Here is a 115,343-nt window from a genome sequence, read left to right on the forward strand (position 1 = left end):
ACTCGAGGAGCACCAGCCCCAGGGAGTAGATGTCGGTCCGCGGATCGACGGCCCCGCCGAGCGCCTGTTCCGGACTGAGGTAGTTGGCGGTGCCTATGGTTGCGCCATGGGCGGTGGCGATGGTTGCCTCGGTCATCCGTGCGATGCCGAAGTCGGTGAGCTTGGGGTAGAGGCGGGTATCGTTCTCCGCCAGCGGATACAGGAGGATGTTGGCGGGCTTAACGTCCCGGTGGATGACGCCGTTGGAGTGCACGTAGTTCAGCGCGTCGGCGAGGTCCGCCCCCAGCGATGCTGTGGCGGCCGGACTCAGCGGCCCTGACTTCAGGGTCCGCCGCAGGTCCGGTCCGTCGACAAGCTCCATGACCAGGAAAGTGGAGGAGCGGCCGTCCTCATCCTGCATCATCCCGGCGTCCAGCAGGGTCACCAGTCCGGGATGGTTCAGCGTTGCGAGCAGAAGGGTTTCGGTCTGCTGGCGGCGGCTCTCATCGTCGTCGCTGACGTTGGGACGGAAGAGCTTGACCGCGACCTCGCGCCCAAGGTTCTGATCCACCGCACGGTAAACGGAGGCGGCGCCACCCGTGCCAATGAGCTCGGTGGTCCGGTATCGATTCCCCAGGAGTACATCCACGGGTGTCCTCCTAGAGGGTGTGTCGAGAAACTAAAAGCGGCAGGGCATCCGGGTCTGTTGCTTACCACCGGACGCGGGGTTCAGAACATTTCATCAGCAGCCTGATTAATTTGATCCTAGCCTGCCCACCGCTCCACCATATCCCGCCACACCGGTGGATCCGGGCAGGGGAAGTCGGCTTTATCAAGACGTAATATGTGCCTTCTCACCCGGATATGTGCCTTCTCACCCGGGAAGTGCCCCGGGCACTGCCGCCGAGGCGCTTTTCCTGACCGGGCCTACCCGAGGAAGCTGATGGCCGCCTGCTTGAAGGCCCGGGACGTGACCGCGTTCGCGTGGGTGCGTGCCGGGAGCGGAAGCAGTTCCGCCTGTCCCGACAACCCGGCCAGCTCCGCGTTGCCGGCCGCGAAGGTATCAAGGTCTCCGGCCACCAGCAGCAGCGGCATGGCCGGAACCGCCTCGGCGGGGACAAACAGCTCATCCTGGATGGCCTCCACCATGGACAGCAGCACGGGCAGGTCGTTGCCGGGCACCAGTGCAGCCATGCGCAGCAGTTCGGCAGTGGTTTCGTCGGCCACGTCCCCGGTTTCCCCGACGGCTGCGCGTGCCGCGGCCAGATCGAACGAGGCCAGGGGATCACCGGTGCCTGGTCCGCCGCCCAGGACCATGCGGTGGACCAGCTCGGGCTGGGTTGCGCCGAATTCCCAGGCCAGCCGGGCGCCCAGCGAATAGCCAATAACGTCCACTCCGGTTTCCGGACGATCAGCGGCCAGGGGCTGCACACCCGCGTCCATCAGCAGCTGCAGCAGGTCAGCGCGGAGCCGGCTGGGGCGGTATGCATCCAGCTCCACCGGCGCAGCGCTCCGTCCGTGGCCTGGCAGGTCCACGGTGATCACCCTTCTGCCGGCAGCGGTCAGGGCGCTGACCCAGCCGGTATCGTGCCAGTTCAGCTGCGACGAGGACGCGAACCCATGCAGCAGAAGCACGGGGCGCGGGACCCGGGCTCCGCCGTCGGGCTCGATAAGTTCGGCGAAAAGCTGCGGGTCGGTGCCCTCGACGGCGTGGGTCCTCAGTTCCATGGCCTAGTCCTCGTCCAGTGCGGCGGTCAGCCGGACGCGGCGGCGCGCCGGGGCCTCCTGCGGCACGGTTCCGACAATGCCGGCCGTGTTGTCCGGAACCTCAAAGATGATCAGCGGTTCGCCGACGTTGATTTTCTCGCCCGGCGAGCCGTAGATGCGCGCCACCCGGCCGGCCTGCGGTGACGGGAGCTCGAGAGCCGATTTGGACGTCTCCACCTCCACCAGCGGCTGGTTCCGCTCCACCTGGTCACCCTCGGCCACCAGCCACTCCAGGACGGTGGCTTCGATCAGCCCCTCGCCGAGGTCGGGCAGGGGAAAGGAAATTTCAGCCACGTCGATACTCCAATACTCGCTGGATCCCGAACAGGATGCGGTCGATGTTCGGGATGTACTCGTCCTCCAGGTCACCTGAGGGATACGGTACGTCGAATCCCGTGACCCGCTCAACCGGAGCCCTGAGGGTGTCAAAGCAGCGTTCGGTCACCAGGGCGGCCACCTCGGCCCCCAGCCCGGAGGTCAGCGGAGCTTCATGCACGACGACGGCGCGCCGGGTGCGCGACACCGATGCAGCAAGGCCGGCGGCGTCGATGGGCTTGAGCCAGCGCAGGTCCAGGACCTCCACCTCGATGCCGTCCTCGGCCGCGAGCTCGGCCACCTGCAGGCAGCGCGCGACCATGGCACCCCAGGCGATCAGCGTGACGTGCTTGCCGGGACGGACCACCTTCGACCCCAGGGGAGTGCCGCCGTCGGACGCGATGACTTCCCCCTTTTGCCAGTAGCGGGACTTCGGCTCCATGAAGATCACCGGGTCCGGACGGGCGGCGGCATGCTTGAGCAGGTGATAGGCCTCGTGCGGGCTCGACGGCGATACCACCAGCAAGCCGGGGACATGGGCAAAGAGCGCCTCAAGGGATTCACCGTGGTGCTCCGGGGCACGGATGCCGCCGAAGCTGGGCACCCGCAGCGTGACGGGCATGGGCAGCGTTCCCCGGCTGCGGTAGTTCATCCGTGCCAGCTGCGTGATGATCTGGTTCACCGCGGGGTAGGCGAAGCCGTCAAACTGCACTTCGGGAATGGGATGGAACCCGGCCATGGCCAGGCCCACGGACATGCCAAGAATGCCCGATTCGGCCAGCGGGGTATCCAGGACGCGGTCCGCGCCGAAGCGCCGCTGCAGCCCGTCGGTGATGCGGAAGACGCCGCCGAGCAGGCCCACGTCCTCGCCCAGGACCAATGCCTTCGGGTCCTGTTCCAGGATTTCCGCGAGCGCGCGGTTCAGCGCGGCCTGCATGGACAGGGTCTCGGCGGCCCCGGAACCGGCGGGGGCGGGAGCGGCGGCGGACTGCTGCTGGGCGGCCGTGTCCCCGGTGTTGTCCTGCGCGGCGGCCAGATCCGATCTGCCCGTCAACTGGTCAGTCATGTTCGGATTCCTTCCGCCAGGCGCTGGCCTGGTCCTTGAGCTGTTGCGTGGTTTCGGCGAACACAAACTCGAACATCTCCGCCCCGGGACGGGGCTTCAGTTCCTGCACCCCTTGGCGGATGGCCTCGGCGGCTGCCACGGCATCAGCGTGGGCGGTGTCCAGGAAGTCCTGGCCGGCGTGCCCGGCTGAAAGCAGCTGATCGGCCAGGAGCGCCACGGGGTCGGTCCCGGCGTCGCGCCGTTCGTCCTCGAGCATCCGGTAGCGGCCGGGGTCGTCACTGGTGGAATGGGGGCCGCGGCGGTATGTCATGGCTTCGATCAGCACCGGCCCGAGGCCGGCCCGGGCGTGGGCCAGCGCCTCGCGGGTCGCCTGGACTACGGCGGTGACGTCGTTGCCGTCAACGGTCAGGGCTTTCATGCCGTATCCGGCAGCCCGCGCCGCCACGGTCCCGCCGGCCACTTGGGCCTCGGTGGGCAGCGAGATCGCCCACCCGTTGTTCTGCACGAAGAAGACCACGGGAGCCTTGAGCACGGCGGCGAAGTTCATCGCTTCGTGGATGTCGCCCTGGGAACTGGCGCCGTCGCCGAAGTAAGTCAGGGCAGCGGCCAATCCTTCTGCCGGAGCGCCGCCGCCGGTTGCCCCGCTGCCGGCCGATGCCCCGCCGTCGGTTGCGCCGCCGTCGGCCTGCGCCGTGAGCCGCTGGCCGTGCGCCCAGCCCACCGCGTGCAGCACTGAACCGCCCACCACCGCCTGGATAGGCGCCAGCCGGGTGGTTACGGGGTTGTACAGGCCGCCGTGCCAGGACGCCTTGTGGGTGGCCATGTACTCAACCATGTCCACACCCAGGGTCAGCGCGGTGCCCATTTCCCGGTAGGTGGGGAAGATGAAGTCGCGGCCGGCGTCCATCGCGAAGGCGCTGCCCACCTGCGCGGCTTCCTGTCCGAGTTCCGGGGCGTAGCCGGGGATGATGCCCTGGCGCTGCCAGGCGACAGCGGCCAGGTCGAGCTGGCGCACAGAGGTAAGCAGCCGGTACAGCCGGCGCAGTTCGTCGCCGGAAAGATCCGGGATCGTGGATGTGACTAAGACCATAGGTCGAAACCTAGCTCCCGGGCTTCGGCGCTGCAATCAGCGCGCCGGAGAGTGCACAGGATGTCATTATTTGTTCCGGGTAAGCCGCGAAGGCTATACAAACTGTGCCCTCGGGTTCGGCGGCGCCCCGGCTGCAGGGCCGTCGGAGAAAAGTTCGCTGAGCGTCCGGGTGCCGCAATTCATGTCCCCAATCCACTGTTGAACGGGCGGTGTACCGGTATTATGCTTCACATGCCCGAAAACGGGTTGGATGTCAAGGGTGTTTGGCGCAAACGCGGGCATCGGGAACGCGAGGGGTTGTCATGTCTGGCCGGATTTTTCACTTGACCCGACGGGGTGGCGCCGTCATGGGACAAATCCTGGTCTATTTGCTGATCTGGGCCGGACTTGCGCTGCTGATCGCCGCCTTTGGCATCCGTTTCTTTTGGGGCGAAATTTCCGTCAACCAAATGCTCCTGAATCTTGTCTCCGTGGAAACCGACGGTGGGGGCGGGTCCATCGTGTGGCTCGGCATCCTGGGGATTGGCGTTGTGCCCCTGCTCATCACCGTTTCCATCGCGCTGCTGCACCGCCGCCGCAAGCGCCGCCTCCGCAGGGGTGCGCCCGCCCGCCCGCGCCATTACCGCTGGATCATGCGCAGCATCTCCACCGTTCTCGTGGGCGCCGTCGTTATCGGAGGCACCACGGCCTTCGCCAGGACAGTGGGAGTTGCCGACTACATCAAGGCCGCGAACTCTCCGTACAACATTGGCGACTATTTCGTGGAGCCAACCGTCACCGGTGATGAGCAGAAGCGCAACCTGGTCCTGATCTATCTCGAATCCGGCGAGCAGACCCTCGCGGATGACCAGCTCTTCGAAAAGGATGCCTTCGCGCCCCTCAAGGAAGTCACCAGCACCACGGATGGCTGGGCCAGCGTGGAGAATTTCAAGCAGTACCAGGGTGGGGGCTGGACCATGGCCGGTCTCGTCTCGACCCAGTGCGGCATCCCGTTGAAGGGTGTGGGTTCCGGGGGCAGCAGCGAGGCTGGGGAGCTCGAGGAGGACGGTGACACTTACCTGGGCGGGTCCACCTGCCTCGGCGACGTCCTGTCGCAGCACGGCTACACCAATGTGTTCCTGGGCGGTGCCAACTCATCTTTCGCCGCCAAGGACACGTTCCTGGGCAGCCACGGCTATTCGGAGCAGATGGGCCTCAACGACTGGCGGGCCGCCGGTGAGCTGGAGGAGGACTTCCGCAGCGACTGGGGCCTCAGCGACGAGCGGCTCATGGCCAACGCCGCGGAAAAGATCGATGAACTGCATGCGGAGTCGGAAAGAACCGGTCAGCCGTTCAACCTCTCTCTGCTGACCTTGGACACCCATGAGCCGGTGCACGTTTATGACTACTGCGATGTGGACACCCAGAACGAGGTCACCTCGGTGTTCTCCTGTTCCATGACCCAGGTGGCCGCATTCGTGGAGTACATGAAGGACAAGGGGTATCTCGAGGACACCGCCGTGGTGATCATGGGCGACCACCTCAAGCACATGAGTGCCGGTGATGCCTTCCACGAGCAGCTGGATTATCACGGCAACCGTACGGTGTTCAACCGGATCTGGATCCCGGGCGGTGCCGCGGACCGCACGCTGCGTCCCGGCATCGACCAGCTGAGCATGTTCCCCACCATCTTGGAGGCCGCAGGGCTGACCGTGAAGGACCATGAAGCCGGTCTGGGTGTCTCAGCCTTTACCTCGGATGTCCCTGCGGACTCGGCTCAGGCCATGGAGCCTGAGGCCTACGGCGAACTGCTGGACTCGCTTTCCCCGCGGTTCTACGCGGATGCCTGGTTCGCCAAGGAACTGATGCGCTAGCGCGGTGCGGCCTTCCGCCGCAACGCGGCTAGGCGTAGTTAGGCGTCTGAAACCGCGCTAAACCTCGTTAAACCCGGCTGAACCTCGCCAAATCTCGTTCAACCTCCTCAAACCCGGCTGAACACGGGTGACGGAAGGAACCTGCAGGGAGCGTGCGGGCGAAAAGGCCGCGATTCGACACCTCCCGCCGTGACCACTTTTGCGCCCGGACTGGCTTTTATTTTTTTACCGGGTATGGTCGTGAGGTGTCGATGCTGTTTCTTTCAGAGGAGCCTAAATTGTCAGGTAAATCCCCCCAGGGTTCAAACGAAAAGAAGCCGGGCAAGTCCATCAAGGACAAGCGGGCCGAAAAAAGAGCCAAGAATTCCAGTGAGAACGAACTGATTCCGAAGAAGCGCAAGGGTCAGTAACAGGCGCGCTGCTCCGCCGTCAGGTGGGCCCCCTGTGATCCACGAGCCGCCCTAAGCAGCGGCAGGAGGGTCCGGAACAGCTGTGCAGGCCGTACTCGGCCGCCGGTTGGTCCGGGCCCTTTAACATTCCCCGGGCAAACCGTTGCGCTCGGAAGAATCCAGGGGCGGAAATTCCCTCCCGATTCATGCGGTGGAATTTTGGAACGTTTATACCTTCGCTGGGGAATTTGCTGCGTGACTCCGCTGCGGCATTGTGTCGAAGTTTATTTTTTTTGGCGCTGAGGGTAAATAGCGAATTTCTTCATGCGGAAAAACCAGCGGATCTTTAGTGACGGTTTTTCCCAATAATCTGAAGCAAACCGCAAATATCAAAATGGCGGGCAGATCCGTCGTGCCCAGGAGCTCACCGGACCCCCACTGGACCTCAACACCCGGACCTCAACACCTACCCGCTGATGGTTCAGGGCGGGGTATCAGCGCCGCAAGGACGATCCTTTGTGCAGCTATCGGGGCATCAGAGGATCCTTCGTGCAGATAACGGGATCAAGAGCCCCGAAATCGGACTTTTGAGCCCCTGATGTGCACGAAGGATTCCGGGAAGGCCCCTGATGTGCACGATAGATCGCCGTCTCCCTTCTGGCCTCGGAAGTGCCATCTATCGTGCAGCTAGCGGGGCGCCGGCGCCGCTGGAACGGTCCATTGTGCAGGTACTGGGACATCGACGGCGTCAGGACGATCCTTTGTGCAGCTAGCGGGGCGTCAGAGGATCCTTCGTGCAGATAACGGGATCAAGAGCCCCAAAATCGGACTTTTGAGCCCCTGATGTGCACGAAGGATTCCGGGAAGGCCCTTGATCTGCACGATAGCTTGCCGTCTGCCACTTTCTGGCCTCGGAAGTGCCATCTATCGTGCAGCTAGCGGGGTGCCGGGGCCGCTGGAACGGTCCATTGTGCAGATAGCGGGACATCAGAGGATCCTTCGTGCAGATAGCGGGAACAAGAGCCCCGAAATCACACTCTTGAGCCCCTGATGTGCACGAAGGATTCCGGGAAGGCCCCTGATCTGCACAATGGATGCCGGGAAGGCCCCTGATCTGCACGATAGATTCCGGGAAGGCCTCTTCAAACCATCCTGGGGATGCCCCGCAGCTTCCCGACAGGAAAGGAAAAGCGGGGGCAGCCGCCGCAGACCGGCGGCCCGTCCTGTCAGTCCGTCAACTGGTGGGGTTGGCCCTGGCGCTGTGTCCGGCGGTCCAGCAGCCACGCGGCAGTGCCGAGCAGGCAGGTCAGCGCCATCGTGGCCACCAGCTGGATGCGTACGGCCGGATCCAGGAACCCGAGCACCACAATGCCCGCCAGCAGCGCCAGGGCAAAGTAGGAGAGCCAGGGGAAGGCCCACATCTTGAACGTGAGGACCGTTCCGGCGGCCTCGGCGCGGCGGCGCAGAATGATCTGCGAAACGATGGAGACACCCCAGACCACCAGGCAGGTGGACCCCACCAGGTTCAGCAGGATCATCAGGACCGTCTCCGGGTACAGGTAATTCAGCACCACCGCCAGGAATCCGAACGTGACCGAGGCGGCGACCGCAGCCCGGGGCACCCCGTTGGCGCTCCTGCGGGCCAGGGGCTTGGGCATCCGGCCCCGCTCGGCCAGGGAGAACACCATCCGGGAGGCCCCGTAGAGGTTGGCGTTCAGTGCTGACAGCAGTGCCACCACTATGACAACCGCCATCACGACGTCGGCGCCCGGCACCCTCGCCGCGGCCAGGGCTGCAACGAAGGGCCCGGTGCTGAGGGCTTCGCTGTCCCACGGCAGGATGGTGACGATGACCAGCACCGAGCCGATGAAGAACACCAGGATCCGCCACACGACGGAGCTGATGGCCTTGGCGATGCTCGTCTCCGGGTTCTCGGTGTCCGCGGCGGCGACGGCGACAATCTCGGTGCCGCCAAAAGCGAAGACCACCAGCAGCAGTCCGGCGCCCACTCCACTCCAGCCGTGGGGCATAAAGCCGCCGTTGCCGGTGAGGTTGCTCATGCCGGGAGCCGGAACGTTGGGGAGCCAACCGGCGATAAACGCCACCCCAATGGCCAGGAAGGCCACAATGGCGAGCACCTTCAGCAGGGCGAACCAGTACTCAAACTCGCCCAGGTTTGCGGCTCCGCCCAAGTTGATGGCGGTGAAGAGGCTGATGAAGACCAGGGCCAGCACCCACTGCTGGGAGCCCGGCCACATTGAGGCGACAATGGCGGCCGCAGCAGTGGCCTCGGCAGCGATGACGATGACCAGCTGCAGCCACCAGAGCCACCCGACGGTGGTGCCGGCCGGGCGGCCGAGCGCCTTTTCCGCATACACGGAGAAGGCACCACTGCTGGGATCGGCCGCGGCCATTTCCCCCATCATCCGCATGACGAGGACAACCATGGTGCCTGCGATCAGGAAGGACAGCAGCACCGCAGGTCCGGCGGCCTGGATGCCGGCTCCGGAACCTACAAAAAGTCCGGTGCCGATCGCGCTTCCCAAGCTCATAAACACCAGGTGGCGGGGGAGCATCTTCCGCACCTTGGCGGGCTGCGCCGGCGGCGGGGTAGCTGATCCGGAGGAACCGGCTGCGGACGTTCGGGGGGTCATGGAAGAAGCGCCTTTGGGAATGGGGATTGCCGTGAAGCGGCCTATCCATCTTATGCCGTGGTCCATGACTGGAAGGAATGTAAGGTTTTCGTGGCAGAATACTCACAGTTTGCACAGCTGTAAGCCGTGCCGGAGGAGGAAAAATGCCCACAGACGCCCTGGACGCCCGCATCATTACACTTTTCACCGATGAACCCCGGATGTCCGTGCTGGAGGCGTCGCGCACACTGCAGGTGGCACGCGCCACGGTCCAGGCGCGTTTGGACCGGATGCAGCGGCTCGGGGTCATTTCCGGCTGGGGGCCCCGGGTGGACCCGGCCGCCCTGGGCTACGGAGTGGTTGCCTACTGCTCACTGACGATCAGCCAGGACGCAGGCCACGCCGCGGTTGTCCAGGCTTTGGAGCAGATCCCCGAAATCCAGGAAGTCCATACAGTGTCCGGCGAAAGCGACCTGCTGGCGCGGGTGGCCGCCCGTTCCAACTCCGATCTGCAGCGCGTCATTGACTCGATGGTTGCCACCCGCACCATCGTGCGCTCTTCGTCGGTGATCGTGCTGAACACCCACTTCGAAGGCCGTACCCTTCCACTGCTGCGGGCCGCATCCGAATAGGGCTTCCGCCCCCTTTAATCGCCATCCCTTTCAAGGACTTCCGCCCATTTGCCGGGTAGTACCGGGGCAAAGCACCGGTCCCGGGCGGCGGGGCGGGGTCCCCGCTACACTCGGGGCATGAAACACACCAGGGGTGTTAAATCTGCGGCCGGTGTCCCGGAGACCAGAGACTCCGCCGCGCTGGAAGCCGGCCTGGCCGCCGCATCCAAGCTGTCCCGCCTGATCACCTGCCGGACCGTATCCTCCCGGGATCCGCAGGACTTGGACATCGGTGAGTTCGACGCCTTCATCCAGGCCCTTCCGGAGCTCTATCCCCTGGTGCACCGGCACCTGGCCCTGGAACGGGTAAACGGCTACGGGCTGCTCTATCACTGGCAGGGAAGTTCCCCGGCCGCCGGGACTCCAAAGCCGGAAGCGGAGGACGCCCCCGGTGCGCTGGTCCTGATGGCCCATTACGACGTCGTTCCCGCCTCCCATCCGGAGGCCTGGGAACACCCGCCCTTCTCCGGGAATATCGCCGGCGGCAAGATCTGGGGCCGCGGAACGCTGGATGACAAGGGCTCCCTGGCCGCAGTCCTGCAGGCCGTGGAACTCCTGCTGGTTGAAGGTTTTGTTCCGGCACGGGATGTCTACCTGTCCTTCGGAAACAATGAGGAGACGGCGGGGACCAGCGCCGGTGTGGCCGCAGCGTTGCTGGCCGGCCGGGGGATCAGGCCGTGGATGGTGCTGGATGAGGGCGGGGCTGTGGCCACCCAGGCCTTCCCGCTCGTGGACCGCCCGGTGGCCGTTGTGGGCGTCACGGAAAAGGGCATCCTGGACGTGGAGCTGTCCACCGGGGATGCCGGCGGGCACGCCTCCACCCCGCACCGCCGGGGTGCTACGGCCAGGTTGGCCCGGGCCGTCGTCCGGCTGGACGAGAACCCCCTGCCGGCGGTCCTGCCCGCGCCGACCATCGAAATGTTTGCCCGGCTTGCTCCAACCGCCCGGTTTCCGGCACGGCTGATCTTTAGGCACATGGGAGGTATCTTCCGGACACCGCTGACCCAAATCCTTGCCCGCATGGGCGGCGAGTCCGGAGCGCTGACCCGCACCACGGTGGCAGTGACTCAGCTGCACGGCAGCAGTGCCGCAAACGTGCTGGCGTCCAGGGCCACGGCCAACGCCAACATTCGCGTGACCCTGGGGGACACCGTGGACGGAACCTTGAAGCGGCTGCGGCGGATCATCCGGGATCCGTCGATATCGCTGCGCGTGGTGGAAGGCAATGAGCCATCACCGGTTTCAGCAACGGATAATGATCAGTTCGCGCTGCTGGCACGGACCATCACCGGGACCTTTCCGGACGCCGTCCCGGCTCCGTACGTCATGCTCGGCGGAACCGACTCGCGGCGTTTCACCGGAATCTGCGATGCCGTGTACCGGTTCGCCCCGTTCCGGATGGACCGGGAGGCCCGGGCCAGCATCCACGGGAACAACGAGTGCCTGAGCGTGCAGGCCTTTGGGGAAGGCATCCTGTTCTACTCCCGGCTGCTACGCAACCTGGAGCCGGGGCTGTGACTTCCGCCGCCGGCGTCGGGCACGGCAGCCTGCGCCCACTGGCTTCCCTGGTGTTTTTCCTGGCACTGGTGGAAGTCACCAGCGGCATCCTGCAGGGGTACTACACGCCCATCCTCACGGACATCGCCCGGAATTTGGACATCAGCGACGGCGACGTCAACTGGTTTGAAGCCGCCCAGCTGATGCTCAGCGCGCTCGCTGTTCCGGTTCTGGCAAAACTCGGCGACATTTACGGGCACAAGAGGATCCTGCTGGTCTCAACCGTGCTGACCGCTGCCGCTTCCTGGGGTGTGGCCTTCGCGCCGGACTTCTGGACGTTCCTGGCCGCCTGGTCGCTGCAGGGCTTTTACGTCGTCTGGCTGCCGCTGGAAATTGCGTTGATCTTCAGCCGTTCCGCCGTCCTCCCGGGTCGCGCGGCGCTGACCCGCAAAGCGGCGGGCCTGCTGGTGGGCGCCCTGCAGTTCGGGGTCATCGCGGGCGCCCTCGCCGCCGGCGGACTCGTGGAAGTTTTCGCCGGCCGGCTGGAGATCACCCTGATGATTCCCGCGGTGGCCGTAACGCTGTGCATCGCGGCGGTTCACTTCGGCGTGCCCGAAACACGGGCAGAGGACCGGGCCGGCGGCATCCTGGACACCCGCGGGTTCCTGCTGCTCGCCGTCGGACTGCTGCTGATCACTTCGGGGCTAAGCTTCCTCCGGATCAACGGTCCGGGCACCTGGTGGGTTTGGGCCGTCCTGCTCGCGGGGGCCGCGGCGTTTGTTCCGTTTGTCCGCTGGGAACTGGGCCGGACGGATCCGCTGGTGGACTTTCGGATGCTGCGGCAGAAGTCCATGTGGCCCGTCCAGCTCACCGCGGGCCTGTTTGGCATCTCCGTCCTGGGCGCGCAGGCCCCCATGTCCACCTTTGCCCGCACCGACCGCGGGCTGCACGGTTACGGGTTGGGGCTCGACGCGTCAAACGTGTCGGTGATCATCGGGTCCTATGTCCTGTCAGTGCTCATCGGGGCGCTGCTTTTCCCCGTGGTTTCGCGCTACACGACGCCGCGGCTCACCCTCAGCGGAGCGGCGGCGCTGGTGGGGACCGGGTACCTGCTGTTCCTGCCCTTCCACGACACGCTGGCGCAGACTCTCACCAACATGGTCATTGCCGGCCTGGGCTCGGGGGCCCTCGTCGCGGCGCTGCCGTCCGCGGCCGCCGCTGCGGCACCGCGCAACCGCACCGGCATGGCCACCGGGCTCACCAACACCACCAAAACCATTGGCGGGTCATTCGCCTCGGCAGTATTCGGGATAGCCCTGCTCAGTGCGGCAACCGATGCCCTGGCCGGCGGCGCCGGAGCGCCCACGGCGGCACCGCTCTCGGGTTACCTCACGGTGTGGACCGTGTGTTCGGCGACGGGGTTCCTGGCCGCTGGGCTGCTGCTGCTGGTGCCGCGGCTGGCCTTTGCGGATGTTCCCCTCGCGGCCGGTGACGCTCCGCCACCCGGAACCGGTTAGTCCAGCCCCTCGAAGGCAACACCGGTGAGCTTGGTGCTGACCTCCCACAGCCTGCCGGCCGCAACGGCGTCGCGGGCCTGGGGTGCGGGGGCCACCGGAGCGGGTTTGCCGCGCAGCTGCCCGGGACCGTCCGGGCCGTAGAAATCTCCGCCCCGCACGCCGGGGGCGGTTGCCGCGTACAGGGTGGGAAGTGCTCCGAGCGCCCCGCTTTGGCCCAGCAGGCGGAAGAAGGCGCCGAGGAGGTCCAGGGTGGCGGGGTGGTGCATGCCGGCGGTGAGATTGGTGCTGGCGAACCCCGGATGGGCTGCGGCGGCCACCAGCTTTTCGCCGCGCGCTTCGAGCCGCCGGTTCAACTCAAAGGTGAACAGCAGGTTGGCCAGCTTGCTCTGGTTGTACCGGGCCCACGGCCGGTAGCTCCGCTCGGCCGCCAGATCCTCGAAGTCGATGCGTCCGCCGCGGTGGGCGAGGCTGGAGACGGTGACGACGCGCGGAGCGGGGGCGGCGCGCAGCGGGGGCAGCAGCAGCCCGGTGAGGGCGAAATGCCCCAGATGGTTCACCCCGAACTGGAGCTCAAAGCCGTCAGCCGTGGTGCCGCGCGGGGTGGCCATGACCCCGGCGTTGTTGATCAGGAGGTCCACCGCGGTGTCCTGCTCTGCGGCGAAGGCACGGACGGATTCCAGCGAGCCAAGGTCCAGCTGCCGCACCCGCACGTCGTCGTTCCCGGTTTCGGAGCGGATCCGCCGCTGCGCCGCAGCCCCGCGCTGCGCGTCCCGGCAGGCCAGCTCCACGCTGGCCCCCTTCGCCGCGAGAGCCAGGGCGGTCTGCAGCCCCAGCCCGCTGTTGGCTCCGGTGACGACGGCGGTTTTGCCGCTTTGGTCGGGAATGTCGTCCGTGCCGTAGGCCTTCACCACTGCACTACTCCGCGCTGGCCGCCAAGCTCGCCAGCACCTTGTCCGTGAGGGACTTCAACTGGTCCAGTTCCTCGCTGCTGAGCGCCGGAGCGAGCAGCTCGTGGATGCCGTGGACATGTGCCCGGCCCAGCCGGCGCTGCACGTCCCGGCCGGCATCGGTCAGCGCCAGCTCAACACCCCGCTGGTCATTTTCCGCCGGCCGGCGCTGGAGGAGTCCCTTGGCTTCCATCCGCTCCACCATGCGGCTGAGGCTGGGCTGACTGATCAGCAGATGCTCATTCAGCTCATTCAGGCGGGTCCAGCCGGTGGGGCAGCGGGTGAGGTTAAAGAGCACGTCGTACTCGCGCATGGTCAGCTCTTTGAAGGCCGGGTCCTTCTGGAGGCGCCGCATCACGCCCACCTGGGTCCGGAAGAGGGACTCCCAGGCCTCGGCTGCCTGTCGAACGGGAACGCTGCTGGTATCCAGGGACATGTCTCTAGCCTACTGAAGAGAAGGGGCCGCTGATGCATGCGGTGCCGCATTACGGGCCGCTTCCACCCGTGCGGCGTGCGTCGGACCTTCTGGAACATCGGCCGGGCGGCGGGAATCGAGCTCGCGCCGCAGCTCAGGCAGCACGTATTCGCCGAAGAGATCCAGCTGCTCCAGGACGGTCTTCAGGGGCAGGCCGGCATGGTCGATCAGGAAGAGCTGGCGCTGGTAGTCGCCGAAGTACTCCTGGAAGGAGAGCGTTTTTTCCAGGACTTCCTGCGGGCTGCCGACGGTCAGCGGCGTCTGCGCGGTGAAGTCCTCCATGGTGGGGCCGTGGCCGTACACCGGGGCGTTGTCGAAGTACGGACGGAATTCATTCACCGCGTCCTGAGAGTTACGCCGCATGAAGAACTGACCGCCCAAGCCAACAATCGCCTGGTCCGCGCGGCCGTGGCCGTAGTGCTCGTAGCGTTCGCGGTAGAGGCTGATGAGCTGCATGTAGTGCTCCTTCGGCCAGAAGATGTTGTTGGCAAAAAAGCCGTCGCCGAAGTAAGCGGCAATCTCAGCGACCTGGGGCGTGCGGATGGATCCGTGCCACACAAAGGGGGCGACGCCGTCGAGCGGGCGCGGCGTGGACGTGAAGTTGTGCAGCGGGGTGCGGAACTTCCCCTCCCAGTTCACGGTGTCCTTGTCCCACAGCTGGCGGAGCAGGTTGTAGTTTTCCACGGTCAGCTCCACCGAGTCCTGCATGTTCTTCCCGAACCAGGGGTAAACGGGCGCAGTGTTTCCGCGGCCCAGGACCAGGTCAACGCGGCCGTCGGCGAGGTGCTGCAGCATGGCAAAGTCCTCGGCAATTTTCACCGGATCATTGGTGGTGATCAGCGTGGTGGCTGTGGAGAGGATAATCCGCTCGGTCTGCGCGGCAATGTAGCCCAGCAGGGTGGTGGGGGAGCTGGCATAGAACGGCGGATTGTGGTGCTCGCCGGTCGCGTAAACGTCCATGCCAATCTCTTCGACCTTCTTGGCAATGGCCACAGCCGACTTGATCCGCTCACCTTCAGTGGGGATCCGCCCGGTGACGGGATCGCGGGTGATGTCGCTGACGCTGAATACGCCGATCTGCATGGTGTCCTCCAATGATTTGCCGGCCGCGGCCGAACTGCCTGCACTAAGTATATGCATTTGCATGTACTACCGGTAACTCCGGTCCGCAGGTAATCATTCCCGGCACACATTCAGCGGCCGGTGCACAGGCCCGCGCCCGGACCCGTGCGCGGCACGCAGGCCCGCGCCCGGTCAGACTCGTGCCGGGCCAGCCTCCGCCCCGGCCTCCCCGGCCGGCGGCCGGTCCGCAGCGTGCCGGCGGCGGCCTGCCCGCTTTTCCCGCGAGCCCTCCACCAGCCGGTACAGCACCGGAACCAGGATCAGGGTCAGCACCGTGGAGGACACCAGCCCGCCGATCACCACAATGGCCAGCGGCCGGGAGATGAAGCCGCCTTCACCGGTGACACCGAGGGCCATCGGAGTGAGGGCAAACACTGTGGCGAGTGCGGTCATCAGGATGGGCCGCAGCCGCTGCCGGGCGCCGCGCATGATGGCGTCGGCCACGTTCATGGCGGGCCGGCCATCGTGCGGGCGCCGGTACTGGTTGATCAGGTCCACCAGCACAATGGCGTTGGTGACCACAATCCCGACCAGCATCAGCATCCCCACCAGGGACGGAAGGCCCAGCGGCACCCCGGTGACCAGCAGGAGCAGGATGGCCCCGGTGGCGGCAAAGGGAACGGATACGAGCAGGATCAGCGGCTGGATCAGCGACTTGAAGGTGGCCACCATGATCACGTACACAATGGCGATCGCCGCCAGCAGGGCCAGGCCCAGCTGGGTGAAGGACTCGTTCTGCTGGGTGGCGGCACCGGACAGGGTTGCGGTGACGCTGGCCGGCAGATCCAACTGATCGAGTTCCGCCTGCACCTCGGTGATGGCCGCCCCCAGGTTGTCGCCCGCGGGGGCCACGGAGACGACGGCGGTGCGCTCGCCGCCGGAGGATGAGATCGACGTCGGGACATCCACTTCCTGGACCGTGGCCAGGGAACTCAGCGGCACCGTGCCTGAACCGGCCGGCACCGGGACCGCGCTCAGCTGCTCGACGCTGGTGATCGGTGTTCCCTCGCCGATCAGCACCGGGAAGTCATCGGTGCCAATCCGGATGGTTCCGCCCGGCAGCGGGCTGAGGGTGGAGGCCACCAGTCCTGCGATCTGCTGCTCGTTCAAGCCGGCGGCCACGGCCTTGGCGCGGTCAATGGAAATCTGGACCACGGGGGAGGAGGAGGAAAGGTTGCTGGTGACCTCGCCGGCGGAAGGCAGCTCGGACATGGCCTCCACCAGCTGATCGGCGGCCGGCTGCAGGTCGTTCGGGTCCCCGGCGGAGAGGCTGATGTCCACGGTGTTGGAGGTGCCGAAGCCGCCGCCGGTGGTTCCCAGCGTGACGTTCCCGGCGTCGTCGTCCAGGTTGTCCAGTTCCCGGCTCACGGTTTCCCGCAGTGCCACCTGGTCCACGCCGGGTTCGGTGATCACGGTGAAGGAAGCCACCGCGGACCCGCCGGCGGTAAACGCGGCAAAGCCGGAGCTCGAGGTGCCCATGGTGACCTGAACGTCCTTCACGCCCTCGGTGCCGCCGAGCACCTCCTCCACTTGTTCGGCGGCGGCGGACGTGGTTTCCAGCGATGTGCCCGGCGGCATTTCCTGCCGCACGCTGAACGTGTTCTGCCCGGTGTCCCCGAGGAGATTGGTCTGCAGCAGCGGGGTCATGGCCGCGGTGCCGACCAGCACGATAAGTCCGGCGGCCAGGGTGTAGACGGGATGACGCTGGGTGCCGCGCAGGATCGGCAGGTACCCGCGCTGCAGCAGCGTCCGGGACTCTTTGGCTTCCACCTCGGCCCGGTATGCGGCGGGATCTGCCACCGGCTGGGAGGACTTCAGGAACCAGTACGCCAGCACCGGCACAATCGTCAGCGACACCAGCAGCGATGCGAGCAGGGCCAGCGACGTGGTGATCGCGAACGGCCGGAACAGCTCACCGGACAAACCGCCCACAAAGGCGATCGGCGCAAACACGGCAACGGTGGTGAGCGTGGAAGCGGTGATGGCGCCGGCCACTTCGCGGACGGCGGTCAGGATGGCGGTGCGCTTGTCCGTGCCGTAGCCCAGGTGCCGCTTGATGTTTTCGATAACCACGATCGAGTCGTCCACCACGCGGCCGATCGCGATGGTCAGGGCGCCCAGGGTCAGGATGTTCAAGGAGTATCCAAACGCCAGCAGCCCGATGAACGTCACCAGCAGGGACAGCGGGATGGACACGGCGGTGACCAGCGTGGACCGCACCGAGAGCAGGAACACCAGGATGACCAGGACGGCGAAGCCCAGGCCCAGGATGCCTTCGGTGGTGAGGTTGGAGATGGATTCCTCAATGAAGGGAGCCTGATCGAAGACCACGGTGAACATTGCCCCGTTGCCCAGCTCGTCCTGCAGCGACGGCAGCAGATCCAGGACCTCGTGCGAGATGCCCACGGTGTCACCGGCGGGTGTCTTGGTGATGGAGACAGCGAGCGTGGGCTCCCCGTTGGTGCGGGTGATCGACGTGTTTTCGTCCTCAGTGATGTCCACGGAGGCGACGTCGCCAATGGTCACGGGGGCGCCGTCGTTCCCGCGTCCGCCGGAATCCCGGGAGGACTCCACCGGCAGTGCCGAGATTTTGTCCAAGCTGTCCAGCGGGCTGCCGACCTGGATGGGCAGGGACCGGGTGTCTTCGGAAACGGTGCCGGCCGGCACAAGGGCGCCACTGTTTTCCAGGGCCTCGGAAATGGCCGACGGCGAGACGCCCAGCGAAGCCAGAGCGGCCTGATCGGGCAGAATCGTGATGCTGCGGGTGGAGCCGCCGGTGACTTCGGCGGTCCGGACCCCTTCGATCTTCTGCAGCCGCGGAACGGTGAGCCGCTGCAGGTCGGCGTTGAGCTCGGCCAGCGGCTGGTCCGAGGACACGGCCAGGTACACAATCGGGAAGTCGCTGATGCTGCCGGCCAGGGACTGCGGATTGGTGTCCTCGGGCAGTAGCTGCCGGGCATTGGAGATGGCCCGATCCACCTGCCCGCGGGCACGGTCCAAATCGGTGCCGTAGGCAAAGGTCAGGTTGATGGTGGAGATGGAGTTCCGGGACGTGGCAGAGGAGGACTCCAGGCCCTCGACGGCGGTCAGGGCACCTTCCAGCGGTTCGCTGACCTGCTTGTCCACCACCTCCGGCGACGCGCCGGGCAGCGCCGTGATCACGGTGATCTGCGGAAACTCCAGCGACGGAATGAGCTCCTGCTTCAGGGATCCCATGGAGATCACCCCGAAGACGGCAATGAACACAGTGATCAGGGCAATGAGCGCCCGGTTGGAGAGGGAAAACTTGGCCAAACGGTCCATGAGCCTGCCTTCGGAAGGGCTGAACTATCGCATTTCGGCAAAACATCCCGGAAAACCCGGTTCCGGTACTTAACGTTCGTTGGACCGGGCCGACCGGATGGGTCAGCCCGGTCCAACGGGTGAAACTTTTTTCGGAGTGTGCCTGCGGTCAGCTCAGGCCGAGGACACGGTCGGTGTCCTTGGTGATTTCTTCCAGCAGCGACTCATTCTCGTTGAGCTTGACGCCGTAGCCCGGGATCATGTCCTTGAGCTTGGGCTCCCAGCCGGCAAATTCGGCGGGGAAGCAGCGCTTGAGCAGGTTCACCATGATGGGCGGGGCGGTGGAGGCACCCGGGGATGCGCCCAGCAGGGCGCCGATGGAGCCGTCGGCTCCGGTGATGAGCTCGGTGCCGAACTGCAGCACGCCGCCCTTCTTCGGGTCCTTCTTGATGACCTGCACGCGCTGGCCTGCGGTGATCAGTTCCCAGCCGTCGGTCACAGCACCCGGCATGAATTCCCGCAGTGCCGCCGTCTTGCCCTCGCGGGTCTTCAGAACTTCGGTAACCAAATATTTCACCAGTGACATGTTGTCCTTGGCCACGGCCAGCATCGGCACCAGGTTGTCCGGGCGGACGGAGCCGGGCAGGTCCAGGAAGGAACCACCCTTGAGGAACTTCGGGGAGAAGCCGCCGTACGGGCCGAACAGCAGCGAACGCTTGCCGTTGACGAATCGGGTGTCCAGGTGCGGAACGGACATGGGCGGGGCACCCACCGAGGCCTGGCCGTACACCTTGGCGTTGTGGCGGGCGATGATCGACTCATCGGTGGAGCGCAGGAACTGGCCGGAGACGGGGAAGCCACCAAAACCCTTGCCTTCGGGGATGCCGGAAGCCTGGAGCAGGTGCAGGGCGCCGCCGCCGCCGCCAACGAAGACGAAGCGGGCGGAAACCGTCCGGGTCTGTCCGGTGGCGCGGTTCTTGACCTTGACGTCCCAGCCTCCGTTGGAGGAACGGGAAACGTTGTTGACCTCGTGGCCAAAGTTCATTTCCACGCCGTTGTTACCCAGGTACCCGGTGAGCTCACGGGTCAGGGCGCCGAAGTCGACGTCGGTGCCGCCGACCACGCGGGACGCGGCAACGCGCTGCGAGGGATCGCGGCCTTCCATGATCAGCGGAGCCCATTCGGCCAGCTGGGCGTGGTCCTCGGAGAACTCCATGGTCTTGAACAGCGGCTGCGCGCTCAGCGACTCGTACCGGCGGCGCAGGTACTCGGAGTGCGCGTCACCCCAAACGAAGCTCATGTGCGGCAGCGGGTTGACGAAGTTGTTCGAGATGTGCCCGGAGGAGATCATGTGGGCCCAGAACTGCCGGGTGACCTGGAACTGTTCGTTGATGCCCACGGCCTTGGCCGGGTCAACGGAGCCGTCGGGTCCGGCTGGGCTGTAGTTCAGCTCGCAGAGCGCGGCGTGGCCGGTCCCGGCATTGTTCCAGGGGTCCGAGCTTTCCAAGCCTGCGCGGTCGAGGCGCTCAAACAGGGAAATGTCCCAGTCCGGCGCGAGCTGCTTCAGGAACGCCCCGAGGGTCGCGCTCATGATGCCGCCGCCGATCAGCAGTACATCGGTCTTTGTTGCGGACGTGTCCGCGGGGCTATTAGCAGTCAACTTCATATCTCCAGTCGCGAGGGCGCTAGCTCTAGAAGCGTATCGCTCCGGGGGCCCTTACTAAAATCACCTCTTGCCCGCCGGAGCACCGGACTGCGGGTAGTTACTGTTCCCGGAGCTCGATCCGGTTGAAGACCTCGTTGAGCAGGGGGGAGGTGGGGTAGGCCGCAACCCGGGGGGACAGCGCCAGCGCCGAGATGGGGAACGCCAGCGGAACAGCCGGCACGCGGGTGGAGATGCGGTCGCTGATGGCTGTATATGCTTCAGTCTGCTCGGGTCCGGATTCCAGCGTGCGGGCACGGTCGATCTTGCTCAGCAGCTGGGCGTCGTCGTACGCGAATTCCTCGGTGTAGCTGCCAAAGAGGCTTCCCACGAAGTTGTCAGGGTCGTCGTAGGTGCCGCTGATACCGAACAGGTGCAGGGCGCGGTCGCCGCTGCGCTGCACGCTCTGCACGTAGTCGTCGGACCATTCCACCGGCACCGGCTTGATGTTCAGGCCCGCGGCCGTGAGCTGCCGGCTGAGCTCGGCGTAGACGCGCTCCGGCGTCGGCAGGTAGGCGCGGGTGACATGGCGGGGATAATGGAAGGGCAGCTCGGCGCCGTCGTAGCCGGCTTCCTTGAGCAGTTCCGCGGCCCGTTCCGGATCGTAGCCGTAGCTGGTCACGGAGCCTGAGCTGACGCCGAGTTTTTCGGGCACAAACTGGTTGGCCTGCTTGGTGCCGTTCAGGAACAGGCCGTCCAGCAGGGCATCCTTGTCAATGGCGTGCGCAATGGCCTGGCGCATTTTGATGTTGTCCAGGCCGGGGAAGGCCTGGTTGATGCCCAAGTACATGATCGAGTAGGGGTCGCGCTGCAGGATCTGCATGCCGTTGCGGGCCAGATCATCCACATCGGACACGGTGACCAGGTCATAGCCGTCCACCTCGCCGGATTTCAGCGCGCGCAGCCGGCTGGCCGGGCTGGTCATCACCTTGAAGACAATGGCGGCAGTCTGGCCGCGTTCGCCCCAGTAATCCGGGTACGAGGCCAGGCGCACCTCGTCGCCTTCCCAGGACTCCAGGACGAAGGGGCCGGTACCCACCGGATGCGATGCATACTCGGACATCTTCTGCCCGTCCCTGTCCCCGTTCAGGGCATCGGCGCTGAACCGCTGCAGGGCTGCGGGGGAGGACATCGCAAACTCCGGCGAGGCCAGCGCGGGAATGAACGCGGCAAGGCGGGTTGCCAGTTCGATGCTGACCGTGTGCTCGTCCACGGCGGTGCTGGATTTGTAGACCGCGAGGGCGGGACTGTCCGAATATGCGTTGAAGACAGCCTCGTAGGCCAGATGTCCGGACCCGCGGGCCGACGCCGGCAGGTTGAACCAGCGGTCAAAATTGGCACAGACAGCGGCGGCGTTGAAGGGCTCGCCGTCGTGGAACGTCACGCCCCGGCGCAGCTTGAAGGTGTAGGTCCGGCCGTCTTCGGACTGGGTCCAGCTTTCGGCCAGCAGGGGAGTGGGAGCGGAGGTCAGGGGGTCGACGCCGACCAGCCCCTCCAGGATCTGCCGGGTGATGCGGTGGCTTTCCGTATCCGTGACCAGCGCGGGATCCAGGCCCGCCGGGCGGGCAGCAGTGGCGAAGGTGAAGGTGGCGTTGGGGGTGCTGGGGGTTCCGGACGCGGAACCGGACGGGGTGAGTTCGCCGTCGGGTTCAGTGGCGGTGCATCCGGCGATGGCCAGTGCGCCGAGCAGTGCACCGGCCCGTAGGAAGGAGCGGCGGCCGATGCCGGAATCTGTCACAGCTGTTGTTCTCCTCCGGGACGCTCCATCCCTTTTTTGTCTTGCGGTGTTTGTCCTACGGTGTTTGCCGGTGGCATCGCTGCCGGGGCATTTTCCGGACTTTTCGCACGGATAACCAGTCTAAATGATTAAAAACTGGTAAAGGCCGGTGAGACACGGCTCACACCAGTGCTCCGAGTAAGGCAGGATAGGGAAATGACTGAAATGAGCCCTGACACCCCCCTGCTTGAGGTGACCGATCTCGCGGTTAACTTCCGCACGACCGACGGCGAAGTCCAAGCGGTCAAGAACGCGTCCTTCACGATCGGCAGGGGCCGGACCCTGGCCATCGTGGGGGAGTCCGGATCGGGTAAGTCCACCACCGCCATGGCCGTTATCGGCCTGCTGCCCGGCAACGGCAAGGTTGCCTCGGGCAGTATCCGTTTTGACGGAACCGAGCTCGTGGGAATGCCGGAATCCAAGATGCGCGCCATCCGGGGCCGGTCCATCGGCCTCGTGCCGCAGGACCCCATGTCCAACCTGAACCCGGTCACGAAGATTGGCACCCAGGTGGCCGAAACCCTGCTGGTGCACGGAATGGCCACCTCCAAGGACGTGGACCGCAAAGTCATCGAAGTTCTCACTGCGGCCGGCCTGCCGGACGCCGCGGAGCGCGCCAAACAGTATCCCCATGAGTTCTCCGGCGGCATGCGCCAGCGCGCCCTGATCGCCATTGGCCTCGCATGCCGTCCGCGGCTGCTGATCGCCGACGAACCGACATCGGCTCTGGACGTCACCGTCCAGCGGACCATCCTGGACCAGATCGGCAGAATGACCGAGGAGCTGGGGACGTCGGTGCTGCTGATTACCCATGATCTGGGTCTGGCCGCCGAGCGCGCCTCCGAGCTGGTGGTGATGCACCGCGGCCTGGTGGTGGAAACCGGCCCGGCGCGCCAGCTGCTGGAAGACCCGCAGCATCCCTACACCCAGGCCCTGGTGGCGGCCGCCCCCAGCGTGGCGGCGGTGCGGCTGAGCCCCGGCGCCTACCAGGTCCCCGCGGCGCAGCGGTTGAAACTGGCCGAGGAAGTCTATGCCGAGCACTCCGGCACGGAGGGGCTGGCCGGTGAAGACGCCGCCGTTCCTGCAGCGGCTGAGGCTGCCGCGGCCGGTACTGAGCCTGGAGCTCCCGGCGTCCCGGATAACATCGTGGAAATCCGCGACCTGACCAAGGTGTTCAAGATCCGCGGACGCTCCGATGACTTTTACGCGGCACGCAACGTGACCCTGGATATTCCCCGCGGGCGGACCGTGGCGATCGTGGGTGAATCCGGCTCCGGCAAGACGACCACCGCCCGGATGCTGCTCAAGTTGATTGAACCAACCAGCGGCACCATGACCTTCGACGGAATCGACGTTGGGAGTCTGGAAAAGGGCAAGCTGCGCGAGTTCCGGCAGCGGGTGCAGCCGATTTTCCAGGATCCATACTCATCGCTGGACCCCATGTTCACCATTGAACGGATCCTCGATGAGCCGCTGAAAACCTATAAGCGCGGCTCCAAGAGCGAGCGGGCCGCGAGGGTGCGCGAACTGATGGACCAGGTGGCACTGCCGCATTCGATGCTGCGCCGCTATCCCGCTGAGCTGTCCGGCGGACAGCGCCAGCGGGTTGCCATCGCCAGGGCGCTGGCGCTGAAGCCGGAGCTGATTGTCTGTGACGAGCCGGTGTCGGCGCTGGATGTGCTGGTCCAGGCCCAGATCCTGAAACTGCTGGGAGACCTGCAGGCAGAGCTGGGGCTGAGCTACCTTTTCATCTCCCATGACCTGGCCGTGGTCCGGCTGATTTCGGACTATGTGTGCGTCATGAAGGACGGCGAGCTGGTGGAGGCGGCGTCCTCCGAAGAGGTCTTCTCCAATCCCCGGCACCCATATACGCGCAAGCTGCTGGCCTCCATTCCGGGCAACGAACTGAACATCGGCGAGGACGAGCTGGCCTCCTGACGCCCGGATCCGCAAACAGAAGAGGTGCCGCCCGTTGGGGCGGCACCACTTCTGCGTTGTGGCCGGTTGGTCCGGCTACTTCTTGCGGGTTTTCGGATCCAGGGCCTCGCGCAGGGACTCGCCCAGCAGTGTGAAGCCCAGCGCCGTGATGGCGATGCAGATACCCGGCAGGAACGCCAGCTGCGGCGCCACCGCCAGTTCATTCTGCGCGTAGGTGAGCATGCGTCCCCACTCGGCGGTCTGCGGCTTGCCGCCGCCCAGTCCGAGGAAGGACAGCGCGGCTGCGTCGATGACGGCGGTGGCCAGGGTCAGGGTGCCCTGGACAATAACCGGACCCATGCTGTTGGGCAGCAAATGGCTCATGGTGATGGTCCGCCGGCTCAGCCCCAGGGACTGCGCGGAGAGGATGTAGTCGGCGCTGCGCTGGGAAATCATGGAGGAGCGCAGGAGGCGGGCGAAAATGGGCACCTGCGATACCCCGATGGCGATCATGATCGCGTAGGTGTTCTGCCCCAGGATGGCGGCGATGCTCACAGCCAGCAGCAGGTTCGGCACGGAGAGCAGGATGTCCACAAAGCGCATGATGACGTTGTCCACCCAACCGCCCAACCCGCCTGCGATGACGCCGAGCAGCATGCCGCCCGCGAGTCCGAGAGCGGTGGAGACAATACCGATGATCAGCGACGCACGTGCGCCCCAGATCAACTTGGAGAGGACATCGCCGCCAAAGCGGTCCAGGCCCAGCGGGTACTCGGCAATCTCGCCGGGTCCGGGGATGGACGTGGGCGTGATTTCGGTCCGGCCGGGGAGGGCGTCGCCGCCGAACGGTGCCAGCAGCGGGGCCAACAGGGCAACCAGGATGAACACCCCGACAATGACGGCTCCGGCGATTGCCGCCGGGTTGCGCTTCAGCCGGTCAAAGGCGGACCTCCACATGCCGCTGCCGCGGGTGTCCACCTGCACGGGCTCGTCCGGACGAACTGCGCCGCCGGGCGCCGGCGGGAGAATCGTACTCATTGAACCCTCACCCTCGGGTCGATAAAGCCGTAGGAAATGTCAACGATCAGGTTGATCAGTGAATACGCTATGGCGATGAAAATGATGAATCCCTGCAGGACCGGATAGTCCAGGTTGAAAATGGCGTCACGAAGGAACCGCCCCACGCCGCTGAAGGCGAAGACGGTTTCGGTCAGCACCGCGCCGGAGATCAGCAGGCCGGTCTGCAGGCCAATGGTCGTGGTCACGGGAAGCATGGCGTTGCGCAGCACAAAGCGGCCGCGGATGGTCTTTTCCATCAGGCCCTTGGCGCGGGCGGTGCGGACATAGTCGGCGCCCTGGACCTCCAGCACCGAAGCACGGGTAATGCGCACGATGATGGCCAGCGGAATGGTGCCAAGCGCAATTCCCGGAAGGACCAGGTGCATGACCGCATCCCAGGAAGCGTCCCATTCCCGGGTCAACAGCCCGTCAAGGACATAGAAGTCAGTGACGTGAGTGGCATCGATGCGGGGATCCTGCCTGCCGTCCGGGGGAAACACCGGAAGCTGGATGGCCAGCAGCCACTTGAGGATGAAGGCCAGGAAGAACACCGGCACCGTGATGCCCAGCAGCGACAGCACCACCGAGGAATGGTCCCAGAAGCGGCCATAGTGGGTGGCGGCAAGGTATCCGAGCGGGATGCCGATGCCGATGGCGAAGATCAGTGCCACCACTGCCAGTTCCAGCGTGGCCGGGAAACGGGTGGCGAATTCTTCCAGGACCGGACGCCCGGTCACGATCGAGGTGCCAAAATCACCCCGCAGAAGCTTGCCGACGTAGGTGAAGTACTGCTCGATGAGGGGCCGGTCGAAACCGTAGGCCGCGTTGATCGCTGCGACGGCGTCAGGGGTGGCCTTGTCTCCGAGGAGGGCCGTGGCCGGACCACCGGGCAGGTTGCGCACCCACACGAACAAAAGGATGGACAGCCCGATAAGGGTGGGAATCAGCATGAGAAGGCGTTTGCCGATGACTTGCAGCACAGATGTCCTTTCTCAGCGGGGAAAACCAAGCTGGAGGAGAAGGGGGAGAGGACAGAAAGCGGGCCGGGGCGTCCCGTAGGAACCCCGGCCCGCGTGCTGCTACTTGGTGAGTTTGATCTTGTTGAACACTTCGTCGTTAACCGGGCTGGCGGGGTAGGACTCCACGCGCTCGGCGAAGGCCAGCGAAGGTGCGGGATGAGCCAGCGGTACGGCCGGGACAAACTGTGCAATGTCCTCGTTGATCTGCTCGTACAGCGGGGTCTGCTCCTCCAGGCTGCTCACCTGGCGGGCTTCTTCGAGGGCGTTGAAGATCTCCGGGTTGTTGAAGCCGAATTCGGGCTTCTCTCCGCCGAAGAACACGCCAACAAAGTTGTCGGTGTCGTTGTAGTCGCCGGTCCAGCCCAGCAGGTGAATGCCGTGGTCTTCGGAAACCTGCACGCGGTCGAGGTAGTCCGGGGACCACTTGTTCGGCTGCGGGTTGACCTTGATGCCAACCTCTTCAAGCTGGGCGGTGATGTTGGTGTAGACCTGCTCCGGGGTGGGCATGTACGGACGCGAAACACCGGTCGGGTAGTTGAAGTCCACCGTGAAGCCGTCGGGGTAGCCGGCCTCGGCAAGCAGCGACTTGGCCTTTTCCGGGTCGTACTCGTACTCGGTGACGTCCTCGTTGTAGCCGTTGACGACGTCGGGAATGAACTGGCTGGCCACCTTGGTGCCCTCGGGCAGCGTCTGGTCAACCAGGGCCTGCTTGTCGATGGCGTGGGCGATCGCCTGGCGGACCAGCGGATCCGAGAGCTCTTCCACCTTCTGGTTCATGCCCAGGTACAGGATGGTGAACGGCTCGCGGGCCATCACGTTGTACCCGGCGTCAGCCAGGGACTCGGTGTCGGCCGGTGCCACCAGGTCGTAGCCGTCAATGGTGCCGGCCTCCAGCGACTGGCGCCGAGAGTTGGGATCGTCGATGACGCGGAAGATGATGTCGGTGACCTGGCCCTGCTCGCCCCAGTAGTCCTCGTAGGCGGAGAGGGTGATCTGGTTGCCCACTTCCCAGGCGTCGAACTTGAACGGACCGGTGCCGGTGGGGTGGCCCTTGGCGTACTCGCTCAGGGTCGGAGCCTCAGCCGTGCCGGAGGCGGCGTTGGCATCGAACTCCTCCATCGCCGCCGGGCTCTGCATGGCGAAGGCCGGGAGAGAGAGCGCCGCGATGAATCCGGCAAACGGCTTGGCCAGTGTCACTACCGCTTCAGTGTCGCCGGTGGCTTCGCAGGACTCGTACGTGGCGGTCTCCGGTGAATCGGAGAAGCCCTTGAAGAGCTTGCTGTAGTAGTAGGCCAGGCTTTCTTCCTGCTGGATCCCGGTGAAGTTGTACCAGCGGTCAAAGTTGGCGCAGACTGCCTCGGCGTTGAACTCCGTGCCGTCATGGAAGGTGACGCCTTCCTCCAGCGCGAAGGTGTAGGTCAGTGCGTCCTCGGACGTTTCCCAGGACTTGGCCAGCAGCGGCTCCGGATCAGCGGTGCCCGCTTTCACGCCAACGAGGCCCTCGAAGATCTGGCGGCTGACGCGGAAGGACTCGCCGTCGGAGGCGAAGGCCGGGTCAAGCGACTTGGGGTCCGAGGACGCCGCGAAAACAAAGGTTCCGTCCACGTCGGAGGAGGCACCGGCGTCGCCGGTCCCCTCCTCGCGCTCGCTCTGGGCACAGCCGGAAAGGATCAGGGCGCTGAGGGCAATTCCTGCCGTGAGCGCAGCAGCCCGCCGCGGTGGGCGTCCGCCGTTCTTGGTTCGGCCAGCAAATGACATGGTTCTAACTCCTCTGGGGCGAGTGTTACCCGTGCAAACGGCGGGCACCGCGTGGTCTGTGTCATCCGATGTGTCGTATGACACACAAACATATGGACAGAGCCTAATGGTTAGCTGTGGATCTGTAGGCATTGAGGCTCCCGGCGGCGCGGTCACAATTTGGTCACGCAAAAGGCGGACGTTCCCGGTGGGAACGTCCGCCTTATCGCTGATTCGGGCTGCCGGCGGTGCCGGGCTTTACCAGAGGTGGGTTACATGGCGGGCATCAGGACGGTGTCCAGCAGGTAGACCGTGGCGTTCTTGGTCTGGACGCCGCCGCAGACGACGGCGGAATCGTCAACCATGAGGCTGTCGCCGGAGCCGGTGACCTCAACCTCGCCACCGTTGACCGTGGCGTACATGCCCGAGAGCTCATCAGGGGTCATCTGGCCGGGAACCACGTGGTAGGTCAGGATGCTGGAGAGCAGGTCAGGATCGGTCTTCAGGGTCTCGATGGTGGCCGGATCCAGCTTGGCGAAGGCGTCATCGGTGGGTGCGAAGACCGTGAACTCGGAGCCGTTCAGCGTATCCACCAGGTTGACATCGGGGTTCAGCTGGCCGGAGACCGCTGCGGTCAAGGTGGTCAGCATCGGGTTGTTCGATGCGGCGGTGGCAACCGGGTCCAGGGACATTCCCTCGATCGAGCCGGCTCCATCAGGAACAGCCGCTGCGTAGTCCGCGCAGCTGGCGCCGACGAGGTTGGCGGCGGGATCGGCGCTCATGGATTCCGTTGCGTCGGGGCTCATGGACTCCGAAGCCGACGGCGACATGCTGGACTCCGAGGCCATTCCCGATTCGGAGCTGTCGGAGGAGCTCTCGGTGGAGTCGGTGCTGCAGGCAGCCATGCCCAGCATGGAGACGGCGGCGATTCCGAGGATGGAAATGTTCCGGCGGGTCTTGAAAGCCATGGTGTTTCTCCTTCTGGCGAGGGTCCCGCCCGGCGGGACCTCGTGGTTGGTATGAACACCTCTTGGTGCGAGGTCTCAGAAGGTCTTCGGCTCAGCTCCGGAACCGGATGGGTTGGGAGTGGAAAAGATTTTGACCCACGTCACAGCGCACGTATCCGCTGCCGGATCTGCCGGACATCCATCGGGTCCAGGAATCCCACGACCGGCGGCCGCCGGCCCGGGCAAAAGAAAACACCCCGGTCCGAAGACCGGGGTGTTACCTATGCCGCGACTCATCCGGAAACGGGAGTCCGACTCATTCCAATGGTGCGCGAGGAGGGACTTGAACCCACACGTCCGAAGACACTGGAACCTAAATCCAGCGCGTCTACCAATTCCGCCACTCGCGCTCAGGTTGTCACTGCCGCGAAATTTCCGCGAAAAGGCACAAAACCAGCCTCCAGTGTACCCGAGTTTCAGGCCAGTCCGAGATCACGCTCCAGCTTGGCAACGTGCCCGGTGGCCTTCACGTTGTACTGGGCCAGGGAAACGGCGCCTTCGGGGTCCACCACCACGGTCGAGCGGATCAGACCCTCGTAGGTCTTGCCGTAGTTTTTCTTCTCGCCCCATGCTCCATAGGCTTCGGCCACGGCATGGTCGGGGTCGGAGAGCAGCGGGAAGTTGAGGTGTTCGGCCTCCGCGAATTTCTCCAGCTTGGGGATCGGGTCGGGGGAGACCCCGACGACGGCGTACCCGGCATCCTGGAGCGTGTTCAGGTTGTCCCGGAAGTCACAGGCCTGGGTGGTGCAGCCGGGAGTCGCCGCTGCGGGGTAGAAGTACACGATGGTGCTGCGGCCCCGGAAATCGGAGAGCGATACGGACGCGGAGTCGGTGGCCGGAAGAGTGAAATCAGGGGCTTTTTCACCGGGGGACAGGCGGGGCATAGGTCTCTCCTTGGTATCAATGGGCGATCCGGCTGTGTCACAGCGCGACAGCGCGCGGCCTAGGTGGCTATCCTAGTATGTGGTGGATTTGTAGGTTATCCGATCGGCCATCAAATCCTCACAGTGAAAGGAAGAGTCCTCTTTTATGCCCGATATGGAGCACTGGCCCACGGGTCGCCTGTTGTCGACGGCGGCACGCCTGGTCGAACACGCCTGGAATGAAAGGCTTGTCCGCATTGGCGTCACCCATGCCGGAGTGATCGCGCTGGGAGTCCTGGATTCCCAGGGTCCAATGACGCAGGCGCATCTGGCGCAGCTTGTCCGGGTTCAGGCCCAGACAATGGGTAAAACCCTCTCGCGGCTCGAGGCCCACGGTCACGTGGCGCGGGTTCGCAATGATCTGGACAGACGAAGCCACATGGTCTCCATCACCCCGCAGGGAGTGGAGGCGCTGCGCGAAGCCCAAAATATCGAGCGCACCCTGATTGAGGGCGGCGAGCTGATGTCCGAGGCACTTCGCGGGCAGCTGCGCAACGTCATCAGGGAGCTGGGAAACCCCCGCTGGCAGCTTGCCGTGGATGTTCCCGGGCTGCCTATTCCCGTTGTCCCTGCCGAGGAAATTGTCGGGGCTCCGACGCCGGAAGAAACTCCTGCCGGGGACGCTGGCACCGAAGCCGCGAAAACCGAGAGCGCCTAGCCCGGAGCAAAATCATTGTAAAAAGAGGCACGTCCCCGCCGGGGCGTGCCTCTTTTGCAGTTGAGGGGCGGTTCTTCCGCCGTTCAGGTCTTCCGCCTTTCAGGGCGGACACCCTGCGCACAACAAAAAGGAGCGGCTTCGCCGGTTTTCACCGGGCTAAGCCGCTCCCTGCTTGGTGCACCCCCCGGGACTTGAACCCGGAACCCTCTGATTAAGAGTCAGATGCTCTGCCAATTGAGCTAGAGGTGCATCTGCTGCGTGTCCCTCGACGGCGGAAACCGTCAATTTGTGATCCGCAACGACAGACAACACTACCAGTGATTTTGATGTGACGTGAACACTTCGGGCGGTGATGGCGGAAGTGAGACGCACATCATGTCCGGAGGCCAGGTGTCCAAGGGGGAGGAAATGCCTGGGCTGCCAGGCTGGCCGCAGGCCTGGTGCGGATGCACGTGCAGGCACCTTGGCGGCAAGGGTCACCCGAGACAAAAAAGAACCCCGTCCGACGGGGACTTTCGTCCTGGTCAAACGGGGTTTGTGGTGCACCCCCCGGGACTTGAACCCGGAACCCTCTGATTAAGAGTCAGATGCTCTGCCAATTGAGCTAGAGGTGCCTTTGTTTTGTCGGGCAGTGCGAACATTTCTGCTCGATTTGCTCTCCGCAACGACATGAAACATTACCAGTACTTTCGGGAAAAAGAAAAATCGGCCCGATGCCGTCTCCGTCAGGTCTGTGCGGGGCCCGGCTGCCCCCTCCGCAGGTGCCGTCCCGGAGGAACCACCATTTCCAGCGGGCTTCCGTCCCAGGCCGAGCTGTTGTCCACCACCCAGGTCCGCTCCGGCAGGGGGTCAGCTTCGGGATCTCCCGTCTTCCCGGTTGCGGGTGCTGCGGTGGTGGATTCGGGGGCCGTGGCGGTAACGGTGTCCGGGGGAACCGGAGTGACCGGCAGGTTTCCCTGCCAGCCGGGCAGGGCGCTGGGCGGGATTCCGCCGGGTTCGGGGGAGACCACTGGAAGCTGCCCGGTTTCCGCGTCTTTGCTGCTGACCCTCAGGGCCTGGTCGACGGCGCCGTGCCGCAGCATCCGGCGCACAAGTGCGGCTGCCGCAGCACCGAAGCCTGCTGCTGAGAGAACGGCCGCCGATGTCAGCAGCGGGGAACGTTTCACGTCGTCGCCTTCCCTTGATGCCGGCGGTGCGGGCCGCCGGGTCTGTACTCCCTGAAGCGCGGGACTCCCTGGAACGCGAGCCGGAGCGGGCCTGAGGTGCGTCGTTTCTCGACGTTACGGCGGGTTCCGGTTCAGTGTCCAGAGGTGGCGTCTCCTTCGAGTCCGGACGCTAGGCTGTCAGGCATGAATGAGGAATACCGCCCCGTCCGAACCATTACGCTGCCCACCGAAGAACTCCTGGAGGCCGTGAGTCCGTTGCCGGACGGCATCCGCGCCGGCGTCTGGGATGTGGTGGGGGAACCGAAAGGTCTTGAATACGGTGAGATCGACGCCGTCGTCCTGCCCTACGGCGCCGGCAGCGACTGGAAAGAGGCGCTGGACCGCGTCCCGCACCTGAAAATGCTCCAGGCCCAGTCCACGGGCTATGACGGCCTGCCCGAACTGGTGGGTCCCGACGTCGCCGTTGTCAGCGCTGCGGGTGTCCACATTGCCGGAACGGCGGAACTCGCCGTGGCACTGATGCTGGCCTCGCTCCGCGGCGTGGACACCGCGGTTCGGAACGCAGAGAGCGAAACCTGGGACAGCCGGCGCTACCCCGGGCTGGCGGACCGCCGGGTGTTGCTGGTGGGCGTCGGCGGAATTGGTGCCGCGATTGCCCAGCGGCTGGAGCCCTTCGAAGTTGAACTCACCCGGGTGGGGAGCCGTGCGCGCACCGATGAGCACGGCACCGTCCATGGTGCTGACGAACTTGTGGAGCTTGCCGGCAAGGCCGAAGTTGTGGTGGTGATAACCCCGCTGACCGAGGCAACGCACCACCTGATCAACAAGGAGGTGCTGGCCGCGCTGCCCGATGGTGCGCTGGTGGTGAATGTTGCCCGGGGCCCCGTTGTGGACACCGAAGCGCTCACTGCCGAAGTATTGTCCGGCCGCCTGTATGCCGCGCTCGACGTCGTCGATCCCGAGCCGCTCCCGGCCGGCCATCCGCTCTGGAAGGCGCCCAACGCGCTCATCACCCCGCACGTCGGCGGCAATACTGAGGCGTTTGTGCCCCGCATCCGCAAGCTGCTTAAAGAGCAGATCGCACGGCTGGCCCGCGGCGAGGAACCTCTGAACCTGGCACGCCGCGGCCCCTGGGCCTAGCTGGCTGACGCTGGCCTGGCCCGCTGACCCTGGCGTGGGCCCGCGGGCCTAGGCCAGGGTCAGGAAATGATCCACAAAGGACGCGAAGTCCTCGAGGTCGGCGGCCTGCTCGATGACCCGCAGGCCGCCGTCGTCGGGCAGCGGCGCGCTCGCCTGCACCTGGAAGCGGAAGATGCGACCGGTGTTCGTGCCAACCTCGAAGTCTCCGGCGGAGACTTCCTCCGTGTGGGAGAGATTCGTGGAGTTCACGGCCGTCGGAGGCTCAAGCCCGGCCAAGGTTGCGGTGTCGAACGGAGCAAACACCAGCTCGGCGGGCCGCCACCGGTAACCCACCACGTAGTAGGCCTCCGCCCCGTCCCCGCCCGGTCCGGCGCACACCAGGTTGTAGTCCCCGTAGTTGGGAATCTGGGACTCAAACACATGCCGGAGCACAGCCTTGATGTCATCGCTGGAGGGCTGGTCGCGGAATGCTGGTGCCGAAGTCATTCCTCCAGTCTATGAACACAAGCCCCAATCGGCGGAAGCCCTGCCCGGCAACACCCGGTTGGAAACAGACTTGTCACGCGCCCTTCACGCGCCGTAACAACCGGGGCACGCGGCCGTCATATGCCCCGGGGGAGGCGCCGGCAGGTCCTAAGATCGGAACATGAGCTTGGAGAAAACCCCTGACATCAAACCCCGAAGCCGAGTAGTCACCGACGGGATCCACGCAGCTCCGGCGCGGGGCATGTTCCGTGCGGTGGGAATGGGAGACGACGATTTCGCCAAACCGCAGATCGGCGTCGCCAGTTCCTGGAACGAAATTACGCCCTGCAACCTGTCCCTGAACCGGCTGGCCCAGGGCGCCAAGGAAGGCGTCCACGCCGGCGGCGGGTTCCCGATGCAGTTCGGCACCATTTCCGTTTCCGACGGCATTTCCATGGGGCATGAGGGCATGCATTTCTCCCTCGTCTCCCGCGAGGTCATTGCCGACTCCGTGGAAACCGTCATGATGGCCGAGCGGCTGGACGGCTCCATTCTGCTGGCCGGCTGCGACAAGTCGCTTCCCGGCATGCTGATGGCGGCGGCCCGCCTCGACCTCTCCAGCGTTTTCCTTTACGCCGGATCGATCATGCCCGGCTTTGCCAAAATGGAAGACGGCACCGAGCGCGAGGTCACGCTCATTGACGCCTTCGAAGCGGTCGGCGCCTGCGCCGCCGGCAAGATGAGCCTCAAGGACCTGGACACTATCGAACGTGCCATCTGCCCGGGCGAAGGCGCCTGCGGCGGCATGTACACCGCCAACACCATGGCCTGCATCGGCGAGGCGCTGGGCATGTCTCTGCCCGGTTCGGCCGCTCCGCCCTCAGCGGACCGCCGCCGCGACGAATTCGCCCGCAAGTCCGGCGAAGCCGTGGTCAACCTGCTCCGCAAGGGCATCACCGCCCGCGACATCATGACCAAGAAGGCCTTCGAAAACGCCATCGCCGTCACCATGGCCTTCGGCGGATCCACGAACGCGGTCCTGCACCTGCTGGCCATCGCCCGCGAGGCAGAGGTTGACCTCACGCTCGAGGACTTCAACCGCATCGGCGACAAGATCCCGCACCTGGGTGACCTGAAGCCGTTCGGCCGCTACGTCATGCACGACGTCGACAAGATCGGCGGCGTTCCTGTCATCATGAAGGCACTGCTCGACGCCGGCCTGATCCATGGCGACTGCCTCACCGTCACCGGCAAGACCGTGGCCGAGAACCTTGCCAAGATCGATCCGCCGGATCCGGACGGCAAGGTCCTGCGCGCCATGGACAACCCGATCCACAAGACCGGCGGCATCACCATCCTCCACGGTTCCATGGCTCCCGAGGGCGCCGTCGTCAAGAGCGCCGGATTCGACGCCGACGTGTTCGAAGGCACCGCACGCGTCTTTGAGCGCGAGCAGGGCGCCCTGGATGCGCTCGACGCCGGGGCGATCCACGCCGGCGACGTCGTCGTCATCCGCTACGAAGGCCCCAAGGGCGGGCCGGGCATGCGCGAAATGCTCGCCATCACCGGCGCCATCAAGGGTGCCGGCCTGGGCAAGGATGTCCTGCTGCTGACCGACGGCCGGTTCTCCGGCGGCACCACGGGCCTGTGTATCGGGCACGTTGCGCCCGAGGCGGTCGACGGCGGCCCCATCGCCTTCGTGAAGGACGGTGACCGGATCCGCGTGGACATCGCAGCCCGCACCTTCGACCTGCTGGTCGATGCCGACGAGCTCGAAGCCCGCAAGGAAGGCTGGAAGCCACTGCCGGCCAAGTTCACCACCGGAGTCCTGGGCAAGTACGCCAAGCTGGTCAACTCCGCGTCCACGGGTGCTTACTGCGGCTGAAAACCCTCCCCGCTGATATCCGCTGGCGCGGATATCAGCGGGGCCCCTAAGGGTTTTCAGCCTTATTAAGCCCTGCCGCCTTATCGGGGCAGGAGTAAACCCTGCAGCCTTGTTGGGGCAGCGGCTGCCGATTGGGGGCCCACTTAGGCCCTGTCGGCCTTCTGGGCCCGGCAGTGATGCGTCCATGATGCGGACCGCTTGTCCACATGGTGAGACGCCAGCGTTTCCGGTTGACACCCCTGCAGTGGGAAGGGAAGACTGATCCGTATGCAGATCGTATCCGTCGTCCTTATCAAGCGCGTGGCCTAACAGCCGGCTTGTAAGAACGTCACGCGCGAACCCCTACGGAGCCAACCGGCACGAGGGGTTTTTTTATTGGCTTCAGACAAAGCACAAAAGCCGCCCCGGGCTCACCGTCCGGACGGCCGCCGCAGCAGATCACATGAATAAGTATCCGTAAGGAAGTCTTTATGAGTAAGGGATCGCCAATCAGCCCGTCGCTGATGGCCAATAAGGCCAGTGTCGCCGCGAAGGCGGCCGCGGCCAAGACGCGTGATGTTGCCTCCTCCATATCCGCACCCTCCGACGTCGTGGACAATCGGGTCCAGGGCCCCAACAACGTTGTTCCGCCCACCGAGATGACCGGCTCTAAAGCTATTGTCCGGGCGCTGGAAGAACTGGGTGTCGACGATATTTTCGGTCTTCCGGGCGGCGCGATCCTTCCGACCTATGACCCGCTCATGGATTCCACCAAGATCAGGCACATTCTGGTCCGCCATGAACAGGGTGCCGGCCACGCGGCCGAGGGGTACGCCATGGTCACCGGCCGCGCCGGTGTCTGCATCGCCACGTCCGGTCCCGGAGCCACCAACCTGGTCACCGCCATCGCGGATGCCCATATGGACTCTGTTCCCATGGTCGCCATCACCGGCCAGGTGTCCAGCGCCTTTATCGGCACCGATGCCTTCCAGGAAGCGGACATCGTGGGCATCACGATGCCCATCACCAAGCACTCATACCTGGTGACCAACGCTGACGACATTCCCCGGGTGCTGGCCGAAGCCTTCCACATTGCCACCACGGGCCGTCCCGGGCCCGTGCTGGTGGATATCTCCAAGGATGCGCAGCAGGCCAAGACGCAGTTCTCCTGGCCGCCCAAGATCGACCTGCCCGGCTACCGCACGGTGGTCCGCGGCCACTCCAAGCAGGTGCGCGAGGCCGCCCGCCTGATCGCCGCATCGCATCGTCCCGTGTTCTACGTGGGCGGCGGCGTGCTGAAGGCCAACGCCTCGGAAGAACTGCTGGAACTGGCTGAACTCGTGGGAGCCCCGGTGGTCACCACCCTCCAGGCCCGCGGCGTTTTCCCCGACTCGCACCCCCAGCACGCCGGCATGCCGGGCATGCACGGATCGGTCTCCGCAGTGACCGCACTGCAGCAGTCGGACCTGCTCATCACGCTCGGTGCCCGCTTTGATGACCGCGTCACCGGCGTCCTGTCCTCCTTCGCCCCCGGCGCCAAGGTCATCCACGCCGACATCGACCCCGCGGAAATCTCCAAGAACCGCCCGGCCGATGTACCAATTGTTGGATCGGTCAAGGAGATCATTCCTGAACTGACCGACGCCGTCCGGACACAGTTCGCCGAGGAACGCCCGGACATCACGTCCTGGTGGGCCATGATCGACCGGCTGCGCGAAACCTATCCGATGGGCTTCGCCGAGCCGGAGGACGGGCACATTGCCCCGCAGAAGGTCATCGAACGCATCGGTGCGCTCACCGGACCGGAAGGCGTGTACGTGGCCGGCGTCGGCCAGCACCAGATGTGGGCCGCTCAGTTCATCAAGTACGAGCGCCCCCGCGCCTGGCTGAACTCCGGCGGACTGGGCACCATGGGCTACTCCGTACCCGCGGCCATGGGCGCCAAGGTCGGCAACCCGGACCGCGTGGTCTGGGCGATCGACGGCGACGGCTGTTTCCAGATGACCAACCAGGAGCTGGCCACCTGCCTGATCAATAAGATTCCGATCAAGGTTGCCATCATCAACAACTCATCCCTGGGCATGGTGCGGCAGTGGCAGACGCTCTTCTACGAGTCCCGCTACTCCAACACGGACCTCAACACCGGCCATGACACCGTGCGCATCCCGGACTTCGTCAAGCTTGCCGACGCGTACGGCTGCGCCGGGCTGCGCTGCGAACGCGAAGAGGACATTGACGACACCATCCGCCAGGCGCTGGCCATCAATGACCGGCCCGTCGTCATCGACTTCGTGGTCAGCCGCGATTCCATGGTGTGGCCGATGGTCCCCTCGGGCGTGTCCAATGACCTGATCCAGATTGCCCGCAACATGACACCCCAATGGGAAGAGGAGGACTAGGGCCATGGCACGCCACACCCTTTCCGTGCTGGTTGAAGACGTTCCCGGTGTTCTGACCCGCGTTGCGTCCCTGTTTGCCCGCCGGGCATTCAACATCAATTCTTTGGCCGTTGGCCCCTCGGAGGTTCCGGGCCTGTCCCGCATCACCGTGGTGGTCGAGGCCGAGGGTGACCTGCTCGAACAGGTCACCAAACAACTGAACAAGCTCGTCAACGTCATCAAGATTGTCGAGCTGGTTCCCGAGTCTTCCGTGCAACGCGACCACATCTTGGTCAAGGTTCGCGCGGATGCCGCAACCCGGCTGCAGGTAACCCAAGCAGCCGAGCTGTTCCGTTCTTCAGTGGTTGACGTGTCCACCGACTCGCTGATCGTTGAAGCCACAGGCACCGCCGATAAACTCAACGCACTCCTTGCAGTGCTTGAACCCTTTGGCATCCGCGAAATAGTCCAATCCGGAACCCTGGCCATCGGCCGCGGCGCAAAGTCCATGGGCGACCGCGCCCTGCGCAGCGCCTAGGCTATCGCCGCCGTTCCGCACCAAACCTTCATCCAAGAAAACCTCAGTAGGAGACACACTGTGACTGACATGTATTACGACGACGACGCCGACCTGTCCATCATCCAGGGACGCACCGTAGCGGTCATTGGCTACGGCAGCCAGGGCCACGCCCACGCGCTCAGCCTCCGCGATTCCGGCGTCGACGTCCGCGTTGGCCTCAAGGAAGGCTCGAAGTCCCGTGCCAAGGCCGAAGCCGAGGGACTGCGCGTGCTCAACGTCGCCGACGCCGTCGCCGAAGCGGACCTGATCATGGTCCTGACCCCGGACCAGGTCCAGCGCTTCGTGTACGCCGAGGACATCGCTCCGAACCTGCAGGCCGGCGACGCCCTGTTCTTCGGCCACGGCTTCAACATCCGCTACGGCTACATCCAGCCGCCGGCCGACGTCGACGTCGCACTGGTTGCCCCCAAGGGCCCGGGCCACATTGTCCGCCGCGAGTTCGAAGCCGGCCGCGGTGTTCCCGACCTGATCGCCGTCGAGCAGAACCCGTCCGGCAAGGCCAAGGAACTGGCCCTGTCCTACGCCAAGGCCATCGGCGGCACCCGTGCCGGCGTCATCGAAACCACCTTCACCGAAGAGACCGAAACCGATCTCTTCGGCGAGCAGGCAGTGCTCTGCGGCGGTGCTTCGCAGCTGATCCAGTACGGTTTCGAAACCCTGACCGAAGCCGGCTACAAGCCGGAGGTTGCGTACTTCGAGGTGCTGCACGAGCTCAAGCTGATTGTTGACCTGATGGTCGAAGGCGGCATCGCCAAGCAGCGCTGGAGTGTCTCCGACACCGCCGAATACGGCGACTACGTGTCCGGTCCCCGCGTCATTGACGAGAGCGTGAAGGAAAACATGAAGGCAGTCCTCGCGGACATCCAGAACGGGGCCTTCGCCAAGCGCTTCATCGACGACCAGGACGCGGACGCTACGGAGTTCAAGGCACTGCGCAAGAAGGGCGAGGACCACCCCATCGAGGCCACCGGCCGCGAACTGCGCAAGCTCTTCTCTTGGATCAAGTCCGACGACGACTACACCGAGGGCTCCGTCTCCCGCTAGCCGTTTCATGCCGGAGAGTTGCCGGTAACACAGGACACGAATTGAGCGTGCCCATCAGCGAAACGATAAGCTCGAAGGAGCAAGCCGTTTCGGTAAAGAGGCCGGGCCCGGTTACACGGGTCCGGCCTCTTTGCGCGAAAAACGCTTCACCTAGAACCCCACCAGAATCCACCACAGCTAAAGAGGTCACCGGTGACAGCCACCAAGCCCGTCGTACTTATTGCGGAAGAACTTTCCCCGGCCACGGTTCAGGCCCTGGGGCCGGACTTCGAGATCCGCTCCACCAACGGAGCGGACCGCGCCCAGCTGCTGGCCGCAATCGCCGACGTCGACGCCATCCTCGTGCGTTCCGCCACGCAGGTCGACGCCGAAGCCATTGCCGCCGCTCCCAAGCTCAAGGTCATTGCCCGCGCCGGTGTGGGCCTGGACAACGTGGACATCAAGGCCGCCACCCAGGCCGGCGTCATGGTGGTGAACGCACCCACCTCCAACATCATTTCGGCCGCGGAACTGACCGTGGGCCATATCTTGTCCCTGGCCCGCCACATTCCCCAGGCCAGTGCCGCGCTCAAGGGCGGGGAGTGGAAGCGCTCCAAGTACTCCGGCATCGAACTGTTCGAGAAGAAGATCGGCATCATCGGCCTGGGCCGCATTGGTGCCCTCGTTGCTGCCCGCCTGCAGGGTTTCGGCACCGAAATCCTCGCCTATGACCCGTACATCACCTCGGCCCGCGCCGCGCAGCTGAACGTGAAGCTGGTAACCCTGGACGAGCTGCTGGAACAGGCCGACTTCGTCACCATCCACATGCCCAAGACCCCGGAAACCCTGGGCATGCTCGGCGCCGACGCGTTCGAGAAGATGAAGGACACCGCGTACGTGGTCAACGTGGCCCGCGGCGGCCTTGTTGATGAAGATGCCCTGTACACCGCGCTCACCGAGGGCAAGATTGCCGGCGCCGGCGTGGACGTGTTCGTGAAGGAACCCTCCACCGACCTGCCGTTCCAGTCGCTGGACAACGTCATCGTGACCCCGCACCTGGGTGCCTCCACCGAGGAAGCGCAGGAAAAGGCCGGTGTATCGGTGGCCAAATCCGTCCGCCTGGCGCTGGCCGGTGAACTGGTGCCGGACGCCGTCAACGTTGCCGGCGGGGTCATCGCCGAAGACGTGCGCCCGGGTATCCCGCTGATCGAGAAGCTGGGGCGTATCTTCACCGCGCTGTCACACGATTCGGTCACCGCAGTGGACATCGAAGTGGCCGGCGAGATTGCGTCCCTGGACGTCAAGGCCCTGGAGCTGGCAGCGCTCAAGGGCATCTTCACCGACATCGTGTCCGAGCAGGTTTCCTACGTGAACGCCCCGGTGCTGGCCGAGCAGCGCGGCATCGAGGTGCGGCTCCTGACCACGCCTGACGTGGACGATTACCGCAACCTGCTCACCATCCGCGGCGCCCTTTCCGACGGCACCCGCCTGGAGGTCTCCGGCACCCTGACCGGACCGAAGCAGATCCAGAAGCTCGTGGGCGTCAACGGCTATGACCTGGAAATCCCGATCAGCGAACACCTGATTGTGCTGATCTACCAGGACCGTCCCGGCGTCATCGGCTCCCTGGGCCGGATCCTGGGCGAGAAGGACATCAACATTGCCGGCATGCAGGTGGCCCGGAACAGCGAGGGCGGCCAGGCGCTGTCCCTGCTGACTGTCGATTCCTCAGTGCCGCAGGACGTGCTGGAAGAGCTGAAGGTCGAAATCGGTGCCTCTGTTGCCCGCGAGGTCGACCTGCAGGACTGATTCCGCGGGTAACGCAGTACCACCAGCACCAGCAGCAGGGACCGGTTCCGCCTCGGCGGGCCGGTCCCTGCTTGTTTACGCGTGCAGCAGGAGGCCCGATCCGACCTGTCGGGCAGAGGGACGGCGCACCGGCGTCGTCGGGCTGGATCCTTCGGGCAGATGACGGGTCATCAGAACCGCCGGAGCAATCTCTCGTGCAGATATGGGGACATCAAAAAGTCTCTCGTGCAGATAACGGGTCCAAAACCCCCTAAAACGCCTTTTTGAGCCCTTGATCTGCACAAAGGATTTCCGGAAGGCCCTTGATCTGCACAAAGGACCCTGACTGGCCCCTCTGGCTCCCGCAAGCGCCGTCGGGCTGATCCTTAGTGCAGATAACGGGCCATCAAAGTGTTTCTCCACCCGGGGTAGGAGACTGCCCGGCTCCGGGTTCATGCCATCCTCCGAGGCGCGCAAAGCCCAGCGGAGACACCATGGATGTATGACTGCATCCATGCCCGGTATGCCGCCCCTGCTGGCAGCCGACAACCTCGTAAAGACCTACAACAGCAACGCACCCGCCCTCGCCGGTGTCAGCCTTTCCGTCCGGCCCGGTGAAGCCATTGCCGTGATGGGAGCTTCGGGTTCGGGAAAGACCACTCTGCTGCACTGCCTGGCCGGCATTATCCAGCCCGACGCCGGAAGCGTACGGCTCTTCCGCGGATCCGGTGCCCCGGTTGAGGTCACCGCCCTCGACGACGACGCAAGGTCCGCCCTGCGCCGCCGGGACTTCGGCTTCGTATTCCAGCAGGGGCTGCTCATTCCCGAACTCACCGCGGGGGAGAACGTGGCCCTGGCCCTGATGCTCGACGGCACGGACCGGGTCCGTGCGGAACAGACCGCAGCGGCTGCCCTGTCCGCCCTGGGGCTGGCCGGCATGGAGGGCCGAAGGATCGGAGAGCTGTCCGGCGGCCAGGCACAACGGGTGGCGATTGCCCGGGCACAGGTCACGGGAGCACGGGTACTGTTCGCGGATGAGCCCACCGGTGCCCTCGACTCCCGGACGTCAGCGGACGTGATGAGGCTGCTGCTGGGAACAGTGCAGGGGACCGGCCGGTCGCTGGTGGTTGTCACGCACGATCCGGAGGTTGCCCGGTGGTGCGCACGGGTGGTCACCCTTGCCGACGGCCGGGTCGTTGCCGATACGGCCGGTGCGGCGGGAATGATCCGATGAGCACCACCGTATCCTCAGCTTTTGGCCGTGCGGCCGGAGTCTCAGGCCTGGCCGTCCCGCTGCGCATCGCCTGGCTCCTGAACAGACCGGGCACCTCGGGACACAGGGCGGCGCTGCTGCCGGCGGCATCCTTTGCCGTGGTCACCACCCTCCTGCTGACGGTGCTTGCCGGCGCCCTGTCCTTCCTGCAGTGGGGGGATGCGGAAGGCGATCTCTACCTGCTGCTCGCATCCTTCGCACTTATTTTGCTGGTGCTTCCCCTGATCACGCTTGGCGGTTCGGCCGCACGGCTGTCGGCCCGGCGCCGCGACGAGCATCTCTCGACCCTGCGCCTGCTGGGTGCGTCCGCGAAGACGGTCCGCCAAGTAACGGTCCTGGAAGCCGGCGCGCAGGCGCTCGCCGGTGCACTGGGCGGAGTGGTCGGTTACGCGGTGCTCGCCCCGTTCGTTCAGCTGATCCATTTCCGGGGAGCCCCGCTGGGCTCGGCGTATTGGCTGCACCCGGCCGCAGGCCTGGCCACGGTGGCAGCCGTGGTGCTCCTGGCCGTGGGAAGTTCCGCCGTCGGCCTCCGCAAGGTCATCATCTCGCCACTGGGCGTACGGACGAGGGCCTTGGCCCAAAAGGTCCACTGGAGCCGGGCGGGAATCGCCGTTGCGATTCTGGGAATCTGCGTCCTTGCCCTCATGATCCCCGGCGCCGGAGCCGTGCTGGCCCTGATGATCATCTTCGGTGTGTTCGCAGCCGGGCTGGCAGTACTGAACCTGGTCGGGCCCTGGCTGGTGTCCGTCTCCGCCCGGCGGCGGCTGCGCCGGGCCACAACGCCGCAGGCGCTGATGGCCGCACGGATCGTCCTGGATGCACCGAAAGCGGCATGGCGGCAGGTCAGCGCGCTGTCGATGGTCTGCTTCACTGCCGTTATTGCCGGCGCCGGAGCAGCGGCACTGCAGGGAGCGCAGTCCGAGGGTCCGGAGGACTTCCTGCTGCAGGACATCATGACGGGTGTTCTGATCACGGTTATCGCCGGCTTCCTCATGGTGGCCTGCTCGGCGGGAATTAACCAGGCAGCCACCGTGCTGGACCGGGCGGACCTCTACCGCAGCCTGGACCGGATGGGCATGCCCCGCGAAGTCATTGATGCTGCGCGCATCGGAGCGGTCATGCAGCCGTTGCTGCTGGTCAGCATCGTGTCCACCGCTGTGCCCGCGGTGCTGCTGTTCCCGCTGACCGGGGCAGCGCTGCTGGTTGCACCGGTATCCGTGGCCTTCCTGGTGGGGTCGGTCGCCGTCGGCGTGGCACTGGTGCGGGCCGGACTGGCCGCGACAGGCCCAGTGCTGACCGGAGTGCTGGCCGATTCGGAGACGGGACGCTAAGCCAGCCCCGGCTACACTGGCCCGAAACCCGGTGGCTTCGAGCACGCCGGGGGAGGGGGAGTCCACATGAAGGAAGTCCAGGGGAGCAGCAGCGCCGGGAAACACGGCGCGGCCGGACCGGGGTTGGACCCAGATCCTCGGGCGACACCCCTGGAACGCAGCTGGGCTGAGGCATCGGTGCTGCTGGTATGGCTTGGCACGTTTGCAGCGGTCTCTTTCGCCGGCGCCGGCGGTTCCGCAGCGTCCGTCAGCAGTTGGGGCCGGGTGGCCCCCGCGGCGATCCATGCTGCAACCGCAGTGCTGATTGGACTTGCTGTCTTCCTCCCGGCCCGTCCTTCCGCAGCGGCGATCCGGGTGAGTGTTTATGCGCTGCCGGTCCTTCTGCTGACCGTTCTGCTTGTGCTCACGGAGCCCGGGATCTACGTGGGGCTCGCACTGGCGTTTCTCCCGTCCTGGGCGCTCTTCACCGCGCTGTACGGAGTGCGGGGCGGCCTTCCCCTCGGCAGGCGGTACCTCATCATGTACGCCGCAACCGCCCTCGTGGCTGTCGGGACGGGTTATCTTGCCGTCCGCATCGTGCTGAGCCTTGCTTTTGCCGGCTTCCCGGTTGGAGTGTTCGGCTGGCTCGTCCCGCTTCTGCCGCTTCTTCTGTTGCTGCAGACCCGTTACCGGCGGAACAGGCTGCGGACGTTCGTGGGGGTCGGCCTGTCCGCGCTCGCCGCCTCCTCAGGTTTGGCCTGGTTTGGACTCCTGGGCCACGGGACCGGCTGGTCGCCGGACCGGGGTGTCCTGTTTGCGCTTCCGGCCTGGATTGTTGCGGTCATCCCCACCGCCGTGCTGCTTGGGAGGGGATATCTTGAACGGTTTGATACGGCCGAGTACCAGCCCTAATCGTCCACCCGGCCACCATCGCGGCTGATCACCACTTTGCCCCGGATCCCGCCCTTTCCCAGGGCCTGCAGTGCCTCGGGCGTCTGGTCGAACGGAAACACCCTTCCCACCACCGGGCGCAGCACGCCGTCGTCGACCAGGGCAGTGATTTTGCGCAGCTGCTCACCGCTGGCGTGCATAAACAGGAATTCGTACGTGACGCCCAGCTTTCTGGCCCGACGCCGCACGCCTGAGCTGAGCAGGGTGATCACCGACCGCACCAGAGGGTTCACGACCATCTCCCGGGCGAACGCCGGATCCGGTGGACCCGCAATGCCAATGACTCTTCCGCCCGGACGCAGAACCCGCAGGGACTTTTCAAGGTTCCTGCCGCCCAGGGTGTCCAGGACAAGGTCATAGCCGTGCAGCACCTGCTCAAAGTCCTGTGCCCGGTAATCGATGACGACGTCGGCTCCGAGATCGCGCACAAAGGCGCCGTTGGAGCCGCTGGCCGTCGTAGCCACCTCGGCACCCAAATGCTTGGCAAGCTGAATCGCGATGGACCCGACACCGCCGGCACCGGAATGGATCAGGACCTTTTGCCCCGGCTGAACGTTGCCGCGCTCAATCAGGGCCTGCCAAGCGGTGAGCGCCACCAGCGGCAGCGACCCCGCTTCCGTCAGGTCCAGCGAGACCGGCGTTGGGGCAAGATCCTCCTCGGCAATGGCAGTCCATTCGGCGAAGGTCCCGATGCGGTCCCTCCTGGGCCGGGCGTACACGGTGTCGCCCGGGGCGAAGCCGCGCACCGAGCGGCCTGCCCGAACCACCGTTCCTGCCACTTCGTTGCCAAGGGTCAGCGGGAGCCGGTACCGCAGGATCTGTTTGAACTCACCGCTGCGAATCATCTCATCAAGGTGGTTGACCCCGGCGGTTTGAACGTCAACGAGGACATCGTTCCCACCCACCTCCGGCTCGGGCATGTTCACTTCCTGCAGCGGCCCCTTGTACTTGCTGATCGCAAACGCCTTCATGCCGCAACAGTGCGCTGAAGCTCACCAGCGGTCAAGCGGAGCGCGTCCATATGCTTTCCGCGGCGGCCGGACTGCACCGAAGCGACACCGAGGGGCAAAACAGGGTAATTTTCTTATGTGACTTCTTCCGATTCCAAGACCCCGTTCTACATCACCACGGCCATCTCCTATCCCAACGGAGTGCCCCATATCGGCCACGCCTACGAGGCCATTGCCACCGACGCCATGGCCCGATTCAAGCGCCTGGACGGGTACGACGTCTTCTTCATGACCGGCACGGACGAGCATGGCCTGAAGATGCAGCAGTCCGCGGACAAGGAAGGCATCACCGCCAAGGAGCTGGCGGACCGGAATTCGGCAGCCTTCCAGCAGATGAGCCGGGACCTGAATATCTCCCATGACCGGTTCATCCGCACCACGGACAAGGACCACTACGCCGCTGCGCAGGCCATCTGGAAGCGGATGGAGGAGAAGGGCGACATCTACCTCTCCAAGTACGCCGGCTGGTACTCCGTCCGGGACGAGGCGTACTACTCCGAGGATGAAACCGAGCTGCGCGAGGACGGTATCCGCTACTCCAAGGAGACGGAGACCGAACTGACCTGGACCGAGGAGGAAAGCTACTTCTTCCGCCTCTCCGCCTACCAGGACAAGCTCCTGGCCCTCTACGAATCCCAGCCCTCCTTCGCCGCGCCGCAGTCCAAGTTCAACGAGGTCATCAGCTTCGTCAAGGGCGGCCTGGAGGACCTGTCCATCTCCCGCACCACCTTCGACTGGGGAGTCCCGGTCCCGGGCAACGCCGAGCACGTCATGTACGTGTGGGTGGACGCGCTGACCAACTACCTCACCGGCGTCGGCTTCCCCAATACCGAATCCGAAGCGTTCAAGAAGTACTGGCCGGCGGATGTGCACGTCATCGGCAAGGACATCTCCCGTTTCCACGCGATCTTCTGGCCCGCGTTCCTGATGTCCGCTGACCTGGAGCTGCCCAAGCGCGTCATGATCCACGGGTTCCTGCACAACAAGGGCGTCAAGATGTCCAAGTCCCTGGGCAACGTGGTGGCACCCAAAGAATGGGCCGACCAGTACGGCCTGGATTCCGTGCGGTTCTTCCTGCTGCGCGAGGTTCCCTTCGGCGGCGACGGCTCCTACAGTCACGAGGCTGTGGTGGGCCGGATGAACTCCGATCTGGCCAACAACCTGGGCAACCTGGCCCAGCGTTCGCTGTCCATGGTCGCCAAGAACTGCGGCGCCGCAGTGCCACAGCCGGGGGAGTTCACCGCTGAGGACAAGGCCATCCTCGCCGCAGCCGGTGAGCTGCTGGAGATTTCCCGCAAGGCGTACGACGTGCAGGACTTCCACGGCGCGCTCGAAGCCACGTGGAAGGTCCTGGGCGACACCAACGCCTACTTTGCCGAGCAGGCTCCCTGGGTGCTGCGGAAGACCGACGTCGAGCGCATGAACACCGTGCTCTACGTAACGCTGGAAGTGCTGCGCATCGTGGCCATCCTGATCCAGCCGGTGATGCCGGACAGCGCCGCCAAGCTCCTGACGGTGCTGGGCCAGAACGACGGCGACGCGCGGCAGTTCAACGCCATCGCCACGCCGCTGGTGCCGGGCACTCCGCTGCCGACGCCCGCACCGATCTTCCCGAAGTATGAGGAACCCGCGGAGTAACTTCCCGCGCTCTACGCACGCCGAAACAGCAGAAAGTGCCCTTCTGATCGTTCAGAAGGGCACTTTCTGCTAGTTCGCGGGATCTTAGGGAGCTTTCCGCACGTGCGGAAGACCCCCGGCGCTAGGAAGCTGAACGAACCTGCCCGGTCAGGAAACGCGCCGGAGCGGTCTCCTCCATCACGCGGGCCACGGCGTCCTGCTGCCGGCCGGCCATTTGGATCAGGTCCTTGAGCCGGGGGACGTTGAACCTGTGGTCGTGGGCGGCCAGAGCCAGCAGGGTCCGCCACAGGCATTCCTTGGCCCGCACCATGGACTGCAGTGTTTCGAGTTCAAACTGCCCCGAGGTGCCGCCGCCGGTGCTCATGGGATTGAGCGGCCCCAGGCGGCCCGTGACAGCACCGGTCTTTGCCATCAGGTATTTGAACTTGCTGCGGCGGTAACCCAGGGTAATGATCAGCTGCTCAAGCTCATCGCGCTCACCGGCAATCTCGTGCTCCAGATCCGCGAAGGTCTGCTCGTGCTCGGATCCGGCCCAGGTCCGGCGGGCAGCACCGAAAAGCCGCACCCCGGTCTCCGCACCGAGCAGATGGTCATCCAGGTAAGCGGACAGTGACGCGTGTTCGGGTTTCCAAGCGCTTCCGGTGCCTGACATGTTTGCTCCTTGAACTAGTGCTGATCAGTCTGCTGAGTATCCTGTCAGATCCCCGCATCCGCCGCGAGTTCCCCGGCCGCTGAGGGGCCGGGGAACTGGTTTGCCGGGAAACTGCGGGTGTTAGTCGGCAGCCAGGCCAGCCACCGGGGACAGGCGGGCGGCGCGCCGGGCCGGGAGGACCGATGCGGCCAGGCCGGCCACCAGTGCCACGGCCAGGACGCCGAGCAGCTGCAGCCACGGCACGGACAATGCCACTGAGGCAAAGGAACCCAGCGCCGATTGCGCTCCGAGCCAGCCGTAGATTGACCCGAGCACGCTGCCCATCAGTGCCGCGACCCCTGCAATGAGGACGGCTTCCAGTGCCAGCATGCCGCGCAGCTGTCCGCGGGTCAGGCCAAGGGCCCGCAGCAGCGAGGATTCGCGGGTGCGTTCCAGAACGGACAGGGACAGGGTGTTGGCCACCCCCACCAGGGCAATCACGACGGCGACGCCCAGCAGCCCGGTCACCACCATCAGCAGCACGTCGATGACCTGTTCAAAGGCGGCGCGCTCAATGGCGGACCCATTGACGAGGTAGTCCTCCACATCCAAGCCTTCGGCCAGATCGGAGCGCAGGTCGATCAGGGCGCCGGTGGTCATTCCCTCGTCCACTGACAGCCAGATCTGCGGCATGGGCACGTAGTCCGCGGATTCGGCCACCGGTGCGGGTCCGCCCAGGGCCGCCGCCGTGTCAGCCGTGATCAGCGGGCGCAGCTGCTTGCTGTCCGAGACCAGGACCTTCAGCTCCACGCTGGAGGTTGCCCCGGTAACCGTCAGGGTTTCATCCTTGATGCCCTGCGGCATCACGATGGTGTCATCGGCCAGGACCAGGTTGGAATCCTTCAGGACTTTCGCCGCGTCGGCGGGGTCCAGGGCGTAGACGTCGTACGCCCCCCAGGTCTTTGTATCCGTGGTACCGGCCACGGGCACCAGGACGGCGTCCTGCACTCCGTCCACGGCACGGGCGGTATCCGCATCACCTGCAGTGAACGGAGTGTCCTGACCGGTGACGCTCACGTCAACCGGGAACTCTCCGGCCAGCACGTTGTCCAGGGACGTCCGCACGGTTGCGGCTCCGGTCATCATCATGGTCACGAGGGTGACGCCGATCAACAGGGCGGAAGCCGTTGCCGAGGTGCGCTGGGGGTTGCGGACGGCGTTGACGGCGGCGAGTTTGCCGGGTACTCCCAGCGGTGCAGCCAGCGAACCAACGGTCCGCACCAGCGACGGGACAAACAGGGTCGCGCACATCAGCACGCCCACGAAGCTGAGGATGCCGCCGGGAAGCGCCACCAGGAGATCCGCGGACATCGCGCCGGCTGCCAGGAGGGCAGCTCCGCCAACCAGCAGCACCAGTCCGGCGATCAGCCGGACCCGGCCGCGTTTTGTTCCGGCCCGCACGTCTTCGGCAGGCCGCAGGGCAGCCAGCGGGGCAACCGCGGTGGCGGCACGGGCCGGAACCAGTGCGGACAGGACGGTCAGCACGACGCCGACCAGCAGCCCAACGACGACCGACACAGGGGAGACCGCGAGTGTGGCAAAGCCGCTTTCGGGAATGGTCTGCAGGTAGGCGATGATGCCGCCCACCAGGGCCACGGCGGCCAGGACACCGGCAACCGACGCCACGATGCCCACAATCAGGGCTTCCACGAGGACGGAGCGGCGGATCTGTGAACGTTCCGCACCGATGCACCGCAGCAGGGCAAGTTCCCGGGTGCGCTGGGCCACCAGTACGGAGAAGGTGTTGGAGACCACCAGGGCACAGACCAGCACGGCCACGGCGGCGAAGGCGAGCAGGATGATGGTCAGGGCATCGTCTCCGCCGGTGTACATGGCCACGACGGCGTCGGTCTGCTCCGGGGCGGTGCGGACCACAACCTCGTCCATGCCTGCGGTGGAAAGCTCCTGCTCCACGGCGGCACGGACATCTTCTGCGTTGGCGCCGCCGGCCAGAGCCAGCTGGATGGTGTCGAAACCGTCTTCGGGGTTGGCGAACAACGCGGCGGTGGGCCCGGTGGCATACAACTGTGGCGTGCCCATACTGTTCGGATCGTTGGAGGGTGCCACGAGGGCAGTGACGGTCAGCTCCGCGGCAGCTTCATCCAAGCCGCCGGTGAGGTTCAGCTTCGACCCTATCGACAGATCCTCCCGCTCGGCGGTGGCAGTGTCCACGGCAACCTCGCTGTCGGAAACCGGCAACGAACCGTCGACGACTTCCCCGGGGAAGAGGCCCGTGTGCTCGGGAGTGCTGCTCAGCTGGGCAAACACCGTGTCACGGCCCGTGCCGAAGCTCGCGTAGCCCTGCTGAACTGCGTAGCTGCCCTCCACTCCGGGAAGGTCGCGGACGACGTCGACAGTGTCTTCGTCCAGCACCACCGGGTCGGCGCGGAACAGGTTTCCGTTGAGGATCAGATCGGCGTTTCGGAAACCCTCACCCACGCTCTGGGTCAGTGAGGCCTTGGACGAGGAATTGATGACCAGAGTGGCGGTCAGGAAACCGACGGCGATCATCACGGCAAGCGAGACGGCGATGAACCGGCGGGCATTCAGGCGCACCTGCGCCAGCGCTACCTGCAGCATGCTCAGGCTCCCAGTTTGGTCAGGGCGGCGAGGACGCTGTCCGGGGTGGGGTTGGCCAGTTCGCCCACCAGCGCGCCGTCGTTCATCAGGACTACGCGGTCGGCGTAGGAGGCAGCCACCGGATCGTGGGTGACCATGATGATGCTCTGGCCCATTTCCCGGGTGGAGCGGCGCAGCAGGGACAGCACCTCGGCGCCGGACTTCGAATCCAGGTTGCCGGTGGGCTCGTCGCCGAACACAACGTGCGGTCGCGTGAGCAGGGCCCGGGCGACGGCGACGCGCTGCTGCTGGCCGCCGGAGAGTTCGTGGGGGCGGTGCTTCAGCCGGCCGGTGAGCCCGAGGGTTTCCGTGATGCTGTCCAGCCAGGCCCGGTCAACTGTGCCGTTGGCCAGGGCCACGGGCAGGGTGATGTTCTGCTCGGCAGTGAGGGTGGGCACCAGGTTGAAGGACTGGAACACGAAGCCCACGCTGTCGCGGCGCAGGCGGGTCAGTTCGGCGTCCTTGAGCGAAGTGATCTCCGTGTCCCCGATCCAGATCCGGCCCGAGTCGGCCGTGTCCAGTCCTGCAAGGCAGTGCATGAGGGTGGATTTTCCGGAGCCGGACGGTCCCATGATGGCGGTGAAGGTGCCGGCGTCGAAGGTGACATCAACGTTGGCCAGGGCGTGGACGGCGGTGTCTCCGGAGCCGTAGGTCTTGTTCAGGGATCGGGCGGCAGCGGCGGCCGTGGTGCCGCCGGGCACGGAGGATTTCTCAGTAAGGGTTGTCATACCCACTACGTTATGAGGCGGCCGGGTGGCGGAGCATCGGAGGAGGGGCGGGTATCGGCCCTGCCCCTTCTCATACCGTGGGTGGAAGGGGGCCTGCCAACCGGTAGGACTCCAGGAGCAGTTCCTTCAGTTCAGCGGGGTCCACGCGGTCCAGGCGCACCAGCACCAGCTGCGGGGAACGGTTGTGGTGCGGAGTCCAGAAGAAGGTGTCCGGATCTGTGCCCGCGAGGGCCTCCCGTTCCGGGGTCTTGACGGTCAGCACACCGGCTTCCCAGATGCGGGCCATCAGGGTGCGGGCAAACCATGCCGGCTGCTGCCAGCTGAGCCGTTCGGTCACTCCGGGCAGCCCCAGACAGAAGGACCGGACGTCGGATTCGGTGGACACGGCAGCCTCCCTGATCCCGGTGCGCCCGTGGCGGGGCGGGCCTTGGTTACGGAGCGACGATACCGGTCTCGTAAGCGATCACAACAGCCTGCACCCGGTCACGAGCGCCGAGCTTGGCCAGGATATGGCCCACATGGGTTTTGACCGTGGCATCGGAGAGGAACAGATGGGCGGCGATTTCCGGGTTGGACAGACCCTGCGCAATCAGCCCGAATACTTCGCGCTCGCGGGGGGTGAGGCGTTCGACGTCGGCGGCGTGGCGGCTGACCTCGGCCGTGGGCTCGCGGAGCAGGGGAGCCACGTGGTCCAGCAGCCGCCGGGTGGTCGACGGCGCAATCACTGCATCGCCGCGGTACACGGTGCGGATGGCCTCAAGCAGCTCTTCCGGGGGAGCATCCTTGAGCAGGAAACCGCTGGCTCCGGCCCGGATGGCGGACAGCGCGTACTCGTCCAGGTCGAAGGTGGTCAGGACCACCACCTTGAGGTCGACGTCGGTGGATCCCTTGGGCTGGGCTGCGGCCCGTTCCAGGAGCCGGCGGGTGGCCTCGATCCCGTCCATGCCGGGCATGCGCACGTCCATGAGGACGACGTCGGCGCGCACTGCGGAGAGTGCCTGGATCGCGTCCCCGCCGTTGCCGGCCTCCGCGACGACGGTCAGATCCGGCTGGGAGTTGATCAGCATCTTGAAGCCGCCGCGCACCAGCTGCTGGTCATCAACCAGGGCCACGCGGATGGGGCCCGCCTCGGGGACACTGTTGTCGGACGGGTCGGGCAGGGTGCCGGTCATGCTCAGGCCTCCGTGTAGGGAATGAAAGCGGTAACGCGGAATCCTCCGCCGGCTGCCGGAGCAGCCACCAGTGTTCCATCGTAGAGGGCCACCCGCTCGGCCATGCCGTTAATGCCCTGCCCGGTGCCGGAGGGGGAACCGCTCTGGCCGCCGGGAACGGAAAGCGGAGGAGGAGGAGGTGCGCCGTCAGCGCCGGCGCCGCGGCCGTCGTCGTGCACTGTGATTTGCAGTCCGCGGGGCGTCCACTGCAGGTCGACGCCGGCCTGCACCGAGGGGCCCGCATGTTTGAGGACATTGGTGAGGGATTCCTGGATGACCCGGTAGGCGGTCAGCTCGGCGCCAGCGGGAAGCGGGCGGCGCATTGATCCCGTCTCGCTCACCGTTACCTCCAATCCTGCCCGTTTGACCGCGTCCACCAGCTCGGTGACATCGGCCAGCGACGGCAGGGGGCGGGTGGACGCGAGTTCATCACCACGGAGAACCCCGAGCAGGCGGCGCATTTCCCGTAGCGAGCCGCGGCCGGTTTCCGCGATGGTTCCCAGCGTCTTGGCCGCAATTTCCGGATCCTGGGCGCTCGCATACCGGGCGCCGTCGGCCTGGGTGATGATGACCGAGAGGGAATGGGCCACGATGTCATGCATCTCCCGTGCGATGTGCGTGCGTTCGTCGGCGGCGGCAAGATCGCGCTCCTGCTGGCGTTCCACCTCGAGCCGGCGGGCGTGGTCCCGGAGCGCGTCCATGGCCAGGCGGCGGGTGCGGGCCAGGTCGCCGAGGGTCCAACAGAGCAGGACCACCGCGTCGAGGGCAACCACAAGGGCAAGGTAGCGCCCGATCAAACTGAGGTCGTCACGGATCCAGCCGGCGGTCCGCAGCGGGACGAAGTAGTACTGGAAGATGAACAGCATGCCGCCGACCAGAGCCAGGGCGAGTCCGCTCAGGCTTGCCCAGCGGGGAGCATAAACGGCGAGTGAATAAACCGTGACAAGGACAAAAATGTCAGCTGGCAGCCCGGTTTCCGGGACCAGGACCAGCTGCAGCAGGCAGGCTGCTGCCTGGATTGCTGCCGCGGCGACCGGGCGGGTTCTCTTCCAGGCCAGCGGCAGGCAGATGGCAGCGGAGAGGACAAATTCAACCTGCTGCCCCTCGAATGTCAGGAGGAACGGGACGGCAAAAATCAGGGTGGCGGTCAGCGCCTGGAAGAGGTCGACCTTGAAGGGGTTCGCCTGCATCCAGGCCTGGATTCGACGGTGCACGAGCATGGACAACAACTCTAGGGCCAGCAGGCGTGCACCCGCCTCATGCCACGGTCTGATTCCGGGCCGGTGCCAGGGGGTCGGCTAGGATGAGCACTGACTATCAGCGCAGGTAAGGACGGTATTGGTGCATCACCGCAAAGTTGTGTTGGGGGCCCAGCTTGCGGGATTGGCAGCTGCCGCTGCCGCCCTGCTGTTCAGTATCGCCGGTGAAACAGGCCCCGGCGCGGCCTTTCTGTCCGCGGCCCTGGTCCTGTTTGCCGGGAGCACCTTGGTCCTGGTTCGAAACCGCAGCGTCCCGGCGGCCGCTCCGGCCGCTCCGGCGGCATCACCCGCTCCGGCCGTGGGACGGCTGGCGGGACTGGACACCGGCTCCGCCGAAGATCCCAGGAGCTACCTCGGTGAACTGATCCTTGAGCCCAGGGGCAGTGCGGCGGAACGTCACGGTACCGTCCTGATCATTTCCGGTCCGGAACTTGCACGGCGGCTTCAAGCCCACGGCCCGGTGGAACACCTGCTGCCCGGAGCGTCATCGGCACAGCTTCTCCGCGGCACTCCCCGCATGCTGGTCATCGACCGCCGCGGCCTCGGCTCGGGAGTGTGGGCCCACACCGAAACGGGCGCCGGCAGTGTCCTGTTCCGTGAGCTGTCCGACGTCATTCGGAAGTGCCAGCGGCTGCATATCGCCACGGTTTTCCTGGATTCCGGTGAACCGGACCGCTTCTACACCTCAACGCTCCGAAAGCTGTGCCGCAACACCATGCCGCTGGCGTTTGACGAGCTCCACCCGGAAGGGACGGCCGGTTCCGACTTGCTGACTGAACTGCAAACCTGGTCACTGACCGAGGCCGCCCATGTCCGGTGAACGGATCCTCCTGGTCAGTGACAGGATGACCAGCGGTGAAAACATGACCGGCGCCAGCACGGGCACACCGCCGGCACTTGCCTGGGCCCTGGAATCCTTCCCCGGAGCCGACGTGCTCCTGAACCGCGACATCCCGGGCGGCAACCGCTCCGGATTGGTAGCTGCAGCGGGCCGGAAACACGCCGAGCAGGCGTACGACGCCGTCATTTGCCACGGATTCTCCCTCGCCTACGCCATGGCCGCCAACCCGGCTTTCGCCGGGCGGCTCCTGCCCTATATTGACGACGCTCCGGGCGAGGACAAGCTGCCGTACCCGGGCGTCCGCGCCAAACTGGGCGAAATCGCCGTCGTCTCCCGCTACCTGCTTGCCGCCAATGAGGATGAACGCGGCCTGCTGGAAGCCTTCGTGCCGGAAAGCGCCGGAAAGGTTCTGGTGGCCGGACAAGCGATGCCGGGCATGGCCCGTCCGGCGGGCGCGGCAGCCGGGAAAGCCCCCGCCCTCCGGGTGCTCCTGGCGGGGCATGACCTGAAGTTCACCGGCGAACTGGTAACCCATCTGCAGGAGCGCCCGGATTATGTCCTCGCCATGGATCGCTGGACGTCGCTGCACGCCCACGATGCCCCTGCTTCGGAGCGTGCCCTGGCTGAGGCGGACACCATCATTTGCGAGTGGGCCGGAGGGAACGCTGTCTGGTACTCGCAGAACATCCGTCCGCAGCAGCGCCTGATCATTCGCCTGCACGGTTTCGAGGTGCACGGCGACTGGCTGCCGGACATCGACATCACCAAGGTGGACACCGTGGTCCTGGTCTCGGAGTTCTTCCGCGAACAGGTCCTGGCCGCCACCGGCTGGCCCCGGGAAAAGACCATGGTTATTCCCAACATGGTTGATACGGCAGACTTCCTTCGCCCGAAGGAAAGCGGCGCCGAGTTTCGGCTGGGATTGGCCGGAATGGTCCCGTGGTTCAAGCGACCCGACCGCGCCCTGGACATTCTGGCGGCGCTGCTGGACCGGGATGACCGGTATTCGCTGCACATCCGCAGCCGGCACCCCTGGGAGTACGACTGGTTCTGGAACGGGCGGGTCGGGGAGCAGGACGCCTATCGGCAGTTCTATTCGCGGCTGCGGGAGGATCCGATACTGCGCTCCCGCGTGGCGTTTGAAGAGTACGGTCCCGACATGGCTTCTTGGTTCCGCCGCATCGGTTTCTGCCTTTCGCCCAGCCACCGCGAAACGTTCCACGTCGCACCCCTGGAGGGCGCTGCGTCCGGTGCCGTCCCCGTATTCCTTGAACGGCCCGGAGCGGCGGAGATTTTTGACTCCCGCTGGGTTTTCGCCAACCCTGCGGCCGCCGCGGACTTCATCCACGCCACGGCGACAAATCCCGACGCCGGTGCTGCCGAACGTGCTGCAGCCCTGGACCTGGCCGGCAGGTATGACACAGCAGCAGTGCTGCCTCATTGGAATGACCTGCTGAAGGCACGGCGGCCATGACGGCGCGCGGAGTCTTTTCCATCGTCTCGGCGGTCTACAACGCCGAGACGTATCTTGATGCCTTCCTTGAATCCCTGACGGAGCAGCGTTATCCCTTCGCACTGCTGGACATCGTCCTGGTTGACGACGGGTCAACTGACGGATCCCTGGCCAAAATCCAGGACTGGCAGCGCAAACATCCGGACCAGATCCGCGTCCTGACCGGAAGCAACGGCGGCCCCGGCGCGGCCCGAAACCGCGGACTGGAACTGGTCCGGAACCCCTGGGTCACTTTCTGCGACCCCGATGATGTCCTGGACCCCGGGTATTTGGAGCGGGTGGCCCGGTTCATCAGCCTGGACCGCCATGACCGCGCGGCTGCAGTGACCGGCCGCCTCATCCAGTTCTTCGAAGACACAGGGGAGACGCGCGACACCCATGCACTGGCCTGGAAGTTCCTCTCCGGCGAGCGCATCGTTGACCTGGACCGGGAGCCCCACTATGTGCACCTGAGCGCGGGCACGGTTTTCCTGCGGACCTCCGTCCTGGAACGCTCCGGTCTGCGGTTCGATGAACGGATCCGTCCCACCTTCGAGGACGCCCACCTCGTGGTGCGCTACCTCAACGCGTGCACACGTCCCACCATCGGCCTCGTTCCGGAAGCCCGCTACTACTACCGGCAACGTGCCGCCGGCACTTCCCTGGCGCAGTCCGGGTGGACCTCCGAGCACCGATACACCTCGGTACTTTCCTATGGTTATCTGGCGCTGCTGAAGGATTTGGCGGAGGAACACGGTCACGCTCCCCGATGGGCCCAGAACACTGTTCTGTACGACATCATGTGGTACTTCCTCGCAGACCGGGCGATGCGCCACCCCGTTGCGGCCCTGACCGACGGCCAACGCAGCGACTTCCTGACCCGGCTTCGGCAGATCCTGGCTTTCATCGATGTCGAGGCGATCCTTGACTTCGCCATCGTGCCGGTCAGTCTCGAAATCCGCACCGCCATGGCCCTGTATTTCAAGGGCCGGGCATCGGACGCTTGGTACGTCGACCGCCCGTCGCCGGAAAGCGATGCCAGCAGATACGCCTACTTTTACCGCGGTGATGCGCCCGTCGAGCGGTACCTTGACGCTGCCGGCGACAGGCTTGTCCCGGCCACCTCCAAACGGATCGCGCACGAATTCTTCGGCGAGATCTTCGCCTGGCAGCGGGTCGTTCACTTCCCTGCGGCGGAGCGCGCTTTGTGCGAGCTCGACGGCGTACTGCACGAGGCCAGCCCCCGGCCGGGTCCGCCGCAGGCACGGTACCTGTCGAAACACGTCTCGGACGACCTGCGTCTGGAACCGCCGGCCCTGGAACAGGTTGTTGTCCGGGCTGCCCGCCTGATTCCCGCCGCCGGCCTGCGCAAACGCGTGCAGGGGCGGCTGCGCCGTCTCTTTCAGCCGGCTCCGGGGTCCGCACCGGATCTTAGTCATTTCGGCATCAGCACGGTGACGGCCGCGGGGGAGCAGCAGCAGGTTGCGGATGACCGGCTGAAGCTGCGCGCCGCCGACCCCGGCGTCCGGAGCAAATACCAGGACGCCTGGGTGGTGATGGACCGCCCCGAACACGGGTTCGACAACGGTGAGCATTTTTACCGGCATATCATGGTCAACCATCCGGAAATCAATGCCTGGTTTGTCCTGAACCGGAATTCCTCCGATTGGGACCGGCTGCAGGAGGAAGGCTTCCGCCTGGTGCCCTACGGCAGCGACGAGCTGGTGCTTCTGGCCCTCAACGCCAAGTACCGGATCTCCTCCGACGCCGCGCTGCCGTCCTACTTTCCCATCGACCGCAAACGTTTCGGCGGCGGCAGCGGGCGCTTTGTCTTCCTGCAGCACGGGGTCATCTGGAACGACCTTTCCCGATGGCTCAATGACAAGCGGATTGACCGTTTCATTGTCAGCACCCCTGCGGAGTACGCGTCCCTGACCGCTGACGGGAGCGTGTACACAGTGACCGAGCGCGAGGTGCGGTTAACCGGACTGGCACGCTTTGACGCTTTGCACCGGCGTGCGGCTCTCAAAAGCAGCCAAGGTTCCGCTCCCACGATCATCACTGTCATGCCCACGTGGCGGATGAACGTTGCTGAGGACATGGACCGGGCTTCAGGGCCGGAAGAACGGCGTGCCGTCCTTCGCGGCAGCGTCTTCTACCGCCAATGGACCGCTTTCATTTCGGATCCCCGGGTGCTCGCCCTGCTGAACCGCACCGGGTTCCGGCTCGCGTTCTTCGTCCATCCGTCACTGGCCGCGGCCCTGACGGAGGACGAGCTGCCGGAGCATGTGGAGCTGCATCCGCAAACCGGGGTGAGCCTTCATGACCTGGTCCTGGAATCAGCCGCCTTCATCACCGATTATTCCTCCACGGCCTTCGACGCCGCCTATGTGGACCGGAACGTCCTTTATTTCCAGTTCGACGCCGCTACGTTCCTGCGCGGCGACCATCCGGCACGGCCCGGGTACTTCGATTACCGGCGCAACGGCTTCGGCCCCGTGGCGGACAGCGTCGAGGAACTCATCCGAAACCTCGAAACACTGGAACTCAACGGTTTTCGGACTGAGGACTCCTACGCACAGCGCGCAGCATCCACCTTTGCCCACCGGGACGCCGGCAACTGCGCGCGTATTTTTGAGTCCGTGCTGGAACTGGAGAAAGACTAAATGCCTCACAACGACGAACGGTCCGACCCGGCGCAGGCGGACGACGGCGGGAAGGCCGAAATCGCGTACCTGGCCTCGCGCCTCGGCTGGGCCGAGCAGCAGGCCGCGTCTTACCAGCGCGATTACGAGCAAATGCTCACGGCCCGGAATGACCTGCACCGGGAACTCCTGCGGACCACGAGCTCCCTCAAAGCGTTCCGGGAAGAAAACGCAGCGCTGAAGCAGCAGCCGGACAACGGGAGAGTCACCCTGCGCAGCGCCGCGCGCCGCAGCGTCAGTGCCCTCGTGCGGAAGGCCCGCCCCTCGAAGGGCAGTGCCGCACCTGCGGGGCCGTCGGCAGCCGCACCCGAACCTGCAGCCGCCCCCACAACAGCGGCGCCGCCGGCGGCCGCACCCTATCCCGTCCCGCCGCGGACCCTGTCTCCCGCCTACACGCCGGAAGCCGGCAGAGTGCTGGTAATTGCTGACACTGAGGAGCAGATGTCGGCGGCGCGGCGGTCCGCAGCCCTGGGCCGCGACGTCGTCGTGCTTTACCGCCCCGGTTATCCATGGGACAGCGGCCTGCCCTTCGGCTACCCAAGGCGCATCTGCACGGACAACGCGGACGGGTTCGTCAGCGTCTACAGCCCCGATGCGGATATCCGCGCGGATCAGCACCACTTCCTGGACCGGGCCGCTGATGCGATTGTCCGTGAGGCGCGGCTGCGCCGTCCGGCCGTTTTGCTGGCCGACGGCGGGGAAGCCACCTGCCGCGCGCTTCTGGTGGCCGGCCGCCGGCTGGGCATCGCCGTCGCGTTCGAACCGCAGCCGGACCTGCCGGCAGCACTGGAACTCGAAGCAGACCTGGACCCGCTGACCCTGGCACCGCTGGAAGGCAGCGGGGCAGTCCTGCTCCGGAGCCTGGACGAACTCCACGCCGGCGTCGTCTGTGACGAGTTCACCGGACGCCTGCTGGAAAACACGCTGCGGACCACTGCCGTGACAGCCCAGGGCTGGCGGCAGCAGCTGGAGACTGAACAGTGGGACGCACTGATCATCGAGTCCGCCTGGCTCGGCAACGCCGGCGCCTGGGAAATCTCGGACTACTATACGGATCAAAAGGGATACGAGAACCTGGCGGCACTGGTCGAGGCCTGTCGTTCCCGCCGCATTCCCACGGTGTTCTGGAACAAGGAAGATCCCATTCATTACCGGCGGTTCCGCCGCGTCGCAGCGCTGTTTGACCACGTCGTGACCACTGACAGCGGATCCCTGCCGCACTATCAGGAAAATCCGCGGGCCCGGGGGCTCACTCATTCCTCGCTGACGTTTTTCGCGGATCCTGTCCTGCACAACCCGGTGCCCGGAAAAACTGATCGGGAAACCGCTGTTGCCTACGCCGGAACGTACTACGGAAGCCGGTTCCCGGAGCGGTCCGAGCAGATGCTCCGGCTCTTCGCTGCCAGCTGGCCGCACGGTCCGGTGATCTTCGACAGGCACAGCAATGATCCGCAGGCGCGCAAGGCCTATCCGGACCAGCTGCACGCCTGGATCCGCGGCGGACTGACCTATGCCCAAACCCTTGACGCCTACAAAGCCTTTCCGGTGCACCTGAACTTCAATTCCGCTCCCTGGTCCGACACCATGTTTTCCCGCCGGGTCGTGGAGATCGCGGCCAGCGGAACCGTGGTGTACAGCGCCGACGGGCGGGGCATCGGCAGCACCCTGGGTGAGGCCTTCCCCGTCTCGGCGGATGAAAGCGTCTACCGCGGCTTCCTCAAGCATTGGATGACCGATGAAGCGGCCCGCAAAACTGCAGCCTGGAACCAGATGCGCACCGTGTACCGTGCCCACCTTTCCGGTCATGCCCTCGCCGTGCTCTTCCGCACCATCGGCATTCCGGCGGCGGCGCCGCAGCCGGCCCGCGCGGCCTTGCGGGTGGACATGCTGAGCGCCGCGGAAGCTGCTGAACTTGCAGGCCAGTCGGTCCGCCCGGCTCTGGTCCTGGGGTCCGTGGCAGATGCGGACGCGCCTGCGATCCTGGCCCAAGCCGGCATACCGTTCCGGGAGGAACCGTACGTCGTTGAAAACCCGGATGCTCTCAAGGAACTGCTGCAGTCCCTGGACATTGAGTGGTTCGGAAGGTGGCGGCCGGGGCAGCCGCGGACTTTGCTGGAGGACCTGCTGCTCGGAGCAGCCTTCGGACAGTGGAGTTCACTGCGTATCATCCGCGATGAAGGGACCGAATGGTCTCCCCTTGCTGGGGTGGGCCCCGTGCCCGTTGAGGGACCTTCAGTGTTCTGGGCTCTGCACCATGTGGCGGAACTGGCCGGGCCGGAGGGAACCGGGAAGGAAAATGACGAATCCCAGCACCTGACGCTCATTTACCCCGCGCTCCAAGACCGATGATGTCCAGCAACTAGTCCAACATGTGGGACGGGTTGCCCGGGATGTGGACGCTTTTCCTAGACTGTCGATATGAGCGAACAGCCCACCCCCATTTCCCTGGCCGTCATTCCCGGCGACGGCATCGGCCCCGAAGTCACGGCAGAGGCCGTCAAGGTGCTGCTTGCCGTCACCCGGGACAGCCCGGTCCGGTTTGACCTCACCGAGTACCCGCTGGGCGCCGAGCACTGGCTGGCCACGGGCGAAACCCTGCCGGACGAGACGCTGGAGGCGCTCAAAGGCCATGACGCCATCCTTTTCGGCGCCGTGGGTGCCGCTCCGGAGGACACCAGCATTCCGTCAGGCCTAATCGAGCGGGAAATGCTGCTGAAGCTGCGCTTCAGCCTCGACCACTTCGTGAATCTCCGCCCGTCCCGGCTGTACCCCGGCATCGGCAGTCCGCTTGCCAACCCGGGAACCGTTGATTTCCTCGTCGTCCGGGAAGGCACCGAGGGCCCGTACACCGGAAACGGCGGCGTGCTCCGCGAGGGCACACCGCAGGAAGTGGCCACCGAGGTGTCCCTTAACACCGCACACGGCGTGGAGCGCGTGGTGCGCGATGCCTTCCGCCGCGCCAATGACCGGCCGCGCAAGAAGCTCACCCTGGTTCACAAGCACAATGTGCTGGTCTACGCCGGCCGGCTGTGGAAGCGCACGGTGGAACGCGTCGCCGTCGAATTCCCCGAAGTCACCCACGACTACCTGCACGTGGACGCCGCCATGATTTTCATGGTGACCGACCCCGCCCGGTTTGACGTGATTGTCACAGACAACCTGTTCGGCGACATCATCACCGACCTCGCCGCCGCGGTCACCGGCGGGATCGGCCTCGCCGCCTCCGGCAACCTCAATATGGACGGCACCTACCCCTCCATGTTTGAACCGGTGCACGGCTCGGCCCCCGACATCGCGGGCCAGCAGAAGGCGGACCCCACCGCAGCCATCCTCTCCGCGGCTCTGATGCTCCGCCACCTGGGCCTCGAGAAAGAGGCGGCACGGGTGGAGGAAGCGGTGGAAGCCGACGTCGCCACACGGTCGGGAAGCCCGCGGACGACGGCGGAGATAGGCAATGCGATAACCACGGCCGTGTCATAAGCTCGGGAAGTACCAATAACCATTTCGTCGGGCGGCCGCGCCGTCCACCGTGGAGGAAACAATGTCAGTCAGTGCTCTGGAATTTACCCAGGAGCTTTCCGCCCATCCGAAGCCGGCCGAGGAGCGTGCGGCCATTCTGGCCAACCCCGGATTCGGTGACTACTTCACGGACCACACCGCGGTCATCGATTACAAAGCCAATGACGCGGGTGTCGGTGTCTGGCAGAACGCCCGGATTGAACCATACGGACCCATCGCCATGGATCCGGCCGCCGCAGTGCTTCACTACGGCCAGGAAATTTTCGAAGGACTCAAGGCGTACCGGCATGCTGACGGCTCGGTGTGGAGCTTCCGGCCCGAGGCCAACGCAGCCCGCCTGAACCTCTCCGCCCGCCGCCTTGCGCTGCCGGAGCTGCCCGAAGAGCTGTTCCTGGAATCCCTGCGCCAGCTGGTGGCGCTGGATCAGGACTGGATCCCGGAGGGCGACGGCGCTGCCCTGTACCTGCGGCCGTTCATGATCGCCACCGAGGCCTTCCTGGGGGTCCGCCCATCCCGTGAGGTGTCCTACCGCGTGATTGCTTCCCCGGCCGGCAACTACTTTGGCGGGGAACTGAAGCCGGTGTCCATCTGGCTTTCCACCAGGTATGCCCGCGCCGGTATTGGCGGCACCGGTGAAGCCAAGTGCGGCGGCAACTACGCCGCATCGCTGATCGCCCAGATGGAAGGCGAGGCACACGGGTGCAAGCAGGTCCTGTTCCTGGACGAGGCCAATGACAACGCCGTGGAAGAGCTCGGCGGCATGAACGTGTTCTTCGTCTTCAAGGACGGCACTCTGGTGACTCCGGCGCTGTCCGGCACGATCCTGCACGGCATTACCCGTTCCTCCGTCCTGCAGCTTGGACGGGACCGCGGCCTGAACGTCCAGGAACGCAAGATCACCCTGGACGAATGGCGCGACGGCGTAGCCTCCGGCGACATTACCGAGGTGTTTGCCTGCGGCACTGCCGCTGTCATCACGCCCGTCGGTGAACTGAAGACGGAAACCGAATCCATCGGATCCGCGGACGCGGTTGCCGGCCCGGTCACCATGTCCATCCGTGAGCAGCTGCTCGGGATCCAGACCGGAACGGTCGAGGATACCCACGGCTGGCTCACGCGCCTGGTCTAACCAACGAAATGAGCCCGATGTCCACCACCGCACTGATCCGAAGCAGCCCGCTGACCCGCTTTGCCCTGGCGCCGAACCCCGGTCCCATGAGCCTGGACGGGACCAACAGCTATGTCATCGCCGCAAACGGATCCGAAAGTGTGGCGGTGGTGGACCCGGGCCCACTGGATGAGGGCCACCTGCAGCTGCTGGCCTCCGCCGGTGCAGTGGACGTCATTCTGATTACCCACCGCCACGCGGACCATACCGAGGCCAGTCACCGGTTCGCGGAGATAACGGGTGCCTCCGTGCGTGCACTGGATCCTGCATACTGCGTCAACGGTGCGCCGCTGCGGGACGGTGAGGAGATCAAGGCCGGGGGAGTGGCTATCCGCGTGGTGGCCACCCCCGGGCACACCTCGGATTCAGTCTGTTTCCATTTGCCCGCGGATGGGTCCGGAGGATCGGTGCTGACCGGAGACACCATTCTGGGGCGCGGCACCACCGTGCTGGACTTTCCAGACGGAACGCTGGGAGAGTACCTCGCCAGCCTGGAGCGGCTGGCGAGACTGGGGCACGCAACAGTGTTGCCCGCGCATGGCCCCGTGCTCTCGGATCTCAGCTCCGTGGTCCTGACCTACCGCGACCATCGGGAGGAACGGCTGGAGCAGATCCGCGCCGCCGTGGCGGAGGCGGGACCGGACGCCACCGTGTCCCGCGTTGCGGACCTTGTCTATGCGGACGTGCCGGCGAATGTCCGGGCAGCGGCCGAGCTCTCGGTGGCAGCGCAGCTTCACTACCTAAGGAAAGCTGTGTGAGCACTTCCACCGCGGAAGGGCTTGCGGGACTGCGCTGGGCAGTTGCAGACTGGATATGTCCGTTTTTCGAGGTCTAAGGGGAGCGTGGAAACGGTTTGGCGTGAAGTGCAGGAGGTCACTCTGCTGCGGTTTGCGCGGACCGCCGGGGCTGTGTAAAGTTGAGTGAGTTGCCCCGGTGAGCGCCTGACAGACACTGCGAAGTGTATCTGCAAGTGAGACTCCCGGAAACGGCGGCAAAACCCCAACACACAGCAACGGAGAATATCCGGAAGCTTCGTGACGGGTCCAGCCGGACGAAATATCAAATATCGGGAATTATCCCGAATTGCTAAAACCGGCCGGATGAAATAGAATAAAGAAACACTGCAGCGAAGAGAAAAGAAAAACAAACCATTGTTTTTCCGAGTATTTCGGATGCATCTGTTGTTTGAGAACTCAATAGTGTGCCAAGTTTATTGATACCAATTATTTTAATTGGTTGAACTGGCTGTTACCGCCCACCCCGTGGGTATGGGACGGCTTTTTTAGCTGGTTTCGAATTTAGTGCAGGACCGTGCAGCCAATTTTCCTTGGCTCCGGTGCTGTGTCTGTAACACATTTACGGAGAGTTTGATCCTGGCTCAGGATGAACGCTGGCGGCGTGCTTAACACATGCAAGTCGAACGATGACTTTTGTGCTTGCACAAAATGATTAGTGGCGAACGGGTGAGTAACACGTGAGTAACCTGCCCTTAACTTCGGGATAAGCCTGGGAAACCGGGTCTAATACCGGATACGACGGACCACCGCATGGCGGTCCGTGGAAAGCTTGATGCGGTTTTGGATGGACTCGCGGCCTATCAGCTAGTTGGTTGGGGTAATGGCCCACCAAGGCGACGACGGGTAGCCGGCCTGAGAGGGTGACCGGCCACACTGGGACTGAGACACGGCCCAGACTCCTACGGGAGGCAGCAGTGGGGAATATTGCACAATGGGCGAAAGCCTGATGCAGCGACGCCGCGTGAGGGACGAAGGCCTTCGGGTTGTAAACCTCTTTCAGCAGGGAAGAAGCGAAAGTGACGGTACCTGCAGAAGAAGCGCCGGCTAACTACGTGCCAGCAGCCGCGGTAATACGTAGGGCGCAAGCGTTATCCGGAATTATTGGGCGTAAAGAGCTCGTAGGCGGTTTGTCGCGTCTGCTGTGAAAGCCCGGGGCTCAACCCCGGGTCTGCAGTGGGTACGGGCAGACTAGAGTGCAGTAGGGGAGACTGGAATTCCTGGTGTAGCGGTGAAATGCGCAGATATCAGGAGGAACACCGATGGCGAAGGCAGGTCTCTGGGCTGTAACTGACGCTGAGGAGCGAAAGCATGGGGAGCGAACAGGATTAGATACCCTGGTAGTCCATGCCGTAAACGTTGGGCACTAGGTGTGGGGGACATTCCACGTTTTCCGCGCCGTAGCTAACGCATTAAGTGCCCCGCCTGGGGAGTACGGCCGCAAGGCTAAAACTCAAAGGAATTGACGGGGGCCCGCACAAGCGGCGGAGCATGCGGATTAATTCGATGCAACGCGAAGAACCTTACCAAGGCTTGACATGAACCGGAAAGGCCTGGAAACAGGTCCCCCACTTGTGGCCGGTTTACAGGTGGTGCATGGTTGTCGTCAGCTCGTGTCGTGAGATGTTGGGTTAAGTCCCGCAACGAGCGCAACCCTCGTTCTATGTTGCCAGCGCGTGATGGCGGGGACTCATAGGAGACTGCCGGGGTCAACTCGGAGGAAGGTGGGGACGACGTCAAATCATCATGCCCCTTATGTCTTGGGCTTCACGCATGCTACAATGGCCGGTACAAAGGGTTGCGATACTGTGAGGTGGAGCTAATCCCAAAAAGCCGGTCTCAGTTCGGATTGAGGTCTGCAACTCGACCTCATGAAGTTGGAGTCGCTAGTAATCGCAGATCAGCAACGCTGCGGTGAATACGTTCCCGGGCCTTGTACACACCGCCCGTCAAGTCACGAAAGTTGGTAACACCCGAAGCCGGTGGCCTAACCCCTTGTGGGAGGGAGCCGTCGAAGGTGGGACCGGCGATTGGGACTAAGTCGTAACAAGGTAGCCGTACCGGAAGGTGCGGCTGGATCACCTCCTTTCTAAGGAGCACCTCAAAGATTTTGTGTCCTTCCACAGTGTTGGATGCGGTCTTTGCAGGAGATGCCCATATCGTAAGACATTTGTTCTTCGGTGGGTGCTCAAGGGTGGAATATCAATGAGCAGGTGCCCGGCGTTGAGCCTGGCAGCATGAGTACGCCGTGTACGTTCCCACTTGTGGGGATGGTTGTGGTTGGAAAGAGCTGCCGGTGCCTCGAGTACCGGGTTTTACCGTTTGGCACACTGTTGGGTCCTGAGACAACAGGACCGTATGAACTGACAGCCGTTTGGTTGGAGGTGGCACGGGTACCGTGTTGTTTCTGATTGTTCCTGCGCAGACCTAAGACTTCCACGGTGAATACGTGGTGGTGGCGGGGTGTGACGGGGTTGTTGTTTGAGAACTACATAGTGGACGCGAGCATCTTAAAATTATTAAGTGCAATTTCAGATAAACCTGGTGATCCGGGGATGTGCCCTTGATGGGTGTGTTTCCGGTGTTGTCATGGTTTTCTCGATAGCGATAATATTTATTGATCTTTGTGGTCAAGTTTTTAAGGGCACACGGTGGATGCCTTGGCATCAGGAGCCGAAGAAGGACGTAGGAATCTGCGATAAGCCTGGGGGAGTTGATAACCGAGCGTTGATCCCAGGATGTCCGAATGGGGAAACCCCGCCCGGCGCGCGAGTGACCGGGTGACCCGCATCTGAACACATAGGGTGCGTGGAGGGAACGTGGGGAAGTGAAACATCTCAGTACCCACAGGAAGAGAAAACAACAGTGATTCCGTTAGTAGTGGCGAGCGAACGCGGAAGAGGCTAAACCAGTGGTGTGTGATAGCCGGCGGGCGTTGCATCACTGGGGTTGCGGGACTTTCCGTACCAGTTCTGCCGGATTGGTGAAGTGAGTGCAGGTGCATAGGTGAACCGGTTTGAAAGCCGGGCCGTAGAGGGTGTTAGCCCCGTAACCGGAATGTATGCTGCCGCTTGGAGAGGATCCCAAGTAGCACGGGGCCCGAGAAATCCCGTGCGAATCTGCCAGGACCACCTGGTAAGCCTAAATACTCCCTGATGACCGATAGCGGACAAGTACCGTGAGGGAAAGGTGAAAAGTACCCCGGGAGGGGAGTGAAACAGTACCTGAAACCGTGTGCCTACAATCCGTTGGAGCAGGGCGATGCCACTTGTGGTGTTGTGCTTGTGACAGCGTGCCTTTTGAAGAATGAGCCTGCGAGTTAGTGTTACGTCGCGAGGTTAACCCGTGAGGGGAAGCCGTAGCGAAAGCGAGTCTGAACAGGGCGATGCAGTGGCGTGATCTAGACCCGAAGCGGAGTGATCTACCCATGGCCAGGTTGAAGCGCGTGTAAGAGCGCGTGGAGGACCGAACCCACTTCAGTTGAAAATGGAGGGGATGAGCTGTGGGTAGGGGTGAAAGGCCAATCAAACTCCGTGATAGCTGGTTCTCCCCGAAATGCATTTAGGTGCAGCGTTGCGTGTTTCTTACCGGAGGTAGAGCTACTGGATGGCTAATGGGCCCTACAAGGTTACTGACGTCAGCCAAACTCCGAATGCCGGTAAGTGAGAGCGCAGCAGTGAGACTGTGGGGGATAAGCTTCATAGTCGAGAGGGAAACAGCCCAGACCACCAACTAAGGCCCCTAAGCGTGTGCTAAGTGGGAAAGGATGTGGAGTTGCGAAGACAACCAGGAGGTTGGCTTAGAAGCAGCCATCCTTGAAAGAGTGCGTAATAGCTCACTGGTCAAGTGATTCCGCGCCGACAATGTAGCGGGGCTCAAGTACACCGCCGAAGTTGTGGCATTCAAATATTAGCCAAGCGGATGGTTTATCCATTTTCGTTCAAGCGTTTGGATGGGTAGGGGAGCGTCGTGTGGGCAGTGAAGTCGCGGTGTAAACCAGCGGTGGAGCCTACACGAGTGAGAATGCAGGCATGAGTAGCGAAAGACGGGTGAGAAACCCGTCCGCCGAATGATCAAGGGTTCCAGGGTCAAGCTAATCTGCCCTGGGTAAGTCGGGACCTAAGGCGAGGCCGACAGGCGTAGTCGATGGACAACGGGTTGATATTCCCGTACCGGCGAAAAACCGCCAATACTGATCGGGGGACACTAACCGCCCAATACCTGACCGGCCGCCCTTGTGGTGACCCGGTTTTTGGTGGAGCGCGGGACCTGATCCCGGGAGGTAAGCGTATTAACAGGTGTGACGCAGGAAGGTAGCCGGGCCGGGCGATGGTTGTCCTGGTCTAAGGATGTAGGGTCAGCGATAGGTAAATCCGTTGCTGTGTCTTTGATGACGATCCTGAGATCTGACGGGACCCACTTTGGTGGGAATCCGGTGATCCTATGCTGCCTAGAAAAGCATCGGCGCGAGGTTTTAGCCGCCCGTACCCCAAACCGACACAGGTGATCAGGTAGAGAATACTAAGGCGATCGAGAGAATTATGGTTAAGGAACTCGGCAAAATGCCCCCGTAACTTCGGGAGAAGGGGGGCCCCAACCTTGAGGGACACAAGCTGTCCGGAGGGGATCGGGGCCGCAGAGACCAGGGGGAAGCGACTGTTTACTAAAAACACAGGTCCGTGCGAAGTCGCAAGACGATGTATACGGACTGACTCCTGCCCGGTGCTGGAAGGTTAAGAGGACCGGTTAGCCCTTTGGGGCGAAGCTGGGAATTTAAGCCCCAGTAAACGGCGGTGGTAACTATAACCATCCTAAGGTAGCGAAATTCCTTGTCGGGTAAGTTCCGACCTGCACGAATGGAGTAACGACTTCCCCGCTGTCTCAACCATAAACTCGGCGAAATTGCAGTACGAGTAAAGATGCTCGTTACGCGCAGCAGGACGGAAAGACCCCGAGACCTTTACTATAGTTTGGTATTGATATTCGGTGTGGCTTGTGTAGGATAGGTGGGAGACTGTGAGACCCGGACGCCAGTTCGGGTGGAGTCATCGTTGAAATACCACTCTGGTCATACTGGATATCTAACTTCGGCCCGTAATCCGGGTCAGGGACAGTGCCTGATGGGTAGTTTAACTGGGGCGGTTGCCTCCTAAAGAGTAACGGAGGCGCCCAAAGGTTCCCTCAGCCTGGTTGGCAATCAGGTGGCGAGTGTAAGTGCACAAGGGAGCTTGACTGTGAGAGAGACATCTCGAGCAGGGACGAAAGTCGGGACTAGTGATCCGGCGGTACATTGTGGAATGGCCGTCGCTCAACGGATAAAAGGTACCTCGGGGATAACAGGCTGATCTTGCCCAAGAGTCCATATCGACGGCATGGTTTGGCACCTCGATGTCGGCTCGTCGCATCCTGGGGCTGGAGTAGGTCCCAAGGGTTGGGCTGTTCGCCCATTAAAGCGGTACGCGAGCTGGGTTTAGAACGTCGTGAGACAGTTCGGTCCCTATCCGCTGCGCGCGCAGGAAATTTGAGAAGGGCTGTCCTTAGTACGAGAGGACCGGGACGGACGAACCTCTGGTGTGTCAGTTGTACTGCCAAGTGCACCGCTGATTAGCTACGTTCGGATGGGATAACCGCTGAAAGCATCTAAGCGGGAAGCCCGCTTCGAGATGAGATTTCCATACACCTTGTGTGTGAGAGGCCCCCAGCCAGACCACTGGGTTGATAGGCCGGATGTGGAAGCGGGGACTAAAGACCCGTGAAGCTGACCGGTACTAATAGGCCGATAACTTACACCACACCACAATCTGGGCAGGAAACGACTTCAAACGTTCCCGCCAAATAAGGGTTGTGTTAGATCATGTGCTGCTTGCGTCCACTATGTGGTTCCCGGATAACAAACCCGTGTGGTTTGTCACTCCTGGAACCGGCACCACCACACCCTTGCGGGTTCTGGTGTGTCGTATAATTACAGTTATAACTTCGCTTTGAAACACTCAATGTTGTTATTGGTTTTGTGTGTTTTGTTGTGACCATTGTTTTCCCCTCACCCGGGATGTTTTTTGTTCCTGGGTGGTGTGGGTGGAAGGGTTACGGCGGTCATAGCGTGGGGGAAACGCCCGGTCCCATTCCGAACCCGGAAGCTAAGACCCACAGCGCCGATGGTACTGCATCCGGGAGGATGTGGGAGAGTAGGTCACCGCCGGACAATATTTCGGTTGAGAGAGTAAGGCCCGCACCAGTTGGTGCGGGCCTTACTTGTTTAACCAGCGCTCTTTGGTTTGCCGAGACGGGAAGCTGGTCAATCGTGCTAAGACTGGCTTAAGAGTTTTTGTGATGTTTTAGCTCTGGTCCAGCCAGCACTGCAGACAAAATACTGAGTCGTCCTCCGGGCACACCTCATGGAACGGAAACCGCTGTTCAAGCGCTGAATCGATGACCATGGTGCCAACAAACCGGCTGGCCAGCCTTCCTTCACCGTGCCGGGTGGGGCGACCGCCGGAGCCACCGAGAGCTATCTCGGAGTATCCATCGGCAGCCACTGATATTATCTAACAAACCCCAATTTAGGAGTCAATGCGTGACTGTTGCCTGGCCGGATCACTTTCCAGCGCGTTTGATGGGGCGCTCTCTCGGAAGCAGCGGCCTGTCGAGTTATGCAATCGCGCTCGAAGCTTGGAGACGGGGACTCGAAGTTACATTCACTTCGAAAGACCTTCAGGTCTACACAATTAGTGATGGACAGCGGAGTGTTGAATTTAACTTCTCCCGTCCGGACTCGATTACGCGGCGAGAAGACTACACCCGATTGGATCGAAAATCGGAGACACTAGCATTACTTCGAGAAGAGGGGATTCCCGCTCCGCGAGGATATCTTCTGGACCCGAAGGAAACCTCTGACGAAATACTCAAGACAATTTCTGACGAGATTGGGTTCCCCATTGTACTCAAACCTGACACGGGTTCCATGGGCCAAGGTGTCCTCATTGGGTTGATGGACTGGGCGGAGCTCAAAGCGGGATACGACCATCTCGTCAAGGACCTGAAAGCGCGACGTGTCATCCTAGAGAAGCATCATGAAGGCGAGGACTACAGGGTCCTCGTTGTGGGTGAGCGACTTGTCGGCGCTGTCAGAAGGATTCCCGCGCACGTCCTTGGCGACGGTGTCTCCACCATAGGTGAGCTCATTGAAGCTAAGAACCTATCAAGGCGGCGGAATCCGTTCTTAGGATCCGGCCTAATCAAGGTCGATTTCGAGGTGACCAAGTGCCTGGAAGCGCAGAACCTCCAGCTTGGTGACAAGCCACCTCGGGGAGCGCACGTGCTTCTTCGTCGTGTTGCTAATGCTTCTGCTGGCGGCGATGTGTTCGATGTTACTGATGAACTGCCAGATGAAATCAAAACCGCAGCGGTGCAAGCCGTGAAGAAGCTCCCCGGCATTCTGATTGCTGGAGTTGATGTGTTGTACAAAACTGGCCAACCCGCTACGCCTGATAACTATGTTGTGATTGAAATCAATTCACGTCCCCAAATCGGGGTCAACATGTACCCATCCTCCGGGCGTGGCCGCGATGCTCCGCTTGTAATTATCGACACCCTTTTTCCCGGTATCCGGCGGTCAAGCTCTCCGCAGATTAAGTCGATTCGTTTCAACGAGAAAGCAGTCAAATCCGCCATACTGTCCGGCGTGGCTTCCAAGGTAACCCTGCCCGTTCTTGCGCCTCACCTATACCCTTATCGCAGCAAGTTCAGGTACGAGGCGCCGGGCGCTGCGGTGGACTTAGGCCCATTCGCAAGTCGTACTTTGCAGAAAATTGCGCGTCTGAGCGGAGTCGCTGGAAGCATCAGCTTTACCAAGAATGGTGATATGGAGTTGATGGTCGCAGCCGAGAGCAGGATGGCTGCTCAGCCGCTGGTCCGGAAGGTGAGCCAACTATGCGGACTCGACCCGACGGATGAGGACCCATGGCGCGGGACGGTTACTGCTGGTTTCATCGTTGCGCGCTAGCAAGATCGCAGGCGTACTGACTTGATAGCCTCATTCATGGCCGGTGCGGAGCACCTAATGCGCCTGCAGTATGCCTCTCGCAGTGATCAGGAGCGGCGCGCTGACTGAGGGCGCTTACAGTGCTTGTTCCTCAAGTACCTTCAGCGCCTCTTGTTTCATCCATAAATAAGCCTCATCCACGTAGTGATAGGGTGCAGGTCCCCATTTGTGCTTCTCGCTGGAGACTGCCAACTCACTGGGAATTGTGCTGGTTCGCACACCTCTTTTTCGCAGAAATGCGTAGTACCGCGTATACCGGGTGTTCGCAGTGTCAGCGTCAATGTTTCGGTAACGAGGTACAGGTGCTCCGGTGTCAGTTACATCCGTCCACGGCGCCTCGAAGAGTAGTGTGCGATCGAAGATCCCTGCCAGCTTGAGCTTTCTGATGAACTTATCGGCAGCTAGCTTCCACAGAGCGTAGTGCTCGTCCGTGCCAAATCTGATGGTCACGGCACCACCCGGGATCGTCTTCGTGAGGCCCGTTTTGGAGAGCTCTACCGATTTGGTGATGTAACGCTTACCTGGAACTCGGTACACGCCGAGGCGTTCACTGAGGATGTCGAAAAGAAAGAGATCCGTGGTTGGACCCTGGTCGATTATCAAGGGATGCAGCGACGAGTGGAGATCGCCCTTAACTGACCGATGCTGGAAATTGGTCGTCAAAACGTCGGTATTTATATTGATGAGTGGTGCTGACGCCGCACTGATAAGTGACTGTCGCGCCACGTATTGAACCAGGCCATGCTCATCTTTCATATGCTCGAACGCATCCCTGGTAACACATCCACCGTAAACAAAAATCCGGGCCAAACTTCCTACCTTCATCCAAATGTGGCCCGTGCCTGTTTGCTGTTCTGTGCGGGCTGCTATCTCAAGCTTTGATCATATCCGATAGCCCAAGTCGCTTTACCTTGCCAACTTTCTCCAGCGTTTGCACGATCGCCATCGACTCTGAACTCCACTACGCTTGAGGGATGCGTATTGCTCGATTTGTACAAGACAGTGACCCAGCGTTCGGCGTCGTCGACGGCGACGAAGGCCATGAGGAAATAGCCGTCATCAAGGGTGACCCCTTTTTCTCCGGCGTCCAGCTGACGGGGGAGCGCCACAAGCTCGAGGATGTGCGCCTCCTGGCACCGATCATTCCCCGCAGCAAGGTGGTGGGCATTGGCCGCAACTATGCTGATCACGCCAGCGAGCTCGGCAACGAGGTGCCGCCGGCCCCGCTGATGTTCCTCAAGCCCAATACCTCTGTCATTGGCCCGAACGATCCCATCGTCCTGCCCTCCTTCTCTGACGAGGTGTCCTACGAGGCTGAGCTCGCCGTCGTCATCGGCCGCATCTGCAAGGACGTGCCGCTGGACCGCGTGGACGAGGTCATCTTCGGCTACACCTGCGCCAACGACCTGACTGCACGTGACGCCCAGCGCACCGACAACCAGTGGGCCCGGGCCAAGGGCTTCGACACGTCCTGCCCGCTCGGTCCGTGGATCGAGACCGAGCTGGACACGGATGACCTCGCCATCCGCGGCTACCTCAACGGCCAGCTGGTCCAGGACGGCAACACCGGGGACATGATCTGGGGCGTCAAGGAACTGGTGTCCTATGTGTCCCAGGCTTTCACGCTGCTGCCGGGCGACGTTATTCTTACCGGTACGCCTGCGGGCGTGGGTCTCATCTCCGACGGCGAGCGGTATGAGGTCGATATCGAGGGCATTGGCCGCCTCATGAATACGGCCCGCAGCTAGGCATGAGCGTTCCAGGCGCCGGACCGGTGCGCAGCTCCGCTCTGGTCCGGCGCTTTTCGCCGCCCGGGGCTGTGTGGGCCGCTGCCCTGTTCGCAGCCCCTTGGCTGAACGATGACGGCCTCACCGCCCTGGTGTGGGGGGTGGGAGCAGCCGTGCTGATCGCCCTGTTTCCGTGGGTGCTGGTGACGGTTCTGGATAAGCGCGGAGACCTGCGGCGCGGCATTGACCGGCTCGGCGCCTCACCGGTGATCCTTGGGGTGTTCGGCGCGGCATTTCTGGTGCTTCGCATTATCCGCTGGACCGACGGACCCAGGGCTTTGGCCGCCGTCGTCTTCGGAATGATTACCGCCTATGCCCTCACCGTTGTAGTCTCCAGAGCGGTCCGGCTCGACTGGGCGGAGGTCACCTATGCAGCGGCAGCGGTCCTGCTTCCGGTCCTTCTCTACCTGTTGTTTCCGGGCGTCGTGGGTACGGTTCTGGCCGCAGCCCTCGCCGGTTTGTGTATCGGAGTTCTGATCAGGGAACGCCAAACCAGGGGCAAAACCGCTGCCGCAGCCGCTGTGGGGGTGCTGGCCGGAGGGGGTGTCTTTCTCTGGCTGCTGCAGTACAGCCTCTAAACGTCGGGGCCGGCTGATCAAGAGACTAAACTGAAAGCATCATGACTAACCTGCCTTCACTTGCCGAACTGCCCACCGTCGATGACAGCACACCCGTGCGCGTGCGTTTCTGTCCTTCCCCCACAGGTACCCCGCACGTGGGTTTGATCCGGACCGCCCTGTTCAACTGGGCCTATGCCAAGCACACCGGCGGCACCATGGTGTTCCGCATCGAGGACACCGACACCGCGCGTGACAGCGAAGAGAGCTTCCTGCAGCTCCTCGACGCGCTCGACTGGCTGGGCATCACCTGGGATGAAGGCGTCAACGTGGGCGGCCCGCATGAGCCGTACCGCCAGTCCCAGCGCGGCGATATCTACCAAGACGTCATCGGCAAGCTCAAGGATGCCGGCCACCTGTATGAGTCGTACTCGACGCCCGAAGAGATCGAGGCCCGCCACCGTGCCGCCGGCCGCGACATCAAGTTGGGCTACGACAACTACGACCGGGACCTGACGCCCGAGCAGATCGAAGCCTTCAAAGCCGAAGGCCGGCAGCCCGTGCTGCGCGTGCGCATGCCCGACGAGGACATCACGTTCAACGACCTGGTCCGCGGGGAAATCACGTTCAAGGCCGGGACGGTTCCGGACTTCGTCGTCGTCCGAGCCAACGGCGCCCCGCTCTACACGCTCGTGAACCCGGTCGATGACGCGCTCATGGGCATCACCCACGTGCTCCGCGGCGAAGACCTGCTCTCCTCCACACCCCGCCAGATCGCGCTGTACCGAGCACTGATCGACGTCGGAGTCGCTCAGTACATGCCGCTGTTCGGACACCTGCCCTACGTCATGGGCGGCGGCAACAAGAAGCTGTCCAAGCGTGATCCGGAGTCCAGTCTCTTCCTGCACCGCGAACGCGGGTTCATCCCCGAGGGACTGCTGAACTACCTCTCGCTCCTGGGCTGGTCCCTGTCCGCGGACGAGGACATCTTCACCGTTGACCAGCTCGTGGAGAAGTTCGACATCCACGACGTGTTGGCCAACCCGGCCCGCTTTGACCTGAAGAAGGCCGAAGCCATCAACGGCACCCACGTGCGGATGCTGGACGCAGATGACTTCCGCAACCGCCTGGTCCCGTACCTGCAGCAGGCCGGATTGGTGGGGGAGACCCTGACCGCACGCGAGGAGGAAGTCCTCACCGAGGCCGCACCGCTGGTCCAAGAGCGCATCACCCTGCTGGGTGAAGCTCCGGAGATGCTCAGCTTCCTTTTCAAGGCCGACGACGCCATTGACGTGGCCGACGACGCCCGCAAAGGACTCCCCGAGAACCTCACGGAGGTGCTGGACGCTGCCATTGCTGCGCTGGAACCGGTCACGGATTGGACGGCCGAGAACATTCAGGAAGCGCTGCGCACGGCCCTGGTGGAGGAACTGGACATCAAGCCACGCAAGGCCTTCGGCCCGGTCCGCACCGCCGTATCCGGGCGCCGCATTTCGCCGCCGCTGTTCGAATCCATGGTCATCCTGGGCAAGGACTCCTCGCTGGCCCGTATCCGCGCTTTCCGCAACGCGGGCTGACGCAGGCCAAGGAACAGGAAACAATGCAGCCAATGCAGGTCCACGGGGTACTTTTCGACATTGACGAGACGCTCGTGGACCTGCATGCTGCCATGGGCACCACGCTGCGGGCCCTTGGCGGGCACGATCTCGCGCACTTCACGGCGGACGAGTGGACCGTATTCACGGCACTTTTTACCGCTGACCCGGAAGGGTACTACGACCGGTATCTGGCCGGAGAGCTGTCCTTCGCGGACCAGCGGGTCCGCCGCGTGCAGCATGCCCGGCTCGGCACGGGCCAGCCGCTGCTCGACGATGACACCGCGCAGGCCTGGAACACCACTTACGAGGCGACGCTGCCGCTGCACTTCCGGGCGTTCGACGACGTGGCGCCGCTGCTGGACGAGCTGGACGCCAGAGGCATCCCCTACGGCGCAGTGAGCAACAATGTCCATGACTACCAGCGTGCCAAGCTCGACGCCGCAGGCCTGGAACGGATCAAGGTCCTCGTGGGCATCGACACTGTGGGAGCTACAAAGCCGGATCCCGCCATCTTCCACGAAGGCGTGCGGCTGCTGGGAACTGACGCGGCCGGCACCTTGTACGTCGGGGACAACCTGTCCGTTGACGCCCTGGGGGCGGCCGCGGCTGGCCTCCAGGGCGTATGGCTGGACCGCTCCGGCAATCCGATGGCTGCACTGACGGACGACGGGGCCCCTGCGGTGGATGGAATCTCTGTGGTGCGGACCCTTATCGAGGTGGGGCGGCTCACCGCCCGCTGATGGCGGAGACGGCACCTCCGGAAGCGTTTTGTACTTCCTCCGGAACCGGTGTATAGTTATATCTCGTGCTGAGGGGTTGCAGCGGGGAATTACTTCTCCGAAACGGCCCGAAAAGCGCAGTGGGATATGGTGTAATTGGCAACACATCGGTTTCTGGTACCGACATTCTAGGTTCGAGTCCTGGTATCCCAGCGGTTCTCAGATCGATAAAGAATTATCGATTTGAAGATCAGCAGTAAGTGTGAAAGGCTTACTGAGTTCAATTCGAGATTGAGCAAAAAGGAAGCAAGTTGCCTTCACGGGCAGAATGCTTGTACATGGCCCCATCGTATAGCGGCCTAGTACGCTGCCCTCTCACGGCGGTAACGCGGGTTCGAATCCCGCTGGGGTCACAACCAAAAGGTCCTCGGAGTTAACTCCGAGGACCTTTTTGCATATCCAACAATAAAAATACAGCAACACAGGTGAAGGCCATGAAAAGCCGGGCGAACTTCCTATAGTAAAATTGGGATGAGCAAAACTGAAACCTGCTATTGGATTCCGTGCTTAACACCAGACGTTCTGCTCGTCACCGAATCCAATATCAATGTATAGGAAGTGGTGCAATATGGGGGAAACTCAAGGCCAGACCTTGGATGAATTTGGGAAAAGCGTCCCAATTGCAGTCGGGAGCCGCTCCCTTGTCCTATCAATTCAGTCATGGTCTGACAAACCAGGGGTTGAAAAGGCTGGATTAATTTCATACGCGTTCTATGACAAGAACGAAGCCGAAATCAAGCCATCAGGACGGTATTCGAACAGCGCGCAGCTTGGGCCCTATTTCTACCTAACTACCAGTGGGGCAGACGGTACAGCGATCACCCGGGCAGAATTATTGGTTCCTAACGGAGCGGTAAGGTGTGAGCTCAAAGGCCATATATGGAAGACAGGTGTGCATACTCATTTGCAGACGCCACCTAGAGTCAGCCAGCCCGGGAGCAATCAGGATTCCGTATTTGACCAGGACGGCGGTCAATTCATCCCAATGGACGCAGCGGACTTCGTTGGAACCTACGATGTGGACAAGCTCTCCGACACGGTGGTTGTCAGCAGTTCTTTCCGTGCGGTGAATTCGGCGAAGTCATCCAAAGCGCTGATTCTCGTCGAGCTCCTGGACGCAAATGGCGAAGTGTTATTGCCAGCTGGAGACCTTCCTGTCAACCCAACGGAAGGGCCGTTCATCTACTTGGAAAGCCCTGAGGGTGAAGAGACAGCGTCTTCTAAAACCGCTTCCATACGCATTCCAGTTGACTGTGCACAGCTGAGGCTCCGTGGTCGGCATTGGTCTGGCGATTCCATTGAACTGTTGGAACCGCCGGCTATCAGTTATGGCAGCGGAGTGAGCGACGTACAAGGGGCTATGTCCGATTTTCTAGAATCTGTCCCCTTGGAAGCTAGTCTTATTGTTATCTATACCACTGCACGAGCTATCGGAAGCGGAAGTCTCCTCTTACGGTCAAACAGGCTCGCACTCGAGTATGCTGACGCTGGCAACTGGGTCTTATTTTTCCCCTTCGGCTCCCTTGCGGAGGATGAGCCGGTGCGGCCACATGAGCGAATACTACAGGCTGAGCGCCAACATTTTCGAACATTCATGGATCTAGCGATGCGGCGCCAGGGTAAAAACAACAAGTTTATCTGTTCGTCCTTCTCCGATCTAAATGTTGCAGCCTCAATGGATCGAATGCGAGACAACTCGTGGACAGTTGTATATGAGGTTCGGGATGATATGGAAGAGTTTCATAGAGTGGGATACTCAAAATGGTTTAATCCACTCTTGGAGGCCAGAGTTGCGAAGCGCGCTGATAAAATCGTAGCTGTAAGCCCTCGATTGAAGGAGAAAGTGGAGACTATCAGCGGTCGCTCGGACGTCCATTTGATTCCAAATGCAGCTCCGGACGAACTTGTGTTTCAAACGTCATACCTGCGGCATCCGAAATCCATCGAAGCACGAATGAAGTCTCGCACTGTAGGCTACATCGGCCACCTAACGCCTTCATGGTTTGACTGGGATCTCCTTATCCAAGCGGCCAGAGCATTACCTTCCATTGACTTTGAGATAATCGGTCACGGTTTCCCTAAGGGACTCCAGCTACCCATAAACGTGACATATCTTGGAGCTATGCCGCATCGGGAGTGCATTCAGTATGCCGAGCGATGGAGGGCGGGTCTTATTCCTTTCAAAATTTCTCCACTCACCTATGGTGTTGATCCGAACAAGATTTATGAATATGTTGCGATGGGACTCAGAACGGTGTCGGCCCCCATGGGCTCCGTACAGGATATTCCTGGCACCTGGGTATATGAGAATGTGCAGGGTGCCGTAGCAGGCATCGAGGATGCGGTAACAAGAGAAATCACTGATGAAGAGCTCTCAGAGTATGACGAGTATATTCGTGATACAAAATGGTCAGATCGAGCACGCCAAATGCTTGAGCTTCTGGAGGGGGAATCATAAATGAAACGAATATTGTGCATATATGTTAATTGTTCTCTAGGCGGCATGACCAGCGTCTATAGAGCGAGGGCGCTATCCAGGCCAGATGTCCATTTTGATTTTATTTTTCTCAATGACAGGGGCGGATTAGGAGCATACGAATCGATTCCGAATTGTTCCGTCCGCATAGTAGCAAGGGAACGCCTTTTCAACTATGTAAATTATCTTTTGAAAAACTTTACATATAGTGAAATCAGTATTACTAGTATTCCAGATCTTCCAGCAGCGATTAAGTGGGATGGGCAGATAGAGGTCTGCTACGAGTTCCATTCTCCTATTCCGAGTATCATAGATGCTGAAATTCGGAAGCTAGATTTTGGCTCTATAGATGTTGTGCGTACGCCAAGTGATTGGGCAAGTGAACTTGTCCGGCAGCGCCTGCCTCGGAGGCAGCACGTCCAGGTTATTACTGAGCATAATATCGTGGATGAGCTCACATTCCGTCCGGCCGGTGAGATAGCACCAACAGCGAAGCGCGAAAATCATATTCCTGTTCTCTGGATTGGTAGATTTGAAAATTCCCAGAAAAACTATGTCGACTTTTTACGGGTTCTGTCCCTTTTGCCGGAGGCCTATTACGGGCTAATGGTAGTAAGCCTTGAGACCGATCCCACTAGGATGGCTCAGGTCCTAGGCGCTGCCGCATATTATGGTGTAGAGGATCGTTTAGACGTTTATTTGAATGTGGCGCAGAAAGACATGGGCTCTATTCACAGGATGGTGGCGTCGCAGGGTGGAGTCTTCTGTAGTACGTCGCTTTCTGAAACCTTCGGATACGGTGTTGCTGAGGCAGGAAAGTGTGATGTTCCGGTAGTGGCCTACGATGTAGGACCCCTTAAAGAACATACAATTCAACATGTTCGCTACGTTCCAGTTGGCTCTTTGACTGGGATGGCGGAAGGCATACTGCATTTGAGTCATACAGTCTCAGTCTAGGAGCCGATGATGAGTAGCTGGCTCAGCGTATTCACGCCAGCTACTCATCGCGGCCGTTTCATGCTGGTCTCAGCGGCATTGAAGTGAGGAAGGCCGGAGCTGAGATTCCCTACAGCGATCCGCTGAGCCTGTCCGCAGCCTCATCCCACATTCTGCCGAGCCTCTCGGCTTCGCTCTGACTCATGATCTTCCGGTCACGGTAGTAAAAGGTGCCTGGAAAAAATGTGACTTCGCCGAGGACAACCCCTGTGGGCGTATCGTATAAGTCCACCCTGCAGAATGCCGTCGGGACAGCTGTAGAAACCCGTTTAGCTACTTCAAGAAGTTGCTTCCAGTTTGTGGGCGTCTTTGCTTCTACAATCGCTTCAAGCTGTTTTGCTTTTTCAGCAACAGAGTACCTATGCTTCACGTCCGGAAAGGGAAGAAACTCTCCGTCGAAGTACATCGCCTGTGCTGCCGACCCGCTAAGATGATCCTCTTTCAGAATCATCCCGATCTCGCCTTGGAACGCATAGAACCGGATATCTTGGGGCGGCGTAGAACCGTTTTCATCCCTCAGTAGTTCCTCCACGATGAAGTCGCCCACACCTGGGTCATCGTAGTAGCGAGACGCTATGTCTTTGCACGTCTCCAAAATGGTGTCAAGATGGATGATGTCTCCATTTATCAAGTTTTTGAATGTTGCCCCTTCGTCGCGTGCGAGTAACATAACGCCGATCGATGTGGACGCAAACGCTGGCTTGAGCACAAATTCAGATGGAAAGTCAAATGTTCTAAGGTCCCGTTGTAATCCCCTGAAATGTACCGCCGGGGTGCGGACTCCGATCAGGTCACAAAACTGACGTATGAGTTTTTTATCGCCGATACGTGCCGGTACGTGGCTCTCTTTGCCCTGAAGGCGTAACTGCATGTGTTCAAAATAATCCATGGGAATACTCTAATCCATCGCTGCTATTAGGAGAGACCACTTCCTATAATCCGAGACCCTCTCATTCCTTGCGTGCAGCAGGAGTCTCACATGGGTGGGCATGGACTGCCAACTCCGTTTTTTTACTGCGACAAAGCCAGGCCTTGTGTCAGTCATGGTAGTCGGCCCCCGGTTTGTTCACAAAATGTCGACTATCGCGAAATTTCGACGGCGAACTGTTCACTGCTGAAGACCCATCGTGTTAGACAGCGGCTCGCACTGTGTATCCTTATGAGTAGAATACATCGAAAGACTAGCCTTTTAGTTTGTCGCATATGTGCCATTCTTTGGTGCTAGTGTTACTATTACCTACAGAATATATGAGAGTTAGTTCAAGGTCTCCTATCCGCGTTTATATTGTGGCGATCTAAGGAAAGTTTCTGAAAGGACATTCTATTTCCGGCTGAGGTTAGGTGGTGGGAGATACAATGTGCCAACGCAAGGCATGTTCCGGCCTGCCGCTCGTAAGACATATTGACGATAGACCTGCTTTCCATACCCTATTTTTTGCTGCTTGCGCAATACTTTGGCTTGGATGAACGCGGCGATCGGACCTCCCATGCGGAAGGTTTGTCCCCTGCTCGTGGGAGTGACGCAACCTCAGTCATCTTGCACTGCCTGGAATTGTCATGCCGTTTGTTCTTCGTGCCCTCGGATAACTGCGCGTCTATGGACAGAGCATATTGGTGTTCCGACTTCGCGCAGAGCCTAAGCACTTATAGTGGATTAGTATGGCTCGTAGCCATGCCATAAATAGTAACGAGTAAATTTACCAATGTGGCCTAATTTAGGCACAATTAAACTCATGTCAGCGGGTTATGCAAGATTTCCGTTTGTCCGTTTATAGTTCGAAGTTTTGGTTATGGAAGAGAGTGTTCTGATGAGCTCGAGTGGCAAAGAGGTTTCGCCGGATGTTCAAGCCCTGCAAGACTCTGGCGTGAATGTGCCACTGTTTGCGGTTGAGACGTTGGATAGTTTCGATCCTGATCCGGTGCTGGGTGCGGCCAAGTATCGTCACAGTTTAGAGAACGGAACTCACCTTGACGCACTGCTCGTGAATAAGCGTGCAGACGTTCTAGTTGTGAGCTTCCATGGTGCCACAGACCGAGAAAAGAACACGCTCCCTCGATTTGAGCGGCTTCGTTCCTTTTTGGACTATGAAGTTTCGTCTATGTATTTCACTGACCCGGCTCTATGGCTGAACCATAAGAATTACTTTCAACTTGCTTGGTTTACCGGGTGGGACGGATTTGACGCACAGCGTTCAGCCGTCGAGTGGGTGATGAAGGCCGCGAAAGCGATCGGCGCTAGTCGTATTCTTTTCACGGGTGCGTCCGGGGGCGGATTTGTTGCTCTTCAGGTCTCGGCCCTTGTGCCTGGTTCCCTTGCTCTGGCGTTCAACCCCCAGACGAGCATTTATGGATACCTTGCAAACGGGCATGCATGGGGGGCTCAGAAAAACTACCGCAACGTTGTCTGGCCTCATATTGATGCTCCGGCGGTTGGCCCCGAGATGGATTGGACCACGAAGCTTGACGATCGCGTTTCCGCCCTCAGACGCTACTCCAAACCGACAGCCAATCATGTGCTCTATGCGACGAACACACTGGAGTTCCATCATGAGCAGCATTACCTGCCATTTATATCTGCCGCGGAATCGGGTGGAAATATAGAACGCGTGGACACCTTTTTCTATGAACATACAACCCAGCACACGCCGCCAGGCCCTGAACACTTTAGTGCAGCGATGAAAGAGGCTCTTAGCTTGATTAGCAAATTACCTCCGACCGATTCTCTGTCCTAGGCTCGCGCTACGAATGGTTTGGCGCCGAGTCAATCAGGGTAGCGAAAGATGCCGCCAAGAAAATCGTTTCAGAGATCGGCCCAGGACGAATCATGATAAGTTCTGGCGGTGATCTGTAGTGGTTTCAACTTTTTGACCTAAAGGAAGACCTGTGCCCAGTAATGTGCCCGCAGTAGCGGACCTGGACGAAAAATCCTTACTTGCCCTGATTTTTCCTCGGTTGGGCAAGTCACATGCACTGCTGGGTCCCGGAGATGACGCGGCGCTCATTTCGTCGCCGGACGGACGCACCGCCATCTCGATCGATACTCTGGTCCAGGATGCCGACTTCCGGCTGACATGGCCGTCGGGGTACCGCACCAGCGGATTCGACGTCGGCTGGAAATGTGCCGCCCAGAACCTCTCCGACATCAACGCCATGGGCGGTGTCGCCACATCGCTGGTGGTGAGCCTGACCCTGCCCGGCAGCACTGCCGTGGCTTGGGTGGAAGACCTCGCTGACGGACTCGCAGCTGCCATCTGTGAGCTGGCCGGTGGCACCGACCGGTGTTCCGTCGTCGGCGGCGATCTCGGCCGCGGCCGGGAGATCGTGGTGACAGCGGCGGTCACCGGAGACCTGCAGGGGCGGGACCCCGTGCTCCGCTCTGGTGCCCGTCCCGGTGATCAGCTTGCCCACGCGGGGTCACTTGGTCTAGCTGCCGGCGGCCTCGCCGTCCTGGACAGCAACCTGAGCTACGCAGAAATGGACGAGACTCTTCTGGCCCTCGTCGCGGCCCAGTGCCGCCCGCGTCCGCCGCTGCAGCAAGGCCCCCGGGCAGCGGCAGCCGGCGCCACCGCCATGCTGGACATTTCCGACGGCCTGGTGCGGGACGCCGGGCGTATTGCGCACGCCTCGGCGGTGGGCATCGATCTCGACCCTGCAGTGCTTGCTCCCCGGGCTGGCTGCCTGGAGCGCGAAGCAGCACGGGTTGGTGCGGATCCTTTGGCCTGGGTGCTTGGCGGCGGCGAGGACCATGGATTGCTTGCCACTTTCCCGGCAGGCACCCTGTTGCCGGAGGGCTTCCAGTGGTTGGGAACCGTGCACGTGGGCGCGGGCGTCACCTACGGGGGAGAAGCTCCCCGGATCGAGGGCTGGGACCACTTCGCAGGCTAAGCCGGTGCATGGGCGGGCCTTAGCGAAAGACGAGCGGTAGAAAACTCTGGATATGCCTGTCCATTCACGAGGTCAGTGTGAAGGCGTCCGGCAGCCGAAACCATGAGGCTGCCCAGTCGTTTGTCGGTGCGGGCATCGAACTGTGACGCTCCACCTGGCTTCGGCGTGAACTCGTTGAGGACGGGGCCATCAGGAGAGGCTAGGAAATCGATGCGCAGGAACGGAGCGGGAACGCTGAGGCTGATTTTCTTAGCCAGCTCGATGTAACCGTCGGGAATGCCGTTCCCAGCAAACAAGCGATCTGTGTATTTCCCTGTTCGAACCACTTGTCCGTCTGATCCGTACCAGCAGCGTCGGACTTCAGGTGACCTCACGGTCTCCAAGACCAGGCCGACCACGCCGTAGAAGCAGTAGAACTTTATGTCTCGGGCTGGCAGCGAGGGGTCGTGATCGCTGAAGACCAACCGTTCTTCGATCCAAGCATCGTCCGCCACATCGCCCGATGAAAGATCGTGCGCGATGCTCTCGCGGAGCGCTTCGATGTCAGGCAAGGAACGGTTTCGCGGCAGGTCGGTAATCGTCTCCTGTCCAAGGATATAAACGCCTTTGGACATAATTCCGGCTAGCGGTTTCACCACTGTTCCCCGGGAGAGTTCGAGATCGGTGTGGGAAACCGAGACCAGTCGGGTAATGGGCACGTCCAGGCCAAGATCCGAGGCGAACCGGTAGGCCGTAAGTTTGTTGTCCAATATCCACGCTGTCGCACCGGGCTCGATAAAGGCACGGCGGCTTTGCATGGTCACTTCATAGTGGAAGGACGGCGTGGGTTTGCCTGTTTTCGTCGCGGGAGACGCCATCTATTCGTGGACCTTTCTTCATGGCCGTACGGATGCGCTTGGCCCAAAACAGACTATCGCACGCACCAATTTCACCTAGCGCAGCATATGCCTCCGGCGGATCCGCTGCGCGAGGGCAAAAAGCTCCTCCCGCGACAAATCCGGCAACTGCTCCAGCTCCTCGAGGAGTTCATCCAGGCTTGTGTTCGCCCGGGCACGGAGAATCTCCGTGTAATAGCCGACAATCACACCGGTTCCCAGCGCCACCACCAGGACCCCGTACAGCGAAACGAAGACCGTTATCAGCCTGCCCGGCATGGTGAGGGGAACAATGTCGCCGAAGCCTATGGTGGTGAAGGAAACGAAGAGGAACCACAGGGCATCACCGAAGTTCTCCATCTCCGACTCAAAGCGCGGCAGCAGCAAGGCCGCGCCGGCATAGACCATGAGGAACCCGGTGAAGACCCGCTCCGCACCAGTGGCGCGGATGATATTCCACAGCAAGCGCAGCCTTTTCATGGTTACCCCTCGGCTTGGCCCCATTCCCTTGGGTCAGAGGGTCCCAGAATAGGGCTAGTCGGCGCTCTTCCGCAGGACCTCGGTCAACTGGGCGGCCGCACGGGTGACAACTTCTGCATGGATGCGGCCGGGCTGGCGGGTCAGCCGCTCAATCGGCCCGGAGATCGAAACCGCGGCAATCACCCGGCCGGAGGGGCCGCGCACCGGGGCGGAAACGGAGGCTACGCCGGGCTCGCGTTCGCCCAGGCTCTGCGCCCACCCGCGCCGCCGCACGCCGGCCAGGACGGTGGGGGTGAAGCGGGCGTTGTGCAGGCCCTCAAACAGCCGGTCGTGATCCTCCCAGGCCAGCAGGCACTGAGCGGCGGAGCCGGCCTTCATGGACAGCTGGGTTCCCACGGGAATGGTGTCCCGCAGGCCGATGGGGCGTTCCGCGGAGGCAACGCACACCCGCCATTCCCCCTGCCGGCGGAACACCTGCGAGCTTTCGCCGGTGGCGTCGCGCAGGGCCAGCAGCACCGGTCCGGCCGCGGCGATCAGCCGGTCCTCGCCGGCAGCGGACGCCAGTTCCACCAATCGTCCGCCCAGAACGAAACGGCCCTGGATATCCCGGCCCACCAGCCGGTGGTGCGCCAGCGCGACGGCGAGGCGGTGCACGGTGGGGCGGGCCAGCCCGGTTGCGGTCACCAGCTGTGCAAGGGTGGTTGGCCCGGCTTCCAGTGCGTCAAGCACCAGCGCCGCCTTGTCGATGACTCCGACGCCGCTGGCCGGGTTTCCAGTTATGTCCATGTGCTGATACTGCCGTCTCATTATTTGAGATGCAAATTGAAAAACTGGCGCCGCCGCCGCCGGGGCTGGTTCTCTTAAACCATCGACTTTGCGCGGCCGCGTTTTTCGGCCGTGAAAGACACTTCACAAGGAGCATCGGGCATGGGTGAGCACGCAGCAAGCAGGACGCTTGCGGAGAAAGTGTGGGACGAGCACGTAGTGGTCAAGGGTGAAGACGGCGCACCGGACCTTCTCTACATCGACCTGCACCTTGTTCATGAGGTGACGTCTCCCCAGGCCTTCGAAGGGCTTCGCCTGGCGGGCCGGAAGCTGCGCCGTCCGGACCTGACCATCGCCACCGAAGACCACAACACCCCAACACTCGAGATCCACAAGCCCATTGCCGATCCGGTCAGCCGCACTCAGATTGAAACCCTGCGCGCCAACTGCGCGGAGTTCGGTGTCCGCCTGCATCCGCTCGGCGACGCCGAGCAGGGCATCGTGCACGTGGTCGGCCCGCAGCTGGGGCTGACCCAGCCGGGCCTGACGGTGGTCTGCGGCGACTCGCACACCTCCACCCACGGTGCGTTCGGCGCCCTGGCCATGGGCATCGGCACCTCCGAGGTGGAGCACGTCATGGCCACGCAGACGCTGTCGCTGAAGCCGTTCCGGACCATGGCCATCACCGTGGAGGGAACCCTGCGCCCCGGCGTGACGTCAAAGGACATCATCCTGGCCGTGATTGCCAAGATCGGCACCGGCGGCGGGCAGGGCTACGTCCTGGAGTACCGCGGTTCCGCCATCCGCTCCCTGTCCATGGAAGCGCGGATGACCATCTGCAACATGTCCATCGAGGCAGGTGCCCGTGCCGGGATGGTGGCTCCGGATGAGACCACGTTCGCCTACCTCAAGGACAAGCCCCACGCGCCGCAGGGCGCTGACTGGGACGCCGCCGTCGAGCACTGGAAGTCACTGGTAACGGACGACGACGCCGTGTTCGACGCCGAGGTGTTCCTCGATGCCAATGAGCTGGAGCCCTTTGTCACCTGGGGAACCAACCCGGGCCAGGGTGTTTCGCTGTCCGACTCCGTGCCGTTCCCGGAATCCTTCGAAGATGAAAACGCCCAGGCCGCCGCGGAGCGTGCGCTGACCTACATGGATCTGGCCGCGGGTACGCCCATGAAGGACATCCGTGTGGACACCGTGTTCCTGGGCTCGTGCACCAATAGCCGGATCGAGGACCTGCGCATCGCCGCGGACATCATCCGCGGCCGGGAGAAGGATCCGGACATCCGGATGATGGTCGTGCCGGGATCGGCCCGTGTCCGGCTGGAGGCCGAAGCCGAAGGGTTGGATCAGGTGTTCAAGGACTTCGGTGCGGAGTGGCGCTTCGCCGGCTGCTCCATGTGCCTGGGCATGAACCCGGACCAGCTGTCACCGGGGGAGCGCTGCGCGTCCACCTCCAACCGGAACTTCGAGGGGCGCCAGGGCAAGGGCGGGCGCACGCACCTTGTATCGCCCGTGATTGCCGCGGCCACCGCGGTCCGCGGAACCCTGAGTTCGCCCTCGGACCTTGAGCCGCTGGACAGCGTATCCGGTGTGCCCGCAGCATCCGCCGTGGAATCCGCCGCCGCATCAGCCAAGCCCGCCGTTTAGGAGCCCGCCATGGAAAAGATCACCACGCACACCGGCATCGGCGTTCCGCTGCGCCAGAGCAATGTGGACACCGACCAGATCATCCCCGCCGTGTACCTCAAGCGGATCACCCGCACCGGATTCGAGGATGCCCTCTTTGCCGGCTGGCGCAAGGACGAGAACTTCATCCTGAATCAGGAACCCTATAACGCCGGATCCGTGCTGGTGGCCGGCCCGGACTTCGGCACGGGCTCCTCCCGGGAGCACGCAGTGTGGGCGCTGAAGGACTACGGCTTCCGTGCCGTTCTCTCCTCCCGTTTTGCCGACATTTTCCGGGGCAATTCCGGCAAGCAAGGGCTTGTCGCCGCGCAGGTCGCCCAGGATGACATTGAGCTGATCTGGAAAGTGCTCGAAAACGCTCCGGGCACCGAGGTCACCGTGGACCTGGAATCACGCACGGTCATTTGTGGAACTGTCACGGCGCCTTTCACCATTGACGAATACACGCGGTGGCGGCTGCTCGAGGGATTGGATGATATTTCGCTCACGCTGCGGCACGAGTCGGAAATCACTCAGTTTGAATCCCTGCGTCCCTCCTTCAAGCCAACTACGCTTCCAGCGCGCACCTAGACAGAAATCCCGCACTCGGCTGTTGATTCCGGCCGGTTTCGCGTCCCTGAGCCGCACTCAGTATCATTGATGGGCCCCCTCTGGGGGCCCATCGGCGTTTTGGCGCCCCTGACGCGGTGGAGCAACCGGCGCGGACGGGGCAGGATGCAGGCGCCGAACGTGTTCCGGACACGCCGCCGGGGCCCCGTGGAGGGGCACCAATATTTCAGTATGCGGACGCTTGCTCCTATGCTTGAGTGCAGTCTCTCTTTGCTGTTGGGGCATTATAGAAAAAGAAATTAGGTGTTCATGGGTAGCGTTCTAACCATCCGTGGTGGAGTTCCTCTGACAGGAAAAGTCCCCGTCCGCGGAGCGAAGAACCTCGTTCCCAAAGCCATGGTCGCGGCACTGCTGGGCAATAGCCCGTCACTGCTCCGCAATGTCCCTGAAATCAAGGACGTTGAGGTTGTCACATCGCTGTTGAAGCTGCACGGCGTTGAAGTCACCAAGGATCCGGTAACCGGTGACCTGACCATGGATCCCCAGAACGCCAAGACCGCGGCGTCCAAGGATATTGACGCCCATGCGGGGGATTCCCGGATCCCCATCCTGCTGTGCGGCCCGCTGATGCACAGCCTTGGCGAAGCGTTCATTCCGGACCTCGGCGGCTGCAAAATCGGCGACCGGCCGATCGACTTCCACCTGCAGATGCTGCGCAACTTCGGCGCTGTCGTGGAAAAGCGTCCCGGCGGCATCTCCATCTCCGCCCCTAAGGGCCTCACCGGCGCCAAGCTGGAACTGCCGTACCCGAGCGTTGGCGCCACAGAGCAGGTGCTGCTGACCGCGGTCAAGGCCGTGGGCATCACGGAGCTGCGCGGCGCTGCCGTGGAGCCGGAGATCCTCGATCTCATTGCCGTACTCCAGAAAATGGGCGCCATCATCACGGTCCAGACGGACCGGGTCATCCGCATTGAGGGTGTCTCCGAGCTGACCGGATACAACCACCGTGCCCTGCCCGACCGCAACGAGGCCGCATCCTGGGCCTCCGCTGCGCTGGTCACCAAGGGCGACATTTATGTTGAAGGCGCCTCCCAGCAGGACCTCACGGCCTTCCTGAACACGTACCGGAAGATCGGCGGAGCGTTCGACGTCGACGACGGCGGCATCCGTTTCTACCACCCTGGCGGCGCGCTGAACCCGCTGGTGCTGGAAACCGATGTTCACCCCGGATTCATGACCGACTGGCAGCAGCCCCTGGTGGTTGCCCTCACCCAGGCCCAGGGCGTGTCCATTGTGCACGAAACCGTGTACGAGAACCGGTTTGGTTTCACCGATGCGCTCATCCGCATGGGTGCGAACATCCAGGTGCACCGCGAATGCCTCGGCAGCGTGCCGTGCCGGTTCGGCCAGCGGAACTTCCTGCATTCGGCGGTCATCTCCGGACCGGCGCATCTGAAGGGTGCCGAGATTGACATCCCGGACCTGCGCGGCGGCTTCAGCCACCTGATTGCGGCCCTGGCCGCCGAAGGAACCTCACGGGTGACGGGAATTGAACTGATCAACCGCGGTTATGAGCATTTCCTCGAAAAGCTCGAGGGCCTCGGCGCCGATTTTGACGTCACCGCCGTTCCTGCCGGAACGAGGTAACGGCCGCGATGCCTGAGTCGATCAAGTCACGGGTGGCGTTCGCCATGCTGGCGAACACACTGCGGCCGGTAATGAACATCCTGCTGCGCAAGCAGTGGGACGGGCTGGAGAACCTTCCCCGGGACACCGGATTCATTGCCTGCCCAAACCATGTGACGGAGATCGACCCGGTGGTGGTGGGGCATTTCTTCTACAACCAGAAGATCATGCCCCGCTACCTCGCCAAGGCATCCCTCTTTAAGGTGCCGGTGCTGGGCCCGGCCCTCCGCGCCACCAACCAGGTGCCGGTGGAACGGATCACGGCCGGAGCCTCCGCGTCGCTGAAAGGCGCTCGGACCGTGATCGACGCCGGTGGGGCCCTGATTGTTTATCCGGAGGGCACGCTCACCCGCGACCCTGACCTGTGGCCCATGCGGGGACGCACCGGAGCGGCCCGGCTTGCCCTGCAGACCGGAGCCCCCGTGGTGCCGATTGCACACTGGGGCGCCGAAGCTGTCCTGCCGCGCTACAGCAAGCGCCTTCACCTTGTTCCGCGGAAAACAGTTCAGCTGCGCGTGGGCAAGCCGGTGGACCTGTCGGACCTTCGAGGCCAGCCCATGACGAAGTCGGTGCTGGACACGGCCACCGAACGCATTATGGACAGCCTGACCGTCCTGGTTGCCGAGCTGCGGAACGAAAAGCCGCCGACGGTGCGCTGGGACCCGGCGGTCAAGGGACAAACGGCCATCGGCCGGAACTTTGACACGGGGCTGGAAAAGAACCCAGGCAGAGAATTGAAACAGAGCCGAGAATTGAAGCAGGACGGGACCGACAAAAAATGACCTCGCAAAAAACGCACCCGCAAGTAGTTGCAGTCCTGGGGGCAGGCAGCTGGGGAACCGTCTTCGCGAAGATCGTGGCCGACGCCGGCGCCTCACGAGGCACCGACGTCCGCGTGTGGTCCCGGCGTCCCGAGGTCGCCGCGGAAATCAACGAAAGCCACCGCAACAGCCAGTACCTGAAGGACACCGTCCTGCCGGAAAACCTCACCGCGTCAGCGGATGCCGCACAGGTGCTGGCCGGTGCGGACCTGGTGGTGCTGGCCGTCCCGGCGCAGACCCTGCGGGCGCAGCTGCGCAGCGTGCGGGACCTGATTCCGGAAGGCGCGGTCGTCGTATCCCTGATGAAGGGTCTGGAAGTGGGCACCGACTCGCGGATGAGCCAGGTTATCGAAGAGGAACTGCACTGGCCCGAAGACCGTGTAGCCGTCATTTCGGGACCGAATCTGGCGATGGAAATTGCCGCCCGGCAGCCGACGGCGTCGGTCGTGGCATGCTCGGATCTGGAGACCGCAGCCTGGATAGCCCGGGCTTGCACGGCGCCCTATTTCCGTCCCTATACCAACACTGACGTAGTGGGTACGGAAATTGGCGGAATCGTCAAAAACGTCATTGCCCTCGCCGTGGGAATCTGCGAAGGCAAAGGCATGGGGGACAACACCAAGGCCTCCGTCATGACCCGCGGTCTGGCGGAGACCACGCGGCTGGCGCTGGCGCTCGGCGGCAGCGCCGAAACCATGTCCGGCCTGGCCGGGATGGGTGACCTCATTGCCACCTGTTCCTCCCCGTTGTCCCGCAACCACACCGCCGGACGACTGCTGGCCCAGGGCTTGACGCTGGAGGAAGTCAACGCTTCCATGAAGCAGACGGCCGAAGGCATCAAGTCAGCCCAGGCCGTGCTGGACCGCGCCACCCAACTGGGCGTTTATATGCCCATTACCGAAAATGTTGTTGCCGTTCTGCAGGGGGTCATTTCTGTGGACGAGCTGGGACCGCGGCTGCTGTCCCGTGAACTGAAATCCGAAGGTGTGCACACTCCGTGACCATTGATCCGCTGACTCCCGACTCGGCCTCCACCCCCGGTGATGCCGCCGCTTCCGTACCCGGTGGTGACGCCGGCAACCAAACCAACATCCGCCGGCCGCGCGTGGCCGTGCTTTTTGGCGGACGTTCCAGCGAGCACGCCGTCAGCTGCGTCACCGCCGCCGGCGTGCTGGAAGCCATCGACCGCACCAAGTACGACGTCGTTCCGGTGGGCATCACCCGCAATGGACAGTGGACCCTGGTGTCGGCCGATCCGGCCGCATGGTCCCTGCGCTCCGAGTCCCTGCCGGAGGTTACCCCCGGCATCGAGAGCGTGGTCCTGTCCGCTGAAGGCTCCGGCTCCGATCTCGTGGCGCACTCCGAAGGCACGCTTCCGCGCAGCCTCGGCCGCGTCGACGTCGTGTTCCCGGTTCTGCATGGACCCTTCGGTGAGGACGGGACCCTGCAGGGAATGCTGGAGATGGCCGATATCCGCTACGTGGGTGCCGGTGTCCTCGCCTCGGCGGTGGGCATGGACAAGCACTACATGAAGGTGGTGTTTGAGGCAGCGGGCCTGAAGGTGGGGCCGTACGAGGTCTTGACCGACCGCCAGTGGCAGAAGGACCAGGGGGAGTGCCTGGAACGTGCCGGGAAGCTGGAGTACCCGCTGTTCGTCAAACCGGCACGGGGCGGTTCCTCCATGGGCATCACCCGCGTGACTGGACCATCCGGGTTGGCTGCCGCCATCGAAGCCGCCCGCCTGCACGATCCCAAGGTCATTGTGGAAGCCGGCATCACCGGTCGGGAAATCGAAGTGGCAGTGCTTCAGGGCCGCGGCACCGCGGATCCCCGCACCAGCCACCCGGGCGAAATTGCGGTGCAGGACGGTGAGCATGAGTGGTATGACTTCGAGGCCAAATACGTTGACGGCGCCGCCGCCGAGCTGAGCTGCCCGGCTGACCTGCCGACGGAGATCTCCAACCAGGTCCGTTCACTGGCCGCCGATGCCTTTGAAGCGGTGGGCGCTGAGGGTTTGTCCCGGGTGGACTTCTTCTACACGCCAGCCGGAGAACTGATCATCAACGAGATCAACACCATGCCCGGCTTCACGCCGGTGAGCATGTACCCGCAGATGTGGGCCAAGTCCGGCCTGCAGTACACGGAACTGATCGATGAACTGATTTCCCTGGCGCGGGAGCGGAAAACCGGCCTGCGCTAACTGCAGGCATTCAGCGCAGGGGAGCTGCCGGCACTACTGCGCCGGCAGCTCCAGGTCATTGCTGCTGATGCATTCGCGGGTCGGCTCGATCCGCGACACGGCGTTCTCCAACTGCACCAGGAGTGTGGAGGAGGACACTTCCTCCGGACTGAAGATCACCTCAATGGCGGGTTCCCGCCCGTACGTGGTGGCCGTCCACGCGGTCTCATCCTCCCGCAGGATCCAGTCGATGCCGTTCACCGTTGCACACTGCTCAGTGGTGGGTCCCGGCACGGGAACACCACAGCGCAGGATGATCTTTGACGGGTCTCCCCACGCGGAGGAGGACTGACTGTCCGTCTCACGCTGCTGCTCGCCGGCCAGCTCGGACGGCAGGGACACCATCACGGTGGCACAGTCAGGGTTGGCGGCATCCGGGGCGGGTTCGACGTCGGCTATGGGAGTGCAGGCGGTCAGGCCCACTGCAAGGGTGAGAACCGCTGCCGGAAGGGCAGCGCGGGATAGCAACATGCCCTCAAGGTTATCGGTGGAAAGCAGTTCGGTTTGAATCGGAGAAAACGGCAGGGGCCGCTAAGCTCATAACTCGGCTACTTCAAGGGAGTATTTTGACGCAGTACATCGACGGATACGAGCAACCGGGGGCACGGCCGCCCCGGCGTCGCCGGCATCCGGTCCGCACCGCCATGCTGGTCCTGCTGGTGCTCCTGCTCACCGCAGTCCTGGTGGCCGGCGGCTATCTGTGGAGCCTTGCCCACAGTTTCGACAGCGGCACCACCACCATCGAGAACGCGCTTCCGGCGGACAGCCCCGCCAAGGACCCGGCAGCGGGCAATTCGCAGAACATTCTGCTGATTGGCACCGACAGCCGCGACCCCGGCTCCGAGGCCTCCCGCTCAGACACCATGATGCTGCTGCACGTCCCCGGCGACCGAAGCACCGCCTACGTCATGTCGATCATGCGGGACACCTGGACCGAGATTCCCGGCTATGGGGAAGGCAAGATCAACTCAGCCATGGCCCAGGGGGGAGTACCGCTGGCCGTGGGCGCCGTCCAGACCATGCTTGACGCCCCGATCGACCATGTGGCGATTGTGGACTTTGAAGGATTCAGCGGACTAACCGATGCACTCGGCGGAGTGGAGGTGAACAACCCGGCGGCCTTCTCCTCCAGCATCGCCGACGACCATTTCCCGGCTGGTGTGGTGTCGCTGGACGGCGACTCCGCGCTGAACTTTGTCCGCGAACGCTATGCCTTTGCCGACGGCGACTACCAGCGGGTGCGCAACCAGCAGATCTTCCTGAGCGGATTGATCTCCGAGGTGCTGTCCAAGGAAACGCTCCTGAATCCGGTGAAGGTCAGCAAAGCCGTCTCCGAGATTTCTCCCTACCTCAGCGTGGACGAGGACCTGAATGCGGTTGCGGCGGGCAAGCTGGCCTTCTCCCTGCGCAGCCTGCGGGGGAACAACCTGATGATGTTTACGCTCCCGACACTGGGCACGGGAACGTCAAGCGACGGACAGTCTATTGTGGTCAAGGACGAAACAGCCATCGCGGACATCGCTGAGGCGCTCGACAACGATGCCATGGCTGAGTACCTGGCTGCTAACAATGGGGGACTATAACGTGGATATTCGGGCACTTGTGCGCCGGACGGGAACCGCTGCCGTGGCCGCAGCTCTCCTCACATCTGTGGCTGCCGGCCCGATATTTGCGGTGGAGACGCCGCCTCCAGGAACCGAAACCCCTGCCCCTCCCGCTCCCGTTCCGTCGGATCCTGTCCCAGTTCCCGTCCCGGAGCCCGCTCCTGCACCCGCTCCTGAACCCGCTCCGGCTCCGGCTCCAGCTCCGGAGCCCGCGCCAGCCCCAGAGCCCGCGCCAGCCCCGGAGCCTGCACCCGCACCCGCGCCCGCACCCGCGGCGCCCGCCCCCGCGATTGACCCGGCCACCGGTTACACCATTGATCCCGGCACGGGTTTCCTGATCCACCCTGGCACTGGCTGGCTGATCGAGAGCGGAAGTGGGTATCTCATAGACGGTGGAAGCATGCTCTACACGGACTTTCGGTGGGACCCGACGACAGGGTTGGTGACTACGCTGGCGGCAGATGAAGAGCCCAGCTCGCCGTCGCCGTCTCCGACCCCTGAGGCAACGGCGACGCCGTCGGCCACTCCATCCGCAACACCCACGGCAACGGCCAGCGCCTCGGCGACCCCCACCGCAACTCCCAGCCCGAGCAGAACACCGGTTGCCGCCGAACAAGCCGCAGCAAACGAGGGCTTTTCCACGCCTGATTGGGTGATTCGCGGTGGGGTGATAATTCTGCTGCTGGGACTTGGAGCCCTCTACTACCGGAAGCTGCGCCGTCCCCCAGCCGACATTACGACCAAGTTGTAGGAATTCGAGAGTAGACTTGGCAGGTAATTTTGTCTCGGCGTAGGTATGCGCCGAATTCTTGGGGGGGAAAACTGTGCGGGTACTCTTGCTCACGCATTCGTATTCGCCGGAGCATAGCCCGCCCCAGCGTCGCTGGACCCAGTTCATCAAAAACTTCCGTAAAGCAGATTGGGAAGTCGACGTAATAGCCCCTGTGGCACATGCACCGCACGGACGGCGCGTGTTACCAAAAAGGGTGGCGGGACGTGCTTTTCGTAGTGACCGCGGCAAATACGGCGAACGCATTATTCGCGTCCCGTATCTCTGGCATCGGACTACTAGACTTGGCCGGCTGGCCGATCACTGTGTTTCCGCTGCGGCCAGCGTCCTTGCCGGCCTCCTGGTCCGACGGCCGGACGCATTGATCGTCACGGTACCCAGTCTTCCGATTCTGGGTGCAGCGTATGTTGTGGCCAGGGTTAGGCGGGTTCCCCTCATTGTCGATATGAGGGACGCTTGGCCCGACATAGCTCGCGATGCGCGTTTGGTCCAGGGGAGTGCCAAGAGCGTCGCGGAACGCGTCATCGTGGGCATCCAACAGCAAGCTGATCTTGTGGTGACGGTGACGGAAGGATTTGCCCGCACCCTCCGCGACCGCGGTATGAGGCACGTTGCAACAATCAGCAACGGAGTGGATACAGCTGTCCGGGAGCTCCTACCGCCTCCGCCGGCAGAGTCGGACCAGCTCCGTGTGCTCTACCTGGGAAACCACGGGGAAAGTCAACGCCTTGAAACTGTCATTCGTGCAGCCGCGCTTGCCCGGGACTATGTTCATCTCACCATGGTGGGTCATGGCGTGCAGAGGAGAGCCCTCATGGAACTGAGCGGACAGCTTGGCGCTCCAGTGACTTTCCATGAACCAGCCTTGGGGACCGAAGTGATGGAACATTACCGGGCTGCGGATACCTGCGTTGTTTCGTTGCGCGACGACTGGAAATCCTTCGAAACAACCGTGCCGTCCAAGACCTACGAGGTGCTGGCCGTTGGCCGGCACGTTACCGGAATTGTTCTGGGGGAGGCCCGCGACATCATTGAGGCCTCAGGCGCCGGCACCGTGGTTCCTTCGGACGCGGCGAGTATCGCGGCGATGTGGCTGCAGCTCCATCAGGACCGCAGCCTGCTCCTTACTGGAACGTCCGGCCGGGACTGGGTCGAAGCAACAGTGAACATCGACGCACTTGCGGCTGACTACGCCCGACTCATCAGGAAAGTCAGCGAACAAGAGTCCCTCCAGTGAACCCTCTTCAATTGGCACGCAACTGCTCTCTCATGGCGTCCACCGCGGCCAGGCACTTCGCCGACGACCCAGTCCGTCTCCTGGTCCTCGCATCACAAAAACTGCCGGGGCGGATCACGTCAAAACTGGGCGCCGTGTCGCGGATGCTCCCGCAGCGCACCTACATCAGCGCCCTCCTGAGCCTGGTCGGGGGAGACCAAACAGTTCTGCAGACCCAACTGCGCGCTGCACAGCAAGCCCCGGGCACCCGCTCAGGTGTGGCACTTGCCGACGTAGCGATTGCAGGAGGCTACCCGGGCCTGGCAGCCGAACTCTTGTGCGCGACAGCAACGACAGAACGGGGTGCGGCGCCGACCATTGCGCGGCTCCGTTGGCATAACGGAGACATGTCCGGTGCTGTTGATGCTTTGGCGGGAGTTCCCGGCAGGCGAGCCCGTCATATGCGTAGCAGGCTGGAAAGCGAACGTGATGTCTTTCACGGATGGCGGCCAACACTGGACCGAGTTGAGTCCTATGATCCGGCAGCGAAAACGGTACTGCACATCCTCACAAATTCCCTGCCGCACACCGGGAGCGGCTATGCTCAGCGCACCCATTCCATCCTGAAGGCTCAACGGCAACTGGGCTGGGACGTGCATGCCGTGACGCGTCCCGGTTATCCGGTTCAGCTGGGCAAACTGGCGGCTCGGAATACTGACCGGCTTGATGACGTCGTTTATCACCGGATCCTTCCGGCCAGACTGCCTGAGGGCATGACGGCGCGGCTGCAGCTCCAAGCGGAAGAGACCCTCCGCCTGGCCCTCAGGTTGCGCCCCGCAGTGCTGCACACCACCACCCACTTCGTGAATGCCTTGGTGACGGCCGCCGTCGCCGAAGCGCTGGGTATTCCCTGGGTATACGAGGTTCGCGGACAGCTTGCCGACACCTGGGCATCATCCAGAGGGCCCGAGGCCGGGAACAGCGAGCGATACCGGACATTCGTTGCCCGGGAAACAGAAGCCACACAGCGCGCCGATGGGTGCGCCACGTTGGGGACGGCGATGCGGGATGCAATTGCTCTGGGTTCTCCACAATCGGAGATAGTCCTCCTGCCGAACGCTGTGGGAGAAGCTTTTCTCAAGGAACCGCTTTCTTCGCGCCAGGCACGCCGGCAATTGGGATTGCCGGTCGAAGGAACCTTCGTTGGGACCGTGAGCAGCTTGGTTGGTTATGAGGGCCTCGATGACTTGATAGCCGCGTTTGCGTCTTTGGCCAAGGACGACACTGATCTGCAGTGCCTTATCGTTGGCGCGGGGGCTGCTGAGAATGCCCTGAGGCAGCAGGCTAAGGAATCAGGTTTCGGCCACCGGATAGTGTTCACGGGCAGAGTGGACCGGAGTCTGGCCCACCTGTATCACCAAGCCCTGGATATCTTTGTTCTCCCACGAAAAGACAGCATAGTTACGCGATCGGTCACCCCGCTTAAGCCGGTAGAAGCACTGGCATCAGCCCGCCCCATCGTCTTTAGCGATCTGCCCGCACTTCAGGAAACCATTGACGAAGGTGCGGAAGGGGTCCCGTTCAAAGCGGGTGACCGAGGGGGCTTAGCCTTAGCTATCGCGTCCCTTGCAGGAAATCCCAAGATGCGTCAGCAGATGGGACAAGCAGGACGCCGCCGGATTTTAGCCAAGCGAACGTGGGCGGCAACAGCAGCCCGAGTCATAGAAACGTACGAACGATTGAAGGTAAGTCAGTGACGGAACCCAGGCCATCAGGGACGGTGGAGCTGCCTCACAAGGTGACAGTCGCCCTGGACTTGAAAGAGCTGTCAAGAGTCGGGGCCAGACCAAAGCTCACCGACTATTTAGTATCTCTCTGGAATTACCGGCAATTCGTTCTATACGACGCCAGGGCACGAGTTCAGACAGCTAACAGGCGCGACCGGTTGGGTAGCGCATGGCTTCTCCTCGACCCTCTACTCAACGGTTTGGGCTACTTCCTGATTTTCGGACTTCTACTGAACTCCAGCAGGGGAATCGACAATTTTCTGGGATACCTCATCATTGGGGTTTTCCTTTTTCAGCTGAGCACCCGGTCGATAGTGGCAACGGCACGCATCGTTTCAACAAATCAGAACGTAATTCAGGCATTCAACTTTCCTCGGGCCACACTGGCGCTTGCCGTAAATATACGCGAATTGATCGCAAATATTCCCGTTATAATTATGATGCTTGTACTAATAATTACAATTCCTCCCGTTGAGTCGATAACTTGGTTGTGGGTGCTGATTGTTCCCGTAATCCTTCTGCAGGTGGTATTTAATCTAGGCGTAGGCCTGTTACTTGCACCGCTTGTAGCAAAATTAAACGATCTTGTACATGTAATATCCTTTGGTATGCGTTTTTGGATGTTCGCTTCATGCGTCATGTTTTCAATAACGCGCTATGAAAAATGGCCATCAATACTCGCCGTAGTCGAAGCGAATCCCATGTACATCATAATTACGATGGTAAGAAACTGCCTCCTGTATGCTCAGGCGCCTGTTTGGCAGGACTGGGCCGGGCTGGTGGCATGGTCATTCGGCGCTCTCTGTGTGGGCATGTTCTTCTTCTGGAGAGGAGAGGAGACGTATGGGCGCGATGATTAATTTGGCTTCGGGGTCGCCAGCAGTGGTGATCGATAAAGTGGCTATGACATATACCATTCCTGCCGGAGGAATGAAGGGTGAGGAGGGTATCCGCCCCGCTATTTCCCGGCTTGTTGGAAAGGGGGGCGGGACGGAAATTTACGCCCTCAAAGAGCTCTCCCTCGTGGCTATGCACGGGGAGGTCATTGGCGTAATAGGGCTCAATGGATCTGGCAAGAGCACCCTGATGAAGTTGATATCAGGAAAGATCAACCCGTCTAGAGGGCAGGTATATGCTTCGTCTACACCGATTATGCTGGGCGTATCTGCAGCTCTGGTTCCTGACCTCTCCGGCGCGCATAACATCATGCTCGGCTGCTTGGCGATGGGAATGTCCAATCAAGATATCGCAAGAAAGTACGATTCCATTCTTGAGCTTTCCGGGCTGGAAGAATCAATTCATCTTCCGATGCGGTCCTATTCATCCGGCATGGCTTCACGTCTAAGATTTGCTATTGCGGCTGCCATTGACCCGGAGATTCTTATCATTGATGAAGCGCTGAATACTGGCGACGATGAATTCAAGGACCGAACGAAAAAACGGATGGATGAAGTCCGGGCACAAGCAGGATGCGTTTTCCTTGTCAGCCACAGCCTCAATACCATCCGGGATTTGTGCACGCGCCTCGTCTGGTTGGACAAAGGTGATTTGCTGTACGACGGGGAACCAGAGCAAGGGATCAACTGGTACCGGAAGTACACCGCGGAGCTTGCTAAGAAAGACAGGTTTGCCGCAGGAAAAATTCGTCGCAGGATGCTCCGTGATCTCGAGATAGTTGATATTCAGCCCAAAGTGGCTGGACGACGCAAGCAGGGGACAGCGTGACACGTGATATTCAGCGGCTGCGAACTCTGCTGTGGCACTTTAGGAACGGCGGCTTCGAGCAACTGCGCAAGCATCGCGGAACCAAGGTGGACTCCGGCAGCTCGGCGGCTGCGAAGAAACAACGTATCTCGTTCCTCGGCAAGGGCAGCCGGTTGGCATTTGAACCCTTCGACGTCGGGGTAGACGACATCAGACGGAGTGATCTGACCGTCGCAGTCATTTTGGATGAATTTTCCAGCTTGGCCTTCCAACACGAGTGGAATCAAGTGTCCCTGCACCCACAGACTTGGGCGTCTGAGCTTGAAGCCAGTAAGCCGGACTTGCTTTTTGTCGAATCGGCGTGGAACGGGAACGGTGGTCTCTGGAAATACGAGCTCACCGGAGCATCCGGGCCCAAGAAGAACTTTCTACAGCTACTTGAAACATGCCGGGAGTTGGGCATCCCGACAGTTTTCTGGAATAAGGAGGATCCTCCCCACTACCAGGATTTCTTGGATGCTGCGAAACATTTTGATCATGTGTTCACCAGCGATTCCGATCGGCTCGTAAATTATCAAGATGATCTTGGTCACGACAACGTAGGCGTGCTGCAGTTTGCCGCCCAGCCTGCGCTCCACAACCCCATCCGCCCCCGGAGCGGCTGGCACGAACGCGGCGTTGCCTTTGCGGGCATGTATTTTGCCCATAAATTTCCTGAACGGCGGGAGCAACTCGACCTGTTGCTCGCTGCAGCCACGCGGCTTGACGCCAAGGGAGCTGCGGGCCTCGAGATCTTCTCCCGTCATGCAGAAAAGAGCGCGGACTACCGCTTTCCCAGTGACTTGACGAAGTTCGTTAGGGGCTCACTCTCCTACCCCGAGATGCTGACCGCATATAAGGCCTTCAAAGTCTTCCTCAATGTCAACTCCGTAGTGAATTCGCCGACGATGTGTGCCAGGCGAATCTTCGAGATCTCCGCTGCTGGCACCTCAGTCGTCAGCACACCAAGCGTCGCTTTGGGCCAGACATGGGCGGCAGACGAGCAGTTTATCGTGCAAACGGCTGAAGACGCTGAACAGGTGATTGATTCGTTAATCCGTAATCCTGAGCTGTCGGACCGTCAGCTCCACAAAGCACAGCGGCGCATCTGGTCTGATCACACCTATGCGCATAGAGCGGAACAGGTCATCTCATCGGTCTTACCAAGCAGCACGATTCCGGTCGCGGTGCCGGATGTTTCGCTGCTCGTTTCCACGATCCGACCGCACCAGATTCGCAGCGTTTTCCAATCTGTAGCCAACCTAGCCCGTGTCGAGACCGAACTGATTCTGGCTACGCATGGGTTCCATCTGCCGGCGCACGAGGTACGGGACCTGCAACGCGAGTTCGGGGTGGAGAATGTCGCCGTATTGGAGCGCCCGCGAAGCGTGACTCTTGGCGACTGCCTTAACGACTGCGTCAAGGCATCGTCGGGGTCGGTGCTTTCCAAAATGGATGACGACGATTTTTATGCGCCCAACTACATGATCGATATGGTTCATGCGTTGGCTTTTTCTAAGGCAGACGTGGTCGGTAAACAGGCTCACTACGTTTTTGTCGCAGAATCCGATGTTACTGTCCTGCGATACGCCGACCGCGAGCACCGGTTCACGAGCGCCGTGATGGGGCCCACCATTACAGCCCGCAGAAGTGTTTTTGAGAATGTACAATTTCAGGGACTCTCGCTCGGGGAAGACACCGCTTTCCTTCGCGACGTTAAGAGCGGTGGCGGCCGAATCTATTCGGGCGACCGCTTCAATTACTTTCAGTACCGCGGCAACGCGGATCACACATGGAAAATCCCCGATGCAAAAATAACGGCGTCGGGAAAGGTCGTGTTCTTCGGGTCACCGGGTGAACACGTAGCTATATAGGGGAAAACCACATGCGCACCATCGAGACAGTGGCCGTCATTGGCCTGGGATATATAGGCCTGCCCACAGCGGCTGTGCTGGCATCCAACGGAATCAACGTGATAGGCGTGGATGTTAAGGCATCCTCCGTCGAGGCCATCAACCGCGGAGAAGTGCCCTTCGTGGAACCCGATCTGGCTACGCAGGTGGCCGGGGCGGTCAGCCAAGGCAAACTCAAGGCAACGCTGGACACCCCTGCGGCGGACGCCTATATCGTGGCAGTACCAACACCCTTCAAATCAGACAGAAGCGCAGACCTCTCCTACATCGAGGCGGCAGCCCGGAATATCGCCCCGCAGCTGACCGGCGACGAACTGATTATTCTCGAATCAACCTCGCCTCCCGGAGCTACCAAGCACCTAGGTGAGTACCTCATCTCGCTGCGGCCTGACCTCTCTTTGGACCCGGCCTCAGATGCGCCGGTCATCCATGTGGCGCACTGCCCCGAACGTGTCCTCCCCGGGCGGGTCATGATCGAGCTCGTGACTAATGACCGCATCATTGGCGGGCTGACCCGCGCCGCAGCAGAAATGGCTCGTGATCTCTACCTGTCCTTCTGCCAGGGCGACATGCACTTGACGGACTCCGTAACAGCCGAAATGGCCAAGCTTGTGGAAAACTCCTTCCGGGACGTTAACATCGCATTCGCCAACGAGCTTTCGATCATCAGTGAAAAATTGGACATCGATGTCTGGGAACTCATCGAGCTGGCCAACCACCATCCACGCGTCAACATCCTGCAGCCTGGCCCCGGGGTAGGCGGACACTGCATCGCCGTGGACCCATGGTTCATCGTGGCCAGCGCTCCCGAAGAAGCGAAGCTCATCCGGCAGGCACGGGAATCCAACGATGCAAAGCCACAGTGGGTTCTGGACCAGGTGCGGAAAAACATGCCCACCGAGAAGGCAACTCCAACGGTTGCCGCACTCGGTTTAGCCTTCAAAGCGAATATTGACGACCTGCGCGAGTCGCCGGCCATCGCCATTGTCCACGATCTGGCGCAGATGGAAGGTGTTCGCGTTCTTGTTGCAGAACCCCATGTCGACCATCTCCCTCCGGCACTCACGCAAGGTGGAGCTATTGAGCTTCTTTCCACAGAGGATGCAATTGCGGCCGCTGACGTCGTTCTTCTGCTCGTAGACCATGACTCGTTCAAGCAGCTGGACACTGACCTGCTGCGAGACAAGAAGGTCATCGACACACGCGGCATCTGGCGCTAAGAGCAGTCAGTCCAAGCAGGCAGAGTAACGGCAGGGTAAATAATGAAGCACCAGGATGAACAGCAGACCTTCTCCCCGGCGAAGGAAGCCCAGCGGGCGAAATACATGCCAAACTTCGACCAGCTGGTCAGCAACTACGAACACCTGCTGATTCGAAGCAGGCGTGAGTCCCAACAAGTTGTTCAGCTTCGAAGTGAGCTCGCGAAGAGTAAAAAGCAACTGGCTGCTCTTGAAGCGCGTGAGAATAAGATTCGCGCCGAAAACCTGAAACTCAAAAAAACACTGACGGCACTCCGGAACTCCACGAGCGTCAAAGCTGGTCGTGCCGTTACTCTGCCTGCGCGATTCGTCGTGAAAGCCATACGCCGAGCTTCGGCGATGCCTCCGGCATCGTCGACGGGGAGCGTTAAGGGGGCCACTGAAGCACAGCAAGGTCGGGACGTCTTCACTGCGGACCTGGACGCGGCTGCGCCGACAGTAGATCCTGTAGCGCTCAACAAAACGTATCGCGAGGCAGCCGATATTGACGGCACGCCGGAGAGCATCCTCCGGTTTGTTAACCACTCCTACTTCGTTCTCGGACAAATTTCAGAACCGGCTGCGGTAGTCCGAGCCCACTACGAAAAACTGACCGGGCTTTCTGTTAAGGATGCAAGGCTGGTGCGGGTCATTCTGGGCTTCGACGAGCTCCTTCAGAATGAGCCCCAGATCCCGCCCCGGCAGCCAAACGCCGGGTACCAGGTGGAGAGGAACCGGGTGCTTTACTGTGCCCACAGCACCGGCCACTTCAACAGCAACGGGTATTCGACGAGGACGGCCGGCGTCATCCGAGGCCTGACGGGCCGGGGGAACGATGTGGTAACCATGGCCCGTCCGGGATATCCGTGGGACGTCAAGGTGGATGTGAATAAACCCCCAGCAGGGCGGTTCACAAAGGTCATTAACGGCGTGGAGCATGTGTACAACCCCTGCCTGAGCTGGACTGATGACAGGCTTGACCACTACCTGCTTGCCTCCATCGACACTTACGTGCGTGAGGCACAGCGGCAGCGGGCGTCACTTATTCACTCAGCATCCAATTACGTGACTGCGCTTCCCGCTTTGATAGCGTCACGCCGTTTGGGTATCCCTTTCACTTATGAGGTCCGCGGACTCTGGGAAGTCACCGGAGCATCGGGACGCCCCGGGTGGGAAGATTCCGAGCGTTACAAGTTCTCCGAACGCATGGAGACTCTTGTTGCGCAACATGCTGATCATGTGTTTGCTATTACTGCCCAGATCAGGGACGAACTCGTCCGCAGGGGAGTGGAAGCATCGAAAATCAGTCTCCTGCCTAACGCCGTGGACACCACTGAGTTCACCCCCATGCCGCCGTACCTTCCCCTGCGGGAAAAGCTGAACCTTCCTGCCGACGTACCGGTGATCGGGTATGCAGGAAGCCTTGTCCATTACGAGGGGCTTTCCGACCTTCTAAAGGCAACACGCAAAATGGTCGACGCAGGCCGGGACCTCCGAGTCGTGCTTGTGGGAGACGGCCCTGAGCTCGACAACCTAAAAGCCGAGGCAAAGGACCTCCAGCTCACAGCAACTGTCACCTTTACGGGCCGAGTTCCTGCCAAGGAGATCTCCAACTACATCAGCATTTTCGATGTCATGCCCTGCCCCCGCCTGAGCCTGCCGGTCACGGAGCTCGTCTCCCCGCTGAAACCCTTGGAAGCAATGGCCTGCGCCAAAGCACTGGTCCTCACCAAGGTTGCTCCACTCATTGACTTAGCAGGGCAGGATGAACGCAGGGCCATCCTCGTGGAACCATCGGATCCCGCTTCCTTAGCGGAAGGAATCCTGCGGCTACTCGATGATTCCGAGCTTCAGAAAGAGTTGGGGAGACGTGCACGGCTATGGGCTGTGCAGGAACGTACCTGGAATCTGTCGGGGAAATTAGCCGTGGAAGCCTTCGAAAGCGTGTTCGAGGACTACCGCGATTCGGCCCAAGCGGCTCCGTCTCTTCGACAAATACGGCTGGCGATCATTGCAGACACCTTCACGACCGAGGGACTGCGCCCGGAAACAGATTTGTTGGAGCTCCGTCCCGGCTCTTGGCGCGATCAACTGGAAGACTCCCCAGTGGATGCGTTGCTGGTGGAATCCGCTTGGGAAGGAATCGACAACGAATGGAACCAGCGGGTCGGCTTTTACAGCGATGAGCAATTCAGCATTATGCGAGATATCCTTGCGTACTGCCGAGAGCGGGCAATTCCGACAATTTTCTGGAATAAGGAAGACCCGGTGCACTTCAACCGGTTTAAGAACAGTGCCAAGCATTTCGATCACATCTTCACTACCGATGCAGACTGCATCAATGATTACGCCAAGGTCGCTGGTCCAAACGTCAAGAGCATCTCTTCCCTGCCGTTCTACGCTCAGCCCAAAATTCACAATCCCTTGCCGTCACACAGAACTTATAGCCATTCGGTGGCGTACGCCGGAACGTTCTACGGAGACCGGTACAAGGAACGATCACAGGAGCTGGGGCAGCTTCTGGACGCGGTCAAGCCATTCGGCCTCACCATCTATGACCGGCAACTGCTTAACCCCAACAGTCCCTACAGGTTCCCGGCACAACTGAACCGCTATGTCTCTGGCGGTCTTGGGTACCTGGAGATGGTCGAGGCCTATAAAGCGCATCCCGTCCACATCAACGTGAACTCCGTCGCAGCATCTCCCACAATGTTCTCTCGACGAGTCGTCGAGCTAGCCGCCTCTGGTTCTACAATCATCAGCGGGCGGGGACGCGGTGTCGACGATGTCCTGGCGGGCCTTGTATATACAGTCAAGTCTCCAAGCGAAGCCACCATTCTGGCTGATCGATGGATGAACGACGAAAAGGCGCGGATCCATGATGCCTGGCTGGCCTACCGTCTGGTGCACCGCGGTCATACCGCAGCGCATCGACTTGCCTATGTTCTGCGAACCGCAGGGCTGACCGTGCAAGCCCCCCAGCTTAGTGGCTATGCCCTGCAGACTGACGTTTTGACAGCGGCCGCGGTGGCAACCGTCCATGAGCAGACAGTGCTGCCCAACGTTATTGTCTACAACAGTGTCGAGGAAAAAGTCACCCTGCCGGCCGGAACGGTCAGCATATCCCGCTCCGATCTGACACCCGACGTCCTGCGCGACAACGGAGTTTCCTGGATCGGCCCCTACCTCACTGATCTTCACGACCGAACCGCATACGAGGACTTGCTGACGGCTGAGCGTTTTGGAACGTGGGACGAGCTCTCATATACGGAAAAAGAGCTGAACGTACCGGGGCAGACGTTGGCTGTAGTGGGAGATGCACAGATTTCCCGACCAGCAGACGCACGTACGCCTCTTCTCCGCAGAAGCACGGTGGAAGCCGCTGTGGGTCAGGGTGCCCACCTCCAGATGCGCCGGAGCATCTCCGACGCCGGCGCTGACACCTCGTCGGCGATTGCGGAGGTGGCACGCTCCGGTGGTGTTCATGCCCGGACGGTCCTTATCGCCGGGCACGACCTGAAGTTTGCGCAGGCAATTATGGCCGAGCTGGAAAACCAGGGCCACACGGTACTGGTGGACCAGTGGGACGGGCACGCGCAGCATGACGAAGAGCGGAGCCGCAAGCTTCTCGCCGAGGCTGACACGATCTTCTGCGAATGGACCCTGGGAAACGCCGTCTGGTACGCAGATAATGTTGAACCGCACCAGCGGCTGGTGACGCGGCTTCATTCGCAGGAGTTGTTCACCCCTTACCTCAAGATGCTGAACCATGCACGCGTTGATCAGATTATGGTCGTGGGCCGGCACATCGCGGACATAGCGGCAAGAGACCACGGAATTCCGCGCCACAAACTGGTTCTGATTCCGAACTCAGTTGAAGTGCCGCCAGCCCCGCAGCGTAAGGAAACTTCGGCACGGTTCCGGCTTGGCATGGTTGGTATCGTCCCTGCCCAGAAACACCTTGATCGGGCGCTTGATCTACTGAGCATGCTGAGAGCAGCAGACCAGCGCTTCACCCTTTCAATCAAGGGAAAAAGGCCCGAGGACTACCCATGGATGGCTCACCGCCCCGAGGAGATGGCCTACTACGAGGAACAGTATGAGCGGCTACAGGCTGACCCTAACCTGGTTGGGGCGGTGACTTTTGACGGGTTCGGCAATGATATGGATGAGTGGTACGAGAAAATAGGCGTTGTCCTGTCGGTCAGCGATTTCGAGTCCTTTCATCTAACGATTGCGGATGGGGCTGCGCATGGGGCCCTTCCGGCGGTGATGGGGTGGCCGGGATCGGACCACATCTACCCGGCCACGTGGATCTCCGCATCGCTCAACGAAATGGCCGCAAGGATACGTAGTGTCACTGGCGACGGATCAAAGTATGACGATGAGACCTCGGAAGCGCGCGAGTTCATCGGCACTTTCTTCTCATCGACCACGGTTCTACCACGGATTACAGCTGCCGTTCTTGGAATGGAACAAAAGGACCAGGGATTGCGAGGAATCGAATCGTGAGTCATTCGCGTGCCCTGGCGCCGGTGGCGATCTTCGGGCCTACCATCCCCACTAACGGTCAAAGTAGTCTCGTCGTTAGCCGAAACTTGGTTGTACTTAACGCCGATAGGATGGCGACTGGAAAGACCGAACAAGGAAGGATCTCCTGTTCGCTGACAGGGACTGCAATATATGGAAATAGCGCCCTGCTGTCCGCTGCAGATGTGGTGGCCGCAGTAGAGAAAATGGGTGACGCTGACCAGTTTATTGAGTTGTGGGGTAAGCGGGCAAAAAACCCGTGTTCAACTGTGATAGTTGATCATGCTCGCTCGAGAGTATTGATCCTGCCAGATCCCTTGGGCGGCTGCCTTGTGTTCACTTACAGGTACGGCGACACCACCTTTGTCTCGCCTGACCTTGAGAGTTTAGTGGAAGCTGCCGACGGACTGGGGATGAAGCCGGGTAAAAGCCTGACCTACCAGCTGGAGCGCAGCGTTCTTGGCAACGGTGGTCTCACACCTGCCAGTTATAAGGGTGTTGAGACCCTGCACATGATGGATTATGCAGCAGTAGGTCCGGAGGGACTCAGCCTCCAGTCGTATCGGGCTAAGAGCGATTACCTGGAACCCGGATTGTCTTACTCGGCTGTCCTCAACGACTATCGGCAGGACGTGCTGGAGACTGTTCAAGCGATTGCAGCCATAGAAGACACGAGAATCGCTCATCTCACCGGGGGGTTTGATTCTCGCTTGGTACTGGCCGGCATTATGAATGCTGGCGTACCGTCTCAGTTCCGTTATTTCTGCTCTGGACCCGTTGGCACTGCGGACCGCGACACTGCTGATGGCCTTGCTGCCTCATTAGGCATCGTTCGCACTCATGACGCTGGGCTCAGCATTGCCACTCCGAGTTCGGTGGAGGAGAAGTTTCTAGCTCCCATGGTCAACTCAGCCGGACTAACCAGTTCTGGCCCTTTGGGAACCGAGGCATACTCCGGGGGTGTGGTGGCCGGGGGCGGGTATGGCGGCCTTCTCCGGTCCGTGTACTCGACCCATATATCCGGTAGGGTCGATCAGCTCAGCCCCAGCACTGTCGCGGAGAAATTCTGGGGAGCACCCGCTATGGCGCCAAACGGGCTGATGACAGATACTTCCCGTGAAGGAATTTTAGAGCGGCTGGCGGCGGCACTCAACGAGTTGAAGAATGATGGTTACGAGGATGATTATCTTGGTGACGCCTTCTATCTGACTGGCCGGAATCGGTACCATTTTGGACAGAATTCCGTTCTGTGGAGCCGGGTTGGGCGACGTTATGACCCGCTCTATTCTGTGCACGGCCCCCGCCTGGCGCGGATGCTTCCAATCCACTCAAGAAAGACTAACGTAGCAGGCTTCGACGTTATGTCCTCGATGCAGCCTGACTTGATTTCATATCCTTTCGATCGTGACCGTTTCACGGGCGAATACCCGAATCTCCGCCGCGTTCCGAGTGTCAAATCCTTTAGTGGTGCTGCTCCAAGGTTTGTGTCCAAACCCGCCAGCCCTAAACCAGCCTCGGTCACGATCGATCATGAACTACGTAAAAAACAGATAATTCAGTCTCGCAAATTCGGGGTCAACTTCTGGCAAATTGAATCGATGGCCGCGGCGCAATCTGGACTCGCTACTTTGCTTCGTGACCTAGATATCTCGGACCTCGAAGAGGCGGTAAATCCAAATTATGTGTATGACTTGTCTAAGAACACACTAAAAACGCGTTCCCAAATCCGTCACCTTTATGCCGTCTATTCAATGCTGTTGTGGTACACCACGCCATGAGCGCTGACGGAGCGCTGAGGGATAGCGGAAGTGTGCTAGCCCGGCTGTTCCCCGGGGGTATCGCCAGACTGGGTCCACTCGCGAGCATCCTGATCGGTCACATGCCGTTAAGGCTTCCCCTGGTGCGCTTGGCTGAGCGGGAAAAAGCGGCAGCCAGTAGCCGATTCTCAGCTGTGACATTCGAATCAAATGGGAAACGGCTCCGAGTTTCCGGTTTAGGAAAGCGAAACAGTAAGTATCGACGAATGTATCGAGTGGTGGGCGGAAGAGGAACTTCTCGTACGGTTACTGCAGAATGGCGCCCCGAAGGAATCAGTCGCTTTGAAGTGCACGGGCAGTCCTTGGCCGCATTTTCTCAATCGGGCGCTAAAGTGGCCGAGCTGGAAATCGAGTCGAATGTCCCCTCCGTAGTCCGCTTGTTGGAGGACGACGGCGGCAAGCCATATCCGTCTGTCCGTATGGTGGGCGAGGATATCGACGCGCGACTGAGTATCCGGAGTTCGCAATTTCAAATTGTGGATAGAAATGTCGGGCATGCAGCAGCCGGATGGAAGTCATGGCAAAACAATCTGCACCTTAATTACTTGTTGGATGCCCCGAAAACTGAAAAGGGTCGGAGAAACCTGATTGTTGTTTTTTCTTCCTTGGGCGGTGACTACGACTTCACTTACAATTACCGGTCCGCCCTTCAGGACATGAATGCATACCGGCTTTTCGTGCTGGACGACTTTGGCAAGCGTGGTTCGTATTATTTTGCGGATCATAAGGATACGACAATTTACAGTGAAGTGCAGGAGTTTTTATCGCAGATTATTGCGGAGTTGGGTGTCAATTTAGATCGTGTGGTCTTTGGCGGGTCATCGAAGGGCGGGACGGCTGCGATGCTTCATGGCTTAGGTTTGGGCGTAGGAAAGATAGTCGTCGGCGCTCCCCAGGTTTTTCCTGGGAGTTACCTCCACGGCGCGGCGCCCGCAGTCCTGCAATTTATCGCGAACGGTCAGGATGCGGTTGCGAAGAAATGGTTGGATGACGCAGTGGTATCAAGGATTTGCAACCCTCCCGCGGGGACAGCAATTAGGATACTGGTTGGCGCGAAGGACCATCACCTTAAACGGCACGTGGAACCTCTGCTGATGCTTACTAGTTCGCACGGCCGCGATATTACGGCGACCGTAATACCTGACTTGGATCACAGTAATATTGGGTCTGTTTACCGACATTATCTAAAGAATATTGCGGGCCAGGCGCCGAGTTCTCCAAGCGAACATGTGCTTCCATATCAGTTCAGAATTCCCACGGTGTCCGGTGATCCACTGGAAGTCTATGTGTGGAAACCTAAGGGCGAACAGGTTGCGTGTCACCTGTACCAAGGGCAAAAACTAATTGCAAAGCGCGGATACTCAAAACGTTCGGATTTTGAGTTCCCCATGGTGCAGGGTGGTGACGTTAGAATGAAGGTATTCCGCCGGCGTCAAGGTGAAGTGCGGCCATTCGCGTGGTTCTATACAACAGTAATCAAGGTATAGCTCCACACTGAGATTATGAGGCCCTGCGCTCCCAGTTCTAGCGGTAGCGCAGGACTTCTCAGCGAGTATGACAGCAGCTAGTGGGCAATCACCTAATGAGTCGGACTAAGCGAAATCTGAAACGCGCTTACCAAGACCGAGCAGCTGCTCGATTGCGGCAACGGTCCGCTCGGCAGCCTTGCCGTCCCCGTACGGGTTCACTGCGTTGGCCATGGAGTCGAAGTACGCCTGGTCATTGAGCAGCCGGTCCACCTCGGAAACAATGCGGTCCTCGTCGGTGCCGATCAGCTTCACCGTGCCGGCCACCACTGCTTCGGGGCGCTCCGTGTTCTCGCGCATCACCAGCACGGGCTTGCCGAGGCTGGGGGCTTCTTCCTGGACTCCGCCGGAGTCGGTCAGGACCACGTGGGAGAGGGAGAGCATACGGGTGAACTCGCCGTAGGCGAGCGGCTCGGTGACGACAATGTTGTCGATGCCTTCGATGAACGGCATGACGGCGTCCCGCACCACGGGGTTCTTGTGCAGGGGGAGCACGATGGTCAGGTCAGGCTCGGCAGCGGCGATGCGCGCGAGGGCCCGGCCGACGCCGCGCATAGCCTCGCCCTGGTTCTCGCGGCGGTGGGTGGTGGACAGCAGAATGCGACCACCGGCCTCGGCAAGTTCTTCGAGCTTGGGATCGGTGAACGGGATGACCTTGTCCACAGTCATGAACAGGGCATCGATGACGCTGTTGCCGGAAACGACGATGTCCGCAGCAGTGACGTTTTCAGCCAGGAGATTGTCCCGGCTGGTGGTTGTGGGGGCAAGGTGCAGGCTGGCGATCTGCGATGTCATCTTGCGGTTCGCCTCTTCGGGGAAGGGCGAGAAGAGATCGTGGCTTCGCAGTCCCGCTTCCACATGGATAACCGGAATTCCGTGATAGAACGCCGCAATGGCGCCGGCCGTGGAGGTGGTGGTGTCACCCTGGACGATGACGGCGTCGGGCTTATTGACGCTGAAGAGCTTGTCCAGGCCGTCAATGGTCTTGGTGAGGATCCCGTTCAGGGTCTGTCCCGGGGCGAAAATATTCAGGTCGTGGTCCGGAACAATGTCAAAGAGGCTGTTCACCTGATCCAGCATCGACCGGTGCTGGCCCGTCACCGTCACGAAGCAGTCCAAGGTCTTCGATTCTTGAAGTGCGGCGACAATCGGAGCCATCTTGATGGCTTCCGGTCTGGTGCCATAAATAGGCATGATGACTGGCATGAGATTCCCCCAAATACGCTTGACAAAAGACAGTTATTTGCTGCCAGTCTAGCGGATTAGATCGTATTGGGTTTGGTCTCTAGAAATCCCTGGCGGCAGGAGGGCCCCAGCAGCTCGCGGCGAGCCTCAGCCGAAGAGCACCAAAAGGGTAATCAGCGTGGGCACCGACAGGCACACCAAAGTCGTTAAAACCATCGCCACCAGGCGCTTTTTCCGGTACGCCTTATCCTTCTCCAGCCGGGGCCTCCGGCCCGCTTTCGCTGGGCGCGCCGAAGCATCGGCACGCTTTCCGCGACCGGGTTCCTTCTCCGGCTCCGGCAGCGAGTCCTTCATGTGTCTCGCTGCGGCAATGTCCGGGTACTGCTTGTGCGCCATGGACTCAAGCTTCCCACATTTGTGCAAATCGTTATCGGCACCGCAACGGTGCCTGCGGTAGGCTTCCTACTGTCCAAACTGGCAGGCAAGCAATGACGCCGCCTGGCGAACATCAGCGACAGCACGGAAACGGGTTCACTTTGCAGACCAAGATCACCGCGAACGCACAAGCGCTGAAGCGATGGTTGAGCAAAGCGGAAGTCGCTCTGGGTAACCACAGCGACCGGCTCAATGCAATCAACATCTTCCCGGTGGCCGACGGCGACACCGGCACCAACCTGTATCTCACCCTCCGCTCCGCCTCCCGGGCCATCGCCGACGTCGAGACCACGGACATCGGCGAGCTGCTGGGCATCGCCGGACGGGCCGCCATGGAGGACGCCAAGGGAAACTCCGGCACCCTGCTCTCCGTCTTCCTGACCGCCATGGCGGAACCGCTGCAGGGCAGCACCCGGCTTTCGGCCCCGCTGCTGGCCTCCGCCCTCAACCGTGCCCAGCTGCGCTCCTGGTCCGTCCTCAGCGATCCGGTTCCCGGCACCATGCTCTCGGTACTGGAGGAAGCCGCCCGCGCCGCCATGGACGAGCCCGCCGCACAGGCCGGAGATGACTCCAACGCCGGTCTGGCCACCACCTTGCGCGCCGTCATGGAGGCCGGCCTGGCCGCCGTCGTGCACACCGAACTGCAGCTGGACGCACTCACCCAGGCCAAAGTGGTCGACGCCGGCGGCGTGGGCTTCCTGCTCGTGCTGGACGCCCTGCGCGCCTCGGCGCTGGGCGAGGAACTGCAGGAGGAGCTCCTGGACGGCCTGCACGGTTACGACGTGCAAGCCCCGCATATCCACAGCGACATGCCGCGGATGGAGGGGGTGGAGGTCATGTGCACCATCAACCTCAGCCCGCTGGACGCGGCCACCCTGCGCCTGCAGCTGGACGAGCTGGGGGACTCGGTGATCATGAGTGCCGTCAACGCGGTGGGGGACGGGTACCGCTGGCGCGTGCACGTCCACACGCCCGACGCCGGATCCACCATCGACCTGCTGCGCACCGTGGGGGAGCCCATGAACCTGACCATCACGGAACTCTCCGCCGACGGCCACGAAACAAACGAAATCATCGAGGACAGTGAAATCCACGAGGCCCATGAAGTCTAACGTTCCCCCGGAACTCGATTTCCCGCTCGACCGGCGCATCGGCAAGCCGTCCGCCACCAAGCTCGACAAGCATCTGGGCCTCAAAACCGTCGGTGACCTGCTGCACCATTTCCCCCGCCGTTACATGGAACGCGGCGAACTGACCCCCATCGCGGACATCCCGTACGACGAGGACGTCACGCTCATCGCCCGGGTGCAGACCGCCAACTCCCGGCGGATGCAGACCCGCAAGGGGATGCTGCTGGAAGTCACCGTCACCGATGACGATTCCGGCGCCCTGGGCCAGCTTCACCTGACCTTCTTCAACGGCTGGAAGGCCCAGCAGGAACTGACCGTGGGTACCCGCGCCATGTTCTCCGGCAAGGTGAGCGTTTACCGCAACAACCTGACGCTGACCAACCCCAACTACGTGGTGCTCACGGAGGAGGCCGACGACGAGGAAGAGGCCAAACGGCCCATCCCCATCTACCCGGCCACAACCAAGCTCAACAGCTGGGACATCAAGAAAGCCGTGGACGCGCTGCTGCTCACCCTGCAGACCGAGGAACTCCACGATCCCATTCCGGAGTCCATTCGAGAGCGCGAGCACCTGCTGGGCCTGGCCGAGGCCTATGAGAAGATCCACCGGCCGGCCGAAGTGGGGGAGGCGTACAAGGCCCGGCACCGGTTCCGCTACCAGGAGGCCCTGGTGCTGCAGACCGCCCTCGCCCGCCGGCGGAGCGTCGCCGCGCAGGAGGACGCCACCGCCCGCCCGCCGCGTGCCGGCGGCCTGCTGGACCGTTTTGATGCGTCCCTGCCGTTCACCCTCACCAACGGCCAGTTCGACGTCGGCCGAGAACTGAGCGGGGATCTGGCCCGCCCGCACCCCATGAACCGGCTGCTGCAGGGCGAGGTGGGTTCCGGAAAGACCCTGGTGGCACTGCGCGCCATGCTCCAGGTGATCGACGCCGGAGGGCAGGCCGCGCTGCTGGCACCCACCGAGGTCCTCGCCGCCCAGCACTATGAGTCCATCACCCGCACCCTGGGACCGCTGGGCCAGGGCGGAAGGCTGGGCAGCGACGACGACGCCACTGCGGTGACGCTGCTGACCGGGTCCATGAACACCGCGCAGCGCCGCGCCGCCCTGCTGGACGCCGCCAGCGGTGCCGCCGGCATCGTCATCGGCACCCACGCGCTGCTCTCCGACAACGTGCAGTTTGCTGA

The 115,343-nt window shown here is 62.4% G+C and carries 86 protein-coding genes, 5 tRNA genes and 3 rRNA genes (2 of these 94 only partly in view); 56 read left to right on the top strand and 38 right to left on the bottom strand.

Annotated features, from left to right (window positions below; genetic code table 11):
• The 5 genes from AAE021_RS03215 to AAE021_RS03235 all read right to left on the bottom strand — a co-directional run.
• On the bottom strand, nt 1-628 hold the 5' portion of the coding sequence (locus AAE021_RS03215) for a serine/threonine-protein kinase (RefSeq protein ID WP_342024223.1). The gene continues 320 nt to the left of window position 1, outside the view; the window shows 628 of its 948 coding nt (coding positions 1-628); it begins with the start codon at nt 626-628; the stop codon falls past the left edge of the window.
• A gap of 278 nt (nt 629-906) precedes the next feature.
• Nucleotides 907-1,707, bottom strand: a complete 801-nt coding sequence (locus tag AAE021_RS03220) for an alpha/beta fold hydrolase (protein WP_342024224.1) — start codon at nt 1,705-1,707, stop codon at nt 907-909.
• A gap of 3 nt (nt 1,708-1,710) precedes the next feature.
• A complete protein-coding gene (locus AAE021_RS03225; protein WP_342024225.1) occupies nt 1,711-2,040 on the bottom strand; it encodes a biotin/lipoyl-containing protein in 330 nt (109 codons plus the stop codon).
• The gene (locus AAE021_RS03230) at nt 2,033-2,998 is read right to left on the bottom strand and encodes an alpha-ketoacid dehydrogenase subunit beta (RefSeq protein WP_342025293.1); all 966 of its coding nucleotides are present in this window, start codon (nt 2,996-2,998) and stop codon (nt 2,033-2,035) included. The genes AAE021_RS03225 and AAE021_RS03230 overlap by 8 nt, the downstream gene beginning before the upstream one ends.
• 121 nt (nt 2,999-3,119) lie before the next feature.
• Nucleotides 3,120-4,217 (bottom strand): thiamine pyrophosphate-dependent enzyme, encoded by a 1,098-nt coding sequence (locus AAE021_RS03235; RefSeq protein ID WP_342024226.1) that lies wholly within the window; start codon nt 4,215-4,217, stop codon nt 3,120-3,122.
• A 323-nt stretch (nt 4,218-4,540) separates the two neighbouring features.
• Between AAE021_RS03235 and AAE021_RS03240 the strand changes: the two genes are divergently transcribed.
• Nucleotides 4,541-6,070: an LTA synthase family protein gene (locus AAE021_RS03240; protein ID WP_342024227.1), complete on the top strand. Its 1,530-nt coding sequence runs from the start codon at nt 4,541-4,543 to the stop codon at nt 6,068-6,070.
• 245 nt (nt 6,071-6,315) lie between these two features.
• Entirely contained in the window at nt 6,316-6,480 is a 165-nt protein-coding gene (locus AAE021_RS03245) for a hypothetical protein (protein WP_342025471.1), read from the top strand.
• Between the two features lie 1,205 nt (nt 6,481-7,685).
• Here the strand turns inward: AAE021_RS03245 and AAE021_RS03250 are convergent.
• On the bottom strand, nt 7,686-9,113 hold the full coding sequence (locus tag AAE021_RS03250; RefSeq protein ID WP_342024228.1) for an amino acid permease: 1,428 nt from the start codon (nt 9,111-9,113) through the stop codon (nt 7,686-7,688).
• Nucleotides 9,114-9,256: 143 nt separating this feature from the next.
• Here AAE021_RS03250 and AAE021_RS03255 point away from each other — a divergent pair, with 143 nt between their 5' ends.
• The 3 genes from AAE021_RS03255 to AAE021_RS03265 all read left to right on the top strand — a co-directional run bounded on the left by AAE021_RS03255 (nt 9,257) and on the right by AAE021_RS03265 (nt 12,777).
• Nucleotides 9,257-9,724 (top strand): Lrp/AsnC family transcriptional regulator, encoded by a 468-nt coding sequence (locus AAE021_RS03255; RefSeq protein ID WP_342024229.1) that lies wholly within the window; start codon nt 9,257-9,259, stop codon nt 9,722-9,724.
• A 117-nt stretch (nt 9,725-9,841) separates the two neighbouring features.
• Complete coding sequence (locus tag AAE021_RS03260; protein ID WP_342024230.1) at nt 9,842-11,281, top strand: M20/M25/M40 family metallo-hydrolase; 1,440 nt, start codon at nt 9,842-9,844, stop codon at nt 11,279-11,281.
• Nucleotides 11,278-12,777, top strand: a complete 1,500-nt coding sequence (locus AAE021_RS03265; RefSeq protein ID WP_342024231.1) for an MFS transporter — start codon at nt 11,278-11,280, stop codon at nt 12,775-12,777. The genes AAE021_RS03260 and AAE021_RS03265 overlap by 4 nt, the downstream gene beginning before the upstream one ends.
• Here AAE021_RS03265 and AAE021_RS03270 read toward each other — a convergent pair.
• From AAE021_RS03270 to AAE021_RS03295, 6 genes are all read right to left on the bottom strand, one after another.
• A complete protein-coding gene (locus tag AAE021_RS03270; RefSeq protein ID WP_342024232.1) occupies nt 12,774-13,688 on the bottom strand; it encodes an oxidoreductase in 915 nt (304 codons plus the stop codon). The two genes, AAE021_RS03265 and AAE021_RS03270, sit on opposite strands and share 4 nt — an antisense overlap.
• A gap of 4 nt (nt 13,689-13,692) precedes the next feature.
• Nucleotides 13,693-14,160, bottom strand: coding sequence for a MarR family winged helix-turn-helix transcriptional regulator (locus tag AAE021_RS03275; RefSeq protein ID WP_342024234.1), 468 nt, complete (start codon nt 14,158-14,160; stop codon nt 13,693-13,695).
• A gap of 9 nt (nt 14,161-14,169) precedes the next feature.
• Nucleotides 14,170-15,282: an LLM class flavin-dependent oxidoreductase gene (locus AAE021_RS03280; RefSeq protein ID WP_342025294.1), complete on the bottom strand. Its 1,113-nt coding sequence runs from the start codon at nt 15,280-15,282 to the stop codon at nt 14,170-14,172.
• Between the two features lie 171 nt (nt 15,283-15,453).
• On the bottom strand, nt 15,454-18,624 hold the full coding sequence (locus AAE021_RS03285; protein ID WP_342024235.1) for an efflux RND transporter permease subunit: 3,171 nt from the start codon (nt 18,622-18,624) through the stop codon (nt 15,454-15,456).
• A gap of 148 nt (nt 18,625-18,772) precedes the next feature.
• Nucleotides 18,773-20,269 (bottom strand): malate:quinone oxidoreductase, encoded by a 1,497-nt coding sequence (locus tag AAE021_RS03290; protein ID WP_342024236.1) that lies wholly within the window; start codon nt 20,267-20,269, stop codon nt 18,773-18,775.
• A 97-nt stretch (nt 20,270-20,366) separates the two neighbouring features.
• Nucleotides 20,367-22,043, bottom strand: a complete 1,677-nt coding sequence (locus AAE021_RS03295) for an ABC transporter substrate-binding protein (RefSeq protein ID WP_342024237.1) — start codon at nt 22,041-22,043, stop codon at nt 20,367-20,369.
• A gap of 195 nt (nt 22,044-22,238) precedes the next feature.
• Here AAE021_RS03295 and AAE021_RS03300 point away from each other — a divergent pair, with 195 nt between their 5' ends.
• Nucleotides 22,239-24,020 carry an ABC transporter ATP-binding protein gene (locus tag AAE021_RS03300; protein ID WP_342024238.1) on the top strand — a complete coding sequence of 594 codons (1,782 nt, stop codon included), beginning with the start codon at nt 22,239-22,241 and terminating at the stop codon, nt 24,018-24,020.
• A 75-nt stretch (nt 24,021-24,095) separates the two neighbouring features.
• On the opposite strand, the gene AAE021_RS03305 is transcribed toward AAE021_RS03300, so the two are convergent.
• The 6 genes from AAE021_RS03305 to bcp form a co-directional block, all read right to left on the bottom strand.
• The gene (locus tag AAE021_RS03305; protein WP_342024239.1) at nt 24,096-25,037 is read right to left on the bottom strand and encodes an ABC transporter permease; all 942 of its coding nucleotides are present in this window, start codon (nt 25,035-25,037) and stop codon (nt 24,096-24,098) included.
• On the bottom strand, nt 25,034-26,038 hold the full coding sequence (locus AAE021_RS03310; RefSeq protein ID WP_342024240.1) for an ABC transporter permease: 1,005 nt from the start codon (nt 26,036-26,038) through the stop codon (nt 25,034-25,036). Before AAE021_RS03310 ends, AAE021_RS03305 begins: the two co-directional genes overlap by 4 nt.
• A 99-nt stretch (nt 26,039-26,137) precedes the next feature.
• A complete protein-coding gene (locus tag AAE021_RS03315) occupies nt 26,138-27,835 on the bottom strand; it encodes an ABC transporter substrate-binding protein (RefSeq protein WP_342024241.1) in 1,698 nt (565 codons plus the stop codon).
• Nucleotides 27,836-28,086: 251 nt separating this feature from the next.
• Entirely contained in the window at nt 28,087-28,782 is a 696-nt protein-coding gene (locus AAE021_RS03320) for a fasciclin domain-containing protein (RefSeq protein WP_342024242.1), read from the bottom strand.
• 304 nt (nt 28,783-29,086) lie between these two features.
• Nucleotides 29,087-29,171 (bottom strand) — tRNA-Leu (locus tag AAE021_RS03325).
• 66 nt (nt 29,172-29,237) lie between these two features.
• Nucleotides 29,238-29,705, bottom strand: a complete 468-nt coding sequence (gene bcp, locus AAE021_RS03330; protein ID WP_342024243.1) for a thioredoxin-dependent thiol peroxidase — start codon at nt 29,703-29,705, stop codon at nt 29,238-29,240.
• Nucleotides 29,706-29,850: 145 nt separating this feature from the next.
• Between bcp and AAE021_RS03335 the strand changes: the two genes are divergently transcribed.
• Nucleotides 29,851-30,402: a MarR family winged helix-turn-helix transcriptional regulator gene (locus tag AAE021_RS03335; protein WP_425362441.1), complete on the top strand. Its 552-nt coding sequence runs from the start codon at nt 29,851-29,853 to the stop codon at nt 30,400-30,402.
• A gap of 173 nt (nt 30,403-30,575) precedes the next feature.
• Here the strand turns inward: AAE021_RS03335 and AAE021_RS03340 are convergent.
• The 3 genes from AAE021_RS03340 to AAE021_RS03350 all read right to left on the bottom strand — a co-directional run bounded on the left by AAE021_RS03340 (nt 30,576) and on the right by AAE021_RS03350 (nt 31,568).
• Nucleotides 30,576-30,651: transfer RNA gene (locus tag AAE021_RS03340), tRNA-Lys, on the bottom strand.
• Nucleotides 30,652-30,940: 289 nt separating this feature from the next.
• A tRNA-Lys gene (locus tag AAE021_RS03345) sits at nt 30,941-31,016 on the bottom strand.
• Between the two features lie 111 nt (nt 31,017-31,127).
• Nucleotides 31,128-31,568, bottom strand: coding sequence for a hypothetical protein (locus AAE021_RS03350; RefSeq protein ID WP_342024244.1), 441 nt, complete (start codon nt 31,566-31,568; stop codon nt 31,128-31,130).
• A 183-nt stretch (nt 31,569-31,751) separates the two neighbouring features.
• Here AAE021_RS03350 and AAE021_RS03355 point away from each other — a divergent pair, with 183 nt between their 5' ends.
• The gene (locus tag AAE021_RS03355) at nt 31,752-32,708 is read left to right on the top strand and encodes a 2-hydroxyacid dehydrogenase (protein ID WP_342024245.1); all 957 of its coding nucleotides are present in this window, start codon (nt 31,752-31,754) and stop codon (nt 32,706-32,708) included.
• A 48-nt stretch (nt 32,709-32,756) separates the two neighbouring features.
• Here AAE021_RS03355 and AAE021_RS03360 read toward each other — a convergent pair whose 3' ends face one another.
• The gene (locus tag AAE021_RS03360; RefSeq protein WP_342024246.1) at nt 32,757-33,194 is read right to left on the bottom strand and encodes a hypothetical protein; all 438 of its coding nucleotides are present in this window, start codon (nt 33,192-33,194) and stop codon (nt 32,757-32,759) included.
• Nucleotides 33,195-33,354: 160 nt separating this feature from the next.
• Here AAE021_RS03360 and ilvD point away from each other — a divergent pair, with 160 nt between their 5' ends.
• The 8 genes from ilvD to AAE021_RS03400 all read left to right on the top strand — a co-directional run bounded on the left by ilvD (nt 33,355) and on the right by AAE021_RS03400 (nt 44,301).
• The gene (gene ilvD / locus AAE021_RS03365; RefSeq protein WP_342024247.1) at nt 33,355-35,058 is read left to right on the top strand and encodes a dihydroxy-acid dehydratase; all 1,704 of its coding nucleotides are present in this window, start codon (nt 33,355-33,357) and stop codon (nt 35,056-35,058) included.
• A 470-nt stretch (nt 35,059-35,528) separates the two neighbouring features.
• On the top strand, nt 35,529-37,436 hold the full coding sequence (locus AAE021_RS03370) for an acetolactate synthase large subunit (protein WP_342024248.1): 1,908 nt from the start codon (nt 35,529-35,531) through the stop codon (nt 37,434-37,436).
• A gap of 4 nt (nt 37,437-37,440) precedes the next feature.
• Nucleotides 37,441-37,953: an acetolactate synthase small subunit gene (gene ilvN, locus AAE021_RS03375; protein WP_152219104.1), complete on the top strand. Its 513-nt coding sequence runs from the start codon at nt 37,441-37,443 to the stop codon at nt 37,951-37,953.
• Nucleotides 37,954-38,013: 60 nt separating this feature from the next.
• The gene (gene ilvC / locus AAE021_RS03380; RefSeq protein WP_152219102.1) at nt 38,014-39,039 is read left to right on the top strand and encodes a ketol-acid reductoisomerase; all 1,026 of its coding nucleotides are present in this window, start codon (nt 38,014-38,016) and stop codon (nt 39,037-39,039) included.
• A 192-nt stretch (nt 39,040-39,231) separates the two neighbouring features.
• Nucleotides 39,232-40,827 carry a phosphoglycerate dehydrogenase gene (serA, locus tag AAE021_RS03385; protein ID WP_342024249.1) on the top strand — a complete coding sequence of 532 codons (1,596 nt, stop codon included), beginning with the start codon at nt 39,232-39,234 and terminating at the stop codon, nt 40,825-40,827.
• A gap of 481 nt (nt 40,828-41,308) precedes the next feature.
• Nucleotides 41,309-42,040: an ABC transporter ATP-binding protein gene (locus AAE021_RS03390; RefSeq protein WP_342024250.1), complete on the top strand. Its 732-nt coding sequence runs from the start codon at nt 41,309-41,311 to the stop codon at nt 42,038-42,040.
• Complete coding sequence (locus AAE021_RS03395) at nt 42,037-43,410, top strand: FtsX-like permease family protein (protein ID WP_342024251.1); 1,374 nt, start codon at nt 42,037-42,039, stop codon at nt 43,408-43,410. Before AAE021_RS03390 ends, AAE021_RS03395 begins: the two co-directional genes overlap by 4 nt.
• A gap of 66 nt (nt 43,411-43,476) precedes the next feature.
• Nucleotides 43,477-44,301 (top strand): hypothetical protein, encoded by an 825-nt coding sequence (locus tag AAE021_RS03400; protein ID WP_342024252.1) that lies wholly within the window; start codon nt 43,477-43,479, stop codon nt 44,299-44,301.
• Here the strand turns inward: AAE021_RS03400 and AAE021_RS03405 are convergent.
• Nucleotides 44,298-45,311: an NADP-dependent oxidoreductase gene (locus AAE021_RS03405; RefSeq protein WP_342024253.1), complete on the bottom strand. Its 1,014-nt coding sequence runs from the start codon at nt 45,309-45,311 to the stop codon at nt 44,298-44,300. The genes AAE021_RS03400 and AAE021_RS03405 overlap by 4 nt on opposite strands.
• Before the next feature lie 117 nt (nt 45,312-45,428).
• Here AAE021_RS03405 and metG point away from each other — a divergent pair, with 117 nt between their 5' ends.
• Nucleotides 45,429-46,988, top strand: a complete 1,560-nt coding sequence (gene metG / locus AAE021_RS03410; RefSeq protein WP_342024254.1) for a methionine--tRNA ligase — start codon at nt 45,429-45,431, stop codon at nt 46,986-46,988.
• A 121-nt stretch (nt 46,989-47,109) separates the two neighbouring features.
• On the opposite strand, the gene AAE021_RS03415 is transcribed toward metG, so the two are convergent.
• The 6 genes from AAE021_RS03415 to AAE021_RS03440 all read right to left on the bottom strand — a co-directional run bounded on the left by AAE021_RS03415 (nt 47,110) and on the right by AAE021_RS03440 (nt 53,457).
• Nucleotides 47,110-47,640 carry a hypothetical protein gene (locus AAE021_RS03415; RefSeq protein ID WP_342024255.1) on the bottom strand — a complete coding sequence of 177 codons (531 nt, stop codon included), beginning with the start codon at nt 47,638-47,640 and terminating at the stop codon, nt 47,110-47,112.
• A 120-nt stretch (nt 47,641-47,760) separates the two neighbouring features.
• The gene (locus AAE021_RS03420; RefSeq protein WP_342024256.1) at nt 47,761-50,259 is read right to left on the bottom strand and encodes an ABC transporter permease; all 2,499 of its coding nucleotides are present in this window, start codon (nt 50,257-50,259) and stop codon (nt 47,761-47,763) included.
• A gap of 2 nt (nt 50,260-50,261) precedes the next feature.
• On the bottom strand, nt 50,262-51,026 hold the full coding sequence (locus AAE021_RS03425) for an ABC transporter ATP-binding protein (RefSeq protein WP_342024257.1): 765 nt from the start codon (nt 51,024-51,026) through the stop codon (nt 50,262-50,264).
• 70 nt (nt 51,027-51,096) lie between these two features.
• Nucleotides 51,097-51,411: an MmcQ/YjbR family DNA-binding protein gene (locus AAE021_RS03430; RefSeq protein WP_342024258.1), complete on the bottom strand. Its 315-nt coding sequence runs from the start codon at nt 51,409-51,411 to the stop codon at nt 51,097-51,099.
• 46 nt (nt 51,412-51,457) lie between these two features.
• Entirely contained in the window at nt 51,458-52,198 is a 741-nt protein-coding gene (locus tag AAE021_RS03435; RefSeq protein ID WP_342024259.1) for a response regulator transcription factor, read from the bottom strand.
• 2 nt (nt 52,199-52,200) lie between these two features.
• The gene (locus tag AAE021_RS03440; RefSeq protein WP_342024260.1) at nt 52,201-53,457 is read right to left on the bottom strand and encodes a sensor histidine kinase; all 1,257 of its coding nucleotides are present in this window, start codon (nt 53,455-53,457) and stop codon (nt 52,201-52,203) included.
• 121 nt (nt 53,458-53,578) lie between these two features.
• Here AAE021_RS03440 and AAE021_RS03445 point away from each other — a divergent pair, with 121 nt between their 5' ends.
• The 11 genes from AAE021_RS03445 (at nt 53,579) to AAE021_RS03495 (ending at nt 72,017) form a co-directional block, all read left to right on the top strand.
• Complete coding sequence (locus AAE021_RS03445) at nt 53,579-54,316, top strand: hypothetical protein (RefSeq protein ID WP_342024261.1); 738 nt, start codon at nt 53,579-53,581, stop codon at nt 54,314-54,316.
• 25 nt (nt 54,317-54,341) lie between these two features.
• Nucleotides 54,342-55,811: a glycosyltransferase family 4 protein gene (locus AAE021_RS03450; RefSeq protein ID WP_342024262.1), complete on the top strand. Its 1,470-nt coding sequence runs from the start codon at nt 54,342-54,344 to the stop codon at nt 55,809-55,811.
• Nucleotides 55,808-58,495 carry a glycosyltransferase gene (locus AAE021_RS03455; protein ID WP_342024263.1) on the top strand — a complete coding sequence of 896 codons (2,688 nt, stop codon included), beginning with the start codon at nt 55,808-55,810 and terminating at the stop codon, nt 58,493-58,495. The genes AAE021_RS03450 and AAE021_RS03455 overlap by 4 nt, the downstream gene beginning before the upstream one ends.
• A complete protein-coding gene (locus tag AAE021_RS03460) occupies nt 58,496-60,883 on the top strand; it encodes a CgeB family protein (protein WP_342024264.1) in 2,388 nt (795 codons plus the stop codon).
• Between the two features lie 69 nt (nt 60,884-60,952).
• Complete coding sequence (locus tag AAE021_RS03465) at nt 60,953-62,014, top strand: 3-isopropylmalate dehydrogenase (RefSeq protein ID WP_342024265.1); 1,062 nt, start codon at nt 60,953-60,955, stop codon at nt 62,012-62,014.
• Nucleotides 62,015-62,075: 61 nt separating this feature from the next.
• Nucleotides 62,076-63,182: a branched-chain amino acid aminotransferase gene (locus AAE021_RS03470; protein ID WP_342024266.1), complete on the top strand. Its 1,107-nt coding sequence runs from the start codon at nt 62,076-62,078 to the stop codon at nt 63,180-63,182.
• An 8-nt stretch (nt 63,183-63,190) separates the two neighbouring features.
• Entirely contained in the window at nt 63,191-63,979 is a 789-nt protein-coding gene (locus AAE021_RS03475) for an MBL fold metallo-hydrolase (RefSeq protein ID WP_342024267.1), read from the top strand.
• Between the two features lie 597 nt (nt 63,980-64,576).
• Nucleotides 64,577-66,104, top strand: a 16S ribosomal RNA gene (locus AAE021_RS03480).
• A gap of 539 nt (nt 66,105-66,643) precedes the next feature.
• A 23S ribosomal RNA gene (locus AAE021_RS03485) occupies nt 66,644-69,808 on the top strand.
• A 292-nt stretch (nt 69,809-70,100) separates the two neighbouring features.
• Nucleotides 70,101-70,217: ribosomal RNA gene (gene rrf / locus AAE021_RS03490) — 5S ribosomal RNA — on the top strand.
• The 16S, 23S and 5S rRNA genes sit together here, the layout of an rRNA operon.
• Before the next feature lie 372 nt (nt 70,218-70,589).
• Nucleotides 70,590-72,017 carry a hypothetical protein gene (locus AAE021_RS03495; RefSeq protein WP_342024268.1) on the top strand — a complete coding sequence of 476 codons (1,428 nt, stop codon included), beginning with the start codon at nt 70,590-70,592 and terminating at the stop codon, nt 72,015-72,017.
• Nucleotides 72,018-72,131: 114 nt separating this feature from the next.
• Here AAE021_RS03495 and AAE021_RS03500 read toward each other — a convergent pair whose 3' ends face one another.
• Complete coding sequence (locus tag AAE021_RS03500) at nt 72,132-72,812, bottom strand: DUF6270 domain-containing protein (RefSeq protein WP_342024269.1); 681 nt, start codon at nt 72,810-72,812, stop codon at nt 72,132-72,134.
• Nucleotides 72,813-73,030: 218 nt separating this feature from the next.
• On the opposite strand from AAE021_RS03500, the gene AAE021_RS03505 reads away from it, so the two are divergent.
• From AAE021_RS03505 to AAE021_RS03540, 8 genes are all read left to right on the top strand, one after another.
• Nucleotides 73,031-73,804 (top strand): fumarylacetoacetate hydrolase family protein, encoded by a 774-nt coding sequence (locus AAE021_RS03505; RefSeq protein ID WP_342024270.1) that lies wholly within the window; start codon nt 73,031-73,033, stop codon nt 73,802-73,804.
• Nucleotides 73,805-73,806: 2 nt separating this feature from the next.
• Nucleotides 73,807-74,421 (top strand): hypothetical protein, encoded by a 615-nt coding sequence (locus AAE021_RS03510; protein ID WP_342024271.1) that lies wholly within the window; start codon nt 73,807-73,809, stop codon nt 74,419-74,421.
• Between the two features lie 41 nt (nt 74,422-74,462).
• Entirely contained in the window at nt 74,463-75,977 is a 1,515-nt protein-coding gene (gltX, locus tag AAE021_RS03515) for a glutamate--tRNA ligase (RefSeq protein ID WP_342024272.1), read from the top strand.
• A gap of 23 nt (nt 75,978-76,000) precedes the next feature.
• On the top strand, nt 76,001-76,738 hold the full coding sequence (locus tag AAE021_RS03520; RefSeq protein ID WP_342024273.1) for an HAD family hydrolase: 738 nt from the start codon (nt 76,001-76,003) through the stop codon (nt 76,736-76,738).
• Between the two features lie 120 nt (nt 76,739-76,858).
• Nucleotides 76,859-76,930: transfer RNA gene (locus AAE021_RS03525), tRNA-Gln, on the top strand.
• A 127-nt stretch (nt 76,931-77,057) separates the two neighbouring features.
• Nucleotides 77,058-77,130: transfer RNA gene (locus tag AAE021_RS03530), tRNA-Glu, on the top strand.
• 215 nt (nt 77,131-77,345) lie between these two features.
• Nucleotides 77,346-79,235: a hypothetical protein gene (locus AAE021_RS03535; protein ID WP_342024274.1), complete on the top strand. Its 1,890-nt coding sequence runs from the start codon at nt 77,346-77,348 to the stop codon at nt 79,233-79,235.
• Nucleotides 79,236-79,280: 45 nt separating this feature from the next.
• A complete protein-coding gene (locus tag AAE021_RS03540) occupies nt 79,281-80,210 on the top strand; it encodes a glycosyltransferase (RefSeq protein ID WP_342024275.1) in 930 nt (309 codons plus the stop codon).
• Between the two features lie 109 nt (nt 80,211-80,319).
• On the opposite strand, the gene AAE021_RS03545 is transcribed toward AAE021_RS03540, so the two are convergent.
• Complete coding sequence (locus AAE021_RS03545) at nt 80,320-81,138, bottom strand: ATP-grasp fold amidoligase family protein (RefSeq protein ID WP_342024276.1); 819 nt, start codon at nt 81,136-81,138, stop codon at nt 80,320-80,322.
• A 901-nt stretch (nt 81,139-82,039) separates the two neighbouring features.
• On the opposite strand from AAE021_RS03545, the gene AAE021_RS03550 reads away from it, so the two are divergent.
• Together AAE021_RS03550 and thiL are read left to right on the top strand one after the other, a co-directional pair.
• Complete coding sequence (locus AAE021_RS03550) at nt 82,040-82,981, top strand: hypothetical protein (protein ID WP_342024277.1); 942 nt, start codon at nt 82,040-82,042, stop codon at nt 82,979-82,981.
• Nucleotides 82,982-83,132: 151 nt separating this feature from the next.
• A complete protein-coding gene (gene thiL / locus AAE021_RS03555; protein ID WP_425362442.1) occupies nt 83,133-84,134 on the top strand; it encodes a thiamine-phosphate kinase in 1,002 nt (333 codons plus the stop codon).
• On the opposite strand, the gene AAE021_RS03560 is transcribed toward thiL, so the two are convergent.
• The 3 genes from AAE021_RS03560 to AAE021_RS03570 all read right to left on the bottom strand — a co-directional run bounded on the left by AAE021_RS03560 (nt 84,131) and on the right by AAE021_RS03570 (nt 86,275).
• The gene (locus tag AAE021_RS03560) at nt 84,131-84,991 is read right to left on the bottom strand and encodes an ATP-grasp fold amidoligase family protein (RefSeq protein ID WP_342024279.1); all 861 of its coding nucleotides are present in this window, start codon (nt 84,989-84,991) and stop codon (nt 84,131-84,133) included. The genes thiL and AAE021_RS03560 overlap by 4 nt on opposite strands.
• Nucleotides 84,992-85,066: 75 nt before the next feature.
• On the bottom strand, nt 85,067-85,489 hold the full coding sequence (locus AAE021_RS03565; RefSeq protein ID WP_342024280.1) for a potassium channel family protein: 423 nt from the start codon (nt 85,487-85,489) through the stop codon (nt 85,067-85,069).
• A gap of 54 nt (nt 85,490-85,543) precedes the next feature.
• On the bottom strand, nt 85,544-86,275 hold the full coding sequence (locus AAE021_RS03570; protein ID WP_342024281.1) for an IclR family transcriptional regulator: 732 nt from the start codon (nt 86,273-86,275) through the stop codon (nt 85,544-85,546).
• 141 nt (nt 86,276-86,416) lie between these two features.
• Here AAE021_RS03570 and leuC point away from each other — a divergent pair, with 141 nt between their 5' ends.
• From leuC to AAE021_RS03600, 6 genes are all read left to right on the top strand, one after another.
• Nucleotides 86,417-87,910, top strand: a complete 1,494-nt coding sequence (gene leuC, locus AAE021_RS03575; RefSeq protein ID WP_342024282.1) for a 3-isopropylmalate dehydratase large subunit — start codon at nt 86,417-86,419, stop codon at nt 87,908-87,910.
• 9 nt (nt 87,911-87,919) lie between these two features.
• Nucleotides 87,920-88,519 (top strand): 3-isopropylmalate dehydratase small subunit, encoded by a 600-nt coding sequence (leuD, locus tag AAE021_RS03580; protein ID WP_342024283.1) that lies wholly within the window; start codon nt 87,920-87,922, stop codon nt 88,517-88,519.
• Between the two features lie 288 nt (nt 88,520-88,807).
• Entirely contained in the window at nt 88,808-90,145 is a 1,338-nt protein-coding gene (murA, locus tag AAE021_RS03585; RefSeq protein ID WP_342024284.1) for a UDP-N-acetylglucosamine 1-carboxyvinyltransferase, read from the top strand.
• An 8-nt stretch (nt 90,146-90,153) separates the two neighbouring features.
• Nucleotides 90,154-90,966: a lysophospholipid acyltransferase family protein gene (locus AAE021_RS03590; RefSeq protein ID WP_342024285.1), complete on the top strand. Its 813-nt coding sequence runs from the start codon at nt 90,154-90,156 to the stop codon at nt 90,964-90,966.
• Nucleotides 90,963-92,006 carry an NAD(P)H-dependent glycerol-3-phosphate dehydrogenase gene (locus tag AAE021_RS03595; protein ID WP_342024286.1) on the top strand — a complete coding sequence of 348 codons (1,044 nt, stop codon included), beginning with the start codon at nt 90,963-90,965 and terminating at the stop codon, nt 92,004-92,006. Before AAE021_RS03590 ends, AAE021_RS03595 begins: the two co-directional genes overlap by 4 nt.
• An 89-nt stretch (nt 92,007-92,095) precedes the next feature.
• Nucleotides 92,096-93,205, top strand: coding sequence for a D-alanine--D-alanine ligase family protein (locus AAE021_RS03600; RefSeq protein WP_342025296.1), 1,110 nt, complete (start codon nt 92,096-92,098; stop codon nt 93,203-93,205).
• 33 nt (nt 93,206-93,238) lie between these two features.
• On the opposite strand, the gene AAE021_RS03605 is transcribed toward AAE021_RS03600, so the two are convergent.
• Nucleotides 93,239-93,715: a DUF3515 domain-containing protein gene (locus AAE021_RS03605; protein ID WP_342024287.1), complete on the bottom strand. Its 477-nt coding sequence runs from the start codon at nt 93,713-93,715 to the stop codon at nt 93,239-93,241.
• Between the two features lie 95 nt (nt 93,716-93,810).
• On the opposite strand from AAE021_RS03605, the gene AAE021_RS03610 reads away from it, so the two are divergent.
• Nucleotides 93,811-94,827, top strand: coding sequence for an LCP family protein (locus AAE021_RS03610; RefSeq protein ID WP_342024288.1), 1,017 nt, complete (start codon nt 93,811-93,813; stop codon nt 94,825-94,827).
• Nucleotides 94,828-95,253: 426 nt separating this feature from the next.
• Here the strand turns inward: AAE021_RS03610 and AAE021_RS03615 are convergent, their stop codons facing one another.
• Entirely contained in the window at nt 95,254-95,490 is a 237-nt protein-coding gene (locus tag AAE021_RS03615; RefSeq protein WP_342024289.1) for a hypothetical protein, read from the bottom strand.
• 182 nt (nt 95,491-95,672) lie between these two features.
• Between AAE021_RS03615 and AAE021_RS18070 the strand changes: the two genes are divergently transcribed.
• From AAE021_RS18070 to AAE021_RS03665, 9 genes are all read left to right on the top strand, one after another.
• The gene (locus tag AAE021_RS18070) at nt 95,673-96,875 is read left to right on the top strand and encodes a glycosyltransferase family 4 protein (RefSeq protein WP_425362443.1); all 1,203 of its coding nucleotides are present in this window, start codon (nt 95,673-95,675) and stop codon (nt 96,873-96,875) included.
• 32 nt (nt 96,876-96,907) lie between these two features.
• Nucleotides 96,908-98,611, top strand: coding sequence for a glycosyltransferase family 4 protein (locus AAE021_RS03630; protein ID WP_342024290.1), 1,704 nt, complete (start codon nt 96,908-96,910; stop codon nt 98,609-98,611).
• Nucleotides 98,608-99,501, top strand: a complete 894-nt coding sequence (locus AAE021_RS03635) for an ABC transporter permease (protein ID WP_342024291.1) — start codon at nt 98,608-98,610, stop codon at nt 99,499-99,501. Before AAE021_RS03630 ends, AAE021_RS03635 begins: the two co-directional genes overlap by 4 nt.
• On the top strand, nt 99,485-100,366 hold the full coding sequence (locus AAE021_RS03640) for an ABC transporter ATP-binding protein (RefSeq protein WP_342024292.1): 882 nt from the start codon (nt 99,485-99,487) through the stop codon (nt 100,364-100,366). Before AAE021_RS03635 ends, AAE021_RS03640 begins: the two co-directional genes overlap by 17 nt.
• A complete protein-coding gene (locus tag AAE021_RS03645) occupies nt 100,363-102,258 on the top strand; it encodes a glycosyltransferase family protein (protein WP_342024293.1) in 1,896 nt (631 codons plus the stop codon). Before AAE021_RS03640 ends, AAE021_RS03645 begins: the two co-directional genes overlap by 4 nt.
• Nucleotides 102,259-102,269: 11 nt before the next feature.
• Nucleotides 102,270-103,517, top strand: a complete 1,248-nt coding sequence (gene wecC, locus AAE021_RS03650; protein ID WP_342024294.1) for a UDP-N-acetyl-D-mannosamine dehydrogenase — start codon at nt 102,270-102,272, stop codon at nt 103,515-103,517.
• A 42-nt stretch (nt 103,518-103,559) separates the two neighbouring features.
• Nucleotides 103,560-108,047 carry a glycosyltransferase gene (locus AAE021_RS03655; RefSeq protein WP_342024295.1) on the top strand — a complete coding sequence of 1,496 codons (4,488 nt, stop codon included), beginning with the start codon at nt 103,560-103,562 and terminating at the stop codon, nt 108,045-108,047.
• Entirely contained in the window at nt 108,044-109,843 is a 1,800-nt protein-coding gene (locus AAE021_RS03660; RefSeq protein ID WP_342024296.1) for a hypothetical protein, read from the top strand. The genes AAE021_RS03655 and AAE021_RS03660 overlap by 4 nt, the downstream gene beginning before the upstream one ends.
• A gap of 245 nt (nt 109,844-110,088) precedes the next feature.
• Nucleotides 110,089-111,369 (top strand): hypothetical protein, encoded by a 1,281-nt coding sequence (locus tag AAE021_RS03665; protein ID WP_342024297.1) that lies wholly within the window; start codon nt 110,089-110,091, stop codon nt 111,367-111,369.
• Nucleotides 111,370-111,474: 105 nt separating this feature from the next.
• On the opposite strand, the gene wecB is transcribed toward AAE021_RS03665, so the two are convergent.
• The gene (gene wecB, locus AAE021_RS03670; RefSeq protein WP_342024298.1) at nt 111,475-112,614 is read right to left on the bottom strand and encodes a non-hydrolyzing UDP-N-acetylglucosamine 2-epimerase; all 1,140 of its coding nucleotides are present in this window, start codon (nt 112,612-112,614) and stop codon (nt 111,475-111,477) included.
• A 126-nt stretch (nt 112,615-112,740) separates the two neighbouring features.
• Nucleotides 112,741-112,989 carry a hypothetical protein gene (locus AAE021_RS03675; RefSeq protein WP_342024299.1) on the bottom strand — a complete coding sequence of 83 codons (249 nt, stop codon included), beginning with the start codon at nt 112,987-112,989 and terminating at the stop codon, nt 112,741-112,743.
• 173 nt (nt 112,990-113,162) lie between these two features.
• Between AAE021_RS03675 and AAE021_RS03680 the strand changes: the two genes are divergently transcribed.
• Together AAE021_RS03680 and recG are read left to right on the top strand one after the other, a co-directional pair.
• Nucleotides 113,163-114,140 (top strand): DAK2 domain-containing protein, encoded by a 978-nt coding sequence (locus AAE021_RS03680; RefSeq protein WP_342025297.1) that lies wholly within the window; start codon nt 113,163-113,165, stop codon nt 114,138-114,140.
• On the top strand, nt 114,130-115,343 hold the 5' portion of the coding sequence (recG, locus tag AAE021_RS03685; RefSeq protein WP_342024300.1) for an ATP-dependent DNA helicase RecG. It continues 1,006 nt past the right edge of the window; only the first 1,214 of its 2,220 coding nucleotides appear in the window; it begins with the start codon at nt 114,130-114,132; its stop codon lies beyond the right edge, outside the window. Before AAE021_RS03680 ends, recG begins: the two co-directional genes overlap by 11 nt.

Source organism: Arthrobacter citreus, assembly GCF_038405225.1.
Classification (GTDB): Bacteria; Actinomycetota; Actinomycetes; order Actinomycetales; family Micrococcaceae; genus Arthrobacter_B; species Arthrobacter_B citreus_A.

What these genes read in the sequence shown, in the direction of transcription:
- AAE021_RS03220 (WP_342024224.1), bottom strand. Translation starts at nt 1,707, where the DNA reads ATGGAACTGAGGACCCACGCCGTCGAGGGCACCGACCCGCAGCTTTTC.
- AAE021_RS03230 (WP_342025293.1), bottom strand. Translation starts at nt 2,998, where the DNA reads ATGCAGGCCGCGCTGAACCGCGCGCTCGCGGAAATCCTGGAACAGGAC.
- AAE021_RS03235 (WP_342024226.1), bottom strand. Translation starts at nt 4,217, where the DNA reads ATGGTCTTAGTCACATCCACGATCCCGGATCTTTCCGGCGACGAACTG.
- AAE021_RS03250 (WP_342024228.1), bottom strand. Translation starts at nt 9,113, where the DNA reads ATGACCCCCCGAACGTCCGCAGCCGGTTCCTCCGGATCAGCTACCCCG.
- AAE021_RS03255 (WP_342024229.1), top strand. Translation starts at nt 9,257, where the DNA reads ATGCCCACAGACGCCCTGGACGCCCGCATCATTACACTTTTCACCGAT.
- AAE021_RS03260 (WP_342024230.1), top strand. Translation starts at nt 9,842, where the DNA reads ATGAAACACACCAGGGGTGTTAAATCTGCGGCCGGTGTCCCGGAGACC.
- AAE021_RS03275 (WP_342024234.1), bottom strand. Translation starts at nt 14,160, where the DNA reads ATGTCCCTGGATACCAGCAGCGTTCCCGTTCGACAGGCAGCCGAGGCC.
- AAE021_RS03280 (WP_342025294.1), bottom strand. Translation starts at nt 15,282, where the DNA reads ATGCAGATCGGCGTATTCAGCGTCAGCGACATCACCCGCGATCCCGTC.
- AAE021_RS03285 (WP_342024235.1), bottom strand. Translation starts at nt 18,624, where the DNA reads ATGGACCGTTTGGCCAAGTTTTCCCTCTCCAACCGGGCGCTCATTGCC.
- AAE021_RS03290 (WP_342024236.1), bottom strand. Translation starts at nt 20,269, where the DNA reads ATGAAGTTGACTGCTAATAGCCCCGCGGACACGTCCGCAACAAAGACC.
- AAE021_RS03300 (WP_342024238.1), top strand. Translation starts at nt 22,239, where the DNA reads ATGACTGAAATGAGCCCTGACACCCCCCTGCTTGAGGTGACCGATCTC.
- AAE021_RS03305 (WP_342024239.1), bottom strand. Translation starts at nt 25,037, where the DNA reads ATGAGTACGATTCTCCCGCCGGCGCCCGGCGGCGCAGTTCGTCCGGAC.
- AAE021_RS03315 (WP_342024241.1), bottom strand. Translation starts at nt 27,835, where the DNA reads ATGTCATTTGCTGGCCGAACCAAGAACGGCGGACGCCCACCGCGGCGG.
- AAE021_RS03320 (WP_342024242.1), bottom strand. Translation starts at nt 28,782, where the DNA reads ATGGCTTTCAAGACCCGCCGGAACATTTCCATCCTCGGAATCGCCGCC.
- bcp (WP_342024243.1), bottom strand. Translation starts at nt 29,705, where the DNA reads ATGCCCCGCCTGTCCCCCGGTGAAAAAGCCCCTGATTTCACTCTTCCG.
- AAE021_RS03335 (WP_425362441.1), top strand. Translation starts at nt 29,851, where the DNA reads ATGCCCGATATGGAGCACTGGCCCACGGGTCGCCTGTTGTCGACGGCG.
- AAE021_RS03355 (WP_342024245.1), top strand. Translation starts at nt 31,752, where the DNA reads ATGAATGAGGAATACCGCCCCGTCCGAACCATTACGCTGCCCACCGAA.
- AAE021_RS03360 (WP_342024246.1), bottom strand. Translation starts at nt 33,194, where the DNA reads ATGACTTCGGCACCAGCATTCCGCGACCAGCCCTCCAGCGATGACATC.
- ilvD (WP_342024247.1), top strand. Translation starts at nt 33,355, where the DNA reads ATGAGCTTGGAGAAAACCCCTGACATCAAACCCCGAAGCCGAGTAGTC.
- AAE021_RS03370 (WP_342024248.1), top strand. Translation starts at nt 35,529, where the DNA reads ATGAGTAAGGGATCGCCAATCAGCCCGTCGCTGATGGCCAATAAGGCC.
- ilvN (WP_152219104.1), top strand. Translation starts at nt 37,441, where the DNA reads ATGGCACGCCACACCCTTTCCGTGCTGGTTGAAGACGTTCCCGGTGTT.
- AAE021_RS03390 (WP_342024250.1), top strand. Translation starts at nt 41,309, where the DNA reads ATGACTGCATCCATGCCCGGTATGCCGCCCCTGCTGGCAGCCGACAAC.
- AAE021_RS03395 (WP_342024251.1), top strand. Translation starts at nt 42,037, where the DNA reads ATGAGCACCACCGTATCCTCAGCTTTTGGCCGTGCGGCCGGAGTCTCA.
- AAE021_RS03400 (WP_342024252.1), top strand. Translation starts at nt 43,477, where the DNA reads ATGAAGGAAGTCCAGGGGAGCAGCAGCGCCGGGAAACACGGCGCGGCC.
- AAE021_RS03405 (WP_342024253.1), bottom strand. Translation starts at nt 45,311, where the DNA reads ATGAAGGCGTTTGCGATCAGCAAGTACAAGGGGCCGCTGCAGGAAGTG.
- AAE021_RS03415 (WP_342024255.1), bottom strand. Translation starts at nt 47,640, where the DNA reads ATGTCAGGCACCGGAAGCGCTTGGAAACCCGAACACGCGTCACTGTCC.
- AAE021_RS03420 (WP_342024256.1), bottom strand. Translation starts at nt 50,259, where the DNA reads ATGCTGCAGGTAGCGCTGGCGCAGGTGCGCCTGAATGCCCGCCGGTTC.
- AAE021_RS03425 (WP_342024257.1), bottom strand. Translation starts at nt 51,026, where the DNA reads ATGACAACCCTTACTGAGAAATCCTCCGTGCCCGGCGGCACCACGGCC.
- AAE021_RS03435 (WP_342024259.1), bottom strand. Translation starts at nt 52,198, where the DNA reads ATGACCGGCACCCTGCCCGACCCGTCCGACAACAGTGTCCCCGAGGCG.
- AAE021_RS03440 (WP_342024260.1), bottom strand. Translation starts at nt 53,457, where the DNA reads ATGCTCGTGCACCGTCGAATCCAGGCCTGGATGCAGGCGAACCCCTTC.
- AAE021_RS03450 (WP_342024262.1), top strand. Translation starts at nt 54,342, where the DNA reads ATGACCAGCGGTGAAAACATGACCGGCGCCAGCACGGGCACACCGCCG.
- AAE021_RS03455 (WP_342024263.1), top strand. Translation starts at nt 55,808, where the DNA reads ATGACGGCGCGCGGAGTCTTTTCCATCGTCTCGGCGGTCTACAACGCC.
- AAE021_RS03460 (WP_342024264.1), top strand. Translation starts at nt 58,496, where the DNA reads ATGCCTCACAACGACGAACGGTCCGACCCGGCGCAGGCGGACGACGGC.
- AAE021_RS03465 (WP_342024265.1), top strand. Translation starts at nt 60,953, where the DNA reads ATGAGCGAACAGCCCACCCCCATTTCCCTGGCCGTCATTCCCGGCGAC.
- AAE021_RS03470 (WP_342024266.1), top strand. Translation starts at nt 62,076, where the DNA reads ATGTCAGTCAGTGCTCTGGAATTTACCCAGGAGCTTTCCGCCCATCCG.
- AAE021_RS03475 (WP_342024267.1), top strand. Translation starts at nt 63,191, where the DNA reads ATGAGCCCGATGTCCACCACCGCACTGATCCGAAGCAGCCCGCTGACC.
- AAE021_RS03500 (WP_342024269.1), bottom strand. Translation starts at nt 72,812, where the DNA reads ATGAAAGATGAGCATGGCCTGGTTCAATACGTGGCGCGACAGTCACTT.
- AAE021_RS03505 (WP_342024270.1), top strand. Translation starts at nt 73,031, where the DNA reads ATGCGTATTGCTCGATTTGTACAAGACAGTGACCCAGCGTTCGGCGTC.
- AAE021_RS03510 (WP_342024271.1), top strand. Translation starts at nt 73,807, where the DNA reads ATGAGCGTTCCAGGCGCCGGACCGGTGCGCAGCTCCGCTCTGGTCCGG.
- gltX (WP_342024272.1), top strand. Translation starts at nt 74,463, where the DNA reads ATGACTAACCTGCCTTCACTTGCCGAACTGCCCACCGTCGATGACAGC.
- AAE021_RS03520 (WP_342024273.1), top strand. Translation starts at nt 76,001, where the DNA reads ATGCAGCCAATGCAGGTCCACGGGGTACTTTTCGACATTGACGAGACG.
- AAE021_RS03535 (WP_342024274.1), top strand. Translation starts at nt 77,346, where the DNA reads ATGGGGGAAACTCAAGGCCAGACCTTGGATGAATTTGGGAAAAGCGTC.
- AAE021_RS03540 (WP_342024275.1), top strand. Translation starts at nt 79,281, where the DNA reads ATGACCAGCGTCTATAGAGCGAGGGCGCTATCCAGGCCAGATGTCCAT.
- AAE021_RS03545 (WP_342024276.1), bottom strand. Translation starts at nt 81,138, where the DNA reads ATGGATTATTTTGAACACATGCAGTTACGCCTTCAGGGCAAAGAGAGC.
- AAE021_RS03550 (WP_342024277.1), top strand. Translation starts at nt 82,040, where the DNA reads ATGGAAGAGAGTGTTCTGATGAGCTCGAGTGGCAAAGAGGTTTCGCCG.
- AAE021_RS03560 (WP_342024279.1), bottom strand. Translation starts at nt 84,991, where the DNA reads ATGGCGTCTCCCGCGACGAAAACAGGCAAACCCACGCCGTCCTTCCAC.
- AAE021_RS03565 (WP_342024280.1), bottom strand. Translation starts at nt 85,489, where the DNA reads ATGAAAAGGCTGCGCTTGCTGTGGAATATCATCCGCGCCACTGGTGCG.
- AAE021_RS03570 (WP_342024281.1), bottom strand. Translation starts at nt 86,275, where the DNA reads ATGGACATAACTGGAAACCCGGCCAGCGGCGTCGGAGTCATCGACAAG.
- leuC (WP_342024282.1), top strand. Translation starts at nt 86,417, where the DNA reads ATGGGTGAGCACGCAGCAAGCAGGACGCTTGCGGAGAAAGTGTGGGAC.
- leuD (WP_342024283.1), top strand. Translation starts at nt 87,920, where the DNA reads ATGGAAAAGATCACCACGCACACCGGCATCGGCGTTCCGCTGCGCCAG.
- murA (WP_342024284.1), top strand. Translation starts at nt 88,808, where the DNA reads ATGGGTAGCGTTCTAACCATCCGTGGTGGAGTTCCTCTGACAGGAAAA.
- AAE021_RS03590 (WP_342024285.1), top strand. Translation starts at nt 90,154, where the DNA reads ATGCCTGAGTCGATCAAGTCACGGGTGGCGTTCGCCATGCTGGCGAAC.
- AAE021_RS03595 (WP_342024286.1), top strand. Translation starts at nt 90,963, where the DNA reads ATGACCTCGCAAAAAACGCACCCGCAAGTAGTTGCAGTCCTGGGGGCA.
- AAE021_RS03605 (WP_342024287.1), bottom strand. Translation starts at nt 93,715, where the DNA reads ATGTTGCTATCCCGCGCTGCCCTTCCGGCAGCGGTTCTCACCCTTGCA.
- AAE021_RS03630 (WP_342024290.1), top strand. Translation starts at nt 96,908, where the DNA reads ATGGCGTCCACCGCGGCCAGGCACTTCGCCGACGACCCAGTCCGTCTC.
- AAE021_RS03640 (WP_342024292.1), top strand. Translation starts at nt 99,485, where the DNA reads ATGGGCGCGATGATTAATTTGGCTTCGGGGTCGCCAGCAGTGGTGATC.
- wecC (WP_342024294.1), top strand. Translation starts at nt 102,270, where the DNA reads ATGCGCACCATCGAGACAGTGGCCGTCATTGGCCTGGGATATATAGGC.
- AAE021_RS03655 (WP_342024295.1), top strand. Translation starts at nt 103,560, where the DNA reads ATGAAGCACCAGGATGAACAGCAGACCTTCTCCCCGGCGAAGGAAGCC.
- AAE021_RS03665 (WP_342024297.1), top strand. Translation starts at nt 110,089, where the DNA reads ATGTATCGAGTGGTGGGCGGAAGAGGAACTTCTCGTACGGTTACTGCA.
- wecB (WP_342024298.1), bottom strand. Translation starts at nt 112,614, where the DNA reads ATGCCAGTCATCATGCCTATTTATGGCACCAGACCGGAAGCCATCAAG.
- AAE021_RS03675 (WP_342024299.1), bottom strand. Translation starts at nt 112,989, where the DNA reads ATGGCGCACAAGCAGTACCCGGACATTGCCGCAGCGAGACACATGAAG.